98 protein-coding genes, 1 pseudogene and 1 riboswitch (2 of these 100 running past the window's edge) are annotated in these 115343 nt (G+C 69.8%); of the genes and pseudogenes, 35 read left to right on the top strand and 64 right to left on the bottom strand.

The annotated features are described in order from the left end of the window. Positions 1 to 1172 carry the 5' portion of an ATP-dependent helicase gene (locus AOP72_RS02420; RefSeq protein WP_062136715.1) on the bottom strand. Its footprint begins 811 nt before the window's first position, so only the first 1172 of its 1983 coding nucleotides appear in the window; the start codon lies at positions 1170 to 1172; its stop codon lies off the left edge, out of view. A 50-nt stretch (positions 1173 to 1222) separates the two neighbouring features. Beyond that, positions 1223 to 2104 carry an NAD(+) diphosphatase gene (gene nudC / locus AOP72_RS02415; RefSeq protein WP_062131893.1) on the bottom strand — a complete coding sequence of 294 codons (882 nt, stop codon included), beginning with the start codon at positions 2102 to 2104 and terminating at the stop codon, positions 1223 to 1225. Positions 2105 to 2279: 175 nt separating this feature from the next. Here nudC and AOP72_RS02410 point away from each other — a divergent pair, with 175 nt between their 5' ends. Next, positions 2280 to 3209: a macrolide 2'-phosphotransferase gene (locus tag AOP72_RS02410; protein ID WP_062131890.1), complete on the top strand. Its 930-nt coding sequence runs from the start codon at positions 2280 to 2282 to the stop codon at positions 3207 to 3209. Here the strand turns inward: AOP72_RS02410 and AOP72_RS02405 are convergent, their stop codons facing one another. Genes AOP72_RS02405 through AOP72_RS02390 form a run of 4 tightly spaced genes read right to left on the bottom strand, consistent with a single transcriptional unit; the run spans position 3210 to position 11706 of the window. After that, positions 3210 to 6500: an ATP-dependent helicase gene (locus tag AOP72_RS02405; RefSeq protein ID WP_084631159.1), complete on the bottom strand. Its 3291-nt coding sequence runs from the start codon at positions 6498 to 6500 to the stop codon at positions 3210 to 3212. Then, positions 6497 to 9679: an ATP-dependent helicase gene (locus AOP72_RS02400; RefSeq protein ID WP_062131887.1), complete on the bottom strand. Its 3183-nt coding sequence runs from the start codon at positions 9677 to 9679 to the stop codon at positions 6497 to 6499. Before AOP72_RS02400 ends, AOP72_RS02405 begins: the two co-directional genes overlap by 4 nt. 48 nt (positions 9680 to 9727) lie before the next feature. Further along, positions 9728 to 10702 (bottom strand): DUF368 domain-containing protein, encoded by a 975-nt coding sequence (locus AOP72_RS02395; protein WP_084631157.1) that lies wholly within the window; start codon positions 10700 to 10702, stop codon positions 9728 to 9730. A gap of 50 nt (positions 10703 to 10752) precedes the next feature. After that, positions 10753 to 11706, bottom strand: coding sequence for a DUF3152 domain-containing protein (locus AOP72_RS02390; RefSeq protein ID WP_193746334.1), 954 nt, complete (start codon positions 11704 to 11706; stop codon positions 10753 to 10755). Positions 11707 to 11756: 50 nt separating this feature from the next. On the opposite strand from AOP72_RS02390, the gene AOP72_RS02385 reads away from it, so the two are divergent. Next, a complete protein-coding gene (locus tag AOP72_RS02385) occupies positions 11757 to 11975 on the top strand; it encodes a DUF3107 domain-containing protein (RefSeq protein ID WP_062131881.1) in 219 nt (72 codons plus the stop codon). Between the two features lie 18 nt (positions 11976 to 11993). On the opposite strand, the gene AOP72_RS02380 is transcribed toward AOP72_RS02385, so the two are convergent. Then, positions 11994 to 12500 carry a gluconokinase gene (locus AOP72_RS02380; RefSeq protein ID WP_062131879.1) on the bottom strand — a complete coding sequence of 169 codons (507 nt, stop codon included), beginning with the start codon at positions 12498 to 12500 and terminating at the stop codon, positions 11994 to 11996. Between the two features lie 201 nt (positions 12501 to 12701). Here AOP72_RS02380 and AOP72_RS02375 point away from each other — a divergent pair, with 201 nt between their 5' ends. After that, positions 12702 to 14339, top strand: coding sequence for a DEAD/DEAH box helicase (locus tag AOP72_RS02375; RefSeq protein ID WP_062131876.1), 1638 nt, complete (start codon positions 12702 to 12704; stop codon positions 14337 to 14339). Between the two features lie 88 nt (positions 14340 to 14427). On the opposite strand, the gene AOP72_RS02370 is transcribed toward AOP72_RS02375, so the two are convergent. Then, a complete protein-coding gene (locus AOP72_RS02370) occupies positions 14428 to 15264 on the bottom strand; it encodes a PHP domain-containing protein (RefSeq protein ID WP_062131873.1) in 837 nt (278 codons plus the stop codon). Positions 15265 to 15325: 61 nt separating this feature from the next. Between AOP72_RS02370 and AOP72_RS02365 the strand changes: the two genes are divergently transcribed. The 3 genes from AOP72_RS02365 (at position 15326) to AOP72_RS02350 (ending at position 19535) form a co-directional block, all read left to right on the top strand. Next, a complete protein-coding gene (locus tag AOP72_RS02365; RefSeq protein ID WP_062131870.1) occupies positions 15326 to 16699 on the top strand; it encodes an aminopeptidase P family protein in 1374 nt (457 codons plus the stop codon). A gap of 269 nt (positions 16700 to 16968) precedes the next feature. After that, complete coding sequence (locus AOP72_RS02355) at positions 16969 to 18465, top strand: hypothetical protein (protein WP_062131864.1); 1497 nt, start codon at positions 16969 to 16971, stop codon at positions 18463 to 18465. A gap of 89 nt (positions 18466 to 18554) precedes the next feature. Then, a complete protein-coding gene (locus AOP72_RS02350; RefSeq protein WP_062131862.1) occupies positions 18555 to 19535 on the top strand; it encodes an LLM class flavin-dependent oxidoreductase in 981 nt (326 codons plus the stop codon). An 87-nt stretch (positions 19536 to 19622) separates the two neighbouring features. Here the strand turns inward: AOP72_RS02350 and AOP72_RS02345 are convergent, their stop codons facing one another. After that, a complete protein-coding gene (locus tag AOP72_RS02345; protein WP_062131859.1) occupies positions 19623 to 21023 on the bottom strand; it encodes an aminotransferase-like domain-containing protein in 1401 nt (466 codons plus the stop codon). Positions 21024 to 21120: 97 nt separating this feature from the next. Here AOP72_RS02345 and AOP72_RS02340 point away from each other — a divergent pair, with 97 nt between their 5' ends. Genes AOP72_RS02340 through AOP72_RS02330 form a run of 3 tightly spaced genes read left to right on the top strand, consistent with a single transcriptional unit; the run spans position 21121 to position 24389 of the window. Continuing rightward, complete coding sequence (locus AOP72_RS02340; protein WP_084631155.1) at positions 21121 to 22539, top strand: pyridoxal phosphate-dependent decarboxylase family protein; 1419 nt, start codon at positions 21121 to 21123, stop codon at positions 22537 to 22539. A gap of 59 nt (positions 22540 to 22598) precedes the next feature. Then, complete coding sequence (locus tag AOP72_RS02335) at positions 22599 to 23885, top strand: magnesium transporter MgtE N-terminal domain-containing protein (protein ID WP_062136701.1); 1287 nt, start codon at positions 22599 to 22601, stop codon at positions 23883 to 23885. Then, positions 23886 to 24389 carry a DUF1003 domain-containing protein gene (locus AOP72_RS02330; RefSeq protein ID WP_062131856.1) on the top strand — a complete coding sequence of 168 codons (504 nt, stop codon included), beginning with the start codon at positions 23886 to 23888 and terminating at the stop codon, positions 24387 to 24389. A gap of 36 nt (positions 24390 to 24425) precedes the next feature. Here the strand turns inward: AOP72_RS02330 and AOP72_RS02325 are convergent, their stop codons facing one another. Beyond that, the gene (locus AOP72_RS02325; RefSeq protein WP_062131853.1) at positions 24426 to 24770 is read right to left on the bottom strand and encodes a hypothetical protein; all 345 of its coding nucleotides are present in this window, start codon (positions 24768 to 24770) and stop codon (positions 24426 to 24428) included. 148 nt (positions 24771 to 24918) lie between these two features. Between AOP72_RS02325 and AOP72_RS02320 the strand changes: the two genes are divergently transcribed. Beyond that, positions 24919 to 26043, top strand: a complete 1125-nt coding sequence (locus AOP72_RS02320; RefSeq protein ID WP_062131850.1) for an Mrp/NBP35 family ATP-binding protein — start codon at positions 24919 to 24921, stop codon at positions 26041 to 26043. Positions 26044 to 26110: 67 nt separating this feature from the next. On the opposite strand, the gene AOP72_RS02315 is transcribed toward AOP72_RS02320, so the two are convergent. The 5 genes from AOP72_RS02315 to dhaK form a co-directional block, all read right to left on the bottom strand. Beyond that, positions 26111 to 26821 (bottom strand): hypothetical protein, encoded by a 711-nt coding sequence (locus AOP72_RS02315; protein ID WP_062131847.1) that lies wholly within the window; start codon positions 26819 to 26821, stop codon positions 26111 to 26113. Between the two features lie 107 nt (positions 26822 to 26928). Beyond that, positions 26929 to 27729: an exodeoxyribonuclease III gene (locus AOP72_RS02310; protein ID WP_062131844.1), complete on the bottom strand. Its 801-nt coding sequence runs from the start codon at positions 27727 to 27729 to the stop codon at positions 26929 to 26931. Between the two features lie 111 nt (positions 27730 to 27840). Then, positions 27841 to 30288 (bottom strand): dihydroxyacetone kinase phosphoryl donor subunit DhaM, encoded by a 2448-nt coding sequence (gene dhaM, locus AOP72_RS02305; RefSeq protein WP_084631153.1) that lies wholly within the window; start codon positions 30286 to 30288, stop codon positions 27841 to 27843. Next, positions 30285 to 30920, bottom strand: a complete 636-nt coding sequence (dhaL, locus tag AOP72_RS02300; RefSeq protein WP_062131840.1) for a dihydroxyacetone kinase subunit DhaL — start codon at positions 30918 to 30920, stop codon at positions 30285 to 30287. The genes dhaM and dhaL overlap by 4 nt, the downstream gene beginning before the upstream one ends. Before the next feature lie 25 nt (positions 30921 to 30945). Next, on the bottom strand, positions 30946 to 31941 hold the full coding sequence (gene dhaK, locus AOP72_RS02295) for a dihydroxyacetone kinase subunit DhaK (protein ID WP_062131837.1): 996 nt from the start codon (positions 31939 to 31941) through the stop codon (positions 30946 to 30948). Between the two features lie 292 nt (positions 31942 to 32233). On the opposite strand from dhaK, the gene AOP72_RS02290 reads away from it, so the two are divergent. Beyond that, a complete protein-coding gene (locus AOP72_RS02290) occupies positions 32234 to 33034 on the top strand; it encodes an IclR family transcriptional regulator (RefSeq protein WP_062131834.1) in 801 nt (266 codons plus the stop codon). Between the two features lie 10 nt (positions 33035 to 33044). Here the strand turns inward: AOP72_RS02290 and AOP72_RS02285 are convergent, their stop codons facing one another. The 4 genes from AOP72_RS02285 to AOP72_RS02270 all read right to left on the bottom strand — a co-directional run bounded on the left by AOP72_RS02285 (position 33045) and on the right by AOP72_RS02270 (position 37069). Next, positions 33045 to 33962 carry a bifunctional methylenetetrahydrofolate dehydrogenase/methenyltetrahydrofolate cyclohydrolase gene (locus tag AOP72_RS02285; protein ID WP_238581583.1) on the bottom strand — a complete coding sequence of 306 codons (918 nt, stop codon included), beginning with the start codon at positions 33960 to 33962 and terminating at the stop codon, positions 33045 to 33047. Continuing rightward, positions 33962 to 35254 (bottom strand): serine hydroxymethyltransferase, encoded by a 1293-nt coding sequence (gene glyA / locus AOP72_RS02280; protein WP_062131830.1) that lies wholly within the window; start codon positions 35252 to 35254, stop codon positions 33962 to 33964. The genes AOP72_RS02285 and glyA overlap by 1 nt, the downstream gene beginning before the upstream one ends. Positions 35255 to 35300: 46 nt before the next feature. Beyond that, positions 35301 to 35384: riboswitch (ZMP/ZTP riboswitch) on the bottom strand. Positions 35385 to 35420: 36 nt separating this feature from the next. Next, positions 35421 to 36473, bottom strand: a complete 1053-nt coding sequence (locus tag AOP72_RS02275; protein WP_062131827.1) for an acyltransferase family protein — start codon at positions 36471 to 36473, stop codon at positions 35421 to 35423. A 62-nt stretch (positions 36474 to 36535) separates the two neighbouring features. Next, the gene (locus AOP72_RS02270) at positions 36536 to 37069 is read right to left on the bottom strand and encodes a GNAT family N-acetyltransferase (RefSeq protein ID WP_062131824.1); all 534 of its coding nucleotides are present in this window, start codon (positions 37067 to 37069) and stop codon (positions 36536 to 36538) included. Positions 37070 to 37139: 70 nt separating this feature from the next. Between AOP72_RS02270 and purU the strand changes: the two genes are divergently transcribed. Continuing rightward, positions 37140 to 37997 (top strand): formyltetrahydrofolate deformylase, encoded by an 858-nt coding sequence (gene purU / locus AOP72_RS02265; RefSeq protein ID WP_062131820.1) that lies wholly within the window; start codon positions 37140 to 37142, stop codon positions 37995 to 37997. 15 nt (positions 37998 to 38012) lie between these two features. Here purU and nagA read toward each other — a convergent pair whose 3' ends face one another. The 8 genes from nagA to AOP72_RS02225 all read right to left on the bottom strand — a co-directional run bounded on the left by nagA (position 38013) and on the right by AOP72_RS02225 (position 46533). Beyond that, positions 38013 to 38894, bottom strand: a complete 882-nt coding sequence (gene nagA, locus AOP72_RS02260; RefSeq protein WP_062131816.1) for an N-acetylglucosamine-6-phosphate deacetylase — start codon at positions 38892 to 38894, stop codon at positions 38013 to 38015. Between the two features lie 2 nt (positions 38895 to 38896). Then, a complete protein-coding gene (locus AOP72_RS02255) occupies positions 38897 to 39679 on the bottom strand; it encodes a glucosamine-6-phosphate deaminase (protein WP_062131813.1) in 783 nt (260 codons plus the stop codon). Then, positions 39672 to 40577, bottom strand: a complete 906-nt coding sequence (locus tag AOP72_RS02250; protein ID WP_062131811.1) for an ROK family protein — start codon at positions 40575 to 40577, stop codon at positions 39672 to 39674. The genes AOP72_RS02255 and AOP72_RS02250 overlap by 8 nt, the downstream gene beginning before the upstream one ends. Further along, positions 40574 to 42004 (bottom strand): beta-N-acetylhexosaminidase, encoded by a 1431-nt coding sequence (gene nagZ, locus AOP72_RS02245; RefSeq protein WP_062131808.1) that lies wholly within the window; start codon positions 42002 to 42004, stop codon positions 40574 to 40576. Before nagZ ends, AOP72_RS02250 begins: the two co-directional genes overlap by 4 nt. After that, the gene (locus AOP72_RS02240; RefSeq protein WP_084631835.1) at positions 42001 to 42780 is read right to left on the bottom strand and encodes a carbohydrate ABC transporter permease; all 780 of its coding nucleotides are present in this window, start codon (positions 42778 to 42780) and stop codon (positions 42001 to 42003) included. Before AOP72_RS02240 ends, nagZ begins: the two co-directional genes overlap by 4 nt. Before the next feature lie 59 nt (positions 42781 to 42839). Further along, positions 42840 to 43796: a carbohydrate ABC transporter permease gene (locus tag AOP72_RS02235; protein ID WP_062131803.1), complete on the bottom strand. Its 957-nt coding sequence runs from the start codon at positions 43794 to 43796 to the stop codon at positions 42840 to 42842. Positions 43797 to 43954: 158 nt separating this feature from the next. Next, positions 43955 to 45286: an extracellular solute-binding protein gene (locus tag AOP72_RS02230; protein WP_062131800.1), complete on the bottom strand. Its 1332-nt coding sequence runs from the start codon at positions 45284 to 45286 to the stop codon at positions 43955 to 43957. A 71-nt stretch (positions 45287 to 45357) separates the two neighbouring features. Continuing rightward, entirely contained in the window at positions 45358 to 46533 is a 1176-nt protein-coding gene (locus AOP72_RS02225) for an ROK family protein (protein ID WP_062131797.1), read from the bottom strand. Positions 46534 to 46710: 177 nt separating this feature from the next. Between AOP72_RS02225 and AOP72_RS02220 the strand changes: the two genes are divergently transcribed. The 3 genes from AOP72_RS02220 to AOP72_RS02210 all read left to right on the top strand — a co-directional run bounded on the left by AOP72_RS02220 (position 46711) and on the right by AOP72_RS02210 (position 50399). Then, positions 46711 to 47235: a hypothetical protein gene (locus tag AOP72_RS02220; protein WP_062131794.1), complete on the top strand. Its 525-nt coding sequence runs from the start codon at positions 46711 to 46713 to the stop codon at positions 47233 to 47235. After that, a complete protein-coding gene (locus AOP72_RS02215; RefSeq protein ID WP_062131791.1) occupies positions 47232 to 48791 on the top strand; it encodes an FG-GAP-like repeat-containing protein in 1560 nt (519 codons plus the stop codon). The genes AOP72_RS02220 and AOP72_RS02215 overlap by 4 nt, the downstream gene beginning before the upstream one ends. 75 nt (positions 48792 to 48866) lie before the next feature. After that, positions 48867 to 50399, top strand: a complete 1533-nt coding sequence (locus tag AOP72_RS02210; RefSeq protein ID WP_062131789.1) for a CHAP domain-containing protein — start codon at positions 48867 to 48869, stop codon at positions 50397 to 50399. Between the two features lie 73 nt (positions 50400 to 50472). On the opposite strand, the gene AOP72_RS02205 is transcribed toward AOP72_RS02210, so the two are convergent. Both AOP72_RS02205 and AOP72_RS02200 read right to left on the bottom strand, forming a co-directional pair. Further along, a complete protein-coding gene (locus tag AOP72_RS02205) occupies positions 50473 to 51462 on the bottom strand; it encodes a malate dehydrogenase (RefSeq protein WP_062131786.1) in 990 nt (329 codons plus the stop codon). Positions 51463 to 51500: 38 nt separating this feature from the next. Further along, positions 51501 to 52718 (bottom strand): NADP-dependent isocitrate dehydrogenase, encoded by a 1218-nt coding sequence (locus tag AOP72_RS02200; protein ID WP_062131783.1) that lies wholly within the window; start codon positions 52716 to 52718, stop codon positions 51501 to 51503. A 194-nt stretch (positions 52719 to 52912) separates the two neighbouring features. Between AOP72_RS02200 and AOP72_RS02195 the strand changes: the two genes are divergently transcribed. Then, positions 52913 to 53794 (top strand): aquaporin, encoded by an 882-nt coding sequence (locus AOP72_RS02195; RefSeq protein ID WP_062131779.1) that lies wholly within the window; start codon positions 52913 to 52915, stop codon positions 53792 to 53794. A 104-nt stretch (positions 53795 to 53898) separates the two neighbouring features. On the opposite strand, the gene AOP72_RS02190 is transcribed toward AOP72_RS02195, so the two are convergent. From AOP72_RS02190 to purN, 3 genes are read right to left on the bottom strand one after another with little or no spacing between them, the layout of a single operon-like run. Beyond that, on the bottom strand, positions 53899 to 54162 hold the full coding sequence (locus tag AOP72_RS02190; RefSeq protein WP_062131776.1) for a DUF3017 domain-containing protein: 264 nt from the start codon (positions 54160 to 54162) through the stop codon (positions 53899 to 53901). Then, the gene (gene purH / locus AOP72_RS02185) at positions 54162 to 55718 is read right to left on the bottom strand and encodes a bifunctional phosphoribosylaminoimidazolecarboxamide formyltransferase/IMP cyclohydrolase (RefSeq protein ID WP_062131773.1); all 1557 of its coding nucleotides are present in this window, start codon (positions 55716 to 55718) and stop codon (positions 54162 to 54164) included. Before purH ends, AOP72_RS02190 begins: the two co-directional genes overlap by 1 nt. Continuing rightward, entirely contained in the window at positions 55715 to 56401 is a 687-nt protein-coding gene (gene purN / locus AOP72_RS02180) for a phosphoribosylglycinamide formyltransferase (RefSeq protein ID WP_084631147.1), read from the bottom strand. Before purN ends, purH begins: the two co-directional genes overlap by 4 nt. Before the next feature lie 49 nt (positions 56402 to 56450). Between purN and AOP72_RS02175 the strand changes: the two genes are divergently transcribed. Next, positions 56451 to 56876: a hypothetical protein gene (locus AOP72_RS02175; protein WP_062131770.1), complete on the top strand. Its 426-nt coding sequence runs from the start codon at positions 56451 to 56453 to the stop codon at positions 56874 to 56876. Here AOP72_RS02175 and AOP72_RS02170 read toward each other — a convergent pair. The 3 genes from AOP72_RS02170 to sucC form a co-directional block, all read right to left on the bottom strand. Next, positions 56863 to 58089, bottom strand: a complete 1227-nt coding sequence (locus AOP72_RS02170) for a cell division protein PerM (protein WP_062131767.1) — start codon at positions 58087 to 58089, stop codon at positions 56863 to 56865. The genes AOP72_RS02175 and AOP72_RS02170 overlap by 14 nt on opposite strands. A gap of 183 nt (positions 58090 to 58272) precedes the next feature. Then, positions 58273 to 59166: a succinate--CoA ligase subunit alpha gene (sucD, locus tag AOP72_RS02165; RefSeq protein WP_062131764.1), complete on the bottom strand. Its 894-nt coding sequence runs from the start codon at positions 59164 to 59166 to the stop codon at positions 58273 to 58275. A gap of 10 nt (positions 59167 to 59176) precedes the next feature. After that, positions 59177 to 60343: an ADP-forming succinate--CoA ligase subunit beta gene (gene sucC, locus AOP72_RS02160; RefSeq protein WP_062131761.1), complete on the bottom strand. Its 1167-nt coding sequence runs from the start codon at positions 60341 to 60343 to the stop codon at positions 59177 to 59179. 266 nt (positions 60344 to 60609) lie between these two features. Here sucC and AOP72_RS02155 point away from each other — a divergent pair, with 266 nt between their 5' ends. After that, the gene (locus AOP72_RS02155) at positions 60610 to 62751 is read left to right on the top strand and encodes a right-handed parallel beta-helix repeat-containing protein (RefSeq protein ID WP_062131758.1); all 2142 of its coding nucleotides are present in this window, start codon (positions 60610 to 60612) and stop codon (positions 62749 to 62751) included. An 80-nt stretch (positions 62752 to 62831) separates the two neighbouring features. Here AOP72_RS02155 and AOP72_RS02150 read toward each other — a convergent pair whose 3' ends face one another. Together AOP72_RS02150 and AOP72_RS13345 are read right to left on the bottom strand one after the other, a co-directional pair. Further along, complete coding sequence (locus AOP72_RS02150) at positions 62832 to 63476, bottom strand: response regulator transcription factor (RefSeq protein WP_062131755.1); 645 nt, start codon at positions 63474 to 63476, stop codon at positions 62832 to 62834. Further along, entirely contained in the window at positions 63473 to 64879 is a 1407-nt protein-coding gene (locus tag AOP72_RS13345; protein ID WP_062131752.1) for a sensor histidine kinase, read from the bottom strand. The genes AOP72_RS02150 and AOP72_RS13345 overlap by 4 nt, the downstream gene beginning before the upstream one ends. A gap of 207 nt (positions 64880 to 65086) precedes the next feature. Here AOP72_RS13345 and AOP72_RS02140 point away from each other — a divergent pair, with 207 nt between their 5' ends. Next, the gene (locus AOP72_RS02140; RefSeq protein WP_062131749.1) at positions 65087 to 67282 is read left to right on the top strand and encodes an MMPL family transporter; all 2196 of its coding nucleotides are present in this window, start codon (positions 65087 to 65089) and stop codon (positions 67280 to 67282) included. 58 nt (positions 67283 to 67340) lie between these two features. After that, the gene (locus AOP72_RS02135) at positions 67341 to 68225 is read left to right on the top strand and encodes a L,D-transpeptidase (RefSeq protein WP_152650214.1); all 885 of its coding nucleotides are present in this window, start codon (positions 67341 to 67343) and stop codon (positions 68223 to 68225) included. 6 nt (positions 68226 to 68231) lie between these two features. Here AOP72_RS02135 and AOP72_RS02130 read toward each other — a convergent pair whose 3' ends face one another. The 8 genes from AOP72_RS02130 to AOP72_RS02095 form a co-directional block, all read right to left on the bottom strand. Next, positions 68232 to 69185 (bottom strand): L-lactate dehydrogenase, encoded by a 954-nt coding sequence (locus AOP72_RS02130; RefSeq protein ID WP_238581582.1) that lies wholly within the window; start codon positions 69183 to 69185, stop codon positions 68232 to 68234. A 90-nt stretch (positions 69186 to 69275) separates the two neighbouring features. Continuing rightward, the gene (locus AOP72_RS02125) at positions 69276 to 69917 is read right to left on the bottom strand and encodes a hypothetical protein (RefSeq protein WP_062131743.1); all 642 of its coding nucleotides are present in this window, start codon (positions 69915 to 69917) and stop codon (positions 69276 to 69278) included. Positions 69918 to 69970: 53 nt separating this feature from the next. Next, entirely contained in the window at positions 69971 to 72325 is a 2355-nt protein-coding gene (gene pcrA, locus AOP72_RS02120; RefSeq protein WP_062131740.1) for a DNA helicase PcrA, read from the bottom strand. A 74-nt stretch (positions 72326 to 72399) separates the two neighbouring features. Then, the gene (locus AOP72_RS02115; RefSeq protein WP_193746332.1) at positions 72400 to 72810 is read right to left on the bottom strand and encodes a hypothetical protein; all 411 of its coding nucleotides are present in this window, start codon (positions 72808 to 72810) and stop codon (positions 72400 to 72402) included. 152 nt (positions 72811 to 72962) lie between these two features. Then, entirely contained in the window at positions 72963 to 73496 is a 534-nt protein-coding gene (locus AOP72_RS02110; protein WP_062131734.1) for a hypothetical protein, read from the bottom strand. Positions 73497 to 73571: 75 nt separating this feature from the next. Then, positions 73572 to 74933 (bottom strand): DEAD/DEAH box helicase, encoded by a 1362-nt coding sequence (locus tag AOP72_RS02105; RefSeq protein WP_084631141.1) that lies wholly within the window; start codon positions 74931 to 74933, stop codon positions 73572 to 73574. Positions 74934 to 75199: 266 nt separating this feature from the next. After that, complete coding sequence (locus AOP72_RS02100) at positions 75200 to 75850, bottom strand: response regulator (RefSeq protein WP_062131731.1); 651 nt, start codon at positions 75848 to 75850, stop codon at positions 75200 to 75202. Beyond that, positions 75847 to 76869, bottom strand: coding sequence for a sensor histidine kinase (locus AOP72_RS02095; protein ID WP_062131728.1), 1023 nt, complete (start codon positions 76867 to 76869; stop codon positions 75847 to 75849). Before AOP72_RS02095 ends, AOP72_RS02100 begins: the two co-directional genes overlap by 4 nt. A 178-nt stretch (positions 76870 to 77047) precedes the next feature. Here AOP72_RS02095 and AOP72_RS02090 point away from each other — a divergent pair, with 178 nt between their 5' ends. Both AOP72_RS02090 and AOP72_RS02085 read left to right on the top strand, forming a co-directional pair. Beyond that, positions 77048 to 78748: a PspC domain-containing protein gene (locus AOP72_RS02090; RefSeq protein WP_062131724.1), complete on the top strand. Its 1701-nt coding sequence runs from the start codon at positions 77048 to 77050 to the stop codon at positions 78746 to 78748. Continuing rightward, the gene (locus tag AOP72_RS02085) at positions 78745 to 79107 is read left to right on the top strand and encodes a hypothetical protein (protein ID WP_062131721.1); all 363 of its coding nucleotides are present in this window, start codon (positions 78745 to 78747) and stop codon (positions 79105 to 79107) included. The genes AOP72_RS02090 and AOP72_RS02085 overlap by 4 nt, the downstream gene beginning before the upstream one ends. Before the next feature lie 99 nt (positions 79108 to 79206). On the opposite strand, the gene guaA is transcribed toward AOP72_RS02085, so the two are convergent. The 5 genes from guaA to AOP72_RS02060 all read right to left on the bottom strand — a co-directional run bounded on the left by guaA (position 79207) and on the right by AOP72_RS02060 (position 84402). Next, positions 79207 to 80778 carry a glutamine-hydrolyzing GMP synthase gene (guaA, locus tag AOP72_RS02080; protein ID WP_062131718.1) on the bottom strand — a complete coding sequence of 524 codons (1572 nt, stop codon included), beginning with the start codon at positions 80776 to 80778 and terminating at the stop codon, positions 79207 to 79209. A 3-nt stretch (positions 80779 to 80781) separates the two neighbouring features. Further along, positions 80782 to 81165: a DUF3817 domain-containing protein gene (locus AOP72_RS02075; RefSeq protein WP_062131715.1), complete on the bottom strand. Its 384-nt coding sequence runs from the start codon at positions 81163 to 81165 to the stop codon at positions 80782 to 80784. Further along, positions 81162 to 81947, bottom strand: a complete 786-nt coding sequence (locus tag AOP72_RS02070; RefSeq protein ID WP_062131712.1) for an SURF1 family cytochrome oxidase biogenesis protein — start codon at positions 81945 to 81947, stop codon at positions 81162 to 81164. The genes AOP72_RS02075 and AOP72_RS02070 overlap by 4 nt, the downstream gene beginning before the upstream one ends. Continuing rightward, a complete protein-coding gene (locus tag AOP72_RS02065) occupies positions 81944 to 83146 on the bottom strand; it encodes a GGDEF domain-containing protein (RefSeq protein ID WP_062131709.1) in 1203 nt (400 codons plus the stop codon). Before AOP72_RS02065 ends, AOP72_RS02070 begins: the two co-directional genes overlap by 4 nt. A gap of 122 nt (positions 83147 to 83268) precedes the next feature. Next, positions 83269 to 84402, bottom strand: coding sequence for a GGDEF domain-containing protein (locus tag AOP72_RS02060; RefSeq protein ID WP_062131706.1), 1134 nt, complete (start codon positions 84400 to 84402; stop codon positions 83269 to 83271). 207 nt (positions 84403 to 84609) lie between these two features. Here AOP72_RS02060 and pta point away from each other — a divergent pair, with 207 nt between their 5' ends. From pta to AOP72_RS02040, 4 genes are all read left to right on the top strand, one after another. After that, positions 84610 to 86697, top strand: coding sequence for a phosphate acetyltransferase (pta, locus tag AOP72_RS02055; RefSeq protein ID WP_062131703.1), 2088 nt, complete (start codon positions 84610 to 84612; stop codon positions 86695 to 86697). An 11-nt stretch (positions 86698 to 86708) separates the two neighbouring features. After that, positions 86709 to 87830, top strand: coding sequence for an acetate kinase (locus tag AOP72_RS02050; protein ID WP_274519733.1), 1122 nt, complete (start codon positions 86709 to 86711; stop codon positions 87828 to 87830). A 166-nt stretch (positions 87831 to 87996) separates the two neighbouring features. Beyond that, positions 87997 to 88773 carry a phosphoketolase family protein gene (locus AOP72_RS02045; RefSeq protein WP_062131700.1) on the top strand — a complete coding sequence of 259 codons (777 nt, stop codon included), beginning with the start codon at positions 87997 to 87999 and terminating at the stop codon, positions 88771 to 88773. 284 nt (positions 88774 to 89057) lie between these two features. Next, a complete protein-coding gene (locus AOP72_RS02040) occupies positions 89058 to 90908 on the top strand; it encodes an ABC-F family ATP-binding cassette domain-containing protein (protein WP_062131697.1) in 1851 nt (616 codons plus the stop codon). 11 nt (positions 90909 to 90919) lie between these two features. Here AOP72_RS02040 and AOP72_RS02035 read toward each other — a convergent pair whose 3' ends face one another. Then, on the bottom strand, positions 90920 to 92092 hold the full coding sequence (locus AOP72_RS02035; RefSeq protein ID WP_062131694.1) for an ABC transporter permease: 1173 nt from the start codon (positions 92090 to 92092) through the stop codon (positions 90920 to 90922). Positions 92093 to 92094: 2 nt separating this feature from the next. Continuing rightward, positions 92095 to 93000, bottom strand: a complete 906-nt coding sequence (locus tag AOP72_RS02030; protein WP_062131692.1) for an ABC transporter ATP-binding protein — start codon at positions 92998 to 93000, stop codon at positions 92095 to 92097. A 208-nt stretch (positions 93001 to 93208) separates the two neighbouring features. On the opposite strand from AOP72_RS02030, the gene AOP72_RS02025 reads away from it, so the two are divergent. Together AOP72_RS02025 and AOP72_RS02020 are read left to right on the top strand one after the other, a co-directional pair. Then, positions 93209 to 95668 (top strand): phosphoketolase family protein, encoded by a 2460-nt coding sequence (locus AOP72_RS02025; RefSeq protein ID WP_062131690.1) that lies wholly within the window; start codon positions 93209 to 93211, stop codon positions 95666 to 95668. A 514-nt stretch (positions 95669 to 96182) separates the two neighbouring features. Further along, a complete protein-coding gene (locus AOP72_RS02020) occupies positions 96183 to 97589 on the top strand; it encodes a recombinase family protein (protein WP_062131688.1) in 1407 nt (468 codons plus the stop codon). A gap of 168 nt (positions 97590 to 97757) precedes the next feature. On the opposite strand, the gene AOP72_RS02015 is transcribed toward AOP72_RS02020, so the two are convergent. From AOP72_RS02015 to AOP72_RS01995, 6 genes and pseudogenes are all read right to left on the bottom strand, one after another. After that, positions 97758 to 98516: a rolling circle replication-associated protein gene (locus tag AOP72_RS02015; RefSeq protein WP_084631137.1), complete on the bottom strand. Its 759-nt coding sequence runs from the start codon at positions 98514 to 98516 to the stop codon at positions 97758 to 97760. Positions 98517 to 98949: 433 nt separating this feature from the next. Further along, complete coding sequence (locus AOP72_RS02010; RefSeq protein WP_062131683.1) at positions 98950 to 99747, bottom strand: TIR domain-containing protein; 798 nt, start codon at positions 99745 to 99747, stop codon at positions 98950 to 98952. Between the two features lie 113 nt (positions 99748 to 99860). Further along, positions 99861 to 100580 (bottom strand): hypothetical protein, encoded by a 720-nt coding sequence (locus tag AOP72_RS02005; RefSeq protein WP_152650211.1) that lies wholly within the window; start codon positions 100578 to 100580, stop codon positions 99861 to 99863. A 62-nt stretch (positions 100581 to 100642) separates the two neighbouring features. After that, positions 100643 to 100978, bottom strand: a complete 336-nt coding sequence (locus AOP72_RS13740) for an HNH endonuclease signature motif containing protein (protein ID WP_238581581.1) — start codon at positions 100976 to 100978, stop codon at positions 100643 to 100645. 34 nt (positions 100979 to 101012) lie between these two features. Beyond that, positions 101013 to 101933: pseudogene (locus AOP72_RS13930) on the bottom strand (DUF222 domain-containing protein); the annotation flags it as partial. A 108-nt stretch (positions 101934 to 102041) separates the two neighbouring features. Next, complete coding sequence (locus AOP72_RS01995; RefSeq protein ID WP_062131674.1) at positions 102042 to 102731, bottom strand: glutamine amidotransferase-related protein; 690 nt, start codon at positions 102729 to 102731, stop codon at positions 102042 to 102044. A 199-nt stretch (positions 102732 to 102930) separates the two neighbouring features. On the opposite strand from AOP72_RS01995, the gene AOP72_RS01990 reads away from it, so the two are divergent. Further along, positions 102931 to 103746 carry an alpha/beta fold hydrolase gene (locus AOP72_RS01990; protein WP_238581580.1) on the top strand — a complete coding sequence of 272 codons (816 nt, stop codon included), beginning with the start codon at positions 102931 to 102933 and terminating at the stop codon, positions 103744 to 103746. Further along, positions 103743 to 104411, top strand: a complete 669-nt coding sequence (locus AOP72_RS01985) for an esterase/lipase family protein (RefSeq protein WP_062131670.1) — start codon at positions 103743 to 103745, stop codon at positions 104409 to 104411. Before AOP72_RS01990 ends, AOP72_RS01985 begins: the two co-directional genes overlap by 4 nt. On the opposite strand, the gene AOP72_RS01980 is transcribed toward AOP72_RS01985, so the two are convergent. Further along, positions 104398 to 104985, bottom strand: coding sequence for a helix-turn-helix domain-containing protein (locus AOP72_RS01980; protein ID WP_062131666.1), 588 nt, complete (start codon positions 104983 to 104985; stop codon positions 104398 to 104400). The genes AOP72_RS01985 and AOP72_RS01980 overlap by 14 nt on opposite strands. A gap of 67 nt (positions 104986 to 105052) precedes the next feature. On the opposite strand from AOP72_RS01980, the gene AOP72_RS01975 reads away from it, so the two are divergent. Further along, positions 105053 to 106597: a bifunctional NAD(P)/FAD-dependent oxidoreductase/class I SAM-dependent methyltransferase gene (locus tag AOP72_RS01975; protein ID WP_062131663.1), complete on the top strand. Its 1545-nt coding sequence runs from the start codon at positions 105053 to 105055 to the stop codon at positions 106595 to 106597. Between the two features lie 12 nt (positions 106598 to 106609). On the opposite strand, the gene map is transcribed toward AOP72_RS01975, so the two are convergent. Further along, positions 106610 to 107380, bottom strand: coding sequence for a type I methionyl aminopeptidase (gene map, locus AOP72_RS01970; RefSeq protein ID WP_062131660.1), 771 nt, complete (start codon positions 107378 to 107380; stop codon positions 106610 to 106612). Between the two features lie 15 nt (positions 107381 to 107395). Further along, positions 107396 to 108520 (bottom strand): GuaB3 family IMP dehydrogenase-related protein, encoded by a 1125-nt coding sequence (locus tag AOP72_RS01965; protein ID WP_062131657.1) that lies wholly within the window; start codon positions 108518 to 108520, stop codon positions 107396 to 107398. A gap of 52 nt (positions 108521 to 108572) precedes the next feature. Between AOP72_RS01965 and AOP72_RS01960 the strand changes: the two genes are divergently transcribed. Beyond that, the gene (locus tag AOP72_RS01960) at positions 108573 to 109418 is read left to right on the top strand and encodes an exonuclease domain-containing protein (RefSeq protein ID WP_084631135.1); all 846 of its coding nucleotides are present in this window, start codon (positions 108573 to 108575) and stop codon (positions 109416 to 109418) included. 63 nt (positions 109419 to 109481) lie between these two features. After that, entirely contained in the window at positions 109482 to 110741 is a 1260-nt protein-coding gene (locus tag AOP72_RS01955) for a Glu/Leu/Phe/Val family dehydrogenase (protein WP_062131654.1), read from the top strand. Positions 110742 to 110792: 51 nt separating this feature from the next. On the opposite strand, the gene AOP72_RS01950 is transcribed toward AOP72_RS01955, so the two are convergent. Continuing rightward, entirely contained in the window at positions 110793 to 111542 is a 750-nt protein-coding gene (locus AOP72_RS01950) for a TSUP family transporter (RefSeq protein ID WP_062131640.1), read from the bottom strand. A gap of 17 nt (positions 111543 to 111559) precedes the next feature. Further along, positions 111560 to 113071, bottom strand: coding sequence for an IMP dehydrogenase (gene guaB / locus AOP72_RS01945; protein ID WP_062131637.1), 1512 nt, complete (start codon positions 113069 to 113071; stop codon positions 111560 to 111562). 289 nt (positions 113072 to 113360) lie between these two features. Between guaB and AOP72_RS01940 the strand changes: the two genes are divergently transcribed. Next, a complete protein-coding gene (locus tag AOP72_RS01940; protein WP_062131634.1) occupies positions 113361 to 113651 on the top strand; it encodes a WhiB family transcriptional regulator in 291 nt (96 codons plus the stop codon). Positions 113652 to 113737: 86 nt separating this feature from the next. Here the strand turns inward: AOP72_RS01940 and groES are convergent, their stop codons facing one another. After that, the gene (gene groES / locus AOP72_RS01935; protein WP_062136682.1) at positions 113738 to 114031 is read right to left on the bottom strand and encodes a co-chaperone GroES; all 294 of its coding nucleotides are present in this window, start codon (positions 114029 to 114031) and stop codon (positions 113738 to 113740) included. Positions 114032 to 114228: 197 nt separating this feature from the next. On the opposite strand from groES, the gene AOP72_RS01930 reads away from it, so the two are divergent. After that, positions 114229 to 115343: the 5' portion of a THUMP-like domain-containing protein gene (locus AOP72_RS01930; protein ID WP_062131631.1), read on the top strand. It continues 64 nt past the right edge of the window; 1115 of the gene's 1179 nt are visible here — the first part of the coding sequence; the start codon lies at positions 114229 to 114231; the stop codon falls past the right edge of the window.

Genomic DNA, 115343 nt, shown 5'->3' with positions numbered 1-115343 from the left:
TCACGGTCGAAGAACCGTCGGCCGCCGCGGATCAGGTAGCCGATGCCACGGTGGGCGAGGGCGTCCTCCACCTCCTCGGACTGGCTGTTCGTGCGGTACAGCACGGCGATTTCGGATGCGGAGAGGCCGGACGCGATCAGTCGCTCGATGCGCTCCGCCACGGCGGCCGCTTCGGCGGAATCGTCGTCGTACGCCGTGAACGACGGATCAGGGCCCGAGGGCCGCTGCGCGACCAGCTCGACCCCCGTGCGCGCCGATCCGCGAGCCGCCATCAACCCGTTCGCCAGGTTCACGACCTGGGGAGTCGACCGGTAGTCGCGCACCAACCGCACCACCGTCGCCTCTGGGTGGGTGCGTGGGAAGTCGAGCAGGTGCCGTGGGGATGCCCCGGCGAACGAGTAGATGGTCTGCGCCGGGTCACCCACGACGCACAGCTCCTCGCGGCCACCCAGCCATTGATCCAGAAGGAACTGCTGGAGCGGCGAGACGTCCTGATACTCGTCGACGACGAAGTGCCGATACTGCCGGCGGATCTGCTCCCCCACCTCGCCGTGACGCCCGATCATGTCCGCGAGCAGCAGCAGGATGTCCTCGAAATCGAGGACCACCGCATCGGTCTTCGCCTCCTCGTAGGCCCGCATGACGTCGGCCACCTGGCGCCTCTCGACCCCGGCAGGCGCGGGACGTCCGGCATCGGCGGTCACCTGGGGGTAGTCCTCCGCGCCGACGAGCGAGACCTTCGCCCACTCGATCTCGCTGGCGAGGTCGCGCACGGTGAGGCGATCCGGGCTGAGGCCCACCTGGCGGGCGGCGCGACCCACGAGCGAGGCCTTCTGCTCGACCAGCTGCGGGATCTGGCCCCCGACCACCTGCGGCCAGAAGTAGCTGAGCTGGCGCAGCGCGGCGGCGTGGAAGGTGCGCGCCTGGACGCCCTGCGCTCCGAGCGCCCGCAAGCGCTCGCGCATCTCGCCGGCCGCACGCGCGGTGAAGGTCACCGCAAGCACCGACTGAGGGTTGTACGCGTTGACGCGCACGCCGTACGCGATCCGGTGCGTGATCGCGCGGGTCTTGCCCGTGCCTGCACCCGCGAGCACGCACACGGGCCCGTGGAGGGCGGTGGCGACATCGCGCTGCTCGGGGTCGAGCGCATCGAGGATCTGGTCGGCTGACATCACCGGCATTGTGTCAGGCCGCGGTGACACCGGGCGACGGGCAGCCCCGGTCAGGGCAGGGTCGAGCCGTACCACTCCTCGAGCAGGCGGCGCGCGATCGATCCTGGCGGCGCGAGCACCAGCGTGCCGTCGGCGACTCGCGCGTCGAGTTCGCTGCGCGAGACCCACATCGCTTCGGAGATCTCGTCATCGTCGAGGACGAAGCCCGGGTCCTCGACGCGCGCTCGGAACCCGACCATCACGGAGGCGGGAAAGGGCCACGGCTGCGACCCCGCGTACGTGAGATCGTGCATCACCAGTCCGGATTCCTCGGCAACCTCGCGGTGGGCGGCCTGTTCAAGGCTCTCCCCCGGCTCGACGTAGCCCGCCAGGTGAGAGAAGCGGTGGGCGGACCAGTGACTGGCGTGCGCCATGAGCATGCGGTCGTCGCCGTCCGTGATGGCGACGATCACGGCGGGGTCGGTCCGCGGGTAGTGGTCCTTCTGGTCGGCCGGACACCGGCGCACCCAGCCACCCATGCGCGGCTCAGTCGCAGTGCCGCACAGGGCACAGCGCGGGTGTGACGCGTGCCAGGCGGAGATCGCCACCGCGGTGGTCGCCAACTCGCGGTCGAGCGCACCGTCCGCGCCGCGCGCCGCGAACAGGCCCAGCAGCTCGCGCAGGGGGGTCATGCGGGCACCGGGCCCGCCGGCGTCGATGGGGCCATCGGGAACGACCGCGACGAGGTCGCGGTCGCCGTCGCGTCCCAGGTAGATCTCGAGACCGTGCGCGGGACGTGCGGAGGGTGGCAGCTCGACGACGTCGCCGTCGATGGCGAGCACCGCGCCGTCGCGCACGACCACCGCGTGGGCGGACGCGGTATCCACGTGGTCGCGTCGCTCGCTTCCTCGGTCGATGAGGAGGGGTTGGTCGAGGAGCAGGTGGTGATTCACGCGATCACGCTACGCCACCGGCCACGGCCGTCACCATGTCCGACACTCACGGGTCGGCCGGTCGGGCGCATGCTCGGTGACCGTGCCGTCCGGCACAGGCGGCCGGTGGGTCCGGTCGCACGGGCGGGCGGCGTGGACTGTGGCATACGGTCGGACGAGGTCCTATCGTGAGGGCGTGCCACGTTCGCCGCTCGCCCTCGCCGCTCTCGCGTCTGTCGCCGTCCCTGGACTCGATGTGTACGACGTGCTGCGGAGCCCCCACACCGACGCGGACTTCGATGTGGTGGTCGTGAAGGACGCGACCGGCACGCGCTGGATCGTCCGGGCTCCCAAACGCCCTGCTGCCGGTGCCGCTCTCGAGGCGGAGCGGGGCCTCCTCGACGCCCTGGCTCGCGCCCATGACACCGGCCTGCTCTCGTTCGATGTGCCACGTCCGCGCGGCACCGCATCGCTGCCCGAGGCGGAGGGCGGCCGTGCCGTCGTGTACTCGGAGGTGAGTGGCAGCGCGTTGGTGCTGTCCCGGCTCGAGCCGGGACCGGGCCTCGCCGCGGCGGTCGGGCGTGCTCTCGCGCAGGTCCACGAGCTGTCGCCGTCGCTGGTCGAGGACGCGGGGCTGCCCGCCTACTCTGCGGAGGACTACCGTGCGCGGCGCATGGCTGAACTCGACGCCGGCATCCAGACCGGGCAGGTTCCGCCTCGCCTCGCAGATCGCTGGGAGCACCAGCTGGAGAACGTCGCCTGGTGGCGCTTCGAGCCCACGGTGGTGCACGGCGACCTCGGCGAGCACCAGATCATGGTGACGGGCGACCGCGTCTCGGGGATCGTCGACTGGATGGACGCACGGGTGGCCGACCCCGCCGACGATCTCGCGTGGCTGGTGGCCGCCGCACCGGAGGACTCCCTCGAATCGGTGGTCGAGGCCTATCGCATGGCTCGGCGCGAGACCCGTGACCCGCACCTGCTCGATCGCGCTCGCCTGTCGTCGGAGCTCGCGCTCCTGCAGTGGATGATGTACGGCGTGCGGACCGAGAACGACGATGTCATCGCGGACGGCGCCGGCATGCTCGCCGACCTCGAGGCTCTGCTGTTCGACGACGAGGACTGATCACTCCTCGCCAGCGACGAGCGCGACGATCTGGTCGCGCGACAGGAGCTCGCGAGGAGTCACCGTGACGTCCTCGGCCACGTAGTAGAACGCTGCGTCGACCTCGTCGAGCGGGATGCCCTTCCACTCCGACCATGCCAGTCGATACACCGCCAGCTGCACCTCACGCGCGGCGCGCTCGTCCAGATCGCGCGGCGGCCGCCCGGACTTCCAGTCGACCACCGTCACCCGGTCCAATCCCCCGCCGGCAGGGAAGACCGCGTCGATGCGCGATCGAATCGTCACCCCTGCGATGGGGACCTCGACGTCCACCTCGACGTCGCTCGGCTGGCGGCCCGCCCACGGAGAGGCCGCGAAGGTCTCCTTGAGCCCTGCAAAGTCAGCGGACACCTCGCCGTCCGGGTCGACGTCCTCCGGTGCCAGCAGCGGCACGTGGCCGTACTGAGTCTCGATCCACGCATGGAGCGCGGAGCCGCGCTGCGCGGCGAGCGACGGCTCCTGCGGCACCGGCCTGCGCAGGTGGACCGCGAAGGCGTCGCGGTCGCGACGCATCGCGACGAGCGCCGATGCGGACAGGTGTGCCGGCAGCGGGATCACGGGCGGCCCGCTCGCGCGACGTTCGCGCTCATCGAGCATCGCCTCGATCTCCTCCGCCAGCGGGAGCAGCTCCGGGGCCACCGTGACGGTCGCGCCGCGTCGCACCGCGGCCGCCAGCGAACGCCGTCGCGCACGGGCGGGCGAGTCTGGTCTAGGCCAGGCTCCCCCGTGCGACGGCGGCTCAGGCGGCTCAGCGTCGTCCTCGGGCTCCGGCGCCCAGTCGGTGTCGCTGAGGAGGCCTGCGTCGACGAGCTCCGTCACGAACGGCGACGGCCTGCGCACCGTGCGTCCCCCGGCGTACCAGGAGCCGGACACCAGCACGTGGCTCCGGGCGCGCGTGAGAGCGACGTAGAACAGGCGCCGCTCCTCGTCGAGGCGATGCAGGCCCGCGGCCGTGCGGAAGTCAGCGATGGTGTCGTTCAGGCTCGCGTGGTCGACCGCTCGGCGCACGTGCCAGTCCGGCAGGCTGCGGGCGTCCATCCGGAGGGACCAGGGCACTTCAGGATCCCCGCTCAGCCACGCGCCGTCCTCATGCTTGCCGTGGAAGTGCATGAACATCGGGAAGCGGCCGTCGGTGACACCCGGAACGGCCACGACATCCCACTCGAGGCCCTTGGCGGAGTGGACGGTGAGCACCTGCACCGCCCCCGGCTCGGGATCCTTGACGGGGGCGTCGAGGCCACGCTCCTCGCTGCGTGCGGCGTCGAGCCAGTGCAGGAAGGCGCCGAGGGTCGCGTGCTCGGCGCCCTGAGCGAACGTGCGTGCGGCGCCCAGGAAGGCGTCGACGTTGCGGCGCACGCGCCCGTCTGGCCGGGCGACCTCCGCCTCGATGTCGAGGCACCACACCCGCTCGGCGAATGCGATGAGCTCGGTCAGCGGCAGGTAGGTGTGCTCGCGCAGGTGACGGATCGCCCGCCGCAGCCTCTCGAGGCGAGACCTGGCCTCGGGGGTGAGCGTGCGGTCCTCGGGCGAGATCCATCCCGCGGCGGGCAGGTCCTCGAGCGCATCGACGATGCTGGGCGCACCCTCGCGCTCGGCCCTGCTCCCCGCGATCATCTCGGCACGATCGCGCAACGCCATGAGGTCGCGCGGTCCCAAGTTGACGCGCTCGGAGGTGAGCAGCCGCATCAGCGCATCCCCTCGTGAAGGGTCGTGCGCCACCTCGAGCAGTGCCACGAGGTCCGCGACGTCCGGGGTGTCCAGCAGGCCTCCGAGGCCCACGACCTCGTAGTCGACGCCCCGGTGCTCGAGCTCGTCGACGACGAGCGGAATGGTCGCACGACGGCGGCACAGGATGGCCGCCTCGACGATGCGCGGCGTGGCTCGTCCGGCGCCGTCAGTGACGAACGCGCCGTCGGCACCGCGCCACGGACGTCCGTGCCCCAGTTCCTCGCGTCGTGCGAGCAGGTAGTCGACGACGGCCGTCGCCTCGTCCTCTTCTGTGGCCGCCATGTGGGCCGCGACCCCGGGAGAGGCCCGCGTCGGCTCCGGCATGCCCTGCAGCGCCGCACGCGACACGAGCCGCTCGACAGGGACGTCGGTCGCCTCGCGCAGCGGCTCCGCCGAGGCATTGGCCACGTCGAGGATCGCGCCCTCATTGCGCCATGAGACGGACAGACTCGTCTGGCGAACGCGCTCGGGCCCTCCGAAGAGCGTCACGAAGTCTTCCAACGCCGCAGCTGACGCGCCTCGGAAGCCATAGATGGCCTGGTTGGGGTCGCCGACTGCCATCACGGGGTGGTCGGCGCCGAACATCTCGCCGAACAGTCGCAGCTGCGCGGGGGACGTGTCCTGGAACTCGTCGAGCAGCACCGCACGGTACCGAGACCGCTCGATCTGCTGCACGGCCGGAAGCGCTGCAAGGTCGACCGCGACGGCTACCTGGTCGGAGAAGTCGAGCAGCGCGCCCTCGTGCTTGCGTCGCTGGAAGTCCTCGACGAGATCGGTCATCGCGAGCAGCGTGCGCAGCTTGCCGATGCGCCCCGCGAGGGTCGCGGTCATCGTCCCCGGGATGCCGTCGCCCGCCTTCTTGGGAAGCCCCTCGATGAAGGACAGCGTCTCTGCCAACCATTCCCGCATCGCGCCGGGGGCGACGCCGTGCTCGCGCATCTGCGCGGCGAGGCGGGGCAGGGACCCGCGCACGGTGCCGGGTGCAGCGTCGGTCTCGAGCGCGGCCGTCCACTCCTCGAGTGCACGCGCCGCGAGCTGCCACAGCGCGGCGTCCGTCACCACGGTCGAGTCTGGGTCCACGCCGACGCGCAGCCCATGCTCGGAGGCCAGCGCCGCGGCATAGGCGTTGTAGGTGGCCACCGTCGGCGCGGGCCTCTCGGGGTCACGGCGTCGGCGCTCGCGTCCGTCGGGCCCCGTCTCGACGCCATCCCACACACGGGAGATGCGCTCGTCGGCGCGCTCGGCGATCTCGGCGGCGGCCTTCCTCGTGAAGGTCAGACACAGGATCTCGTCGGGCGCGATGTCCGTGCCGAAGAGTTCCCGTGCGTGGTCCAGCAGGTAGACGATGCGCATCGACAGCGTCTCCGTCTTGCCGGAGCCCGCTCCCGCCACCACCAGCATCGGCTGGGTGCCGGCGCCGATGATGCCGGCCTGCTCGGCCGTGGGAGGCCGGCCGGGGGCGATCAGGTCCGCGAGCGCGTCGACGCTCCGTCCTTGGCCCACGACGATGCCGTTGTCGCTCATGAGTCGCTCACCTGGGCCCCCACCGCGTGGGCCGGGCACGATCGCCGGATGGGGCAGTGCGTGCACATGGGGTTGGGCGTGGCGAGGAAGGTCTGGGCGCGCATGGCGTCCACCGCGGAGTCGAGCTCCGCGCGCGCCTCGTTCTCGTCGATCGCGGCCTGCGGCACCACGGAGCCCTTGCGCGCTGCACCGACTCCGACGAACACCAGTGCCGCGTCGGTGGCGCGAGTGACGCCCTCGAATGCTCCGTGGTTCGCCACGAGCTGGTAGAGCATCAGCTGGCCATGGTCGGCCGCCTCGGCCGCGGTGATCTTGCGTCCGGTCTTGAGATCCACGACGCGGGCCACCTCGCCCGTGATCTCCACACGATCGGCGATGCCGGACACACGTGCCTGGCCGAACACGACTCCGAAGCCCTGCTCGACGACTACGCGATCCGCGGTCACGCCCTCGAGATAGCGAGCAAGCCGGCGCACCATGTCCCGTGCGCTGTCCAGCTGGAGTCGCTCGAGCCACGTGTCCGTGCCGCCGATCTCCCGCCAGCGGCGCTCGAGCTCCGCCACCATCGTGTCCTCGCCGCCGTCGGGAAACTCGGCAGCGATCTCGTGGACGAGCAGGCCCACGTGCTGCGCGTCGGTGCTCTCGATCGTCCCGCCGGCGGTCTCGAGCGCCCACTTCAGCGCGCACGCGCGGACGGCATCGAGCCGCGAGGGGGAGACGCGCACCTCCGCGTCGTCCTCCCAGAAGCCCTCGGTGGTCGTGAGCTCCGCGACCCCATGCCAGTCGGCCGGGTCGGCTCCCGGCACGCCGGCATCGACCAACCGCGCGAGTTGTGCCGCAGCGCCCTCGAGCTGGGCGGCAGCGTTGCGATCCGACGGATCCTCGTCGAGCCGTCGTGTGGCACCCAGGCCGTCGATTCGGAGCCGGGCCACCGCGCCGCGCAGATCAGCGACCCCGCGAGGAGCCGAGGCGTCGGCCCTCGCCACTCCGCCGGCATCCTCGATCAGCGGCAGATAGCGCGAGGGCCGCGCCTCGCCGTCGTCAACGGCGGTGATGATCAGTCGGTGTCGTGCACGGGAGACGGCCACGAGCAGAGCGCGCGTCTCGTCATCGAGAACCGCACGGCGCGCGCCATGCAGGTCCCGCGGGCCGCGAGCGCTCGCCACCTGCTCGTCCGTGACCGCGCCCTCGGCCACGAGCTCCGCGAAGGCCTGCGCGCCCAGCACCGAGTCGCGCAGGCGGAGGTCGGGCCATGCCCCTTCCTCGACGCCGGCCACGGCCACCACGTCCCACTCCCGGCCCGCAGCGGAGGCCGGGGTGCAGAACGACACGACATCGGTGGACTGACCCCGCGCACCGAGGGAGTCGGCGGCGAACTCCTGTCCCTCGAGATGGGCCAGGAACGCGGTCGCGTCCGCCTGAGGCAGTCGCTCCGAGTAGGTCTGCGCCGCTCTCATGAGCGCGATGACCGCGTCGAGGTCCGCGTCGTCGCGCGCGGATCCCGCGATCGCGGACTCGCGCCACGAGTCGGCGACGCCCACGGCATCCCACGCTGCCCACAGGATCGCGCCTGGCGTCGCGCCTGGCTCCGCCGACCGCGCCTGCACCGCGGCCACGGCACGTGAGGCGCGCGCGGCGGGCCGGGCCTCGGCCACCTCGAGCGAAGCCCACCGGGCGGGATCCGCCATCGCCTCGACGAGCAGCTCCGCACTCGAGCGCAGGCCGCCCCCGGACCGTTCCTCGCGCACCAGCGCGCGCCGAAGCCGCCGCAGCGCGACGGCGTCCAGGCCGATCAATCGGGACCCGAGCACGTCGAGAGCGCGCTCCTCGTCCCACTCCTCTCCCATCCCGATGCGCGCGATCTCCAGGAGGGGGGCCACTGCTGGCTCACGGTGGAGCGCGGTGCCGTCTCCGAGCGCCTCACAGGGGATGTCGGCTCCGAGCAGGTCCGACCTCAGCGCCCGCAGCTGCGCGCTCGACCTCGCGATCACCGCCATGCGTCCCCAGGGGATGGACGGGCCGTCGAGGCCGTGGCGGGCGCGCCTGAGCTCTGCAGCGATGGCGCGTGACTGTCCGAACGCATGGGCCGCCGTCAGCACGGTCACGGCCGGGTCCGCGAGCGGCAGCAGGCGATGAGCGGCACGGGCCGACCCCACGCCCTTCACGCCGATGCGCTCGGCGACGGCAGCGGCGATCCGCGTCAGCGCAGGCGGCTGGCGGTGATCCTCTGACAGCTCCACGAGCGTCGCCGGTCCCAGCGCACCGCCCGCCGCCTCGGCAAGGCCGTGCGGCCGAGCGCCGCGGTAGCCCTGCACCGCCTCGTCCGCGTTGCCGAGCACCACCAGGCGGGCGCCGCGCATCGCCATCGCGCGCAGCAGTGCCGTGGTGGCGGCCGTGGAGTCCTGGTGATCGTCGACGATCACCACGTCCCAGGTCGGAACGGGACCATCGGCCACGTCCTCCCAATGCTCGAGCACCCACGCGGCCTGCGCCGCGACGGTCGCCGGGTCATACCTCTCTCCCTGATCCGCGGGCATGGTGCGCAGTGTCGTGACCAGCTCGTACTCATCCATGACGGCGGCGGCAGCGACCCATTCGGGCCGCTCAGCGCGCTCGCCGAGCTCGCGGAGCTCGTCCGCGGTGCGGCCCGACTCTGCGGCCCGCATCAGAAGATCTCGCAGCTCTCCGCGGAACCCTGGCAGCGCGGTGGCCTCGGGAGGAACCACTCCCGACCAGTCGACGCGCGCCCCCTCGCCGCGAGCATGGCCCGCCAGCAGTTCACGCAGGATCGAGTCCTGTTCCGCCCCGGTGATGAGCGCCGGTGGGGGACGATCCAGCGCGTGGGCCTGCGCGGTGAGCACCATGTGCGCCGCAGAGGCGGAGGTGCGCACCATCGGCACTCCCGTGGGCCGTCCCATCGCGATGCTCACGCGATCCCGGAGGTCCGCGGCGGCCCGCCGCGTGGGCGCGATCGCGAGGACCCGTTCGGGCCGCAGCCCGCCGTCGACTGCGGCCACGGCGGCCGCGAGTGCCGTCGAGGTCTTGCCAGTGCCGGGGGCGCCGGTGACCACCACGTGCTGGTGGCCGGCGAGGACTGCGCTCACGGCCGACCGCTGCCCCTCGTCCAGCGCGGGGCGGGCGGGGGTGGGACCGGGCGCGACGAGTCGAATCCGGGTCATGGCCTCACCTCACCACACGGTTCCGACATGCAGGCGACGGCCACGGTGTCAGCGGTCCGCCGTGGCACCGGTGGTCTGCAGGGCTGCATCGGTGCGGCGGGACGCGACGTGCTCGAGCACGAGCAGCGCGCCGACGGCCGCGATCCCCACCACGAACAGCACGATCACGGGCAGCAGGTCGCCCGCCGGCGCCTGCAGAGACGCGTCGTCACCCTGCCAGGGCCACAGCGCACGGAGCGAACCCAGCATCAGGCCCGTCATCGTCGCGAGCGTCAGCGCATGGTGGTGAGCGAGCATCCACTGCAGTCCCGTGACGAACACCGCGAGGCCCATGACGGCACCCGCGGCGAAGACGCCCAGGTAGGCCAGGTCGCGATCGTTGACGGCGGCGAGCGTCGACGCGTACATCCCGAGCACCAGCAGCAGGAAGGAGCCGGAGACGCCCGGCAGCACGAGTGCGCACACGGCGAGGGACGCCGCCCCCAGGACGAGCCACAGCGACGGGTCGGCGCGCTCGACGCCGGTCAGCCCCGTCAGCCAGAACGCCGCGACAGCACCCACGACGGCGACGAGCACCTCGCGCGCCCTCCACCGACCCACCATGCGCGCGGGAACGATCAGCGAGGCGACGATCAGCCCGGCGAACAGCGCCCGTGTCTGCACCGGGTGGTCCTCGATCAGCGGCGCGAGCGTCGCGGAGACGAGAACGATCGCGGTGAGCATGCCGAGCCCCAGCGGGACCAGCACGCCCCAGCGCACGCGTGCGAAGTGCGCACGTGAGCGGTCCATCCCGGTGCGACGCAGCGGTGCGGTGGCACCGGCGACGGCTCCCCGCACCAACTCGCCTGCGGAGGCGATGAGGGTCTCGTAGACCCCGACGACGAGAGCGAGCGTGCCGCCGGAGACTCCGGGGACGACCTCGACGGCGCCAATCACGCCGCCGCGCAGGACGTTGAGTCCGGCGGTGCCGAGGCGACGCCGACGGCTGGGCGCGGAGTGGTCGGCGGGCGCGAGGTCAGGCATGCCCGGGAGTCTACCGACGCGTCCCGCCGCGCCACCCCTGACGGCGCGTCCTACGCGTCGTCGCGGGTGGCAGCCGTGGCATCGGCCGAGGGGCTGGGATCCGGCACCGGCTCGTCCGGCCACGGCCACGGATTCGGCTCGCAGTCGTCGGACAGCTCGCCCTGGTCGGCCATGACCTGCGCGCGGCCGGACGTGCACTCGACGTCCTCATCGCCCAGCGCGTGCCCGACGAAGTGGTTGACCAGGTAGGCCCGGGCGCCGGAACGGTCGTCGCCGTAGGCGTCGATTCCCGCCATCCAGTCGTAGTGGTTGAGCATCACCAGGCCCTGGTCCGCGCAGCTGGTCACCTCGGCGGAGGCATCCGGGTCGGCCGATGCGGCCGCGGACGGGTCGACCGCCGACTCCGGCGTCGCGGATGCGTCGACGAGCGCTCCGGCCGGGGCGGTCGCATGGGCGTCGCGACATGTCGCGGCGGCCGTGTACGGGCTCGCGAGGACGATGCGGAGGTCGGGGGCTCCACCGGTGGGCACGAACTCGAAGCGCCCCCTGGCTCCCCACCCCCGCGGATCGTTGAGGGTGTCGAGCACGAACTCGCCCAAGGCGGTCCCGTCCGCGTTCAGCCCCTCTTCGTACTCGACTCGCACCCAGCGCACCGAGGCGCCGCCGCCGGAGGGTTCGCCGTCGGTGGTGACCGTCGCGAAGCTGCCGTCGCCTTCGCGCACGACGTCGAGCGTGGTCAGGCCCGCCTGCAGGTCCGCCTCGTCCAGTTCCCGATCGATCGGGTCGAGTGGGGGGATGCTCACCTCGATGGTGGGCGTGGCCGATGCGCTCGGCGTCGGGGAGACACTGGGCTCCGGCGCGGCGAGGCGGTCGGCGACGAGACCCGTCCCCCAGCCCACGCCGATGCCCGCGCCAAAGGCGACGAGTACGACGAGGGCGATGGATCCGAGGGTGGGCAGGGAGATTCCCCTGCCCGCGAACACGCGTCTGCCGCCGTCACTCACCCCCCTACGATAATCAGTAGTCAGCAGTGAACAGACCCCAGGAGGTCAGCGTGGAAGTCAGGATCGGCGTTCAGAACGTCTCCCGTGAGATCGTGATCGAGTCCGACATGACGGCCGATGCGGTGGCCGAGGCGGTGTCAGCAGCGGTGGCGGGAGCCACTCTCGACCTCACCGACGACAAGGGCCGCCGGGTCGTGGTCCCGTCGGGATCGTTGGGCTATGTGGAGATCGGCGAGGAGACCAAGCGGCGCGTGGGCTTCAACGCCTGAGCCCGCCCCCTCATCGCACTAGCGGCGCACGGAGTCGACGATGGACCGAGCGACCAGCGTCGCGCCTTCGGGAGAGTGCCGGTGCACCGGCACCTTGCCGCCCAGCTCATCGGCCTCGAGGGGCTCGAGCACCGCGTACTGCGAGTCCAACAGCCCGGGCGGAGCGAAGTGCCCTTCGTACTCGGCACGCCTGCGCACCCGGGGCTCGAGCACGCTCTGCGGCGCGGCGAGGTGGACGAACACCACAGAGTCCCCCGCGACGTCGCGGATGCAGTCGCGGTAGACCCGCTTCAGTGCCGAGCACGCGACGACGCCGCGGTCATGCCGCTCGAGCCACGTGGCCACCGCGTCGAGCCACGGCCACCGGTCCTCGTCCGTCAGCGGAATGCCGGCAGCCATCTTCGCGACGGCCGTCGACGAATGAAGGTCGTCGCCGTCGCAGAACTCGGCCTTCAGTTCGTGCGCAAGTCGCATCCCTACGGTCGACTTTCCGCACCCCGTCACACCCATCACCACCACGCGCATGTGCGCTAGCGTAGACGGGGTTCCTGGCCACTGGACGCCACGGGGGCTAGAATGAACGCGACCCGGGGCTGACCGGTCGTCATGGAAGCGCGGTGCCGCTGGAGATAGCGAAGGCCGCAAGGACAATGATTCGCGATCGGCTGCCCGCCGACAGGACGCGACATCCCGCGCCCGCAAATCACCCAAGGATCGTTCTCCACCATGACTGAGACCACTCAGACGCACGCCAGCGTGCATACCGCGGACCAGAGCTTCGCGGACTTCAAGATCAACCCACTGATCGTCGAGGCCCTCGCCGAGGGCGGCATCGTGAACCCGTTCCCGATCCAGGCGATGACCCTGCCGGTCGCGCTCGGCGGCCACGACATCATCGGCCAGGCCAAGACCGGAACCGGCAAGACCCTCGGCTTCGGCGTGCCGCTGCTGCACAGGACCGTCTCCCCGGGCGAGCCCGGCTACGACGAGCTCGATGCTCCCGGCAAGCCGCAGGCGCTCGTCGTCGCGCCCACCCGCGAGCTTGCAGTGCAGGTGGCAGGCGACCTGCAGACTGCGTCCAAGAAGCGCTCCACCCGGATCGCCCAGATCTACGGCGGCCGCGCCTACGAACCCCAGATCGACATGCTGAACAAGGGCGTCGAGGTCGTGGTCGGCACACCCGGTCGCATGATCGACCTCCTCAACCAGGGCCACCTGGACCTGCGCTACGTCCGCACGGTGGTGCTCGACGAGGCCGACGAGATGCTCGACCTCGGGTTCCTGCCCGACGTGGAGCGTCTGCTCGCCGCGACGCCCGCCTCGCGCCACACCATGCTGTTCTCCGCGACCATGCCCGGACCCGTGGTCCAGCTGGCCCGCCGGTACATGCTCCAGCCCACCCACATTCGCGCCGCCGACCCCGATGACGACGGCGCCACGGTCAAGGCGACCACCCAGTTCCTCTACCGCGCCCACGCCATGGACAAGGTCGAGGTGCTCGCGCGCATCCTGCAGGCCGAGGGCCGTGGCAGGACCATCGTGTTCGCGCGCACCAAGCGCACCGCCGCGAAGGTCTCTGACGAACTGCGCGACCGCGGTTTCGCCGCCGGAGCACTGCACGGAGACCTGGGGCAGGGCGCCCGCGAGCAGGCGCTGCGCGCCTTCCGCCACACCAAGATCGACGTCCTCGTGGCGACCGACGTGGCTGCTCGCGGCATCGACGTCGACGACGTCACGCACGTGGTGAACTACCAGTGCCCCGAGGACGAGAAGACGTACCTGCACCGCATCGGCCGCACGGGCCGAGCCGGCAAGACGGGCGTCGCCGTGACGTTCGTCGACTGGGACGACCTCCCTCGCTGGTCGATGATCGACAAGTCTCTCGACTTGGGCTACCCGGACCCGGAAGAGACGTATTCGAGCTCCCCTCACCTGTACGAGCAGCTGAACATCCCCGTGGGGACCAAGGGCCGCCTGCCCCGCAGCGAGCGCAAGCTCGAAGGGCTCGAGGGCGAGACGCTCGAGGACCTGGGCGAGACCGGCAAGAAGCCCGGCGGCGACCGCGGCGGCCGCGACGGCGCGCGTGGCGACCGTGGACGCGGCGGCCAGGGCGGCGGACGCGGCGAGGGCCGTGGACGTGACCGCGGCGGGCGTGGGCGTGACGGCGGCGGACGCGGCGAGGGCCGTGGACGTCAGGAGCGCTCGGGCGCCGAGCGGGGCGGCTCGGACCGCCCGCAGGCCGCAGCGGACGGCTCGTCCCCTCAGCCCAGCCGCGACGGCGAAGGCGGTCAGCCGCGCAAGCGCAACCGTCGCCGTCGCCGCAGCGGCGGTCAGGGCGGACAGCCCACCCAGTCGCAGGACTGACAGATGCAGGACTGACGCGGTCGGGCTGGGCCTCATGGTCCAGCCCGCCGCCTCAGCGATGCCGACGCGGCCACGCCCGTGAGACCGCTCAGCGGTCCCGGCTCACCCGCGCCCTCTCGAGCTCGAGGAATGCCTTCGGGTCCGTGAGGTTCTCTCCCAGGGCGTTGCGCTTGCCCGTGCCGTGATAGTCGCTCGCGCCGGTGCGCACCAGGCCCAGCCGCGACGCGATACGCGCCAAGCGCTCCCGCTGACGGTCGTCGTGGTCGCGGTGATCGATCTCGAGTCCCACCAGCCCGGCCCTCGCCATCGCCTCGATGACGGACGTGGTGACGATCCGACCGCGCGCATCGGCGCCCGGGTGCGCGAACACCGTGACCCCGCCGGCCGCACGCATCGTCCGGACCGCATCGGTCACCTCAGGCGCGTAATGCGGCACGTAGTAGCGCGAGTTGCCCGCAAGAATGTGCTCGAAGGCCTCATCCCGCGTGGGCACGACCCCCTGGACCACGAGCGCATCGGCGATGTGCGGCCTGCCCACGGTGGCGGCGTCGCCCGCCAGCTCCGCGACCGCCTCCCATGTGACGGGATAGTCGACGCCGACCTTCTGGACGATCTCCCGGGCGCGCAGCACTCGCGCCTCCCTGGTGCGGGCGAGCATGGCAACCGCGTCGGCGTCGTCCGCGCGATGCCAGTAGCTGAGCAGGTGGATCGAAATGCCGTGATGCCGGCAGGAGACCTCGATGCCGGGGACGAAGCCGAGCCCCGCATCGGCCGCCGTGGCCGCGGCCTCGTTCCAGCCGTCGATGGCGTCGTGATCGGTGAGCGCCACGATGTGGAGCCCCGCCTCCGCCGCCTCGCGCATCACGTGAGCAGGCGCGCCCGTGCCGTCGGAGACGGTCGAGTGGGTGTGGAGGTCGATCCGCATTCCGCCAGCGTACGCGGCACGATGCGGCGAACGCGGCGGTGCGCCGTGCGACCATAGTCGCGTGAACGACGAGCAGCCGAACAAGACCAACAAGGCGCGCGCACTGCGGCCAGACAACGACGAGTTCAAGGCATGGATCGGCTCCGAGTGGGCTGAACCTGAGGACCTCGAGACCACCGCGATGGCCGCCGCCCCCTTCGCCGCCGAGCGTCGCCGTCGTCTCTCCGAGCGCTTCCCCGGCCGCCGCATCGTCGCTCCCGCGGGCGACCTCAAGGTGAGGTCGAACGACACCGACTACCGCTTCTCCCCCGACCGCGACTTCGCGTACCTCACCGGCCTCGGCACGGATCGCGAGCCCGGCGCGGTGCTGGTGATGGAGCCCACGGTCGCTGGCCACGACTCCACCCTCTACCTGATCCCCCCAGCGGGACGCGACGACGACGGCTTCTACTCGGACCCGCGGTCCGGTGAGTTCTGGATCGGTCGCCGTCCTGGGCTCGAGGAGTTCGCGGCGATGACGGGCATCGCGACAGCACCATTGTCCGATCTGCCCAGCGGCATCCGGCTCTCCTCACACCCGCACCAGAGAGTCAAGCGGGCGCTGGCCGAGATGCGCCTGGTCAAGGACGAGTACGAGATCCAGCAGCTGCGCGATGCAGTGGACGCCACCATCGCGGGCTTCGAGCGCGTCGTGGGCGAGCTCCCGCGTGCCGTGGCCCACAAGCGCGGCGAGCGCGTGGTCGAGGCGACCTTCGACGGACACGCACGCGAGGAGGGCAATACGGTGGGCTACGAGACCATCGCCGCCTCCGGCCCCCACGCGACCACGCTGCACTGGATCACCAATCACGGTCAGGTGCGCGCGGGCGACCTGTTGCTGCTCGACGCGGGCGTCGAGGTGGAGTCGCTGTACACCGCGGACATCACCCGCACCATGCCCGTGAACGGCGAGTTCACTGACATTCAGCGACGCGTCTACCAGGTGGTTCTCGAGGCAGCCGATGCGGCCTTCGCGACGGCCCGGCCAGGCGTCAGCTTCCGAGACGTCCACGAGGCGGCCATGGACGTCATCGAGCGCCACCTCACCGAGTGGGGCATCGTGCCCGAGGCGCAGAATCCCGAGTCCAAGCTGTTCCGCCGCTGGATGGTGCACTCCACGTCGCACCACCTGGGGCTCGACGTGCACGACTGCGCGGCCGCCAAGCGCGAGCTGTACATGGACGGCCCGCTCGAGCCGGGCATGGTCTTCACCATCGAGCCCGGGCTGTATTTCAAGGCCGATGACCTCGCCGTGCCTGCGGAGCTGCGTGGCATCGGCGTGCGCATCGAGGACGACGTGCTCGTGACGGAGGGCGGGGTCGAGAACCTCTCGGCGGCGCTGCCCCGAGAGCCCGGCGCGGTCGAGGCCTGGATGCGGACGCACCGGCGGGTGTGATGCGCGGGTGGAGCGAGCGCCGTCGCGCCTGGTGGCGCTGGGGGTGGGTTGCGCTCGTCGCCGGCATCCTGTTCTGCCCGGTCGGCACCACCGTGACGTGCACGCATAGCGACACTGACGGTCAGTGTTCCTCGCAACCGACCACCCTCGTGGGCCTGAAGATCGGGATCGCGTACTGACCGGCGCCTGCGGGACCTAGGGCCCGTCGCGCCCGCTCTTCTCGCTCGTAGCCTGACGGCACCCGTCATCGACTCAGGCAAGGAGCCGCGATGCCCGCCGTCCCCGCCACGCGCGCCCCACGCGCTCTCGCGATTCTGTGCGGTGCGCTGCTCGCCTTCATTCTGCTCGCACTCTCCGGCGGCAACGCCATCGCCGCGCTCATCAGCGCCGGTGAAGACTCCGCTCCCACCGTGTCCGCATCGGGCCCCGGCGAGCCCCTCACCCTCGTCGCGGCGAGCGTCGAGACCGAGCCCGCGCCCGCATCGGCCCCTGTCGTCGAGGTGGACCCTGACGCGGACCTGGTGCTGTTCTGGGGCGACGGCTGCCCCAACTGCGAGGCCGAGCGCCACTGGCTCGAGGAGGTCGAGGTGCAGCACCCCGACCTCGAGATCGTCCAGTACGAGGTGTGGAACGACGAGGCCAACCAGGAGCTGTTCGCCCAGGAGGCCTCGCGCCTGGGATTCGAGGCCGGATCGGTGCCGACGACGATCATCGGCGAGCGCGTGTGGATCGGCTGGACGGATCAGATCGAGCAGGACATGGCCGGCGCGATCGCCGCCGTGGAGAACGGGAGCGCCCCTCAGTCGGGAGTGTTCGGCACGGCGGGCGCCGGCACGTGCTCGGAGGACGAAGGGCTGTGCAGTTCCGAACCGCCCGAGACCACGATCGAGGTCCCGCTCGTCGGCGACGTCTCGATCGGCGCCGACTCGCTGCTGTTCTCCACCATCGTGATCGGCTTCGTGGACGGCATCAACCCCTGCTCGCTGTGGGTGCTGTCGATCCTGCTGGCCATCGTGCTGCGCACCCGGTCGCGCCCCCGCGTGCTCGCGATCGGCGCCACGTTCCTGACGGTCACCGCGATCATGTACGCGATGTACATGGCGGCGTTCTACTCGGCTCTCGCGGTCGTGGGGTTCATGGGGTGGATTCAGATCGCGGTCGCGATCGTCGCGGGCTTGTTCGGCATCGTGTCGGTCAAGGACTACTTCGCGTTCGGCAAGGGCCTGTCCTTCACGATCCGCAAGGAGGACAAGCCCGGCATCTACAGGCGCATGCGCGAGGTCGCCGGCACGAAGGCGCTCCTGCCCGCCCTGGGCGCGACCACCGTGCTCGCGGTGGGGGTGTCGCTGCTGGAGACTCCCTGCACCGCCGGGTTCCCCGTGCTGTGGACCGGGATGCTGCAGGCCAACGGCGTGGGGATGGCGGAGACGGCCGGGTTGTTCGTCGCCTACATGGTCCCGTTCCTCCTCGACGAGCTGATCATCTTCGGCATCGCCGTGTTCACGATGCGCGCCACCAAGCTCCAGGACAAGCACGGCGAGCTGCTGAAGCTGTTCGCCGGCGTCACCATGCTGGTGCTCGCGGCCGTCATGGTGGTCGACCCCACCCTCATGGAGAACCCGGTGATGGCGCTGGCGCTGTTCGCGGGGGCCTTCGCGCTGGCCATGGCGATCCACCTCCTCACGTCGCGGATCATGCGCGCGAGGGAGTCCGCAGCGACGCCCGACCCCGAGTCCGAGCCCGTGGGCGGCTCCGCGCCGCGCTGACCGGCGGCCGATGCGCCGACTCACCGGGCATACCCGCCGGGGGTTCGGCGTTGGCACCAAAGCAACCCCACCGCTCACGCTGGAGATCCATGTCCGTACGCCTGTCCATCCTCGACCTCGCGCCCATCGCGCCGGGCGAAGCCGCCGCCGATTCCTTCCGCCACTCAGTGGCCTTGGCCCAGGCCGCGGAGGCCGCCGGATACGAGCGCGTCTGGTACGCCGAGCACCACAACATGGAGCGCATCGCCTCGTCGGCCACGAGCGTGCTGATCGCCCACATCGCGGCGCACACCGAGTCGATCCGCCTGGGCGCCGGTGGCGTGATGCTGCCCAACCACTCGCCGCTCGCGATCGCCGAGCAGTTCGGCACACTCGCCGAGCTCCACCCCGGTCGCATCGATCTCGGGCTCGGGCGCGCGCCCGGTGGCGACCGCGCCGTGTTCGGGGCCCTGCGCAGAGACCCCGCCGCATCGGACCGGTTCCCCCAGGACGTGCTCGAGCTGCAGGGCTACCTGAGCGACGAGTCGCGCGTCCACGGCGTCGTCGCCACGCCAGGGAAGGGCACCCACGTGCCGTTGTACATTCTCGGATCATCACTCTTCGGCGCGCAGCTCGCGGCTCAGTTGGGCCTGCCCTACGCGTTCGCCTCCCACTTCGCACCCGCCGCGCTGCACGATGCGGTTGCCGCCTACCGCGCGGGCTTCCAGCCGTCGGAGCAGCGGGCCGAGCCATACGTGATCGCCGGAGCGAACGTCTTCGCTGCTGCGGATGAGGCCGATGCGCGCGAGCAGTTCACGCATGCGCGCCGCTGGCGCGTGCGCGGCATGATCCAGCGTGGCGCTCAGGCACGCGAGTACTCGGACGACGAGATCGACGCGTTCCTGGCGACGCCTCAGGGCCAGCAGTTGGCGGACATGATGCGCTATACCGCCATCGGCACCGGCGACGAGGTGGACGCGTGGCTCGACACGTTCGCGAGGGAGGTGGGCGCCGACGAGGTCATCGTGGCGCACAGTGCCATGAGCGCCGATGCGCGGGTCGAGTCGGTGAGGCTGACCGCCTCCGCCTAGGTCGTCCTGGCGGGACATGGGTGCCACATTCGAGCCGATGGTGGCACCCATGTCCCACCAGGGCGCAGCACCAGCCCGCGCAGTGCTCTACGCCGCTCGCTCGGCGAGCACCTTCACGCCCAGGCGCATGTCCTCCGGCGGCAGGTAGAAAGGAAGCCGGAAGTGCGCGCCGGCCGCGCCGGCCACCACCTCGAAGGCCGACGCAGGGGCCACGGGCACTCCGGCATCGGCCGCTCGAGACGCGAAGCGCTCGACCCCACCGTCCGGCAGCTCGACCCACAGGCACGGACCACCTTGCGGCTGCGTGAACCGCCAGTCCAGACCGTGCTCGTCGATCGCCTCGACGGTCGCCGCGAGCGACTCACGCATGGACCCGATGCGCCACCGTACGGTCTCGTCGTAGTGCTCGGTGAGGAACCGGGTGGCGAGGCGTTGGAACAGCGCCGGGCTGCCGAGGTCCATGGCGGCCTTGCGGTGGCGCAGCTGCGCGGCCAGCGTCGCGTTCGTGTGCAGCCAGCCGATGCGCATGCCGCCCCAGAACACTTTGCTCAAGCCCCCGATGGTGATGACGTTCTCGCCGCCGGAGTGCGTGGCGAGCGGGGGCCGCGCCTGACCGTCGAGGACGAGGTCTCCCGTGATGCGGTCGTCGATCACGGTGGTGCCCACGGCCGATGCGGCGGCGACGAGCCGCGCGGCATCCTCCTCCGGCATCGCGGTGCCGGTGGGGTTGTGGAAGGTGGTGACGTAGGCGACGTCGGGGCGAGCGGCCCGCAGCAGCTTCGCGGATGCCGTGACGTCGAGGCCTGCCGACGTCATGGGCAGGGCGAGCGGTCGGGATCCGGCAGCGGAGATGGCGTCGAACACCCCCGGGTACGTCACGGACTCAAGCGCCACCGGGCACTGAGGCCCGGCGACCGCGGTGATCGCAAGCCAGAGCGCCTGCTGCCCGCCCGCGGTGACGACCACCTCGTCCGGCTCGGCGGCGATGCCGCGCGACCGGAGGTGGTCGACGATTGCGGCCACCAGCTCGGGGTCGCCGATGGCCGCGTACCCGGTGCCGAGGGCCGGCACCCCATCGAGCATCGCGCCCGGGTCGCGAAGCGCCTCGGTGACGATGGGCGCTGGCGGCGGGCACGCGGAGCTGAGGCTCACGAGCGGCGCGCGCCCCGTCGGAAGAATCCTGGCGAAGCGGTCCTCGTCGCTCATCGCGTCCAGTCCCCGGGCGCGCGATCCGAGGGTGGGCGCGGCGCCGGCGCGCACCTCGAGCCACTCCTCGTCGCGCAGACGCTGGTACGCCGCGGTCACCGTATTGCGAGACAGATGAAGGCTGGTCGCGAGGGCGCGCTCCGACGGGAGCTTGGTCCCGTAGTCGAGCGACCCTGCCTCCGCGAGGGAGACGATCGCGTCGGCGAGCTGGGCGTAGAGGGGCCCGGTGCCGGACTGCCAGTGGTCGAGGACGTCGCGGAGCTGATCTGCTGTGGTGCGCATGGAGCCATTCCACCCGAAACTGGCACCTCACGACAAGAGCCACCTGGTCACACACTGGCTCTTTCATCGGGGGTCCAGTACGGCCAGGCTTGATGGCATGACCACCACCGATCCCCTCTTGCACGTCCACACGAACCCGCAGTCCCTCGGGCGATCCCGCGAGCGCATCAGCCTCATCACCGAGGCGGCTCGGCGTGCCGGCTCGTATGTCGCCGGCGCCTCCCACCGTCCGGTGCACCCGACCGCCGAGGCGGTCGCAGCACTCGACGCCTTCCGTCGGCCCCTGCAGGACGAGCCGATCCCGGCCCGCGACGTGCTCGCGGAGCTCGACGCCTTCGGCTCACCTGCGACCGTCGTGTCCACTCACGGCCGGTACTTCGGCTTCGTCAATGGCGGCACCGATCCCGCCGCCCACGCCGCGTCGATCCTTGCGGGCGCGTGGGACCAGAATGTGGGAGGCACCATCATGTCGCCCGCCGCAGCCGTCCTCGACGAGGTCGCTCGCGGTTGGGTGATCGACGCGCTCGGCCTGCCCTCCACGGCCGCCGGCGCGTTCAATGCGGGAGCGACGGTCGCGAACCTCACCGGCATCATCGCCGCTCGCGACGCGCTCTACGCACGCCAGGGCCGGGACGTCGGAAGAGACGGTCTCGCCGGCGCCCCGGCCCTGCGCATCATCGTCGGAGAGGAGGCGCACCTGTCCGTGCTCAAGGCGCTCCGGCTCGCAGGGTTCGGCGAGGCGCAGATCGAGCGCGTGCCCACCGACGGCACCGGCGCGATCATCGCCGAGGCCTTCCCCCAGGACACCGATCACCTCACCCTGGTGCTGCTGCAGGCTGGCAACGTCAATACTGGCGCGTCCGATCCCTTCGAGGCGATCATCCCCGGCGTGCGCGAGCGCGGCGGGTGGGTCCACGTGGACGGCGCGTTCGGACTGTGGGCGGCGGCTTCGCCCCAGCTGCGCGCCCAGGTGCGAGGCGTCGAACGAGCCGACTCGTGGGCGACCGATGCCCACAAGTGGCTCAATGTCCCCTACGACTCCGGGTTCGTGGCGGTGCGCGATCCACGCGACCTCGAGCGTGCGATGGCGGGCACGGCGGCGTACCTGAGCGCCGCTCACGACTCCCCCATGCACCGCGGCATCCAGATGTCTCAGCGCGCCCGCGCCGTGGAGACGTGGGCGATGCTCGCGTCTCACGGACGAGACGGACTCGCAGAGCTCATCGAGCGCTCGTGCGCGCACGCGCAGCGCTTCGCCGAGCTGCTGACGGCCGGCGGGGCTGAGCTGCTCGCGCCGGTCGCTCTCAACCAGGTGCTGGTGGCCTTCGGCGATGAGCACGAGACGGCGGCGGTGACCGCCGCGCTTCAGGAGGACGGCACGGCGTGGGCCGGCTCGTCGGTCTGGAAGGGACGCGCCGCGATGCGCATCTCGGTCTCCGACGCCGCGACCACACGAGACGATGTGGACGCCTCTGCGACCGCGATGCTGAGGTGCTGGCGAGCGGTGCGCGGCTGACGTCGCGGCGCCCGCCCGGGCTCGCCTCGGGCGGGCATGCGCGCCGTTAGGCTGTGGCCATGAGCACCTCAGCCGAGCGGGTCTACGTCGCGCGCCTCGCGGGCACGACCGTCTTCGACCCCATCGGGGACGCCGTGGGCCGGGTGCGCGACGTCGTGATCCTGCTGCGCCGGAGCGCCGCGCCGGTGGCCGTGGGCCTCGTGGTCGAGGTGCCAGGACGGCGCCGCGTGTTCCTGCCCCTGACGCGCGTGACATCGATCGTGCCGGGACAGGTGATCTGCACTGGCGTCCTGAACCTGCGCCGATTCAAGGCGCGCGCGTCGGAGACCCTCGCCATCGCTGAACTGTTCGAGCGGTCCGTCACCCTCAAGGACGGCGGCGACAAGGCCCTCATCGAGGACGTCGCCATCGAGCCGATGCGCGGCGGCACGTGGGCGGTGTCGAAGCTCTATGTGCGCAAGGCCGCGAGGCGCAAGGGCGTGCTCGGGTTCTCCCGGCGCGGCGAGGCGGTCGTGGTCGAGATCGACGAGGTCACGGGACTGATGAGGCGCGACGAGGTCCAGGGAGCGCACCTCGTGATCCAGACCTTCGCCGACCACAAGCCCGCCGATCTCGCGGCGGCGCTCATGGAGATGTCCCCCGAACGCTCAGCGGAGATCGCCGCAGCGCTCGACGACGAGCGACTTGCCGACGTCCTCGAAGAGCTCCCCGAGGACGAGCAGATCGCCCTGCTCGGCACCCTGCAGTCGGACCGAGCCGCGGACGTCCTCGAGGCGATGGACCGCGACGACGCCGCCGACCTGCTGGGCGACCTGCCCGCCGCGCAGGCGCAGGCGCTGCTTCAGCTCATGGAGCCCGAGGACGCGGAGCAGGTGCGTCAGCTGCTCGGCTACGAGGACGACACGGCCGGCGGACTGATGACCACCGAGCCGGTGATCGTGGGCCCCGAGACCTCCGTCGCGAGCTGCCTGTCCCTGGTGCGCAAGCAGGAGATGCCGCCCGCGCTCGCCTCCATGGTGTTCGTGGTGAGGCCGCCCCTCGAGACGCCGACCGGCCGCTACATCGGCCTGGTGCATCTTCAGCGCCTGCTGCGCGAGGCGCCACACGAGCTCATCGGATCCTACGTGGACCCCGCCATCGAGCCGCTGGGGGCGCAGGATTCCCTGGCGGAGGTCTCGCGACGCATGGCCGCGTACGACATCCTCGCGCTGCCGGTCGTCGACGAGGACCACCGTCTCCTGGGCGCCATCTCGATCGACGACGTGCTCGACCACCTGCTGCCCCGCGACTGGCGCGAACACGTGGATGAGCACCTCGACGACTCAGAGAAGCCGGGGGTGGCGTAAGTGGCCGACCGTCTCGACCGCCCCAAGGCCGAGAACCATCGGTTCGGGCTGCGCCGTCCCCGCAAATCCGACAGGTTCGGCGCGATCTCCGAGGGCATCGCCCGGTTCCTGGGCACGCCCAGATTCCTGGTGTACCTCACGGTGTTCGTCATCGTGTGGCTCATCTGGAACACCTGGGCCCCCGAGGGACTGCGGTTCGACAACGCCGCCAATGGCTACACCGCGCTCACGCTGATGCTGTCGCTCCAGGCCTCGTATGCGGCGCCGCTCATCCTGCTGGCGCAGAATCGGCAGGACGACCGGGACCGCGTCTCCGCCGAGCAGGACCGCCAGCGCGCCGAGCGATCCCTCGCAGACACCGAGTACCTGGCGCGCGAGGTCGCCTCGCTGCGGCAGGCGATCAACGAGACCGCCACGCGCGACTTCGTGCGTTCCGAGCTGCGGTCGCTGCTCGAGGACCTCCAGGATCTCGACAAGAACGCCGGGGACGACCGCAGGCGCTGACGTCACGCACGACGTCGTCGGTGCGACCGGCCCGCGTCAGCGGCGGCGAACCCGGACCGTGACGCCCGCCCACCACGCCGTGGCGACCGCCGCAGCGAGTGAGACGCCCCTCACGAAGACCCCCGTCTCTGCGATCACGCCCACCAGGGCGCACCCGACGAGCACGAGGATGGCTGCGGCCATGCGTGTCGCTCGATGCCGGCCTCCGGCCGATGCCGGGGCCGAGTCACGGTCGTCGGCGAGCGCGGTCGACGCGAAGCCGTCAGCGCCTGGGGCGAGCGGGTCGAGCGCGCTCGCGAGCCTCAGCCACTCCGGCACTGCGGAATCCCGTCGCGGCGCGGCATGCGCACCATCGGGGTAGTACGTCGGATTGTCGGCCACGAGGCCCTCCCGTCAGCGGTGCCACCGATGACGCGCCCAGAGTGGCACGCGCTGCCCGCCGACCACAAGGCCTGGGAGCGGTCCGAGTGTGCCGATCCCCCCGCATCGGCCGTGCCGTGCCCTCGCGCACAGCGCCTACGATGGAACAATGCCTACCGAGACCCAGCTCCGCGACGCCCTCTCGAAGGTGATCGACCCCGAGATCCGCCGCCCCATCACTGAGATCGGGATGGTGCGCTCGGTCGATCTGGACGGCAGCATCGCCCTGATCGGCATCGACCTCACCACGGCTGGGTGCCCCATGAAGGAGCGCATCACGGACGACGTCAAGGGCGCCGCCGCCAAGGTCTCCGGGGTCACCGAGGTGCGCATCGAGCTGGGCGTGATGAGCGAGGAGCAGCGCCTCGAGCTGCGCTCCAAGCTCCGCGGCGGCAAGCCCGAACCCGTGATCCAGTTCACCAAGCCCGGCAACATGACGCGCATCTACGCGATCGCCTCGGGCAAGGGCGGGGTGGGCAAGTCGACCGTGACCGCCAACCTCGCCGCCGCCATGGCCGCCGACGGCCTCAAGGTGGGCGTGTTGGACGCGGACATCTTCGGCTTCTCCATCCCCGGCATGCTCGGCGTCGAGGGCCAGCCCACGCGCCTCGACGACATGCTGCTGCCGCCCATCGCGCACGAGGTCAAGGCCGTGTCGATCGGCATGTTCGTGCCCGAAGGCCAGCCCGTCGTGTGGCGCGGACCCATGCTGCATCGGGCGATCGAACAGTTCCTCGCGGACGTCTACTGGGGCGACCTCGACGTGCTGCTGCTCGACCTTCCCCCCGGCACCGGCGACATCGCCATCTCGGTGGCCCAGCTGCTCCCCCACGCCGAACTCGTCGTCGTCACCACCCCGCAGGCGGCCGCGTCAGGAGTCGCCGAGCGCGCGGGGTCGATCGCGACCCAGACCTCGCAGAGCGTGGTGGGCGTCATCGAGAACATGTCGTGGCTCGAGCAGCCCGACGGATCACGGCTGCCCCTGTTCGGCGAGGGCGGCGGCCAGATCGTCGCGGATCGCCTCTCGAAGACCCTGGGCACATCGGTGCCGCTGCTGGGTCAGGTCCCGCTCGACATCACCGCCCGCGAGGCTGGCGACAGCGGCACCCCCGTGGTCATCTCGGACCCCGAGTCGGTGGCGTCGCAGGCACTCATCGGCATGGCACGCACGCTCGGGGCTCGCAAGCGCGGACTGGCCGGGAAGTCGCTGGGAGTCACGCCCGTCTCACGTTGACCGCCACGGCGCTCTCGCTCGCAGCAGGTCGTGAGACGCACTGACGTCAGCGCGACCCCCGCATGCCTCAGCGGTCGTGCGAGCGGGCCCAGCCCACGATGATCGCCGCGGTGAGACCTGCGAGCAGCGCGCCCGTCGAGACCGCAGGGGTGGCGAAGGCGACCAGCAGCGCCTCGTTGAAGCCGGGGCCAGCGGCGCCCAGGTCCGAGAGCAACGGGATCTCACCGCCGACGGTGCCCGTCACGGACATCAGGTGGACGCCGACAGCTGTGGCGATGAGCGCCTCCACCTGGCGTCGCAGCCCGCGCTCGGCGGGGGCGGACAGGTAGCGCACCGCGAACCCGACGGCCGCCGCGAGCAGCGTGCCGAGAATCACCATCGCCAGCGCCGAGGGGTCGTTCGGCACGAGCACCGACAACAGCAGCCCCACGGCGATCGCGACGATCAGGCCGGCGGTCAGCGGACCCATCGGGTTCGCGCGCACGGAGTCGAGGATCGAGTGGTCGCGGCGAGCGCCGTCGTGTGGAGCGGGCTCCGGGTGCACGTCATCCGCGGCGGCCGATGCGGGCGCGGGCTCCGTGTCACGGGTCGCCGTCACCTCTGGCGCTCTGGCGGCCTCGGACTGAGCAGGCGATGACGATGCCCGTGCGCTCGTGCGCGACGCTGGCGCTCGCTTCGCTGCCGGCTTTCGGGCGGGGGCCTTCTTGCGGGCAGCCGGCTTCGGCGCCGTGCCATCCCCGGGCTCGGGAGCCGTCGGCTCGGGCGTGGTGTCGGCCATGACAAGTCCTCCTGGAGCGTCGTGTACGCCCATGCTACGCCGGGCAGGCGAGCGACCTCGCCGAGTCGCCTCAGGAGCTCCTCGCGCAGCAGGGGCGGGCGTCGCGCCTAGAGCGCGTAGTCGACGACGAGCGGCGCGTGATCCGTCCAGCGCGCATCCCAGGACTCCTGCCGGTCCACCCGTGCATCGGTCGCCGTGTCGGCGAGCGCCGGGGACGCGTAGTGGTAGTCGATGCGCCAGCCTGCGTCGTTGTCGAACGCCTTGCCGCGCATCGACCACCACGTGTATGGGCCTTCGCGGTCGCCTGCCAGAGTGCGGTGGACGTCCACCCATCCGGCCTCGGCCCAGCGATCCAGGTAGGCCCGCTCCTCCGGCAGGAAGCCAGCCGACTTGAGGTTGCCCTTCCAGTTCTTGATGTCGCGCTCCGTGTGGGCGATGTTGATGTCACCCATCACGACCACGCGGTCGTACTGCTCGCGGAGCGCCGCCATGCGCTCAGTGGAGGCGTCGAGCAGCGCGTACTTGTCGTCCATCGACGGCGTGCCTGCGGTGCCGGAGTGCTGGTAGGTCGAGACCACGCGCACGGGGCCTGAGGGCGACTCCACGGTCGCCTCGATCCACCGGCCGGTGTGGACCGGCTCATCCATGATGCCGCCGAGCGCGTCGACCCCGGCGAGAACATCGGTGAGTGCGGACCGCGAAGCGATGGCCACGCCCGCCCGGCCCTTGATCTCGCATGCCTGCTCGACCACGTGCCATTCCGCACCCACGAGCGGAGCGGTGATGTCGAGCGGGGCCCGCACCTCCTGGAGGCACACCACATCGGGAGCGGACTGCGCGAGCCAGTCGCCCATGCCCTTGCGTGCGGCGGCGCGCACGCCGTTGACATTCACCGATGCGATTCTCATCTGCACTCCTCGTTCGGATTGTTCGTTCTCGCTGTGCGGCCGCATGCTGCCGCGTCCACCTGCGAGGCTATCGCGCGCGGCGGACACCACCCGCGCGAGACGGGCGGCGGCTCACGCGCCGAGGCGCTGTGCTGCGTCGGCACGCGCCTGCGATGACGAGCGCGCGCCGACGACTGCCCTCGCCGCCTCTCGGCACGTCTCGAGAGAGGCAGCGGCAAGAGACGCCGCCACGGGTCCGAGCGCGCGCGGCGCCATCGACAGGCTGCTGATGCCGAGGCCCACGAGCACGGGAGCGAGGTCCGGCATCGACGCCGCCTCGCCACACACGCCCACGGGGATCCCCGCGGCTTCTCCCGCTCGACCCACCTCGGCGATCATGGCCAGCACCGCTGGCTGCCACGGGTCGGTCAGGTGAGCGAGGTCCGTCGACTGGCGGTCGGCCGCCATCACGTATTGAGCGAGGTCGTTGGTGCCGATCGACATGAAGTCCACCTCGGCGGCTACCTGGCCCGCCATCACGGCTGCCGCGGGAGTCTCGATCATCACACCGACCTGCCCGATCCCCGCGGCGCGGGCGAGCGACGCGAATTCTGCGGCCTCGTCCGGCGTGGTGATCATGGGTGCCATCACCCAGGTCTGCGCGTCGCCTCCGGTGATCGCGGCGACGATCGCGTCCAGCTGACGGGCCAGCAGGTCGGGGTGGACGGTGGCGGTGCGGAACCCTCGCACGCCCAGCGCCGGGTTCGGCTCGGCCGCGAGAGGCAGGTAGGGCACCGGCTTGTCTGAACCGGCATCGAGGGTGCGGATCACGACACGCTTCTGCGGGAACGCCGCGAGCACCTCGCCGTACTCGCGCGTCTGCTGCTCGACTGAGGGCTCATCGGCTCGACCGAGGAACGCGAGCTCGGTGCGCAGCAGACCGACGCCCTCCGCTCCCCACGAGGCCGCCTCCCGCGCCTCGTGTGCTCCAGCGATGTTCGCCAGGAGCGCCACGGCGGCGCCGTCAGCGGTCGCTCCGGCTGCCTCCAGCGGCTCGGGAACGATCCGCTCGCGCACCGTCGCCCGCTGCGCTCGATCCGGTTCGATCACGAACTCGCCCGTGCCGCCGTCCACCATCACCTCGGTGCCGTCGGGAATGGTGGTGGCGCCACTCGCACCCACCACCGCAGGAATCCCCAGCTCCCTGGCGATGATCGCGGTGTGAGACGTGGGGGCACCACGTTCGGTGACGAGCGCCAGGCACGTCGACGGGTCGAGCTCGACGGTGTCAGCGGGAGCGAGATCGACGGCGACCAGCACGTGTGGGTCGACCGTGCGAGCAGCCTCCAGCTCGCGCCCCTCGAGCACCGCGATCACGCGATCGCGCACATCGAGCACGTCGGTGGCGCGCTCCGCGATCACGCCGCCGGCCTCCCGCAGCGCGACCGCGATCTCGCCTGCGGCCTGCCAGATCGCACGCTCTGCGGTGCTCCCCTCCCGGCAGCGACTCTCCGCGCCCTCCCGCACCGCACGATCCAGCGCGATGGCGGCCGTGGCCTCGAGGACAGCCGCGCGCTCTCCGTCGACTCGCGCCGCCGTCTCCCTGAGAAGCTGCGCGACGTGCGCGCACGCCGGCGCGATGCGCTCGGCTTGGGCCGTGCGCTCGGCCTCAGGCACCATGCGCGCAGGAGGCTCTTGCGCCGGAGCGGCAGCCTGCCTCACCGGCCCCACCACGCGACCCGCGCTCACACCGAGCGGTGCGGAGAGCGGAGCCGCCGCTGCCGAACGCGCCTCGCCGCCGGTGTCCGGCGTGAAGCCCTTCTGCTCACCCGACTCCTCGGCTGCGATCTCCTCGCCGAAACCGCTCTCGACGAGCGCCACGACGGCATCGACGCCGTCCTGTGCCGAGGGTCCGCGACCGACGATCTCGACCGTGGTCCCGGGCGCAGCCGCCAGGATCGCCAGCGACGTGGGAGAGGCGGCATCGGCCCATCGACCGCCCGCGCCGATCCTCACGTCTGCACCGAGCCTGCCCACCGTGGCCGCGATCGCGGCGGCCGGCCGCGCGTGCAGACCGGCGACGTTCACGATCACGGCGGTGGCACGCGCGTCCGCGTCGCTCTCGACCGGAGCCTCCTGCGTCGCTCCATCGCGGTGGTCGCCACGCTCACCGAGCTGAGAGAGCTTGGGCGCCAGCGCATCGGCGGCCTCCCGAGCCACCTCGTCGATCCCGGCGCCTGCGGCCGCACGCACCGCAGCGGCCACCAGGCCCTCGACGAAGGGCGCGGGAACCAACCGCACCTCGATGTCGCCGGTCAGGAACTCGAGCGCCATCTCCGCGCTCATGATCGCCGACCCCAGGTCGAGAAGCGCGACCACTCCGGACCCTTCATCCGCCTCCTCGATCGCCGCGGCCACCGCGGTCGCATCGGTCCCAGTGCCGCCGTCCGCAGTGCCGGCGGCGACCACGATTGCAGGCGGGTCCTCCGCCACCATCTCGGTCGCGAGAGCGACGGCCGCGTGGGCCAGCGGAGCCGAGTGCGAGACCACGACGATCCCCACGCGGGACGGCGGACTCATGTGACGGAGGCCGCCAGCGCCTCGAACAGCATGGCGGTCGACGCTGCGCCGGGATCGACGTGGCCGACCGACCGCTCGCCCAGGTAGCTGGCGCGGCCCTTGCGTGCCACGAGCGGCGCGGTCGCGTCGCGGCCCTCGGCTGCCGCGGTCGCGGCCGCGCGCGCCGCGTCAGCCAGCCCTCCGCCGTCGGCGAGAGACGCGGCGAACGCGTCGAGCGCTGGCGCCATCGCGTCGACCATCGTCTTGTCACCGGCCTCGGCCTTGCCGCGGTCCGTGATCCCGCCCAGCCCCGCCTGCAGCGTGGCCAGGAGTCCGGCCGCGTCGATCGAGTCCGTCTCGCCCGCGGCCACGCCGAATCGGAGGAAGAACGTGCCATACAGGGGTCCCGACGCTCCGCCCACGGAACTGACCAGGGTCATCCCCACGGACTTGAACATCTCATCGAGGGCGGCCGGCGCGCTGCCGGCGACCGCGTCGTTCACGGCCGTCATGCCGCGCGCCATGTTGGACCCGTGGTCGGCGTCGCCGATCGCGGAGTCCAACTCGGTCAGGTGCGCCTTGTGCTCCTGCACCGCTGTGCCGAACCGGGCGAGCCAGTCCTTCGCGATGTCCAGAGTGAGCTGATCCGCCACGTCCTTCGCTCCTGTCGTCGTTCTTCTATCGGCCCCAGCGCAGCCCGGCAGTCTGCACCGGCGCATCCCACAGGGCCAGCATGTCGTCATCCGCCTTCAGCACCGTGAGCGAGCACCCCGCCATGTCCAGCGACGTGATGTAGTTGCCCACGAGGGTGCGGGCGATCCTCACTCCCGCCTTCTCCAGGAGGGGTGCCACCTCGCCGTACATCAGGTAGAGCTCCAGCAGCGGTGAGCCGCCCATGCCGTTGAGCATGACGATCGCGGGGCCAGACATGTCGGTGTCCGCGAGGATCGGCTCCACCAGCTGCGCCGCGATGTCCTTCGCGGGAGCGAGCGGCTCGCGATGACGGCCGGGCTCGCCATGGATGCCGATGCCGATCTCCATCTGGTCGTCCGGCAGGTCGAAGGTGGGCTTGCCCGCCGCTGGAACCGTGCAGCTGGTGAGCGCCATCCCCATCGAGCGACCGCCCTCGTTGACGCGGTGAGCCAGATCGGTCACTGCAGCGAGGTCGCGGCCCTCCTCGGCCGCGGCGCCCACGATCTTCTCGACGAGCACCGTGACGCCGACGCCGCGCCGCCCCGCGGTGTACAGGGAGTCCTGCACGGCGACGTCGTCGTTCGTGACCACGGTGGCGACCTCGACGCCCGCCTCGGCCGCAGCGAGCTCGGCGGCCATCTCGAAGTTCATGACGTCGCCGGTGTAGTTCTTGACGATGTGGAGCACACCGGCGCCGCGGTCCACCTCCTTGGTGGCCGCCTGCATCTGATCAGGCGTGGGCGAGGTGAAGACCTCCCCTGCACACGCGGCATCGAGCATTCCGTGGCCCACGAAGCCACCGTGCAGCGGCTCGTGCCCCGTGCCACCACCGGAGATGACGGCGACCTTGCCATCGGGCTTAGGGTCCGCTCGATAGATGATGCGGTGCTGGTGGTCGATGCGCACCGAGGAATCCGCAGCCTCGATTCCCCTCAAGGCATCGGCGATGACGGTCTCTGGTGCGTTGATGAGCTTCTTCATCGTGACTCCCTAGGACAGGTGCGGGCGCACACGCCCGCGGGGTGTGGTCGGGCGGCGCAGCGGCCGCGGACGGCGGCGTCGCGACATCGTCGCTGCGACAGCCGTGAAGCGAGAGGACGTGGCGAGCGGGACCGGTGTCGACCGCGGTGCTGTCACGTGCATCTGCGCTCCTCTGGGTGCGGAGCCCTCGCCGTCGAGGACGACCGCCTGGCCCACCATTGGGCCACTATTCGACAATATCGAATACTATTCCGCGAGTGGAACCTGTCAACCGGAGTGGAAGAGCCCGAGCGTGATCCAAGCCATCGACCGTGCCGCACGGGTGCTCCACGCGCTCCAGGGCGCGCGTCACCTGGGCATCAGCGAACTGGCGCGCGAGCTCGATCTGGCGCCCTCGACCGTTCATGGGATCGTGCAGTCGTTGCGAGAGCACGGGCTGGTCGTGAAGGAACGGGGCTCGCAGCGCTACCGCCTCGGACCCATGCTGCTCAAGATGTCGAACGTGTTCCTCGACACCCACGAAGTGCGGGCGCGTGCCATGCAGTGGACGCGAGAGCTCGCCCGTCGCACCGGCCTCTCGACACGGCTGGGAGTCGATCTGTTCGACGAGGTGCTGATCGTCCACCACAACCGGCGCCCCGACGGAAGCCAGCAGATGTACGAGACCGGCCTCACCATCCCGGCCCACGCGTCAGCGATGGGTAAGGTGCTGCTCGCGTACCACCCGCAGCTGGCGCGTCAGGTCACGGATGCCCCGCTGCGCCCGCTCACGGGAGACACCATCGTGGATCCCGAGGCGCTCCTCGCCACGCTTCCCGGCATCGTGGCGAACACCCTGGCGCATGAGCGCGACGAGGCGGTCCTCGGCGAATCCGCCATCGCGGCGCCGATCGCGGACCGCACGGGAGAGGTGGTCGCCGCCATCGAGGTGGTGCTGCCTACGAGTGACATCCCGCCCGACCCTCAGATCGGCAACCACGTGCGCGAGACTGCGCGCACCATCTCGCGGGAGCTGGGGTGGCGCGAATGGCCACCACCAGCCCCCGTCGAGAGCACTGACGGAGAGGAGGTCCCGGACCAGCCCGAGGGCTGACTCAGAAGAGCTACGACGCGCTGAGGCCGCGCTCCGCCTGCTCGACCACGTTGGACAGCAGCATCGCGCGCGTCATCGGCCCCACCCCACCAGGGTTGGGCGAGAACCACGACGACTTCTCGATCGCCTCGGGCGAGATGTCTCCTGCCACCTTCGACTTGCCGGTCTCGGGGTCCGTCACGCGGGACACTCCAACGTCGATGAGCACGGCACCGTCCTTCACCATGTCCGCGGTGATGATCCCGGGCACGCCCGCCGCCGCCACGATCACGTCGGCTCCGCGCGTGTGCGAGGCGAGGTCCGCCGTGCCGGTGTGGCACAGCGTCACGGTCGCGTTGACGGCCTTGCGGGTGAGCAGCAGGCCGATGCTCCGGCCCACGGTCGTGCCACGACCCACCACCACGATGTCCTTGCCCTGCAAAGACACCCCATGGCGCTCGATGAGCTCGATGATGCCCTTGGGCGTGCACGGCAGCGGCGACTCGATGGGCCCCGCCACGCGCAGCACGAGCCGCCCCAGGTTCGTGGGGTGCAGCCCATCGGCGTCCTTGGCGGGGTCGATGGTCTCGAGCACGCGGTTCGCATCGACGCCCTCGGGCAGCGGCAGCTGAACGATGAAGCCCGTGCAGGCCGGGTCCTCGTTGAGGCGGGTCACTGCGGCCTCGATCTCGGCCTGAGTGGCGGTGGCGGGGAGATCCTCGCGAATCGAGGAGATCCCCACCTCGGCGCAGTCGGCGTGCTTGCCGTTGACGTACCAGGTCGAACCCGGGTCGTCTCCGACCAGCAGCGTGCCGAGCCCGGGAGTGACGCCGCGCTCAGCGAGCGCCGCGACCCTCTCGGTCAGCTCCGCCTTGATGGTCGCGGCGGTCGCCTTGCCGTCGAGTCGTCGTGCCCCTGCGTCGACTCCCACGGTGTCGGGAGCCCCCACTACTGCTGGAGCCCGTCGTACAGCGGGAAGTCGTCGGCCAGCGCCTTGACGCGTGCGCGCAGGGCGTCCACGTCAGCGCCGCCCTTGAGCGCCGTCGCGATGACGTCGGCGACCTCCGTGAACTCCTCGGCACCGAAGCCGCGCGATGCCAGCGCCGGGGTGCCGATGCGCAGCCCGGAGGTGACCATCGGCGGACGCGGGTCGAACGGGACCGCGTTGCGGTTCACGGTGATGCCCACCGAGTGCAGGAGGTCCTCGGCCTGCTGGCCGTCGAGCTGCGAGTTCCTGAGGTCGGCGAGCACCAGGTGGACATCGGTGCCGCCGGTGACGACGGAGATGCCGGCCTCGGTCGCATCGGCCGCCACCAGGCGCTCCGCGATGATGCGCGCGCCCTCGATGACCCGCTGCTGGCGCTCCTTGAACTCGGGCGCCGCAGCCGCCTTGAGGGCGACCGCCTTCGCAGCGATCACGTGCATGAGAGGGCCGCCCTGCTGTCCCGGGAAGACTGCGGAGTTGAGCTTCTTGGCGAGCTCGGTGTCGCGCGACAGGATCATGCCCGAGCGGGGGCCACCGATGGTCTTGTGGATCGTGGTCGACACCACGTCCGAGTGCGGCACGGGCGACGGGTGGAGACCCGCGGCGACCAGGCCGGCGAAGTGCGCCATGTCGGTCCACAGCTTGGCGCCCACCTCGTCGGCAATGGACCGGAACGCCTCGAAGTCGATGTGGCGCGGGTAGGCGGACCAGCCGGCGATGATCACGTCGGGGCGCTCGGCGAGGGCCTGCTTGCGCACCTCGTCCATGTCCAGGCGGTGGGTCTGCTCGTCGACGCCGTAGGCCGCGACTTCGTAGAGCTTGCCGGAGAAGTTGAGCTTCATGCCGTGCGTGAGGTGGCCGCCGTGCGCGAGGGACAGCCCCATGATCTTGTCGCCCGGATTGATGAGCGCGTGCAGCACTGCCGCGTTGGCCGTGGCTCCCGAGTGCGGCTGCACGTTCGCGTACTCGGCGCCGAACAGCGACTTCGCGCGATCACGGGCGATGTTCTCCGCGACGTCCACCTCTTCGCAGCCGCCGTAATACCGGCGGCCGGGGTAGCCCTCGGCGTACTTGTTGGTCAGGACCGAGCCCTGTGCCTGCAGCACGGAGCGCGGCACGAAGTTCTCGGACGCGATCATCTCGAGGTAGGTCTGCTGACGCACGAGCTCGCGGTCGAGGACCTGGGCGATCTCGGGGTCGAAGTCCTGCAGGGTCGCGTTCATGACCGCTGCGGTGGCGCTGGAATCAGTGCTCATCAGTGTCCTTGTCTGTGGCGGCACACGGGGCCGCCGGTTGTCCGGTGACCTTGGCCCAGGCGTACGACCAACAGTCTGATGATGTGCCGCTCCCTCGTGGTGACCCACTGCGCCAGTCGCGACGGGCGTCAGTCTAGCAACGCGCATCGGCCCGAGGCGAGCCCCGTCACGCCGTCCGTTCGCCCGCCCACCATCGATGGTCCATGAGCGGCGCCGTCGCGCGCGCGACGACGCGGTGCGACACGGCCCACGCGAACGCGACGGTCGCGATGGCGATCAGCGCGAGCCACGCCGCCTCGGGCAGCGCGGCGCCGTAGCCGTCGTCACGGATCGGGTACAGAGCGAACGGATGCAGCAGATACACGACGAGCGAGCCGGCGCCGATGCGCGCGGCCACCCGCGAGCTCCATCCCGTGAGAGACACGAGCGCGAGTGTCAGCAGGCCTCCGGTCGCGAGCACCGCCGCGCGCAGGGCGGCGCCTTCGATGAACGTGAAGTCGAGGTCCCCGTAGTCCTCGTGGAGGAAGAACACGCCACGGTTCAGGATCGGCTCCGTGAGGTACGCGAGCACCCATGCCCCGGCGAACAGCGCGGCGGAGGCGATCCGGATGCTTGGGGAGCGCAGGCGTGCGAACCACGCGTCGCGCCATACCAGGCCGAGGACGAAGAACGGCAGGAAGCCGAGGGTCCGGCCGAGCGACAGTTGAGGGCCGATGACGGCCAGTCCGCCCGCGGTGATGGACACGCCGACGCTCACGGGAAGGACGTGCGGAATCCTCGCCAGCCACGGGGCGGCCACACGCCATGCGAAGAGGGACAACAGGTACCAGGTGGTCCAGGCGGGAACGAGCGGCGTGGGCGTGGAGATCTCTCCCGCCACGAGGGACGCGGCGCCGAGGTGCAGCACCTGGAAGACGGCGAAGGGAAACAGCAGACGCCCCGCGAGCGCACGCGGCGACCACCCGGACGACTTGCGCGTGAGGTAGCCCGAGAGGAACACGAACGCAGGCATGTGGAACATGAACAGCCACTGCGTGATCGCCTCGGCGGGACGGCCGGACAGCGGCCCGATCGCGTGGCTGAACACGACGAGCATCACCAGCAGACCCACGGCGGCGTCGATCGAGCGGTCGCGACCGGGAGGCGAAGCGATCTCGCGACGGGCGTCGCTGCGCGGCGTCAGCGACCGATGCAGGGCAAGGGCGGAGGGGGACGTCACCCCTCCACTGTGCGGGACAGGCCTCTCAGGCCGCTCTCAGAGAGGGGACCGGACGAGAGCAGTCAGTTGTCGCCGCGCACCGCGTTGTCGTCGAGATCATCCGAGACCACGGCGCCCGCCTCGAGGACCTTCTTGAGGTACGCGTAGGTGAGGTCGCCCGCCACCTGGTCGAACTGGTGGTCGTAGCCCGCCTTGTTGTACAGCGCGATGTTGTGCTTGGAGTTCTGGCCGGTGAAGACCCAGACCTCCTTGGTCGACTCGGGCAGGTGGCCGAGCACGGCGAAGAGCAGCTGGGTGCCGATGCCCTGGCCCTGGAGGTCGGGAACCACGGCGAGGCGGCCGATGGTCGCCTTGTCTCCATCGATCCCCACGCGGATCGAGCCGATGAGGCGGTGGCCCTGCCACGCCCCCAAGGTCACGACGTCGTCGGACTCGAGGTCGACCTGCAGCTCATCGAGGGTCTGCGTGAGCGCGGGGATGTTGGGGTCGTCGTACAACTGGGCCTCGGTGACGAACGCGGCGCGCCGCACCGTCAAGAGTTCACCCACGTGGTCGACGCCGATGACGTCGATGCGCACTCCGTCTGACTCAGCCATGGGTCCATCTTGCCAGCATCGCCGCCACACGCCGTGACGTGCGCCGCGCGGCGCTGGCTAAGATCGGCGCATGCCTTCCGAACGACCGGGATCGTGGATCCTCAGCCTCTCGTGCCCTGACCGCCCCGGCATCGTGCATGCCGTCTCCGGCCTGCTCGCGAGCCACGAGGGCAACATCACCGAGAGCCAGCAGTTCGGCGACCCCGACACCGGGCTGTTCTTCATGCGCGTCGAGTTCGCGTCGCACGCGTCGCGTGAGGAGCTCGATGCCGCCGTGACCGACCTCGCTGAGCGATTCACGATGACGTGGACGCTCGACGTCGCGGGCCGGCCCATGCGGACCATCGTGTTGGTCTCGCGCGCGGCCCACTGCGTGAACGACCTGCTGTTCCGGGAGCGAGCGGGCACCCTGCCGGTCGACATCGCGGCCGTGGTGGGCAATCACGAGACCCTCAAGGATCTCGCCGAGTTCTACGGCAAGCCCTTCCACCACATTCCCGTCACCGCTGACACCAAGCCAGAGTCCGAGTCGCGGCTGCTCGCGCTGGTCGAGGAGCTGGGCGTCGAGCTCGTCGTCCTCGCGCGCTACATGCAGATCCTGTCGCCGGAGCTGTCCACGGCGCTCCACGGGCGCGCCATCAACATCCACCACTCGTTCCTGCCCAGCTTCAAGGGCGCGCGCCCCTACTTCCAGGCCCATGACCGCGGCGTCAAGCTCATCGGAGCGACCGCCCACTACGTCACGGCGGACCTCGACGAGGGGCCCATCATCGAGCAGGACGTGGACCGGGTGGATCACACGGCGACGCCGGAGACCCTCACCGCGCTCGGCGCCGACGTGGAGCGGCGGGCACTGGCTCGCGCAGTCGGGTGGCACGCGGAGCACCGCGTGCTCCTGGACGGTCACCGCACCATCGTCTTCAGCTGACGCGGCGAGGCGCGCTCAGTCGAGACCGAGCGCTGCTCTCGGCACGGCCGATGCGGCGGCGACGGCGTCGTCGCGCGGCACCCCTGCCTCGACGCAGACCTCGACCGCTCTTCGGAGCGTGAGCGTCGACCCGGCGAGGGTGCCGGTACCGGTCAGTACCGCGCGGCCACCACTGACCTCGACCTCGCGCGACCCGAGCAGGTAGCGGCCGTCGGATGACGCTGCCGCGGCCATGGCGTCGGTGACGAGCACGATGCGGCCCGGAGCGGCGCGGAACAGCGTCGCGATCAATGCGGGATCCACGTGGATCCCGTCGGCGATGACCTCGATGAACACCCGGGAGTCGTCGAGGGCCGCCCCGACGGGACCGATCTCGCGGCCCGCAATGCCATGCATGGCGTTGAAGGCGTGCGTGACCAGCGTCGCGCCGCGATCGAAGGCCTCCCGAGCCACGGGGGCGTCAGCGTCCGTGTGACCCACCGCGACTGCGACCCCTGCGTCGACGAAGGTCTCGATGGCTTCGAGAGCGCCGGGCAGTTCGGGCGCCATGGTGATCTGTCGGAGCGCATCGCCACACGCACCCAGCAGCCGCCCCACCAACTCCGGTGTCGGCAGCGCCAGACTCCCGGGATCGTGAGCACCCTTGCGCGACGGCGCGAGGAATGGTCCCTCGAGATGGATGCCCAGCAGCGATGGGTCACTGTTCATCGCCTCTCGCACCACGCCGATCTGGCGCTCCAGCTCCGCCAGCGGCAGGGAGACGAGGGACGCCACCATCGCGCGAGTCCCTGCCTCCCGATGCGCCGCAGCCGCGGCGAGCGTGCCGTCGACACTGTCACCGAAGGAGTGTCCCCCGCCACCATGACCGTGGATGTCAGTGAATGCGCCCTGACCCATCGCTAGATTCCCTGCCACGCGGGCTTGTGACGCTGCGCCCACTCGTAGTAGTCGCGATGGGCGAGGCGGGATGCCGCCGCCTCATCCAGCACCACCGTCACCCGCGGGTGCAGCTGGATGGCCGAGCCGGGCATCGAGGCGGTGACCGGGCCTTCGGCGGCGGCAGCCACCGCATCGGCCTTGCCGTCGCCGAACGCGAGCAGCACCAGGTGACGAGCTCGGAGGATGGTGCCCAGGCCCTGCGTGACGCAGTGCATCGGCACCTCGTCCAGCGAGTCGAAGAACCGGGCGTTGTCCTGGCGGGTGCGCTCCGTGAGGGTCTTCACCCGGGTGAGGGACGCGAAGGACGATCCGGGCTCATTGAAGCCCAGGTGACCGGTGGCGCCGATGCCGAGGAGTTGGAGGTCCACGCCGCCGTGGGCGTCGAGGGCGGCCTCGTAGCGCTCGCCAGCGCTCTCGATCCGCTCGGCCCCGCCATCCGGAACCCGCACTCGCGCCGGGTCGAGGCCGAGCGGATCGGTGACATCACGCGCCACCACCTCGGCGTAGGACTGGGGGTGACCGGAAGGCAGGCCCACGTACTCGTCGAGCGCGAAGGCGCTGACGCGCGAGAAGTCCGCTCCCTGGGAGGCGTGCCGTGCGAGAGCGGCGTAGACCGGCAGAGGGCTCGAGCCGGTGGCGACTCCGAGCGTGAACTCCCGAGTCGCATGGACGGCCCGCGCGATGTGGTCGGCGACCACCTGCGCGCCCTTCTCTGCGGTATCGAAGACCAGCATCTCAGCCACGTTCCACCTCCAGCTTCGCGGCGCCGATCGCGGCGATGGGCTCCCCGTGGGGAGCCAGGACCATGCGCCCGCCCATGTCGAGCGACGCGAGGAACGGTGAGGCCGCCTCCCATCCACGAATCACCCTGCGAGCACCGTCAAGCAGTTCGTAGCGCAGGCCAGTGAGCCCGCCGCCGAGCATCACGCGATCGACGTCGAGCGTCAGCACGAGCACGCGCACGGCAGTGGCGACGCCCTGCATGAGACCCGTGCGGATCTGCTGCGCGCGCTCGTCGCCGGCACGCGCGGCGCGCAGCACGTCCACGGCGGCTGCGCCGTCGCGGCCCCACTGCTGCACCATCCCGCTGCCGGACGCGTAGGTCTCGAGCCCCCCGGGCAGACCGTCCGCCCCGACTGGGCCCGCCGGGTCGATCGAGATGTGGCCGATCTCGCCCGCCGCTCCCCTGCCACCGCGCCACAGGCTACCGTCCAGGATCAGGCCCGCGGCAAGCCCCGTCCCCACGTTGAGGTACGCGACTGACGAGGGCCCGTCACCAAGCAGGTGCCATGCACCGAGCGCAGCGACGTTGACGTCGTTCTCGACGGTCACGGGCACTCCCCAGCGGTCGCGCAGCACGTCCGCGAGTGCGAGTCGCTCGACGTCGAGGTTCAGCGCATGCTCGACGACGCCGCCCCTCACGGCGCCCGGGATGCCGATGCCCACGCCGGCGGCGTCGGCGACCTCGATCCCGGCATGGGAGGTCGCCTGCGCCACCGCCTCGCACGCGGACGCGATGACGCCCTCCGCGCCCCTCGTCACCGGCATGCGGTGGCGAGCGAGCAGCGCATCGTCGGCGCCGAGCACGACCGCATCGACCTTGGTGCCGCCGATGTCGACGCCGATGCGCGGGGCGGTCACGAGAGCACCTCGGCAAGAGCGGCTCCGACGAGGCGAGAGGCGCCGAACGTCGCGAGGTCCGCATACGGTGCGGTCAGGTCCGGCCACCCCATGTCCACGACGATGGGGTCCAGTGCCCGCACGCTCTCGATGACCTCGCGGATCCAGGCGTGACGATGGTTGTCCTTGCCGACCACGACCAGGACCGCCTCCTGCGGAATGGCGTCGAGATCGAGGGCATCGCCGGGTCGCACCACCACGTCTGCCCCGACGCCCGCCGCGAACGGCCCCCACGGCGAGTGACCCACGGCGATGTTCGCGTCCGGCTCGAGCTGGATCCAGTGACGCGGCCGGGTGTCGGACACCAGGCCCTGCAGCCTGATTGCGACGCGCTCGGAGACGTGAAACGCCGCTCGCACCGAGGCCTGGCCGAGGCCAGCGGCCGTGCTTCCAGCCGCGACCGCATCGGCCGCCTGCTGACTGAAGGACTCCACCATGGCGCCGATGCGCACACCCGCGTCCTCCACGCGCTGTGCGGAGAGGTCTCCCTGCGCTACCGCGGCATCGATGGCGGCGACGATGGCGTCGATCTGCTCGTCGGTGTTCGCCGTGCCGATGCACAGCAGGTCGCAGCCTGCCGCGAGGGCTCGCGCGGCGGCGGCGGGGATGCCGATCTCGCCCGAGGCGCCCACCATGTCGAGCGCATCGGAGACCACGACGCCCTCGAAGCCCATCTCGCCGCGCAGCAGGTCCGTCAGGATCGGCCGCGAGAACGTGGCCGGCTGCTCGGGATCGAGCGCGGGCACGGCGATGTGCGAGCTCATGATGGTCGCCACGTCCGCCTCGATCACCGCGGCGAACGGCGCGAGCTCGCGCGCACGCAGCGTGTCGAGGTCCGCGTCGACCGTCGGCAGGGAGACATGAGAGTCCTGCGCGGTGTCGCCGTGTCCAGGGAAGTGCTTGGCGCTGCCAGCGACGCCGGCCGACTGCACTCCTCGTGTCCAGGCGGCGCCGTGACGGCTCACCAGATCCGCATCAGCCCCGAACGACCGCACGCTGATGACGGGGTTGGACACGTTCGAGTTGATGTCGACATCCGGGGCGAGGGTGAGGTTGATGCCGGCGTCGATCAGTTCCCGGCCCACCTGCTCCCCGACGGCACGGGTCATCGCCGGGTCGTCGAGGCGGCCCAGCACGGCGTTGCCCGGGAACGGCGAGCCTTCGCGCTGATGCAGCCGCGACACGTCGCCGCCCTCCTCATCCATGGAGATCACCGCCCGCGGGTTCGCGGCGCGAATGCTGGCGGTGAGGGATCGCAGCTGCTCGCGGGACTCGACATTGGTGGCGAACAGGCACACCCCGCCCATGCCGTCCCGGAGCCGTCGCTCGACCCACGCGGGCAGCACGGTGCCCTCGAACCCTGGCATGAGAGTCGCGAGTGCGCTCATCCCTTCACCGCCCCGCCCACGAGGCCCGACGTCATGCGGCCCTGGACGATCATGAAGAACACGATGACCGGGATCGCGACGAGCGTCGAGCCAGCCATCACCTGACCCCATTCGATCATGCCCAGGCTCGAGGGCTGTGCGAAGTTGCGCAGCCACAACGGAAGCGTCTCGCTCTGGTCGGAGGTGAGGATGACGGAGGCGAGCGCGAACTCGTTCCACACCTGCAGATAGGCATAGACGCCCGATGCGACAAGGCCGGGGGCGAGCAGCGGGAACGTCACGCGCATGAATGCCCCGAATCGCGTGCACCCGTCCATCATCGCCGCCTCCTCGAGGTCGGCGGGCACGCCGGCGACGAAGCCGCGCAGCATCCAGAGCGTGAACGGCACCACCATGGCGATATAGATGATGGACACGCCCGCGATGCTGTTGAGCAGACCGAGCCCGGAGATCATCTTGTATTGGGCGATGAACATCGCCTCTGCGGGAAGCATCTGCACGAGGATCACGGCGAGCACGAACGACTTGCGGCCGCGGAACCGGAACCGGGACACCGCGAGTGCGCCCAAGAAGGCGAACACCAGGCACACCACGAGCGCGATGCCCGTCACGGCCAGCGACATGCCGAGCGCACCCGAGAAGGTCGAGTCGGAGAACACCGCGCGGTAGTTCGTCCACGACCCCGAGGTCGGCAGCCAGGTGGGTGTGAGACCCGAGATGGTCGCGGAGGTCTGGAACGACGAGTTGACCATCCAGTACACCGGGAAGACCCACATCACGGCGAGCACGAGGGCCAGCACCGTGAACAGGGGACGGAGCGGAGAGCGCTTGGTGGTCACGACTGGTCCTCCTTGATCAGCTCGCGCACGTAGAACCAGCTGAGCGCGATGGTGAAGACCAGGACGATCATCGCCGCCGCTGCCGCGACTCCGAAGTGGCCCTGGCCGATGCCGAGCCCGTAGATGTACGTGCCCAGCAGGTCGTACTTGTCTCCGGCGGCGCCGAACCCTTGCAGCAGTTCGATCTGCGCGTACACGCGGAGATCCCAGATGAGCTGCAGCAGCAGCAGGATCACGAGGATGGGGCGCAGGATGGGCAGCGTCACGCGCCGCAGCATCTGGAATCCGCCAGCGCCGTCGAGCTGCGCCGCTTCCACGACCTCCTCCGAGACCTGCGTGAGGCCCGCGTACACGGAGAGCGCGACGAACGGCACGGAGGCCCACGTGATGATGATGGACGCGACGGCGAAGAAGCTCCATGGGTCGACCAGCCAGTTGTGTCCCACGAGGTCCACGCCCGGCAGGTAGCTGAGCAGGTAGTTGAGCACGCCGTTGCGGTCGTCGATGAGCCAGTTCCACACCGTCATCTGCGCGACGATGGGCATCGCCCACGCCACCAGCATCGCGATCTGCAGTGCGATGCGCGACCACGACGGGATCGACTTCATCAGCACCGCGAGCCCGATGCCGATCACCATCGTGGCGAGCGCCGTGACGGCCATGAATGCCACGGACTTGATCAGTACTGACCAGAAGCCGCCGTCGGTGAGCAGGGCGATGTAGTTGTCGAGACCCACCCATGCGGGAGCCTCGCCGAACTGCTGTGCGAGGCCGTACTCGCGGAACGAGTTGAGCACCTGCCACCCCAACGGGTAGCCCATGCCGACCAGCAGCGCGAGCAGCGCGGGAGCGATGAGCAGGTACGGCAGGCGCGGGCGCTTGCGCCGTGTTCGCGGGCGCGCGGGCGGCGGCGGCGCGTCGAGCAGCTCGCGCGCGGGCGCAGAAGTGGTCATGGCGGTTCCTCGGTGCAAGTCAGACGGGGGGGGAAGTCAGGCGGGGCGGTCAGCGAGGCCCCGGGCGCCGGCCCAGGCGCGGGTGGCGCACCCGGGCCGGCGAGGAGGAGGTGCCGGTCCGGCCGTCGATCGACGGCCGGACCGGGCCCGGCAACGGCCTAGCCGTTGATGAGGGCGTTGATCTGATCGTCGTACTCGACGGCCAGATCGGCGACGTCGCCGCCCTCGGCGACTGCGGCGAAGTACTGCTCCATGATCTTCGCCTCTTCGATCGCGGCCCAGCCCGGCGCGGCCGGGGTGAGCTTGGCGTTCTCTGCTGCCGTGAGCGCGATGTCGCCCATCGCGGCGACCTCGGCGTACGTGTCGGCGTAGTCGAGGTTGGCCGGGCCGAGCCCGTTCTCCGCGAGCATCGTCTGGTACTCCTCGGAGAAGATGATGCGCATCAGGGTCTTCGCCCCTTCCGGGTGCTGGGTCGAGGCCGAGATGCCGATGTTCGAGCCGCCCGCGAACACGGGAGCGACTCCCCCGTCCACGCCGGGAAGCGCGTAGGCGCCGAACTTCTCCTCGTTCCACGTGGCGACCGGCTCGCCCTCGTCGTTCTCGGCGATGTCGCCGAGCGACCAGTACGCCCAGTTGGGCGCCATGGTGGTCGCGGCAGGCGTGCCGGGGAGGAAACCGTCGTTGATCGCCTCGTACGCCGTGGAGTCGTCGTCTGTCACCTGGGCGACAGAGGTCTCCATGAACAGCTCCTGCCACTGCTCCATGCCCGTGATCGACTCGGGCGAGGACAGCGTGGCGGTCCACTCCGAACCGTCGTACGTGGCGATGTCACCGCCGTTCGCGAAGATCCATGAGATGCCATCTCGCCAGCTCTGGCCGGGCACGTAGAAGCCGCCCACGCCGTCGTCCATGAGCGAGGCATTGACCTCGGTCACCTCGGCGAGATCGGTCGGCACCTCGACGCCGCCCTGCTCGTACAGGTCCTTGCGGTACCAGACCATGCGGGAGCCGAAGTAGTACGGCAGCGCGAGGCGCTGCTCTCCCACCGAGCCTGCCTCCACGAAGCCCTGAATCAGCGAGTCCCCTCCCAGCTCGTCGTACATGTCGGTGATGTCCATGAAGGCGCCCACCGTGGTGAACGTCGCGGACTGGGTGTTGCCCACCTCGGTCACGTCGGGGGTGTTCTCCGAGTCCGGCAGCGCGGTGGTGAGACTCGAGATCGCGTCGCCCCAGCCGATCTGCTCGACGGTGAGTTCGCCGCCGTTGACGTCGGCATACTCCGTCTTGAGATAGTCGATGAGGGTGTCAGGGGTGTCCGTCCCCATCAGCCACAGCGTGATGTCCTCTGCCTGGGCCTCGGCAGTGGGCTCGCCGCCGCCCGCAGTGGAGTCGGTGGTCGGCTCGTCATCGGATCCGGACGACGAGCATCCGGCGAGGACGATGGCTGATGCGGCGGCAAGGGCCACCGCACCGCGTGTCATCTTCAGCATTGCGCTACTTCCTTCTGTTGTGTGTGTGCCGTCCGCGACCCGAGGGCCACGTCGTGGGTGGTGCGTGGGGGTCACGAGACCCCCAGTTGGCCGGTGAGGACCATGACCACTGCCCCAAGCACGACGATGTCGCGCCCCAGGGTGGTCATCCGCAGCGTCAGGTGGCCATGGAGCTCGGCCATCGTGCGGCTGCGAAGCGTCTCGGCGGTGCCGTCAAGAAGGGCACCCCCGAGCACGGTGTGAGGGCCGGCGAGCACGACCTCGCTGAGGTTCAGCGCTCCCACGACGGGTCCGAGCGAGATGCCCAGCCGCTCGCCCGCGGCGCGCAGGATGTCCTCGCGCTCGGCCTCATTCGAGGCGTTGGCGAGGCGCGCCTCGAGCCGGGGCGTGGCGAGCCAGGTCTCGAGGCATCCGCGCTTGCCGCACGCGCACTCGTCGCCGCCGTCGGTACCCACCACCACGTGACCGATCTCGCCCGAGGCGAACCCCGAGCCGTAGATGAGCTGGCCTCCCACCACGATGCCCGCGCCGAGGCCGCGGCCCACGCGAATGAGCATCATGTCCGCATCGGCGCCGCCGAAGGTGCGCTCCCCGATCGCGGCCATGTTCGCGTCGTTGGCCACTTGGGCCGGGAGCTGGTAACGATCGGCGATGAGCTGCTGAAGAGGGACGTGATGCCACTCGAGGTTCGGGGCGCTCACGACGGTGCCCTCGAGGTCGACGATGCCGGGGCTCCCCACACCGATGCCGATGACCGGCGACGCGGCGCGTGCGAGCAGGCCGTCCAGGAGCGCGTAGACAGCGTTCGTGGCGCCCTCGCCCACGACGCCGTCCACGTCGACCTCTCCGCGCTCGATCACCGTGCCGTCCAGGTCAGTGACCGCGCCGCGGAACACCGCGTTGTTGGACAGGTCGAGCCCCACGATGACGAAGCCCTTGCGGTTGATGTCGAGCAGCGTCGCCGGCTTTCCCGGCCGCGAGTCGGGACGCAGCCCCAGCTCGATGACCAAGTGCTCGCCGATCAGATCCGCGACGAGGTCAGAGATCGTGACGCGGGTGAGGCCCACCTCCCTCGCGAGGTCGGCCCGGCTCAGCCCTTCGGCGCGGTAGAGGGCCTGCAGGACCAGGGCGCGGTTGTGGCGGCGCGCGTGCTCGGGGCGTACGCGGGCGCCGGGTCGCACGGCGGCGGCACGAGTGGCCTGGGCCGCTCGTCCGGAAGAGCCTCGCTGCGCTTCGTCAGTCGTCATGGTTAGTTAGTAAAGGTTACTAACGAACTCCTGACAACCCCCTCGAATCCTTTCGGTGCCAACTGTTACCGATCTGTGACGATTGTCACGCTGGCTCACGCACCCGGCCTGTCATGTCGATGCCCCTTACTGTCGATGCCTAAGATGCAGGCGAACACGCAGTTCTGAGGAGGACTCATGGGCAGAGCAGCACGCATCGCGCGTACCGCAACAGCACTCGGTGCGCTCACGCTCACCCTGACGGCGTGCGCGGCCCCGATCGCGGGGACCAGTTCGTCCCCCTCCGCCTCGCCCTCGCCGACCGTCTCGCCGTCGCCGTCAGCGAGCCCCACACCGGCCGCATCACCGAGCGACACCCCCAGCGCCACTCCCTCACCCACCGCAGCCGCCGACTCGGACCCGCGAACGCAGGTCGACGTCATCGTCACCATCGCCGACGTCTATGCCGGCAACGTCGAGGTTGTCTCGTACGTACCCGACGTGATCGAGGATGACGGCGAGTGCACCCTCACCCTCACCAAGGGCTCCGAGACGTACACTGCGACGCGCAGCGCCGCACCCGATGCGACGAGCACCTCGTGCGGGCGCATGGCCGTCGACGATGCACGCCTGAGCGAGGGCACGTGGACCGCAGTCATCGAGTACGAGTCTGCAGCGAGCGTCGGGCAGTCAGACGCGACCCCTGTTCCGGTGGGCCCGTGACGCGGCTCCGCCGCGGCGCGGGCGTCGCCCTGGCGACCCTGTTGTGCCTCATGGTCGTGGACTCGCAGGCGATGGCGGCCAACGGGGACGACTTCGACCCCGGCTACATCATCTCCGACGAGGTGTTCTACAACCCCACCACGATGACCGTCGGCGATGTCCAGGCCTTCCTCGATGCCAAGGGCGCGGCATGCGTGTCTGGAGCAGTGCCCTGTCTCAAGGACTTCGTCGAGAACACCGAGAGCCGTGACGACGCCCTGTGGCGCCTGTGCGCGGACTACCAGGGCAAGCCCAACCAGACCGCCGCCCAGATCATCGTCGAGATCGGCCGCCTGTGCGGAGTCAACCCCCAGGTGCTGCTCGTGCTTCTCGAGAAGGAGCAGAGCCTCGTCTCAACCCGCACCCCCACCGCCAGGCGCTACGAGATCGCAGCCGGGTTCGGGTGCCCGGACACCGCCGCGTGCGACGAGCTGTACTACGGCTTCGTGAACCAACTCTTCCGCGCCGCGCGGCAGTACCAGCGGTATCGTGCCGTCCCGTACAACTACGGCCACATCGCAGGTCGCGTCAACTCCATCCTGTACCACCCCAACTCGGCGTGCGGCCGTTCCGACGTGTACATCCGCAATCAGGCCACCGCGGGGCTGTACAACTACACGCCGTACCGACCCAACCAGGCGGCCCTGGACAACCTCTACGGCACGGGCAACAGCTGCTCGTCCTACGGGAACCGCAACTTCTGGCGCATCTTCACCGATTGGTTCGGGTCCACTACGAACCAGGGCCACCGCATCACCCCCAAGCGGGACTGGGACGGTGACTCCTACGCCGACATCGTCGCGCGCCGCTCAGACGGATACCTGTACTGGTATGCGGGTCGTCCCGGCCGCATGAGCTTCACGCGCAACATCTACGGCCGCGGGTGGTCGTCGATGACCTCCCTCGCACAGACCCACAACTTCCTCGGAAACGGCAGGCCCGAGCTCTTCGCCATCAACCGCGGCGGCGATCTCTATGCCTACGAGGGCACGGGTAGCGGAAAGATCCGGACGGTGGGCAAGGTCGGGCACGGCTGGACCTCGATGGACGCCCTCGTCGGCATCGATTCCTGGGGTGTCAACGGCACGCCCGCACTCCTCGCTCGTCACCAGGCGACCGGATCGGTGTACATCTATCCGTCGACGGGAACCGGCGGGTTCGCCCCATCGACTCACCTGAACGTCGACTGGAGCGGCTATGACGAGATCTGGTACGCCGGAGATTGGAACGCGGACGGCAGCGAAGACATCGTCGCGCGCGGCACAGCCGACGGCCACCTGTACCTCATCCCTGGCCGGCGCAACGGCACGTTCGGAGACCCGGTGCGCATCGGTTCCAACTGGCGCGGGATCTCGGAGATCATGGGCGGCGGGGACTGGAACCAGGACGGACGGCTCGACCTGCTGGGGCGTGGAACAGACGGACGGCTCTGGCTCTACGGGAGCAACGGTGCCGGTGGCTTCGCCGCGACTCAGCAGATCGGTGTCGGATGGACCACCTTCGACTTCGCTGACTGAGAGAGTCTGAGGATGAATCGGACATCGATCACGTAGGGTGTGCCCTCGAGGGGTGGCATACACAGGAGGACATCGGTGGATCGCGCGAATACTGTTCAGGACACTGCTCTCGGCACGCGCGTCCGCGCGTGGGCCGCGATTGTGATGACCGCGGCCATGGCCGCCACCTTCGTCACGATGAGCCCCGCGCCGGCGCAGGCGGCGATGTCTGTCACCGTCACCGCCCCCTCGCAGATCGACAAGGGCACCTCGGTGCGCATCAACGTCGAGACCTCGGGTGACTGGGACGGCTACGCACGCATCGAGCTCTCGTACGATGGCGGCTCCTCGTGGTCGTTGACCGAGCACGGCGTGCCGATCGTCAACGGCTACGGCACCGAGGACTGGCTGCCGACCGGAACCGCCACGTACCGCGTGCGCACGGATGAGTTCACCTCCGCGCCCTTCAGGGTGGCGGTGCGCAGCTACAACGGCTTCTCGATCAGCGGCGGCATCAGTGCACCCCGCTACCGCTACGGCGAGTCGCTGTGGATCAACGGCTACGCGGCGGCGGCGACTCGACCGGTCAAGAATGGCCTGGTGATCATCGAGTCATCGACCTCGCGCAACGGCTCGTACTCGCTGCTCACCTCGATCCGCACCGACGCGAAGGGGTACTACTACTACCGTCTGCGGCCCACCGACACGCGCTACTACCGGACCAGGCTGCTCGACGCGAACGGTCGCGTGAAGGCGACGTCCGCCCCGTTCTACGCCGGCAAGGTCGGCGGCTCGATGCGGCTCGAGGAACGAGCGATCCAACTCCGGTGGGTGATCGGCACCCCGACAGGACCCTCGACGGACATCTCCTCCAACTCGGTGAACGCCGCGCAGTTCCCCGGCGGGGCCACCGCCGCGCGCTACCGGGAGTACCAGGCAGGCACGCTCGTCGAGATCACCCGTTCGTCGGGGATCATCGACACCTTCCTCGTCTCCTGGAAGCACCTGACGGAGTACATGGATCGGGGCGCCTGGCATGGCGCGCTCGGCCTCCCCATGCGAGACGTCCGATGCGGGCTCAGTGAGCAGGGCTGTGTCCAGTGGTTCTCCGGCGGCTCCGTGTATGTCAACAACTCCGCGCTGAGCCGTGGCCGCTACGTCGCGCTCGGCCGCACCGATCAGACCGAGTACACCGCGATGGCCCTGTCCCAGGTGGGCTATGAGGAGCGCAGCTGGCGCCGTAACAAGTACAACGATTGGATGGGAGCCGTCACCGCATGGTGCGGCACCTTCGTCCAGTACTCGCTGCTCTCCGGCGGCCACGGTTACCAGCAGCCTTCGCTGTCCAACAACTACGACACCTACGTGTCGCGCCTGCGCAGTTCCGGCGAGCTCGTGAACCCGGACCGCGACTCGTCCCGGGTGAAGCCCGGCACCGTGGTCCTGTTCGACTGGGGCACCGGCAATCCCACCCACTCCGGCATCGTGGTGCGCAAGAGCGGCAGCACGATCTGGACGGTGGAGGGGAACACCACGGACGGGAGTGGCGACCCGCAGCGCGGCGTGTACTACCGCCAGCGCAGCATGGCGTCGGTGTGGCACTACTACAACCCTGAAGACTGGGGCTGAGCCTCAGCACGCGACAAGCGGGCCCGGTCTCTTCGCATCAGGAAGAGACCGGGCCCGCTTGCGTGGTGCGCGCCTAGATGAGGCCGAGTCCCCTGACGGCGTCCCGCTCCTCCGCGAGCTCCGCGACGGAGGCGTCGATCTTCTCCCGCGCATCGGCCGCGATGTCCAGGCCCTGCACGATCTCCCACGCACCGTCCTTGGAGACGGCCGGGAACGAGGACACGAGTCCCTCGGGCACTCCGTACGATCCGTCAGAGGGCAGTGCGACCGACGTCCAGTCCCCCTCGGGCGTGCCGTTCACCCAGTCGTGGACGTGCTCGATCGCGGCGTTCGCGGCGGAAGCGGCTGACGACGCGCCGCGCGCCTCGATGATCGCCGCACCGCGCTTGGCGACGGTCGGCACGAACTCGTCCGCGACCCACGCATCATCGCTCACCACGTCGGTGGCCGGGCGTCCGCCGATGGTGGCGTGAACGATGTCCGGGTACTGCTTGGCGGAGTGGTTGCCCCAGATTGCGACCTTGCGAATCTCGCTCACCGGCACTCCGGTCTTGGCGGCGAGCTGCGCAAGGGCGCGGTTGTGGTCGAGTCGCATCATCGCGTTGAAGCGGTCCGCAGGGACGTCGGGCGCGTGAGCCGAGGCGATGAGGGCGTTGGTGTTCGCGGGGTTGCCCACCACGAGCACGCGCACGTCGTCAGCTGCGCCGGCGTTGATGGCCGCACCCTGAGGACCGAAGATGCCCCCGTTCGCCGCGAGCAGGTCGCCGCGCTCCATGCCCGGACCACGCGGACGCGCGCCCACCAGCAGGCCGATGTTCACGCCCTCGAACGCCGCGGTGGGGTCGTCGAAGATGTCCACGCCCGCGAGCAAAGGGAACGCGCAGTCGTCGAGCTCCATCGCCGTGCCCTGAGCGGCCTTCATCCCCTGCGGGATCTCGAGCAGGTTCAGCTTGACGGGGACGTCGGCCCCCAGCAGCTGGCCCGAGGCGATGCGGAACAACAGGGCGTAGCCGATCTGGCCGGCGGCCCCGGTGATGGTGACGGTGACGGGTGCGGTGCTCACTTCGGTGTGACTCCTTGGGGGTGGGAGGGTCGGCGCGCCTACTTGAGGCGGGCAGCCAGGTTCTGGTCGAGGGTCGCGAGGAACTCCTCGGTGGTCTGCCACTCCTGGTCGGAACCGACCAGCGCAGCGAGATCCTTGGTCATCGCGCCGGACTCGACCGACTTCACGATGACGTCTTCGAGGGTCTCGGCGAAGCCGGTGACCTCGGGGGTGCCGTCGAGCTTGCCGCGGTGCTTGAGACCGCCCGTCCACGCGAAGATCGACGCGATCGGGTTGGTGGAGGTGGGCTTGCCCTCCTGGTGCTGACGGAAGTGGCGGGTCACCGTGCCGTGAGCGGCCTCCGCCTCCACGGTCTTGCCGTCCGGCGTCATCAGCACGGACGTCATGAGGCCCAGCGAGCCGAAGCCCTGCGCCACCGTGTCGGACTGGACGTCGCCGTCGTAGTTCTTGCAGGCCCAGACGTAGCCGCCCTCCCACTTCATCGCGGCGGCGACCATGTCGTCGATCAGGCGGTGCTCGTACGTGAGGCCGGCCTTGTCGAAGTCGGCCTTGAACTCCCGCTCGAACACGTCCTGGAAGATGTCCTTGAACGCGCCGTCGTACTGCTTGAGGATCGTGTTCTTGGTCGACATGTAGACCGGGTAGTTGCGCTGCAGGCCGTAGGCGAACGAGGCACGCGCGAAGTCCTCGATGGACTTGTTGAAGTTGTACATGCCCATGAGCACGCCGCCGCCCTCGGGCATCTTCACGATCTGGTGCTCGATGGGCTCCGAGCCGTCGTCCGGCGTGAAGGTGATCATCGCGGTGCCGGCGCCGGGAACCTTGAAGTTGGTCGCCTTGTACTGGTCGCCGTGCGCGTGACGGCCGATGATGATCGGCTTGGTCCAGCCGGGGACCAGGCGCGGGATGTTAGAGATGATGATGGGCTCGCGGAACACCACGCCGCCCAGGATGTTGCGGATGGTGCCGTTGGGGCTCACCCACATCTTCTTGAGGCCGAACTCCTCGACGCGCGCCTCGTCGGGCGTGATGGTCGCGCACTTGACGCCCACGCCGCGCTTCTTGATGGCGTTCGCCGCGTCGATGGTGATCTGGTCGTCGGTCGCGTCGCGCGACTCGATGCCCAGGTCGTAGTACTCGAGATCGACGTCGAGGTAGGGGTGGATCAGGCGCTCCTTGATGAACTGCCAGATGATCCGCGTCATCTCGTCGCCGTCGAGCTCGACGACCTTGCCTTCGACCTTGATCTTCGTCATGCGTGTACCTCACGGGTTCTGGGGAGTGGGGTTTCTGGTTTCCAGGCTAGTGCATCGCACCGCTGGCCCCTCCGTCCGCAGGCGCGGGAACGGCTGAGGCCCGCCACGGCACGGCCCGTCGCCGCACCCGGCCGCGGCACCCGTGCCAAGATGCCGGTGGACGCATAGCCACGCACCACCGATGGAGGATGTAGATGACCACGCCAGACCCCACCCCCGAACGCGCCGAGAGCGTCGACGCCACGGCCGAGCCCGTCGACGACGTCTTCGAGCAGGAGCTCGAGTCCGATGCCTGGGGGGACGATGAGCTCGCGGGCCCTGGCCTCGTGGCCCGCATGCTTGCCGAAGCGGCCGGAACCTTCATCCTCGTCTTCATGGGCGTGGGAGCGGTGCTCTTCGCCACGATTCTGGGGTGGGGAACGCTCGCCGTCCCGTTCGGCTTCGCCGTCGGCGTGATGATCGCGGTGCTCGTCTTCGGTCACGTGTCCGGCGCTCACGTCAACCCGGCCGTCACGGTCGGCGTGTGGCTCAGCGGCCGGTTCCCCGGCCGGGACGTCGTGCCGTACATCATCGGGCAGCTGGTGGGCGGTGCGATCGCAGGAGGCCTGTTCTTCGTTCTGCGCAGCGGCAACCCGATCCTCGACCAGGTGGGGACCCCGGTCGAGTTCATGGCTACGGCCTCGAACGGCTTCGGCGAGCGCTCACCCGTGCAGTTCGGGCTCCTGGCCGCGCTCATCGTCGAGGTCATCATCGCGGCGCTGCTGGTTGCGGTCGTCCTGTCGGTCACCTCGCTGCGCTCCAGGGTGGGCGCGGCGGCGGCGCCGGTCACCATCGGCCTCACCTTCGGCTTCCTGGTGCTGATCGCGATCCCGTTCACCAACGGCGCGCTCAACCCGGCACGCGCCACGAGCACTGCGCTCTACGCGGGCATGGATGTCGTCTCCCAGCTGTGGCTGTTCTGGCTTGCGCCGCTCGTGGGCGCGGCGATCGCCGGCCTGCTGTTCCGGGCCTTCGGGCCGGAAGAGGACCTCATCATCGTCGAGACCATCCAGGAGATCGCGGTCATCGAAGACTGACGCCTGCCGATTCACAGACAGGGCCCGGTCGCCCCTGCGACCGGGCCCTGTCTGTCGGCCGATGCGCGGGCGCAGCGAACAGCGGTGCTGGCGGAGCGGGGCCGTCAGCCCAACGGCGTGGAGAGCGCGAGGAACGTCAGCACCAGCGTGAAGGCCACGAGCAGCACCACGTCGATGTACCGACGCCGCACCGAGAACGCCCGTCCGGCCGGGAGGGTGAGCCGCGTCACAGCGCCCACGAGCGCGAGCGCGGCAAGGGCCAACGCCCCGGCCTGCACGTCCACGAGCGCGCCGACCGCGACGGCAGCCGTCACTGCGCCGAGCGCCACGAGGGCGGTACGGGACGAGGTGAGCCGAGTGCGGGGCATCAGTGGAAGAAGTGCCGCGTGCCCGTGTGATAGAGCGTGATGCCGGCCTCGTGTGCGGCGTCGATGACCTCGCCATCGCGCACCGAGCCACCGGGTGAGACGACCGCCGTGACCCCCGCATCGGCCAAGACTTGCAGGCCGTCGGCGAACGGGAAGAACGCGTCCGAGGCCGCGACGGAACCACGCGCGCGCGCGGCACCCGCCCGCTCGACCGCGAGGCGGCACGAGTCGACGCGGTTGACCTGGCCCATGCCGATGCCCACAGCTGCGCCGTCGGCGGCGAGGAGGATGGCGTTGGACTTCACGGCGCGGCACGCGCGCCACGCGAACTCGAGATCAGCGAGGGTCGCCTCGTCCGCGGCGGCGCCGGCGACGAGCTTCCACGCTCGAGCGGAGTCTCCGGGGGCGTCGATGCGGTCAGCACGCTGCACCAGCAGCCCACCGGTGATCCTGCGCCACTCGACCTGGAGTGCGCTCGGGTCCACCTCGAGCACGCGCACGTTCTTGCGCGACTGCAGGATCTCGAGCGCGCCATCCTCGAAGGAGGGGGCGACCACGACCTCGGTGAAGATCTTCGCGATCTGTTCCGCGGCTGCCACCGTGATGGCGCGGTTGGCGGCGATCACTCCGCCGAAGGCGGACACGGGGTCGGTCTCGTGGGCCTTCGCGTGGGCTTCCGCGATGTCCGACCCGACCGCAATGCCGCACGGATTGGCGTGCTTGATCACCGCGACGGCTGGCGGCGCCTGGTCATAGGCGGCGCGCAGCGCAGCATCCGCGTCGACATAGTTGTTGAACGACATCTCCTTGCCGTGCAGCTGGCGCGCGTGCGCGAGCCCGCCGGTGGCCGTCGGATCGGCGTAGACCGCTGCCGCCTGGTGAGGGTTCTCGCCGTAGCGCAGCGGCTGCAGACGCTCGAACGACGCCCCCACCCAGCGCGGCATCGGCGCCTCATCCGCGGGCGCGACTACGCTGGTCATCCACGAGGCGACGTGGATGTCGTAGTCCGCGGTGTGGCGGAACGCCGCCGCCGCGAGGGCCTGGCGCTCCGCGAGCGTGAAGCCGCCGGCGCGCACCGACTCCAGGGCGTCCTCGTACCCGGCGGGGTCGACGATCACGGCCACGGAGGCGTGGTTCTTCGCGGCCGCGCGCACCATCGACGGTCCGCCGATGTCGATCTGCTCGATCGTGGCATCCTGGCCAGCGCCGGAGGCGACGGTCTCCGCGAACGGATAGAGGTTCACCGCAACGAGGTCGAAGGGCTCGATTCCCAGGTCCTCGAGCTGGGCTCGATGCGTCTCGAGGCGACGGTCCGCCAAGATGCCGGCGTGCACCCGAGGGTGAAGCGTCTTCACGCGCCCGTCGAGGCATTCTGGGAAGCCCGTGAGGTCCTCGACACGCGTGACGGCGACGCCCGCATCGGCGATGCGCGATGCGGTGGAGCCGGTGGAGACGATCTCGACCCCCGCATCGGCCAGTCCACGGGCGAAGTCCTCGATCCCCGTCTTGTCATAGACGGAGATCAGTGCCCGTCGTACCGCCTGCCGGTCGCTCATGTGTCGCCCTTCACGTTGTTCGATGTCGCAGCGTTGTTCGATGTCGCAGTCTTCACAGACCCGCCGCCCAGTGTCACCCGTCGTCCGTCCACGGTCCACCCTTCGCGCGCCATCCGCCCCACTGTGGAGGTGACGAGGCCGCGCTCGACGCTCTTGATGCGCTCGTGGAGGCTCAGTTCGGTGTCATCATCCCAGACCTCGACCGCGGCCTGCGCGATGATCGGGCCGGTGTCGACGCCCGCGTCCACGAGCATCACCGTGCAGCCCGTGATCTTCGCACCCCCGGCCAGAGCGTCGCGCACGCCGTGTGCGCCGGGGTATGACGGCAGCAGAGCAGGGTGGGTGTTGACGATGCGACCGTCGAACATCGCGAGGCTCGGCGCACCGATCAGGCGCATGAACCCCGCGAGCAGCACCAGGTCGGGGCGGTGTCGCGCCACCTCCTCCGCGAGCGCTCGGTCCCACTCCGCGCGATCCGGGTAATCGCTGAGGGCGACCACGGAGGTCGGCACCCCCGCCTCCGCCGCGATCGACAGGCCGGCCGCGTCGGCCCGGTCCGCGATCACGGCCACGATGCGGGCGCCGTAGCCAGGGTCGCGCTGCGCGTCGAGAACCGCGCGCATGGTCGAGCCGGCTCCGGAGATGAGCACCACCAGGCGTGCGGGGGCGGTCGGGTTTGTCACGGGCCGAGCCTATCGGCATGCTTGGGGCACACCTGCAAGGAGGACCACCGTGGCAGAGGACCAGACCGCTGAGAGCCCACTGCCCCCCGGGGCACGGCGCGACAGCCGCATCTTCATGGTGCTGCTGTTGGTCACCGTGGTGCTGAACATGCTGTCGATCCCCCTCGCCTTCGGCGCGGTCCTGACCGGACCGGCCGCGGCGCTCGTAGGCATCCGCGCGTTGTGGCGGTCGATGTCGACACCCAAGGTCGCGCCCTTTCGGTACGCGATGGTCGCGGGCGTGCTGGTCTCGGCGTTCGCCACCTTCATGGGGCTCGTGCTCATCGTGTTCCGGGAGCCCGTGGAGAACCGCCAGGAGTGCATGGCGCGCGCCATCACGACGTCTGCTGAAGACGCCTGTGAGCGCGAATACATGGCGGAGGCCGAGCAGTTGGTCGACGACCTGCTTGCCCGGGTGGGCCTCACGAGGCCGTAGGAGCCTCACGGCTGCGGCTCGCCCCGGCCCGGGCCCGAAGAGCGCCCAGGGCCGCCGGGGCGCGCAGAGCCGCGGCGCCGACGGCGAGGCCAGCGGCCGTCAGCCCCAGCAGCGCCGCTGTGGTTGCGAGCGCATCGGGCCCGACCGCCTCGAGCCGCCCCGGGCCCGCCGCGCCGCTCGACGCCACGAATGCCGTCGCCATGACCAGGCACAGGGTGCATGCCGCGACGACGTCGGCCGCAAGGTCCTCGCGCCAGGTCAGTAGGGGCCTGCGCACCGCGATCCGCACCGCGAGGGCGGCGATCGCGACGAGCATCGGCGCCCACACGAGCAGTCCGCCCGACGCGGAGGGCAGCGCCCCCAGCAACGGCACGGTGGGCAGCGCGTCGACGCTGAGGTCGCCCGGCGCATAGTGGGTCCCGAGCCCCACCGCGAACCCCTGCCCTGTCAGCCATGCGACCATCCACACGATCAGCGTCGGCACGTAGGCGAGCTCCGCAATCGCGAGCACGCCCGCACTCACCGCGTCCAAGCCCAAGGCCGTCGCCGCCTCGCCGATGGCGTGCCGTCCAGCGACCGCCGCGGCGGCCCCGGCCGCGGCGGCGAGCATGACCAGGAGGCTCGCCATCGCGGCTCCTCGCCGGACGCCCGTGGTGGCCCACGCCGGCACCCTGGCAAGCGCCGAGAGGTCGGCTCCATGCGCCCGCCAGATCCCGATCGCGACCCCCACCGCAGCGAGCGCCACCGCAACGATCACCGCGGTCACCACGTGTGCCCCTTGCGAAGGTGACCCCACGACGGACGCCATGGCACCGACTCCGACGGCATACGTGGCAACCGCGAGCACCCAACTGCCCCAGGTCCGCGCGGCGAAACGTCGCGCGAGCGCCGCAAGGATCGCCCCATTGAGCACGGTGAGTCCCACGGGGATGAGCGCCACGACCGTACCGCCGACCTCTGCGGGAACGCCGTGGCCCAGCAGCCACAGGCTCGTGGCCACTGAGGATGCACCCGCCCAATCCGCTCCGCCGACCCCGTTCTGAGGCGCCGATGCGGCGACCGCCAAGCTGGGTGCGAGCACCGCCAAGTAGGACAGCGCAAGGCCCTGCAGGCCGGTGAGGATCCCGCCCAGCCAGGCGGGTGCCGCGCGCACGGCCGCGACCGCGCGCCTGCCGAGGGCGCGCAGGTCTGTAGTGAGGGACCGGGACGACATGCGTCCATGGTCGCTTGGCGCCACGCGTAAACGACCCAGCGACACTCAGGCTCCTCCAGGACACACGCTCGACCCATCCGCGACACTGAGGGCACGACGGGACGCTCGGGCCGGGTCCGGGTGCGTGCGGACATGCGAACGGCCCGGTGGCGACTCCCGCCACGGGGCCGAACGCATGCCTCGCTATCGCGCGGTCAGGATCTGCCTCATGAGCTCTGCCGTCTCGGTGGGCGTCTTGCCCACCTTCACGCCGGCGGCCTCAAGGGCCTCCTTCTTCGCCTGAGCGGTGCCCGCGGAGCCGGAGACGATGGCGCCCGCGTGGCCCATGGTCTTGCCCTCGGGGGCCTCGAAGCCCGCCACGTAGCCCACGACGGGCTTGGTGACGTGTGCCTGAATGTAGGCCGCCGCGCGCTCCTCGGCGTCGCCGCCGATCTCGCCGATCATGACGATCGCGTCGGTGTCGGGATCGTTCTCGAACGCCTCGAGGCAGTCGATGTGCGTGGTGCCGATGACGGGGTCACCGCCGATGCCCACGCACGTCGAGAAGCCGAGATCACGAAGCTCGAACATCATCTGGTACGTCAGCGTGCCCGACTTCGAGACGAGACCGACCCGGCCGGGACCGGTGATGTTGGCGGGGGTGATGCCCACGTTGGACTGACCCGGCGTGATGAGGCCCGGGCAGTTGGGGCCGATGAGCCGGGTGCCCTTGGACTGCGCATACGCGAAGAACTCGGCGGTGTCCGCGACCGGCACGCCCTCGGTGATGATCACCGCGAGGCCGATGCCGGCATCGACCGCCTCGATGACGGCGCCCTTGGTGAACGCCGGCGGGACGAACAGCACGGTGACGTCCGCGCCGGTCTCCGCGATCGCATCGGCCACCGAGCCGAACACGGGGATCGACCGGGTGTCGCCCTCGACCTCGAAGTCGACCGAGGTGCCGGCCTTGCGGGGATTGACGCCGCCCACGATCTGTGTGCCGGACGCGAGCATGCGCGCCGTGTGCTTGGAGCCCTCGGAGCCGGTCATGCCCTGGACGATGACCTTGGAGTCAGAGTTGATGAAGATCGACATGTTTCGTCCTTTACGCGTTGGCGAGCTCGGCGGCCTTGGCCGCGGCTCCGTCCATGGTGGGGGCGATGGTCACAAGCGGGTGGTTGGCGGCGGCGAGGATCTCTCGACCCTCATCCACCGAGTTCCCGTCCAGTCGCACCACGAGCGGCTTGGTGGCGGTGTCGCCCAGCTGCTCGAGCGCGCCCACGATGCCGTTGGCCACCTCGATGCAGCTGGTGATGCCGCCGAACACGTTGACGAACACGCTCTTGACCTGCGGGTCGTTCAGGATCACGTCCAGCCCGTTGGCCATCACGGCGGCAGAGGCGCCGCCACCGATGTCCAGGAAGTTGGCGGGCTTCACGCCGCCGTGCTGCTGGCCTGCATACGCGACGACGTCGAGCGTCGACATGACCAGACCGGCGCCGTTGCCGATGATTCCCACGGAACCGTCGAGCTTCACGTAGTTCAGGTTCAGCGCCTTGGCCTTGGCCTCGAGCGGGTCCGCGGCGTCCTTGTCCTCCAGGGCGGCGTGATCCTCGTGACGGAAGCCCGCGTTCTCGTCCAGCGTCACCTTGCCGTCGAGCGCCACGATCGCGCCGTCCTCGGTGCGCACGAGGGGGTTGACCTCGACCAGCGTGGCGTCCTCCTCGGCGTACACGGTCCACAGCTGCTGGATCACTGCAGCGACGGGCTCCCTCAGGTCCTCCGGGAAGTTGGCCTCCGCCACGATCTCGCGCGCCTTCGCGGCGTCGATGCCGACCAGCGGGTCCACCGCCACGCGGGCGAGCGCCTCGGGGCGCTCGACGGCGAGCTGCTCGATCTCGACGCCACCCTCGACCGAGCACATCGCGAGGTAGCGACGCTCGGCACGGTCCAGCAGCACCGAGAAGTAGAACTCCTCCGCGATCTTGGCGCCCGCGGCGATCATCACGCGGTGGACGGTGTGGCCCTTGATGTCCATCCCGAGGATGGCCGCAGCGGCGGTCTCCACCTCGTCCGGCGAGTGAGCGAGCTTGACTCCGCCCGCCTTGCCGCGCCCGCCGGTCTTGACCTGGGCCTTGACGACGACGGTGCCGCCTCCCAGCTTCTCTGCGGCGGCCCTGGCCTCCGCGGGGGTCTCGGCGACGATGCCGGGCAGCACGGGCACGCCGTGCTTCTCGAACATGTCGCGCGCCTGGTACTCGAACAGATCCATGTGCGTCCTCGCTGTCGCGCAGGCGCGCTCGGGTCGCGCGCCGCGTTGGTTCGGTGGCTCTCAGCCTAGTCGCCGTGTGTTTCGCCGCGGTGACGCCTCTCGGAGCCGTACGATGACGTGCAGGGCACACGGGATGGCCGTGGCCCCGGCGCTGGGGCCGGCCGGTGTCGCGTGACGCGTGGCTGAACATCCCTATTCCAGCGGTCCCGATTGTGGTACCGTTCGCGTTGTACCAGGTACAATGCCGAATCTGAGCTGAGGGGCCCATGTCGCACACCCACCCTGACCTGTCCCTGCGTACACGCAGGGCGCTATCCACTGCCGCACTGGGACTGCTCACCGCAACGATCGCCGTCGCGCCCGCATCGGCAGTACCCGCATGCGATGGCCGCGCGGCCACTGCGGAGGACTACGCGGCGGAACTCGTGTGCGCGTCCCATGAACTCGACGGCCCGCAGGTCATCACGCTCACCGGGAGCTTCGCGGTCGGCGGCGAGTCCGCGAACGTCTACGACGGCGTCCAGCCCCTCACCGTGCAGGGTGCGGTCGCCGGCATCACCATCACGGGGCCCACGGTCGCCGAGCAGCCGTCAGGTGCCGAGGGTGCGCTCGGCACCTTCCTCACCGTGTACGGAGAAGGCTCGTCGCCGCTCCGCGACGTGGGAGCACCCCCAGTCACGCCGGACGAGGGCGGCCCCGACGTGACCGTCACGGACGTCACGATCGAGGGCTTCCAGGCCGTCGGCGCGATCAACAACTTCTCGACCCGACTCATCGAGCTCTCCGACGTATCACTGGTCGACAGCGGGGCAGGAGACTTTGACGGCTCCGCCGCCGTGTCGTCAGCCGGAGAGCTGACCATCAGCCGTTCTCACCTCGAAGGCAACGCCGGCTTCTTCGGCGGCGCTGTCAACATGCGCACTGGCGTCTACTCGCAGGGCGCGATGCAGGACCCCGTCGTCAGCGACGCGGCATCGGTCACGATCGTCGATTCGGTCTTCACGGCCAACGCCGCCATGGTGGGCGGAGCAATCCTCGTGTTCGGCGATACCCGGATCTCTGGCAGCACCTTCACGGACAACACCGCCGAGACCGGTGGGGCGATCGCTTCGTACGGCACCTCCACCACACTCGCGAACTCGCTGATGACCGGCAACACGGCCGCCCTCTCTCCGGTGTTCGGCGGGGCCTTTGAAGAACTCGCGGGAGGCGCGATCGCGGTGGACGGTTCACTGACCGTCACCGGCTCCAGGCTGACTGGCAACTCCAGCGAGGACGTCGGCGGCGCAATCGCGTTCAGCGAGAGCTTCCTGGAACGGGACGCGTCATTCGCGCTGGAGGCCTCGGAGCTGGACGACAACGCCGCATCCGGCGCGGGCGGTGCCGTGTGGTTCCAAGGCGGCGTCTCGGTCAGCGGTTCCACTGTCGCCGACAACTCGTCTGGCGACGGCGCGGGCGCCATCGTCGTGACGGGGTCAGGGAACGACGTGACTGTCGCGAACTCGACCGTCGTCGGCAACTCCTCCGACGTCGCGTCTCCTGCCCTGGCGGTCATGGATGCCGGCGCCCTCGCGGTGACTCACGCGACGTTCGTCGACAACACGTCGACCGGAGGGGCCACCGACCTCAGCGTGATCCACACCGGCACGACCACCCTCACCGCCACCGTGTGGGGATCGGGAGCGTCGGTGCCGTCGTGCGACCTGGAGGAGACCATCGCCACGACGGCCGCCAACTTCGATGTCGACGGTTCGTGCACGGACGACTGGACCGGCGAGGGCGACCTGGGGCCGGGTCTCGATCCCCAGCTGGGCGCGCTGGCCGACAACGGCGGCGCCACGCTCACCGTGGCACCCGCAGCGAGCAGCCCGCTCGTCGACGCCGTCGCAGACGGCGCCTCTGACCTCGCCGTGGACCAGCGCGGAGTCACGCGCCCCCAGGGCGAGGCGAAGGATATCGGCGCCGTCGAGGTGACGGTCGAGGATCCGGAGCCGGGCGTCGAGCCCGGACCGGTCGAGTTCCAGATCCCGACCGGCGCGGGAGCCGTCACGGCCACGGCGTCGCCCGCGATCGCGGTCACCGACGTCTCCTGGATCGCCACCGCCGACCTTGACCCCGCACCCCCGGCGGACACCATGCTGCCCTACGGCGCCCTGGCATTCACCGTCGAGGTGCCCCAGGCCGGCGACACCGTCACCATCACCCTGACGGCGCCCCGACCCTTCACCACGGTGCTCAAGTCCGGCGACGACGCATGGTCCAAGGTCGAAGGCGCCACGTTCAGCAACAACGGCACCACCGTCACCTACACGCTCACCGACGGCGGCGACCTCGACGAGGACGGCCGGGCCAACGGCTTCATCGTCGACCCCGTCGCCCTCGCCATCCAAGGCACCTTCACGGGTTAGACGCCCTACGACGCAGTGAGGGCTGGCCTCCCCCGGGGAGCCAGCCCTCACTGCTTCCTGCGCGCCGATGCGAGGGCTGGCTACTCGATGCCGTCCCCCGGACGCACGAAGCCGGACTCGTACGCCACGATGACAGCCTGGGTGCGGTCCCGCACGCTCAACTTGGTCAGGATCGCGGCAACATGTGACTTCACGGTCTCGACCGAGACGAACAGTCGCGCCGCGATCTCCGGGTTCGACAGCCCGCGGGCCAGCTCGCGCAGCACGTCCTGTTCCCGTTCGGTGAGATCCGGGAGCTCGGCGTCCTCCGGTCCGGCGAACCTCTCGATCACGGCTCGGGTGGACGCGGGGAACAGCAGCGACTCCCCCGCCGCCACCACGCGCACGGCCTCGATCAGCTCGGTGGGCGGCAGGCGCTTGAGGACGAACCCGGCCGCCCCGGCTCGCATGGCGTCGAAGACGTACTCATCGACCTCGAAGGTCGTGAGCACCAGCACCTTGGCGGCGGAACCCGATTCGACGATCAGGCGGGTGGCCTCCAAACCGTCCATTCCGGGCATGCGCACGTCCATCAGCACCACGTCGGGATGAGCGCGGCGCACCTCGGCCACGGCGGACGCACCGTCGCCGGCCTCCGCCACCACCTCCCACCCGGGCTCCGACCGCAGAATCGCGCCCAGCCCCATGCGCACCAACGGGTCGTCGTCGACGATCACGATCCTCATGCGACCACCCTGGCACGCACGCGGCTCCACCGGCAGCAGGCAGCGTCGGCATCGTCTGCCTCGGAGGAGAGCGAGAGCTCGAGCGGCAGCAGCACCATGACCTCGTAGCCGCCGTCTCGCCTGTCCCCGATCAGGCTGGTGCCTCCCAGCAGCGCCGCGCGGTCGCGGATGCCGGCGATCCCGTGGCCCCGCGCCGTCCGCGTCTGGCGGAGGGCCGCGATGGGGGCTGCGCCTGGCGCAGCCGGGCCGTTGCGCACCGACACCGCGAGCGCATCGGTCAGCTGCGCCACGTGGACGTGAATGGTCGAGCCGGGAGCATGCTTGGCCGCGTTCGTGACGCCCTCCCGCACGATGGCGTAGGCCGCGCGCGACAGCGCCGCGGGCGCAGGGCCCGCCTCGAACCGGGTCTCGACCTCGAGCCCGGCACTGCGCGCCTGGTCGACGAGTCCGGGCACGTCGTCGAGCGTCGGCAGCGGGGTGCGCGACTCGGCGTCGTCTCCCCTCATCGCGGCGATGATGCGGTCGAGCTCGCCCATCGCGACGCGCCCCCGCTCCTCGATGTTGCGCAGCGCCTGGCGCGCGAACTCCGGGTCGGCGTCGAACACGTGGGCGCCCGCGCCCGCCTGCACGATGTTCATGGTGATCATGTGGCCGATGCTGTCGTGCAGCTCCTGGTCCACGCGCACCTGAGTCTCGGCGAGCTCGGCACGCTCGGTCGCCTGAGCGACGCGCGCGTCTCCGCACGGCCCCAGCGCCCATCGCGCCAGCCCCGCGACGAGACTCGAGTAGTGGTGCGACACCCACGCGAACATCGGCACACCGATCGCCACCACCGGGGTGCCCACCAGAACCCAGCACGACACCGTATCCACGACGGACTGCGCGGTCGGCTCGTCTGCACCGGGGCCGGGGATCACGCCGAGCGCGTGGCCTGCGGCGATCAGCCACGCCCCGACGAGCGCGACCGGCACCACGATCGCGCACAGCGCGAGAGCAAAGCCGACGGGGCCCAGCACGATCCGCATCATCAGCCATGCGAGCGTCCGCCACGCCTCCACATCGTGCAGGAGCGCGTGCCCCCAGCGGCCCGCACCCGCCAGGGTGAGTGGCTGCCCTGGCGAGTGCAGACGATAGCGGCGCGGTGGGGGCTGCTCGATGCCCGCAGCGACCAGCACGTTCGCGGTGGCCCGCTCGATGTCCCCGATGGGACGCAGCGTCCACTGGGCCACGGCAGCGATCACCACTCCGACCCACACGATCACCAGCGCGATGCTCACTGCATACATGGTCAGGATGTAGGTGAACCAGACGATCGACACCGGCAGTCCCACCAGCAGGTACGCGATCTCCCGCCACGTCCGCGCGGACCACGTGACGGCGAAGTAGCGACGGATGAATGCCATGGCCCCATCGTGCCCGGCGCACGCGCTCCTGCCCACACCCAGATGTCGGAGCCGCCTCCCCCGAGCGGGGGAACGCTTATCGGCCGCCGTCACCCGGCGGCGTCGCATCGTCCCCCCGCCAGCGCGGCCGTATCGCTCGTGGGCGGGCTGTCTCCCTGGTCCAACCCTCCTAGCGTCGAACCGTCCCTGGATCTCCAAGGAGGAGACATGAGCACTGGATTCACCGGGCGCATCGCCCGCGTCACGGCCGCCCGGCCGTGGTTGACCATCATCGTATGGGTGGTCGCGCTGGCGTCCGCCGGCTACGCCGCTGGAGGGCTGGGAGATGCCCTCACTCAAGAAGAGCGCATGCTCATCACCACCGAGTCCGGGACCGTCCAGGAGCTCGACGAGGCGCTGCGCGGCGGCACCGAGGCCGATGCGTCCGGCACCGAGACCATCATCGTCACCGCGAGCGGGGGCGCCGCGTTCGGTGACGCCGCCTTCGCCGGCGCGCTCGACGAGGTGACGGAGGCAGTACGGGGCCTTGCCGGGGTGGGTGACGTGGTCGTCCCCACCGCCGAGGCGCCCTACCCCGTCTCCGAGGACGGGTCCACCGCACTGGTGAGCATCACGCTCGATCCAGGCGCCGACGGCGAGCATGCGGAGGCGTTCGCCCACGCGGTCGAGTCCGTCCAGGCCGACGGCTTCGACGTGCGCGCGATCGGACCGGCCACCGGCCAGATCGCGTTCGACACCCTCGCCGAGGAGAGCCTCATCCGGGGAGAGGCGATCGGCATCGGCGTCGCGCTCATCATCCTCGTCATCGTGTTCGGCGCACTCGTGGCCGCAGGTCTCCCGCTGCTGGTCGCACTGGTGTCGATCGTGATGGCGGTCGGTGCGACCGCCATCGTGGGTCAGGCCTTCGAACTGTCGTTCTTCGTGGTGAACATGGTGACGATGATGGGCCTCGCGCTCGGGATCGACTACAGCCTCGTGATGGTGCAGCGGTTCCGCGAGGAACTGGCCGCGGGCCGAAGCGTGATCGATGCGGTCACGGTCGCCGGGTCGACCGCCAACCGCGCGGTGCTGTTCTCCGGCATCACCGTCGTGATCGCCCTGATCGGGTTGCTGATCGTGCCGTCCACGATCATGCGATCGCTGGGTGCCGGGGCGATCATCGTCGCGACGATGTCCGTGCTGGCCTCGCTGACCCTGCTGCCCGCGGTCCTCAGGCTGCTCGGCCATCGCGTCAACAAGGGACGCGTGCCCACGTCGCATCCCGGGCGGGAGTCCCGGGCGTGGCGCACCATGGCGAACGGCGTGATCCGCAGACCGGTCGTGTGGGGCGTCGCGGGCATCGCGGTGCTGGGCCTGTTCACCGCACCGGCGACGTCCATGCGGCTCACGTTCCCGGGCATCGACTCGATGCCGGAGGACAACGACCTCCGCATCGCCTCCGAGACCCTGGTCGACGACTTCGGCCTGGGCCAGGCCGAGTCGACCGTCGTCGTGGAGAACGCCGGGGGCATCCCGGCCGAGGTGGCCTCCCTGGCGCGGGCCATCGAGGCGGACCAGGCATTCGCCGAGACCACGGTCGAGTGGATCGGCGACACGGCGTTGATCGACACCCGCGACGTGCACGACGCCGCAGATCCACTGGCCGAGCAGGCCATCGAGCGCCTGCGCGACGTCACGGTGCCCGCTGCGCTCGACGGCACCGGTGCGATCGCTCACGTGGGCGGAGACCAGGCGAGCGCCGTGGACTTCTCCGGAATGATCGCCGACATGGCCCCATGGGTCCTGCTCATCGTGCTGGGCTCGAGCTTCGTGCTGCTGCTCTTCGCATTCCGCTCGGTGGTGGTGCCGGCACTCGCCATCGCGCTGAACCTGCTGTCGACGGCGGCGGCCTTCGGGATGCTGGTCGCGGTCTTCCAGTGGGGATGGGGAGCCAGCCTGCTGGGCTTCCCCCAGGTCGACGGCATCGCGCCATGGATCCCGCTGTTCCTGTTCGCGGTGCTCTTCGGGCTGTCGATGGACTATCACGTGTTCCTGTTGAGCCGCGTCAAGGAGCGGTTCGATGCCACGGGCGACAACCGCGAGGCGGTGGCCTTCGGACTCAGTCGGACCGGGTCGCTCATCACCGGCGCAGCGCTGATCATGGTCGCGGTGTTCGGCGGGTTCGCGCTGGGCGACCTCGCGGAGTTCGCGCAGATGGGGTTCGGGCTCGCGGCCGCCGTCATCCTCGACGCCACGGTGGTGCGGTCCATCCTGGTGCCCGCGCTCATGACCATGCTCGGACGTGCCAACTGGTACCTGCCGCGATGGCTCGGGTGGCTGCCGGTCATGCGCATCGAGGGCGGGGAACCGGTGCCGGTGCCCAGGCCCGACGACGAGCGCGAGCCGGCGCTCGTGCGCGTCTGACGGCCAGACCCCGCGCGACGAGCGGGGCACGGGCACCGGGGCAACTACCCTGGTGCCCGTGCCCTCCGACGCCTCCGCAACCTCGCGCGCCAGGTCCGGCCCTCGCCGCTCTGGCACGGGGCCCTCGCGCCGCGGCCGGCGCTGGCGGCGGGTGGCCGCGGCTGCCTCGCTCATCATCGTGACGGTCGTCCTCGTGGTGCTGCTCACCCAAGGCAACGACCCGGAACCGGTCGCGCCCGCCGCGTCGTCTCCCAGCCCCGCCACGGCCAGACCGTCCCCCTCGCCCGGCCCCGCGGTACCCGAGGTGGCCCCCGGCGAGATCCTGCTCGAGGCAGGAGCCCAGGGCCTCCCAGTCTTCGACAGCCCCGGCGCCGCGGAGCCGTCAGAGGAGCTGGGCCAATGGAGCGCACTCGGCTCCCGCACCACGCTGATGGGCTTCGCGCGCGAGAGCGTCGACGGCGAGGAGTGGGTCCAGGTCGAACTGCTGGGCGCGCCGAACCACCGCACGGGGTGGGTGCGTGCCGCCGATGCGACGGTCACCTCCACCGACGCGCGCATCGATGTCTACCTCGCCGAACGCGAGGTGGAGCTCACCGTCGGCGGGGAGGTCTCGGTGCTCTCGGAGGCCGTGATCGGCGAGGACGTGTCGCCCACGCCGCTCGGCGTGTTCTGGGTCACCGACGTGCTCGACTTCACGGCCAACCCCAGCGGCGTCTACGGCGCGTACGCGCTGGGCCTCAATGGGTGGTCAGAGACTCTTGAGGAGTTCAACGGCGGCGTCCCGCAGATCGCCGTCCACGGGACCGACCAGCCCGACGTGATGGGCCAGGCCGTCTCGAACGGCTGCGTCCGGCTGCCCAACGAGGTCGTCACGGAGATCGCGGAGACGGAAGGCGTGGGCGTCGGGACTCCCGTCGTGGTCCACGCCTCCCGCGGGGCCTAGGCCGACTCAGACGGCGCCGAACCGCTCCGCAGTCTCGCGGATCGACCGCGCCGATGCCTCGAGCGCGGCGCGCTCCGACTCGTCCATCGGGATGTCTGCGTGGTGCTCGATGCCGTTGCGGCCGATCACCGCCGGCAAGGACATGCACACCTCGCCCACGCCCGGATAGTCGATGAGCGTCGAGACGGGCATGATGCGGCGCTGGTCGCCCAGGACCGCCTCGACGATCCGGGCTCCGGCGACGCCGATCGCGTAGTTCGTGGCGCCCTTGCCCTCGATGATCGTGTAGGCGGAGCGCATCACGTCGTGGTGGATCTGCTCGCGCCGCTCGGGGGTCATCACGATCTTGCCACTACGGTCGCGCCACTGTGCGAGCGCCTGGCCGCCCACGGTCGCGGAGGACCACAACGCCACCTCGGAGTCGCCGTGCTCGCCCGCGATGTACGCGTGCACGTTGCCGACCGCGACATCGCAGGCCTGTGCGACCTGGTGACGTAGGCGCGACGTGTCGAGCGCGGTGCCGGAGCCGAACATGCGCGCCGGGTCCATGCCCGACTTCTTGATCGCCGCGAGCGTGACCACGTCCACCGGGTTGGTGACCAGGATGTAGATGGCATTGGGGGCGGCCTTCATCAGCGGCGGCAGCACCTTGTCCATGAGTGAAATGGTCGCGCCGGCGAGGTCCATGCGCGACTGCCCTGGCTGCTGCTTCGCGCCGGCGGTGACGACCACCACGTCGGAGCCCTCGACCACGCCCACGTCGTCGGATCCCAGCACGGTCGCCTCTGGCATGAACTGGATGCCCTGCGCGAGGTCCAGCGCCTCGGCCTCGACCTTGGCCTTGTTGATGTCGTACAGCGCGACGGTGCGCGCGAAACCACGCATCAGACCCGCGTAAGCGAGGGTCGCCCCCACCGCTCCTGCACCGACGATGGACACCTTGGACGTCTTCGCTTCCACGATGGCTTCCTCCTCAGGATTGGTCGAGCCAGCCGCGTCCGGTGGCGGCGAGCCCACTGGGCCTCAGCCTAGCGAGGAATCGGAGGCCGATCAGGGGGCCACGAGGTCGATGCACCAGGTGGATACGACCGGCTCGAGGAAACGGGACTCCGTGGAGACGGCGGCGCCTTCGGACGAGGTCACCTCGAGCCAGTACTCCGTCGCGGCGCACCACTGGGGTTCGTTGACGACGAGGTCGCTGCCAAGGTAGAACCGGTGGTCATCCCACGACGAGGTCATCTCGAAAGGCTCGTCCTTCCACGTCTCATTCATCAGCACGACGGCCTCGCCTTCGCACAGCACGACGGCGGCGATCCCGCCGTCACTGCGCGCGTTCTCGAACTCGCTGAGCTCCGTCGCCGACATCTGGTTCAGCGCCTCGCACGTGGCCGGCGACAACGTGACCCCATACGACACTCGGTCCACATCGCTGCAGTCATCGGTGCCAGCAAGGGCCAGCACAGGGTCGACGAGCGTGGCCTTCACCCTCGTCAGCACGCCGAGGTCGATCAGCGGCGTCGTGCGCTGAATCTCGAGGTCTCCTGAGGAGGTGACCTGACCGCATACGCCTTCCTCTGCGGCGACCTCGACGGCGGACACCGTCGTCGTGCCCTCGTATCGCACCGGCACCACCAGCGCGACGACCAGCACCACCAGCGCGACAGCGCCTCCCAGCGCCCACCACCGCTTCATGCGCCCCCTCGAGCCTGTGAGCGAACACTATAGGGCGTGGTGCCTGGCTGCAGCTAGAGCTTGTCGAGGCTGTTGAACCGCAGCACCAGGCGCTTCACTCCTTCGGAGCCGAAGTCGACCTTCACGACGGCGTTGCGGCCAGCGCCTTCGGTGCCCACCACCTTGCCCATGCCGAACTTGTCGCTCACCACCCGGTCGCCGGTGTCGAAGCCGATGTCGCCGGCGCCGCCGGGCGGGCTCGGCGGGATGCTGCGAGTGCGCACCGCTCCGGCGCGCGAGTACGCGTTGCCGTCCTCGCGGTCCTGAGATCCGCCATAGCCCATCGAGGACCAGCCGGAAGAGCCGCGTCGCTCGGTGCGGGCGCGCAGCGAGGCCATCGACGTCTCGGAGCGCGACCATTCGATCAGCTCGGCGGGAATCTCCTCGGCGAATCGCGACACCCCGAAGTACTGCGGCGCACCCCAGCTCGAGCGGACCTCGGCGCGAGTCAGGTACAGCCGCTCGCGGGCGCGAGTGAGGCCCACATAGGCGAGCCTGCGCTCCTCCTCCATGTCCTTGATGGCACCCGACTCGATGGAGCGCATGTGCGGGAAGGTGCCGTCCTCCATGCCGGGGATGAAGACCACCGGGAACTCGAGGCCCTTCGCAGTGTGGAGCGTCATGAGCGTCACGACTCCCCCACCGCCCTCGCCATCGGGCAGCTGGTCCGCGTCCGCCACGAGCGCGACCTTCTCCAGGAAGTCGGGCAGCGTGCCCTCGGGGTTCTCCTCCGAGAACTCGCGCCCCACCGAGACCAGCTCCATGATGTTCTCGATGCGGGAGGCGTCCTGGGGGTCCTCCGATGAGCGGTAGGCCGCGATCATCCCCGACCGGTCCGCGATCGCGTCGAGAACTCCGGCCGGGCCGTTGTCCGCCGCGAGGGCGCGCAGGTCGTCCATGAGCGACACGAAGCTGCCGATCGCGCGCACCGCACGCGCCTGCAGGCCCGCCTCGTCCGCCCACCGGAGCGCCGCACCGAAGCTCACGGGCGCATCGGCCGTGGTGCGCTCGCGCCGCAGGCGGTCGATCGCCTCGACCGCGGTGTCGCCGATGCCCCGCTTGGGGGTGTTGATGACGCGCCGCATCGCGACGTCGTCGTCCTCGTTCACGACTGCGGAGAGGTACGCGAGTGCATCCCTGATCTCCTTGCGCTCATAGAAGCGCGTGCCGCCCACGACCTTGTACGGAATGTCGGAGCGCATGAACCGCTCCTCGATCGCTCGGGACTGGGCGTTCGCGCGGTACATGATCGCGACATCCGCCGGGACGACCCCGTCCTCACGGATGAGCCGCGCGATCTCGTCGGCGATGTACTTCGCCTCTTCCTGCTCGGTGTCGCCCGCGAAGGCGCGGATGCGCTCGCCCGCACCCGAATCGGTCCACAGGTTCTTGGGCGGCCTGCCCTCGTTGTTCGCGATCACGGCGTTGGCCGCGGTGAGGATGTTCTGCGTCGAGCGGTAGTTCTGCTCGAGGCGCACGATGTGTGCGTTCGGATAGTCCTTCTCGAACTCCAGGATGTTGCGAATCGTCGCGCCGCGGAACGCGTAGATGGATTGGTCGGCGTCACCGACCACGGTGAGCTCTCCGGGAGGGAGACTGCCGTCCTCCTCACGCCCCACCAGCTCACGCACCAGCACGTACTGCGCGTGGTTGGTGTCCTGGTACTCGTCGACCAGCACGTGGCGGAACCGCTCGCGGTAGCGCTGGGCGATGTCGGGATGCCGCTGCAGCAGGTGCACGGTCTTGACGATGATGTCGTCGAAGTCGACGGCGTTGGCGGCCTCGAGGCGGCGCTGGTACTCGCCATACGCGCGACCGGCCGCGTGATCGATGCTGAACTTGCTCGTCATCTCGGTCGCGGCGAGCGCGGTGGCCGGGTCGATGAGCTCGTCCTTGAAGGTCCCGATGCGGTTCAGCAGCGCCTTCGCCGTGAACTTCTTGGGATCGATGTCCAACTCCTTCATCACCAGCTTCATGAGGTTCTGGGAGTCGGCGGAGTCGTAGATCGAGAACGTCGACTTGAGGCCGGCGGCCTCGTAGTCGGCGCGCAGGATCCGCACGCAGGCGCTGTGGAAGGTCGCCACCCACATGCGGCGCGCCTCGGGGCCCACCAGCGCGGCGACCCGCTCGCGCATCTCGCCGGCGGCCTTGTTGGTGAAGGTGATCGCCAGAATCTCGTGCGGTCGCGCGCGGCCCGCCTCGAGCAGGTACGCGATGCGATGGGTCAGCACGCGGGTCTTGCCAGAGCCCGCTCCCGCGAAGATCAGCAGTGCGCCGCCCTCGTGCAGCACCGCCTCCGCCTGGGCAGGGTTGAGCCCCTCGACGAGGGGCGAGTGGGAACGGTCGGCGAGATCGAAGAGCGCATCCATGACCCGTCGAGTCTAGGGCGTGGCACCGACGCGCGACGCCGGTCCGACGGTGACGAACGCGACGCCCGGCACGATCAGCCCGCGCGCTCCATCGCGACCGCCCCATGTCGCTCGAGCGCGACCAGGGCCGTATCCGCCGCAGCTCTCACATCGGGGTCGTCGTCGTACTTGGACAGGCCCAGCAGCAGCCGCCACACCTCTCGGTCAGAAGGCGCGCGACCGGCGGTCGCGAGGATCGCGAAGCATCGCGCGGCCGTGGCGCGCACCGGCGCGCGGCCATCCGCCGCCAGTCGCTTGAGTTCGGGGACCATCAGCACCAGTTCGCCGATGCGCCGAGCACGCATCGCGTCGCGGGCCGCCAGGTCGTTGTCGAGAGAAGGGCCGATGCGGGGGGCGGGCTCGGCGGCCTGGTGGTGGCCCACCCAGAATGCGAGCGCACGCAGTCGCGGCTGCGTCTCGTCCTGGCGCACGCGAGCGCCGGCCATGCTCTGGTTCACCATCGTCCCCTGTGGCGCTCGTAGGTGCGCCTGTGGTGGCGAGACTACTCCGATTCGCACCATTTTCAAGAGGTGAGAACGCTCGGGATCCGGCACCGCGCACCGGGCTGATGCGGCGGTGCGGTGCGCGCTGTGGAGCGCTACGCGGGGAGGGGCCGGGCTTCCGCACGGCCCGCGAACTGCGGCAGCACGTGCCGCCTGAGCGCGGCGAGGACCTCGGCGGCCACGGGCGTCGGGTCCGCGCCTCCGTGCACAGTCCAGCGACGGTCGGGGCCTTCGCGCTGCAGCTCACCCAACCGGGCCACGATGCCTCCGCCAGGGACGAAGTCGTGGGCGTAGTACACCGCCGCATCGGGGCTCTCGGGCAGGGAGGGCTCATGCACGCGCCACTGGTGCCACGCGACGCGGCTCACCGCGACCACGTTCACGTCGAACTGGAAGCGCGACACCGTGTTCCACGACACCGGGACGAAGGCGAGGCTCAGGTGCCACACCCGGCTCGGGTAGTCGAAGCGTTCGCCGTCGCCGACCAGGCCCCACCCCCGCAGGGTGGGGGCGATCTGATGCTCAAGCATCGCGCCGTAGACCTGGCGCGCGCTGGCAGCAGGCTCGACGGGCGCCAGAGACTCGCGCACCCGGCGCACCTCGCTCCGCTCTGCGAAGGGCAGGCTCATAGTTCCGTTTCTACACATTCCACCGAAAGACCGCATGTCGGGCGACGCCCGACATGCGGTTCTCTGATGAGTTCGTCAGGCGCTGCGTCCGGCGCGCTGAGCTCCGGAGCGGCGTGAACCGCCGCCACCGGAACGGCGACGACCGTGCTCACCCTCGGGACGGCGTGCGCCGCCACCGGACGTGCGCGAGCGCCCGCCCTGGCTGCGGCCACGCTGGCTGCCGGCGCCCTGGGGCTGGCGAATGGGCGTGGCGGACGGCTTCACGAAGGGCGCGACCTCACCGACGAGCTTGACGACGGCATCGGTGGTGGCGGAGACGGACTGCGGCTCCGCAGTGATCTTGGCGCGACGCATGAGCTGCTGCGAGTCGCGACGCTGCTCGGGGAGCACCAGGGTCACGACGTCTCCGTCGCTGCCGGCGCGGGCCGTGCGGCCCGAACGGTGCAGGTATGCCTTGTGCTCGGTAGGCGGGTCGACGTGCACCACCAGCTCGACGCCGTCGACGTGGACGCCGCGGGCGGCGACGTCCGTGGCGACCAGCACGCGGTGCGTGCCCTCGGAGAAGTGGGCAAGGTTCTTGTCACGCTTGGCCTGCGACAGGTTGCCGTGCAGGTCGACGGCGGGGATGCCGGCGTCGGAGAGCTGCTTGGCGAGGCGCTTGGCGTGGTGCTTGGTGCGCATGAAGAGGATGCGGCGGCCCGTGCCGGAGGCGAGGGCGTGCACGACGTCCCTCTTCGCATCGGCCGATGCCACGTGGAAGACGTGGTGCGTCATGGCGGCCACGGGCGACTCGGCGGAGTCGACGGAGTGGGTGACCGGGTTCGCGAGGAAGCGGCGCACCAGCTTGTCGACGCCGTTGTCCAGCGTCGCGGAGAACAGCATGCGCTGGCCGGTGGAGGGCGTGGCCGTCATGATGCGCGTGACGCCGGGCAGGAAGCCCAGATCCGCCATGTGGTCGGCCTCGTCGAGCACCGTGATGTCGACGCTGTCGAGCTTCACGTGGCCCTGCTTCATGAGGTCCTCGAGGCGGCCGGGGCAGGCCACGACGATGTCGGCGCCGCGGCGAAGCGCGACTTCCTGACGGTGCTGCTTCACACCGCCGAAGATGGTGGTCGTGGTGAGGCCGTACGCGGCGGCGAGCGGAGCGATGACCGCCTCGATCTGCGTCGCGAGCTCACGAGTAGGTGCGAGGACGAGTCCACGGGGTCGGTTCGGCTGAGCACGGCCGCCCTTCTCCCCCAGGCGCGCAGCCATGGGGATCGCGAAGGCGAGCGTCTTGCCGGATCCGGTGCGGCCGCGGCCCAGGACGTCGCGCCCCGAGAGGGTGTCGGGCAGGGTGTCGACCTGGATGGGGAAGGCGTTCTTCTTGCCCTCCGCTTCGAGGACGTTCGTGATCTTGGTGGGCACGCCGAGAGTGGCGAAGGTGATGTCAGACAAAGCGAGTGCCTTTCGGGCAGTGCGCCGATGCTCGTCGCGCGACAGCACGACGTATCCGTGAGAGTCACGGCACCAGCGGTGGTGGCGAATCGCGCGGAACCCACGCGTTCGTTCGCCGAAGAGATTTTCTACGAGCCGCGCTGCCGTGTCAGAGAAGTGACCGGCTGCGGCGAGAAGGAGAAGCCATCTGCGACGCAGGAGGACCGGGGATGGTCCTGCAAGTGACACCAGCGTACCAGGCCGGTCGTCGGGCTCCCGGCATCCCCCTAGACGATGCGGCGCTGGGCCGCCCAGTGAGCGAGTTCGTGACGGTTGGTGAGCTGCAGCTTGTGGAGCACCTTGCCCACGTGCGTCTCGACCGTCTTGATCGAGATGAACAGCTTCTCCCCGACCTCGCGATAGGTGTAGCCGCGGGCGATGAGCCGCATCACCTCCTGCTCGCGGGCGGTGAGCTTGTCGAGGTCCTCGTCGGCGTGCGCGACCTCGCCGCCCGCCGCGCCGAAGGCGTCGAGCACGAACCCGGCGAGCCGCGGCGAGAACACCGCATCTCCGGACGCCACCCGCCTCACCGCATCGGACAGATCCGGACCCGAGATGGACTTGGTGACATAGCCACGCGCGCCCGCACGGATCACTGACACGACGTCCTCGGCGGAATCGGAGACGGACAGCGCCAGGACCCGCGTCCCATCGATGCGGCCCTTGAGGTCAGCGAGCACGTCGAGCGCGCCGCCACCCTGGCCACCGGGCAGGTGCACGTCGAGGATCACCACCTGCGGGCGATGCTCGAGGACCTCCGCGACAGCGGACTCCACGTCGTGCGCCTCGCCCACCACCTGGATCTCGTCGTCCAAGGACTCTCGGACCCCCACTCGGATCACGTCGTGGTCGTCCACGATCACCACTGTCACGCTCATCGGGAGCCTCCTCTTGGCATCACGATCATCACCTCTGTCCTGTCGCCGGGCGCACTGCGCACCTCGGCCCCGCCGCCGTGGCGCGCCACCCTGCCCACGATCGACTGGCGAATGCCGAGCCGGTCCTCGGGAACCGCGTCGGGATCGAAGCCCGGCCCGGCATCGCGCACGAAGATCTCATAGGCGTCCGCAGTGAGCTCCGCGTAGACGCTGATGGGCTCCGACCCGTGCCTGGCAGCGTTCGCCATCGCCTCTCGCGCTGCCTGCACCGCCGCCCCCAGCCACTCATCGGTCGGAGCATCGCCCACACACACGGTATCGATCGCGACGCCGTGGGCGTCCTCGACCTCCGCGACCGCCATCTTCACGGCACTCGCCACCGACTCCTCGACGCTCGGCCGGTCCTGGTACAAGTACGAGCGCAGGTCCCGTTCCTGCGAGCGCGCCAGTCGCGCCACCGAGTCGGGATCATCAGCGCGGGCGCGGATCAGGGTGAGCGTCTGGAGCACGGAATCGTGCAGATGCGCGGCGATCTCGGCGCGCTCGTGCTCGCGGATCCGCTCGTCCCGCTCGATCCCCACCTGGCGGATCAGTCGCAGCCACCACGGCGCGAGCAGCAGGGCACCGCCTGCGGCGACCACCAGCGGCGTCACGATGGCGCGTGCCACGGCGTTGTCGGTGAAGTCCCACATCGCGAACCACCACAGGGCCCCGATGCCGAGCACCAGACCTACGAGCAGTCGCAGCCACGCGTCGCGCCGGAAGATGCCTGCGACGTCAAGCCGGCGGGCGTCCTGGCCGAACGCTCCGTCAAGGGGACTCCACACCACACCGAGTCCCGCGAGGTAGACCACCAGCGGGACCACCCACGACGCGAGGTCCTCCGTGCCCCACCTGTCCACGGCCAGCACTCCGGCCACGGTGAGCAGCGCGAGGCCGCCCAGCACCTTCCACGCGGTCGGCAGGCCGTGGCGGCGCGCGAGAGGCGCGGCCACCGGGCGATGGGCCTGGGTCGTCATGGAGTCATCGTCACACAAGGGACGCCTCCGCGGACCCCGATGCGCCGCATGTCAGGGTCCCTCCCGCACGAGGATCAGGGGTCGAATCAGGGAGGTACCTCATAGCGCCCGCCGCCGCGCGGAGCGGACACTGGAGTCAGCACCGGCGTCCCCGACGCCACGACGACCGAGGAGAGCCATGACTGAGCAGCCGCAGCCCCAGAAGGAGGCAGCGTTCTTCACCACGATCCGCCAGTGGGGCCTCACCAGAGGGGCGCACGGCGTGGTGGGAGGCGTCGTCGAGGGACTTGGTGCCCGCGTCGGGATGGCGGCCGTGCCCGCGCGACTCATCGTGGTGCTCGGAGCGATCATGCTGCCCGGATTCGTGATGCTCGCCTATGCCGCCGCGTGGGCGCTGCTCCCCGACCGCCACGGCACCATCATCATCCAGAACTTCGGCAGAGGCGTCACGAACGTGGGCGCCTTGCTCGGCATCGCCGTCCTGACGTTGTTCGGCTTCGGCTCACTGGACAGCGGCGGGTTCGCCAGCATCTTCGGAGTCGGAATGGACCCGTGGATCTGGGACAGCGGCATGTTCAGCGACGGTGGCGGTCTGGGCGACGCCATCCGTGGGATCGCCGTGCTGCTCGCGATCACGATCCCGCTCCTGCTGATCTCCGGCGTCATCGTGCTCATCGTCTGGCTGGTCAAGCGCTCGAAGGACACCGCGACGCCTCCGGGTGGCGTCGGCGAGTCTGGCGGCCCCGGCACGCCCGGTGCGCCGGGGAGCCCCGGGACGGCCGATGCGGTCGTCGACCCATCGACGGCCGGCTCCCCGACTGCGCCCGCTCCGGGCGAGGGCGCCTCCGGCGCCGCAGCAGCCGGGGCGCAGCAGCCGGCCGAAGGCCCCGCCACGAGCGGAGCCGCCGCGCCTGCGAGCCAGCCGGCCCGCGCATCGGCCGCCGACTCGGCTGCCGTGCACGCGCCGCAGCCGTGGGAGCCCGCGCTCATGCCCGGCGACCCACGGGCGGCCCGCGTCGAGGGAGCGCCCGCGACTCCGCCTCCCGTGCCGCCTGCACCGTACGCATCGGCCGCGCCCGTACCGCCGGCGCCTCCCGCTCCGCACAGTCCGCCCCGGGCCCACGTTCCGGGCCCCGGACGCGGCGGCTACCTCGGCTTCCTGGGCGTGCTGTTCATCGCGGCGGCGATCGTCTTCAACGTCGAGCGCATGGACAGGCTCGCCGTCCACCCGGTTCTCGCCTGGGGTGCGATCGTGACCGTCGGCCTGGGGGCCGTGCTGATCGCGGTTGCGCTGTCGGGGCGCAGGCTGGGGTTCCTGGGGTTCCTGTCCGTCCTCGCCGTGGTCGCGGGAGTACCGCTCGCGGCGAACGCCGACGATCTCCGCGCGCAGTACGACGAGTCATGGGACTGGTGGGATGTCGAGGTGACGGTGGACGAGGGGTCCGGCCCGGAGTCGGAGCCGATTGTCAGCGCCACTCCCGCGGGGCCACCCTTCGACGCCACCACAGCGTTCGAGGATGACTACTCGGTGATCAGAGTCGTGCCCGGGTGCTCCTCGATATCCGCGACGGGGGGCCCCTCGGAGCCCTACGACCTGGGTGAGGTGCAGACCAGCATCCGGTACGACGAGCTGATGCAGGACGAGACGCTCGAGCTCGGCGAGGGAGTGACCAGGCTCACGATTCCCGAAGGCACCAGCATCGAGCTCCACGGCACGCTCGGCCTGACCACCCTGTGGCCCCAGCGAGACCTGTACTGCGACTTCTGGACCGATGGAGCCGAGACGTGGCTCGGCGTCCTCTCCAACCCGGGCGACCCCCTTCTGACCGTCACGAGCGAAGAAGGCGCCGCCCTCTACATCGAGGAGGTGGCCCGATGAGCGCCACAGCTGCCATCCGACGCCGTGCGGGCCAGCGCATCTCGAGCGCCCTCTGGGGACTGCTCGTCACGGGGGTGGGAGGCCTCCTGATCGCGTCGTACTCCGGCTACGAGATCGACCTGGAGCTCGCCGCCATCATCGTGCTCGCTGCGATCGGCGGGTGGCTGCTGGTGTCCGCGGCCGTGTCCGGCATCGGCCGCCAGCGGGAGATCTCCCGCGCCACCGCTCCCACCGTCGAAGAGCGGGTGGAGCCCGTCCGGCCCGCCGAGTCCGCGTCGGGCCCTGACGTCGACGAGACGAGCAGCCTCGACGTCGCCCCCACGACCGAGCTCCCCCACGACGACTCGCGCCGCACCTGAGCGCGACACTCAGGGTCCGCTAGGAGACGCGAACGCGCGAGATCCGGCACTGAGCGCCCGCGAGGGCGCTCAGGCGGGAGTGCGGGGCGTGGAGCGGGGTCACTCCCACTCGATGGTGCCCGGCGGCTTCGACGTCACGTCCAGGACCACGCGGTTGATCTCCTCGACCTCGTTCGTGATGCGGTTCGAGATGTGGGCGAGCGTCTCGTAGGGCACGCGGGTCCAGTCGGCCGTCATCGCGTCCTCGGACGACACGGGGCGCAGGACCACCGGGTGCCCGTACGTGCGGCCGTCGCCCTGCACGCCCACGGAGCGGACGTCTGCGAGCAGCACCACCGGGCACTGCCAGATGTCCTGGTCGAGTCCCGCCTTGGTCAACTCCTCGCGCGCGATCGCGTCCGCGCGGCGCAAGATCTCGAGCCGCTCCCATGTGACCTCGCCGATGATGCGGATCCCCAGGCCCGGCCCGGGGAACGGCTGGCGGCCCACAATCTCCTCAGGCAGGCCAAGTTCGCGGCCCACGGCACGCACCTCGTCCTTGAAAAGGGTGCGCAACGGCTCGATCAGCGAGAACTGCAGATCGTCGGGGAGTCCGCCCACGTTGTGATGACTCTTGATGTTCGCCGCACCCTCGCCGCCTCCGGACTCGACCACATCGGGATAGAGCGTCCCCTGGACGAGGAACTCGACCTCCTCGCCGTGCGCTCCGGCCTCCTCGACCACTTGGCGCGCGGAGTCCTCGAACACCCGAATGAACTCGCGGCCAATGATCTTGCGCTTGGTCTCAGGATCGGAGACTCCCGTGAGGGCGGTGAGGAACCGCTCCTTCTCGTCGCGAATGATCAGGCGCACACCCGTGGAGTTCACGAAGTCCTTCTCGATCTGCTCGACCTCCCCCGCGCGCATGAGGCCGTGATCCACGTGGATGCAGGTGAGCTGGTCGCCCACCGCCCGCTGCACGATCGCGGCGGCCACTGCCGAGTCCACGCCGCCGGACAGCGCGCAGATGACCCGCTTGTCGCCCACCTGCGCGCGAATCAGCTCCACCTGCTCGTCGATCACGTTCTCGCTCGTCCAGTCAGGGCGCAGGCCCGCGACGTTGTACAGGAAGTTCTCGATCGCGGCCTGGCCGAGCGGAGAGTGCTTGACCTCGGGGTGCCACTGCACGCCGCACATCCGCCGCTCGAGGTCTTCGAAGGCCGCGACGGGCGCGCCCTCGGAACTCGCCAGCACGGTGAACCCCTCGGGCGCCTCCTGAACGGAGTCGCCGTGGCTCATCCACACGGTCTGCTCCGCGGGGCTGCCCGCGAGCGCTGTTCCGGGGTCGGTCACCCGCGCGGTCGTGCGGCCATACTCACGGAGCCCGGTCTTGGCGACCGTGCCGCCCAGCGCGAGCGCCATCTCCTGGAACCCGTAGCAGATGCCCATCACGGGCAGCCCGGCCTCGAACAGCGCCGGGTCGATGCGGGGCGCGCCCTCGGTGTAGACCGAGGCAGGCCCGCCGGAGAGAATCACGGCCAGGGGGTCCTTCGCGAGCATGTCCGCGGCGCTCATGGAGTGGGGCACGACCTCGGAATAGACATCCGCCTCGCGCACGCGGCGCGCGATCAACTGAGCGTACTGAGCGCCGAAGTCGACGACGAGGACGGGCCGATGCTGGGTTTCGGGCATTGCTCAGGACTCCTGACCGGCGCGCACCTCGCGGGTGACCCGACTCTCGACGAAGAAGGACAGCAGCGGCACGACGCCGCCGAAGAACAGCGTGGCGAGCCGGCCGTAGCCCCAGCGCGCCTTGAGCCACAGTTGAAGCACCGTGACGAGATAGACCACGTACACGAAGCCGTGGACCTGGGAGAGGATGCTGAGCGACTCCCTCAGCGACGTGGTCGTCTCGAAGGACGTCCACCACTCGAGCGGGTAACGCAGCAGTCCCAGGAACACCAGAATGAGCAGCGTGCCCGTGACGAACGCCATGATGCGATAGCGCAGCAGCACGCCGGGCGTCACGGCCTCGGGAGTAGCGGTCGGCGTGGCGGCCTGGGGCGCGGGTTCGGTCACGTCTGTCCTCCGTGGGGATCGTCCGCAGCGCCGGCCGGGTCCACTGGCTCGCGCGCGATGAACCCATTGTCCCGTATCCAGCGGCCCGCAATGAACGCGAAGAAGGCGCCGAACAGCCACCACTCGAACGCATAGGCGAGTGATCGGAAGTCCAGCGAGCGCTCGACCTCGGGGGCGGGCAGCGGCCGCAGTCCCGGCTCTGCCGCGTCGGCGCTCAGCAGCGTCGTGTACAGCGGTGCGTCCCACTCCTGCGCCAGGATCGCGGGCGACAGCCGGTCGGCCCAGAACGCCCCCTCAGGAGGCGCCTCCTCGGGGTCGGGCGCCGGAGCGGCCCCCTCGCCTGAGCGCAGGTGCCCGGTCACGCGCCGGTCTGCGGGCGCGCCCGCGTCAAAGCCGTCTACCTCCTCGGGGGCGAGCCAGCCCACGATCACCGGCAGGGTCGCGCGCTCCCCGGTTCCGGTCGCATCGGCCGCCACGGTGAACGGACGCACCACCAGGACGGCCGGGGCGCCGTCGATCTCGCGGTCGGGGATGAGCGCGACGCCGCTGCTCGCGTACTCGCCGTCGGCCCAGATCTCCCGCCCCTGTTCGGAGCCGGGAGTCGTCGCGGGAGCGGCGACGTCAGCGATCGCGGCAGGGGGGTCGCTCTGGCGGATCTCGCCCTGCTCTGACGCGCGCCCCCATTGCCACCAGCCGAGCGAGCCGCACACGAGGATCGCAGCCGTCGCCAGGGCCGTCGCCGGGATGACATGCCCCCAGCGAATGCGTCGCGCTGCCGTCATGAGGCTCGACGGGGCTTGGTGGACGTCAGCGCAGAGGCGGCCTCGGTGGCGACGGCGGCCGACGGTGCCTTCATCACCGTCACACGGTCGCGGCCCCCGGCCTTCGACGCGTACAGGGCATCATCGGCCCTTCGGATGGCGTGGTGGGGGCTGCCGTCATACTCGCCGTCGGTGAGGCCGATGGAGACGGTGATGGGATGGTCGTGGCCTGTGCAGGCGATCGAGGCATCCCCGATCGAGGCGCGAATGCGCTCCATCGTCACGGCGGCATCCGACAGCTGAGCATCGGTGATCACGAACACGAACTCCTCACCCCCCCATCTTCCCACCGCGTCGGTGACCCGCAGGCTCGCCTTCAGCCTGGCGCCGATGTCCGCCAGCACCCGGTCGCCGCACGCGTGGCCGAAGCGATCATTGATGTCCTTGAAGTGATCGAGGTCCGCGATCGCGAGGCAATAGGGGGCCGCCCCGGGCACGGACAACTTCTCGAGGCGCTCCATCACCGGCCGGCGGTTGGCCAGGCCCGTGAGCGCATCGGTGTTGGCGAGGTACTCGGCGCGCGCCGCGAGCTCGGCCGCGCGTTGCCGTGCGCGCTCGGCCCGGAAATGGCTCACTGCCGCCACGATGAACAGCATGCTCGACATCAGGAGGACGTTGATCGAGAACAGGGTAGTCAGCAGCACCTGCGGCATCTGCACGATCGCGCCGGACGCGGGCAGCAGGAACTGGCAGGCGAGGAACCCGAACAGCGCCCCGAATGCCGAGACCCACCTCAGCGCTCGCTGGCGCTCGGTGAACACCATGAACACGAGCTGACAGGCGAGCAGGATGAAGAGGTGGAAGCCCGCCTCCCAGCCGACGAAGGCGGACGCCATCACCAGCTGCACGATTGCGGTGCCGAACGTCACAAGTGCGGCGCCCAGCTGGCGCCCCAGCCGTGCGAGCAGCACGCAGGCCACGTACGCGATCGTGGCGACCATGTTGAAGGCGATCAGGGTGCCGAACATCGCCATGTCGTAGGTCATGAAGAAGGCGATGTAGGACAGGGTCAGGATGATCGCGATCACGGCGATGCCGTGGGTGGTCGAGACGGCGCGGCCGGCCTCGCCGGTGAGGCGGCCCACCCGCCGATCGAGCAGACGCTCGACAGCATCGTTCAGGTGACGGTCCCGCGCACTTCGCTCAGGGTCCCCACTCATCGATGCCCTCCCGACCGGCTGCGGCGCAGTCCGCCTGCGAAGGCCGTCGACGAGCGCCGCCGTCCCAGACTACTCGTCGACGCCGATGCGCTCTAGGGGTGGTTCATCGCCCCGGCTCCCGGTCAGTCCAGCACCGACAGCGCGACCGATGCGCCGAGGACAAGGTTGCGACCGGAGGCCTTCGCCTCGTAGAGCTTGGCATCCGCCAACCGCAGCGTCTCCTCCTTGCTGGTGTGGCGCCGCGCATGCGCGACACCGGCGGAGATGGTCACGGGCTCGAGGAACGCGGTGGCGCCGTACTCCTCCTCCATCGCACGCCGCGCGCGCTCCATCACGGCGACGGCGTCGGTCAGCGACATGCCGGGCAGGAGCACGAGGAACTCCTCCCCTCCCCACCGAGCGACGGTGCCTCGCTCGCCGACGGCATCCACGAGGGTGCGGGCGACGTTGGACAGCACCACGTCGCCCGCGCCGTGACCCAAGCGGTCGTTGATGCGCTTGAAGCGATCCAGATCCGCGAGCGCCAGTGCGTACTCCCCCGACCGCGCCGCGTCGGACAGCAGCGGGGCGATGCCGCGGCGGTTGTAGACCTCCGTGAGCGCGTCCGTGCGCGCGGCGACCTGGGCTTCCCCGAGGAGGTCGTCATTGCGTCGCCGCTCTCGCACGAAGTACTGGTTGTTGAACAGCGCCAGCACGGACAGGATGAACGCCACCAACAGCACATTGCCCACGGAGGTCAGGTCCATCCAGCGGTCGCCCACCGCTGCCTCTGGCTCGTCGAAGCTCTCGAGGAGGTACATCACCACCAGCATGCCGGCGGCGAGCGCGGTGACGCCTGCACCGGCCCTCCACTCGTGCGGAGGGAACACCAGGAACGCCAAGGCACCCACAGTGAGCATGGGCAGCGGGAAGCCGGACTCGTTCGAGAACATCCACGAGAGGAAGGCGAACTGAGCGATCGGCCACGTCAGGCCGATCACGGAGGCGGTCACGTAATGGCGACGTCGGTTCAAGTCCACGCACACGACCCACCCGCAGACCATCGCCACGTGCATCAGCGCGGGCACGAGCGTCAGCGGGGGGTCCGCCGCAGCGATCACGATCACCCACGGCAGGCACACGGCGGCACTCATGAGGAAGAATCGGTTGGCGCCCATGACGGACCGCGCGCGCACCGGGTCCAGTCCGCTCACGCCCGAGTTGACGATGATCTCGAGGGCGCGCCGGAAGGGTCGTCGACCGAGACTCCCGATCATGTCCACGCTTCAACTCCCCCCGCGCGGTGGCCCCGTTCTCCGGCGCACGCCACTGCACGCACCGTCCCACCGGTTGCCATCGGTGGGACGAGTGTAGGGGAGGCCCCCGATGCCGGGAACGGCGTGTGGCGCGAAACACACTGCCCCGACGGACATGGCCGGAACCGGGACTTGCGTCGCAAGCACGCCTGTCGCGCGCGTGGAAGGATGGAAGGCGTGTCCAGAAGCATCTACATCGCCTCCGCCGAGGGCCACACGGGCAAGTCCACCGTCGCGCTCGGCATCACCGCACTGCTCACCCGCACCGTTGGTCGCGTGGGCGTGTTCCGGCCAGTGGCGCGCGTCGCCGACGGCTCGGACTACGTGCTCGACCTGCTGCTCGGCCACGACGGGGTCGACCTCAGTTACGAGGACAGCGTGGGAGTGACCTACGACGACGTCCACGAGGACCCGGAGAAGGCGCTCGCCACCATCGTGTCGCGCTACCACGAGGTCGCGAAGAAGTGCGATGCCGTCGTGATCGTCGGCACCGACTACACCGACGTCTCGGGAGCTGCCGAGTTCGAGTTCAACGCGCGCATCGCGGCGAACCTCGGCTCCCCCGTCGCCCTCGTGGTCCACGGCCGGGACCGCACGCCCCACGAGATCTCGCAGGTCGTGGAGCAGTCTCGGTCAGAGCTCGAGTACCACCATGCTCGCGTCGCCGCCGTCTTCGCCAACCGCTGCGATCCCGACCAGTTGGACGAGGTGCGTGCGGTGCTTCCCGCCGACATCGGCGTGAGTGCACTCCCGGAGGAGCCCGTTCTCGTAGCGCCGCTGCTGTCCGCTCTCGTGGAAGCGGTGGACGGCACCCTGGTCTCGGGCGACGCGTCCCTGCTGTCGCGCGAAGTGCGCGACGTCACCGTGGGCGCGATGATGCCCGAACACCTGATCGAGCGGCTCCGTGAGGGAGCGGTGGTCATCACCCCTGGTGACAGGTCCGACGCGCTGCTCGCCCTGCTGGCGGCACACGCCGCGGAGGGCTTCCCGGCGCTGGCCGGGATCATTCTGAATGGCGGCTTCAAGTCCTCCGAGGCGATCGGCCGCCTGGTCAGTGGTCTCGGTTCCGCTCTGCCCATCATCGAGACAGAACTGGGCACGTACGAGACGGCCCGGCGCGCGTGGTCCACCCGGGGCCGCCTCGCGAGGGACTCCGCCCTGAAGGTCGACACCGCGCTGTCGATGTTCGAACGCTACGTCGACGCCGACGCCCTGATCGACGTTCTCGACGTCGCCCGTACGGACGTCATCACACCACTGATGTTCGAATTCGACCTGCTGGACCGCGCCCGCGCCGCACGCCGGCACATCGTCCTTCCCGAGGGCTCCGACGACCGGATCCTGCGCGCCGCCTCGACCCTGCTGACGCGCGGAGTCGTGGACCTCACCATCCTCGGTGCAGAGCCGACCATTCGCGCTCGCGCGGCGGAGCTGGGCCTCGAGATCGACGAGGCACGCATCGTCTCGACGGGCGACGAGGAGCTGGTCGGCCGCTTCGCGGCGACGTACGCCGACCTGCGGTCGCACAAGGGCGTCTCCATTGAGCAGGCCCGCGAGGTGATCCAGGACGTGAGCTTCTTCGGCACGATGATGGTGCTCGAGGGTCTCGCGGACGGCATGGTCTCCGGCGCCGCCCACACCACCGCGCACACGATCACCCCGTCGTTCCAGGTCATCAAGACCGCACCCGGCGTCTCGATCGTGTCCTCGGTGTTCCTGATGTGCCTGGCGGACCGGGTCCTCGTCTACGGCGACTGCGCCGTGAACCCCGACCCCACCGCGGAGCAGCTCGCGGACATCGCCATCTCCTCGGCCGAGACCGCCCGACAGTTCCACATCGAGCCGCGAGTGGCGATGCTCTCGTACTCCACCGGCTCCTCTGGCACGGGGTCCGACGTCGACAAGGTGAGGGAGGCGACTCGCATCGTCCGCGAGCGCCGCCCGGACCTGGTGGTGGACGGACCCATGCAGTACGACGCAGCCGTCGAGCCGTCGGTGGCCGCGAGCAAGGCCCCCGACTCCCCTGTGGCGGGACGTGCCACGGTCCTGGTGTTCCCCGACCTCAACACGGGGAACAATACGTATAAGGCCGTCCAGCGCTCCGCGGGCGCCGTCGCGATCGGGCCAGTGCTCCAGGGACTGCGCAAGCCGGTCAACGACCTGTCTCGCGGCGCCACGGTCCAGGACATCGTCAACACGGTCGCGATCACCGCGATCCAAGCCCAGGAGATGGGCAGCGAGGAGAACGACGCGTGAGCGTGAACTATGTGGGGATGGCACTCGTCCTCAACTGCGGCTCGAGTTCCGTCAAGTACCAGGTGGTCGACACCACGCTCGACGAGCCGCTGGCCGTGGGCCTCGTCGAGCGAGTGACCGACCACTCCGAGGCCATCCGTCAGATCATCGAGTCGCTCTCGGGGCCCGGCTCCGCAGTGGACCTCGAGCGTCTCACCGTCGTGGGCCACCGGGTGGTGCAGGGTGGCGCCGAGTTCTCCGCGCCCACGATCATCGACGACGAGGTGGAGAGAGAGATCGCGAAGCTCTCCACGCTCGCGCCGCTCCACAACCCCCCGAACCTCGCCGGCATCACGGCGGCGCGTCAGGCGTTCCCGCAGCTGCCGCACGTGGCGATCTTCGACACCGCGTTCCACTCCACCCTTCCCGAGGCCGCGTACACGTATGCCATTGATCGCCGGGTGGCGAAGGAGCATGGCGTCCGCCGCTACGGCTTCCACGGCACGTCGCACAGCTACGTCTCCCGAGAGACCGCCCGCCTCATGGGCCGCCCGGTTGAGGACCTGTCGCTGATCGTGCTGCACCTCGGCAACGGCGCATCCGCCGCAGCGATCCAGGGCGGCCGCTCTGTGGACACATCGATGGGCCTGACTCCGCTCGAGGGCCTGGTCATGGGCACGCGCTCGGGGGACATCGACCCCGCGGTGACGCTCCACCTCGCCCGCACCGCCGGCATGACCATCGATGAGGTGGACGCGCTCCTGAACCGACGTTCGGGCATGATCGGCCTCACTGGCTACTCCGACATGCGCGACGTGTGGCGCACTGCCGAGGAGGGCTCCCACGACGCACGCCTGGGCCTCGACGTGTACTGCCGGCGCATCCGCGGGTATGTCGGTCAGTACTACGCGCAGCTCGGTCACCTCGACGCCGTGGTGTTCACGGCAGGAGTGGGCGAGAACGACGAGGGCGTGCGCCGAGAGTCCCTCGCCGGCCTCGCCGAGCTCGGCATCGAGATCGATCCGGAACGCAACGCGGGCCGCAAGAAGCAGCCGACCCTGGTCAGCGCCGACTCCTCGCGTATCCAAGTATGGGTGGTCCCGACGAACGAGGAACGCGAGATCGCGCTGCAGTCGATCGCGGCGGTATCGTAACTCTCCTCTGATAACGCCCCTGGCAGATGCTCGGTGTGGGGCATTTCACACTCGAGAGAGCCTCGGAAGATCGCTCGCCGTCCTACCCTAGGAGCACAGGCGTTCCTTCCCCCGCGGAGCGCCGCGAAATCGATTCCACCCCGGTGGGACAACGGAGCTGAGACTGTTGATCGACGTCACGACATGGACCGCGCACGCGACACGCGAGCCATCTGACGGCTTCCTGGCCGGCATGGACAGTCGCTGGCGCGAGTCGCTCGCCGGGCCGGACGCCTCATGCGTCTGGTACACCTCCCCGCTCCACGCGCTCGCTCTCGCCCACGCCGACCGCGCGACCCACCGTCGTCGACTGCGCACGGTCTTCGTCGCGCACGGTCACTGCGAGCTGGAGCCGCAAGGCCACGGCTTCACTCCGATGTCCGAGCTCATCCCCCACGACCAGTACGGCCCCGAGACCATCACGACTGAGCACACGGGCGGGGAGTCCCCTCTCGCCCACGCACTGGTCACCGCGATGGCGGACCCGAACGTCGCCGTCGTCACGGTCTTCACGGAGGAGCAGTTCATCGACGTCGACTCGTACGATGCCCACTCCTCATCCAACCTCCAGCCGGAGCGCCACGGCGTGGTGATCCCGTTCCTCTACGCCTCGGCGGATGAGTCGGACGACGACGCCTTCGAACGCGAGGATCTGCTCCGCGCCAACGGCTTCGCGAGCTACACCGTCGACATGGCGACCATCGAGAAGGACCCGATCTCCGCCCACCGCGACATGGCGGTGGTGCTGGAGGACGTCTTCGACGAGGTCTCCCAGCTCAAGGCGGATGCCGCCGCGCGCATCCTCACTCAGGATCCGCTGTGGCCCCTCATCGTGGTCCGCGCCCCGAGCGAGTGGAACCCTGCGGTGACTGCATCGGCCCGCCGCGGAGCCGCCGCGGCCTGATGCCGCGTGGCCGCTGCCGGCCCATGACACCTGGTCGAAGTCCGTGCCCGCGGTCTTCTGCCCTTCCACGTCGATCCGCACCCAGTCGCCGCTCTAGTCCCCCAACGCGCCGTCGGCGGCCGCGACGGAAGGCTCGGGCGCCGCAGTTCGGGGCGCGTCTGGCACGGAAGCCAGGGACGTGGTGGCGTCGCTCGGCGTTCCGCAAGGTCGGAGTGCCCGGTCGCACAGAACTGCGGGACGTGCGGGCGGATGCTGGTGGACGCTGGTCCGACTACCCTTGACGGGTGGCTCATCTCCTCGGCGCACAGGCGCTTCACGTCGACTTCGGGACCGGCACGGTGCTCGATTCCGTGACCGTGGGCCTTGACGACGGCGACCGCATTGGCATTGTCGGCGCGAATGGCGCGGGCAAGTCCTCCCTCATGAAGATCCTTGCGGGGCGACTCGAACCGCACGACGGGCTCGTCACCACCTCGCGCGGCACCCGCATCGGCGTCCTCGACCAGTCGGATCATGTGGACCCGCAGATCACGGTCGCGCAGGCGATCGTCGGCGACGCCGAGAGCCACGAGTGGGCGTCCGATCCTCGAATCCGCGACGTCATGGCGGGCCTCGTGCCCGACCTCGCGGCCGATGCGGTGGTGGGCACCTTGTCCGGCGGACAGCAGCGACGGGTCGCCTTGGCTCACGTGCTCGTCGACGACCACGACGTGGTGTTCCTGGACGAGCCCACCAACCACCTGGACGTCGACGGAGTCGCGTGGCTCGCGGAGCACTTGGGCCGACGCTGGGCGCGCGGACGTGGCGCGCTCGCCGTGGTCACTCACGACCGCTGGTTCCTCGATGCCGTGACCACCCGGACGTGGGAGGTCCATGACGGCGAGGTCGAGGTCTACGAAGGCGGATACGCGGCATACATCCTGCAGCGCGTCGAGCGTGACCGCATCGCCTCCGCGACTGAGTCCAAGCGCCAGAACCTGCTGCGCAAGGAGCTCGCGTGGCTTCGACGTGGGGCCCCGGCACGCACCAGCAAGCCCAAGTTCCGCATCGACGCCGCCAATGAGCTCATCGCGGACGTGCCTCCCATCCGCGACTCGATCAAGCTGAACCGCATGGCCGCCTCGCGACTGGGCAAGGACGTGGTCGAGCTCATCCGGTGCACGGTTCGCTACCCCGCCAACGACGGGACCGACGGTACGGACGTCGAGGTCCTCACGGAGATCGACTGGAACATCGGCCCGGGCGAGCGCACGGGCATCCTGGGGGAGAACGGCGCGGGCAAGTCGACGCTCCTCAAACTCATCACCGGCGACCTCGAGCCCACGTCCGGCCGGGTCAAGACCGGCTCGACCGTCAAGGTCGCGACGCTGTCGCAGCAGCTCGCGGAGCTCGAGGAGCACTCTGAGGAGCGCGTCTCAGCCGTGGTGAAGAGGTTCTCCTCGGTCTCGCTGGCCGATGGCAACGAGATGACGCCCACCCAGCTGCTCGAGCGCCTGGGGTTCACCCCGGTGCAGCTCAAGACCCAGGTGGGACGGCTCTCCGGAGGCCAGCGGCGCCGCCTCCAGTTGCTGCTCGTGCTGCTGACGGAACCCAACGTGCTGGTGCTCGACGAGCCCACGAACGACCTGGACACGGACATCCTTGCGGCGATGGAGGATCTGCTCGATTCATGGCCGGGAACGCTGATCGTGGTGAGCCACGATCGCTACCTCATGGAGCGGGTCACCGACCAGCAGTACGCCGTGATCGACGGGAGTCTCCGGCACCTGCCGGGAGGCGTCGACGAGTACGTCGCGCTCTCACGGGAGCGGCGCGCCAAGACGGGCGGGGTGGGGTCGTTCGGCGGCCAGACCTCGGCAACGGGCTCCGGTGGCGGCTCGACTCCCTCCGTCGCCGACGTGCCCGCGCTGGACGGGGCGGAGAAGCGTGCCCTCGAGAAGGAGCTCGCCGCCGCCGAGCGCCGGCTGGGCAAGCTGATGCGCGAGACCGCCGAGGTCCACGAGGCGATGGCCGAGCACGATCAGGCCGACTTCGAGGGCCTCGCCTCTCTCACGGAGAGACTGCGCAAGAACGCTGCCGAGACCTCCACGCTCGAGACGCGCTGGCTGGAGTTGGGCGACCGGCTCGGCAAGTAGCGCCCCCTCCTCTAGCCCCGGCGCAGGGCGTCCTTGAGCTTCATGCGACCACCAGTGTTGAGCACCGCCCCGGCGTAGACGCGACCCGCGAGCCACGTCAGCAGCGGGATCGAGATCAGGCACAGCGCCACCGCCAGCAGCGTCTCCCCTGGAGAGATGGCACCGAAGGCCGAGCGCATCGGCACCATGAACGGCGCGAAGAACGGCACCTGGGTGAGCACCGTGGTGACGGGGCCGTCCGGGCTGCTCGGCACCAGATAGATCGCGAGATACAGCGGCGCCATCATCAGCAGCATCATGGGCGTCGACACTGAGCCGATGTCCTCCTGCCGCGACACGAGCGCTGCGAGCCCGCCGAACAGCACCGTGAAGAGCGCGAAGCCCAGCACGAACCACACGCTGAAGTTCACCAGCAGCTGGCCCACGCCGATCTCGAGCGCACCGAGCAGTTCGAGGTGCCACGCGGCGAACAGCAGCGGGAGCACCATCCCCGCGGCCTGCAGCAGGGTGTACAGACCCACGCCGAGGATCTTGCCTCCCAGCAGCGTCGACGGTCGCACGGTCGCGAGCAGGATCTCCACCACACGCGAGGACTTCTCCTCGACCACGCCCATCATGATCACGGATGAACTCTGGATGAGCACGAAGAACAGCACGAGGATGACCGCGAATCCCGCGAAGAAAGACCCAGACTCGAAGCCGCCGTCGTCCTCGCCCAGGAGCGTCACGCTCGGCACGGCCTGCGCCAGTGCCTCGGTGACGGCCGCCGGGTCTCCTCCCAGGTCGGTCACCTGGGACTCGAGCGCGGCCGCCTGGGTAGCGGAGGTGACGACGGACATCAGGGAATCCTGCGCGCCTTCGACGAAGAGCTCCGGAGCCTCGGCAGGGCCGACGATGACTCCGGCGACGCCGTCGGCGAGCTCCGGCTCCGCAGGCACATCGACGGGCGCGAACACCGCATCGAACTCCTGGGCCGTTGCCGCGGCCTCGAGGTGCGGGATGAGTGCGCTCGCGGTCGCGGAGTCCACCTCGACGACGTCGGGCTCGTGATCTCCACCTACGATGAACGGCTTCAGAATCAGCGCCGCCCCCACGATGATCACGAGCATGATCCCGGAGGAGATCAGGTTCGCCTTGGACAGGGCGCGGGTGCGGAACTCGCGCTTGGCGATCAGCCACAGCATGCTCACGCCACCTCCTCGGGGGCACTCACGACATCGCGGAAGAGGTCGGTCAGGGTGGGGCGCACCGGCGAGAACTCGGTCACCGCTCCCCGCTGGACGGCCGATGCGAGCACGGCTTGGGCGGACTCCGCCGAGTCCGCCTCGACGAGCCAAAGGCCCGGTGCGGACTCGTGGATGCTGACCCCGGGCGGCGCCACGGGCGGCGCGCTCGCTGCCGCGAGCGCGAGGATCCACTGCTTGGTGTCGGTGGCGCGAAGCTCGTCGATCGGCCCCGAGGCCACCATGCTGCCGCGGGCCACGATGCCCACACGGTCGCTGAGGCGCTCCACCAGCTCGAGCTGGTGCGACGAGAAGATGACGGGAACGCCGCGGTCGGCCTGACTGCGCAGCACGTCGCTCATCACGTCGACCGCGACCGGGTCCAGCCCCGAGAACGGTTCGTCGAGCACCAGGATGTCTGGCTCGTGCACGAGCGCGGAGGCCAACTGAACGCGCTGCTGGTTGCCGAGCGAGAGCTTGTCCACCTCATCGCCGCGGCGCTCGTGCACCCCGAGCACGTGCGTCCAGTGCTCCATGGCGGCGACGGCACGGTCCTTGCTCAGGCCGTGCAAACGCGCGAGGTAGACCAGTTGGTCACCCACCTTCATCCGGGGATACAGGCCGCGCTCCTCGGGCATGTAGCCGATGCGCCGGCGCACGTCGGCGTCCACGCGCGCACCCCGCCACCGCACGTCGCCCGCATCAGAACGGAGCACGCCCAGGATGATGCGCATCGTGGTGGTCTTGCCGGCGCCGTTAGAGCCCACGAACCCCAAGATCTGGCCGGCCGGCACCTCGAACGAGACCTCGTTCAACGCTCGCAGGTCGCCGTAGGACTTGGAGAGATTGTCGATCTCCAGTGCGGTCACGCGTGCTCCTTGAGTGGTCTGGGGGCCGACTCCACCATAAACGAGAATGGCCCAGTGGCAGGTGCCGGGAGGCCTGTCGCACGTCCTCCGACAGCCGCACCTCGATCACACGGAAGTGAACGTTCACCGACATAGGACCTTAGCCCGCGCGAACGGCCCCACCCGGTGCAATGCTGGAGGCATCACCCACCCACACGGAGGTCCCACGATGACTCATCACGCCTGGCAGGCCCGCACCGACGAGAACGCGTCGCCGGAAGAGATCGGCGCGATCGACCGCTGGTGGAGGGCCACGAACTACCTGAGCGTGGGTCAGATCTACCTGCTGGACAACCCGCTGCTGCGCGAGCCGCTTCATCGCGACCACGTGAAGCCGCGACTGGTGGGCCACTGGGGCACCACCCCGGGACTGAACTTCCTCTACGCGCACCTGAACCGGATGATCAAGGCGCGACAGCAGCCGACCATGTACATCATCGGCCCGGGCCACGGAGGCCCAGGTCTGGTCGCGTCGAGCTTCCTCGACGGGACCTACACCGAGACGTACCCCGACATCTCCTACGACGAGGCCGGGGTCAAGCGCCTCTTCAAGCAGTTCTCGTTCCCCGGCGGCATCCCCTCGCACGTCGCACCGGAGACTCCGGGCTCGATCCACGAGGGCGGTGAACTGGGATACGCACTCAGCCACGCCTACGGGGCCGCATTCGACAACCCCGACCTGCTGGTCGCAGCGATCGTGGGCGACGGCGAGGCCGAGACCGGACCGCTGGCGACATCGTGGCACTCGAACAAGTTCATCAACCCCGCCACCGATGGGGTGGTGCTGCCGATCCTGCACCTCAACGGATACAAGATTGCGAATCCCACGGTCCTCGCACGGATCGGCGAGGACGAGCTCGATGCCCTCATGCGCGGCTACGGCCACAAGCCGCACGTGTTCACCGCAGGCTTCGACGACGAGTCGCACGAGTCGATCCACGCGCGCTTCGCTGCAACCCTCGACGACGTCATGGACGAGATCGCGGCGATCAAGGCCCAGGCGGCGGAGGACCCGGACATGGAGCGCCCCATGTGGCCCATGATCGTGTTCCGCACGCCCAAGGGGTGGACCTGCCCGGACTCGATCGACGGCCAGACCACCGAGGGCTCGTGGCGCGCGCACCAGGTGCCGCTGTCGAACGCTCGCGACACCGATGCTCACCTCAGCACCCTGGAGGGCTGGCTCCAGTCGTACGGCCCCGCCGAGCTGTTCGATGAGGCCGGTGCCCCCCTCCCCGCGACCAGCGAGATCGCGCCGGAGGGCGAGCTGCGCATGTCCGCGCGGCCCGAGTCCAACGGCGGCCTGGTGCTGCGCGACCTGCGGATGCCCGACTTCCGCGACTTCGCGGTCGATGTCCCGAATCCCGGAGCCGGTCCCGCCGAGGCCACCAAGCAATTGGGTCTCTTCCTCAGGGCGATCATCGAGAAGAACCCGGACAACTTCCGGATCTTCGCACCCGACGAGCTGGCATCGAACCGCCTGCAGTCGGTGCTCGAGGTGACGGACAAGGTCTGGAACGCTCGTCGCGAGGACGACGACGGCGCCCACACCGCCTCGTCGGGCCGCGTGATCGAGATGCTGTCCGAGCACCAGTGCCAGGGGTGGCTCGAGGGCTACACCCTCACCGGTCGCCACGGCCTGTTCACCTCGTACGAGGCGTTCATCCACATCGTCGACTCGATGTTCAACCAGCACGCCAAGTGGCTCAAGACCTCGCGAGAGCTGCCCTGGCGCCGGCCCATCGGCTCACTGAACTACCTGCTGTCGAGCCACGTGTGGCGCCAGGATCACAACGGCTTCTCCCACCAGGACCCGGGGTTCATCGACCACGTCGTCAACAAGAAGGCCGAGGTCGTGAGGGTCTACCTCCCGGCCGACGCCAACACGCTGCTCAGCACCTATGACCACTGCCTGCGCTCGCGGGACTACGTCAATGTCGTGATCGCGGGCAAGCAGCCGCAGGCACAGTGGCTGACCATGGATCAGGCGATCGACCACTGCACCCGCGGACTCGGGATCTGGGAGTTCGCCTCCAATGTGCCGCTCGGCGAGGAGCCCGACGTGGTCATGGCGGCCGCCGGCGACGTGCCCACCATCGAGATCCTCGCGGCGATCGACATCATTCGCCAAGAGCTCCCTGAGCTCAAGGTGCGGATGATCAACGTCGTCGACCTGATGCGCCTGCAGCCCGAGGAGGAGCACCCGCATGGCATGACGGACCGCGCCTTCGACCAGCTGTTCACCACCACGAAGCCGGTCATCTTCAACTATCACGGCTACCCGTGGCTCATTCACCGCCTCACCTACCGTCGCAACGGCCACTCGAACCTGCACGTGCGCGGCTACAAGGAGGAGGGCACCACCACGACGCCCTTCGACATGGCGATGCTCAACGACATCGACCGCTACCACCTGGTCATGGACGTCATCGATCGCGTGCCGGGGCTCGGCACTCGCGCCGCGTCGCTGCGACAGGATCTGTTCGACCGCCGCTTGGCGGCCCGACGCTATGCCCGTGAGCACGGAGCCGACCTGCCCGAGGTCGCCAACTGGACGTGGCCTGACGCCGACGAGGAGAGCAAGAAGGCCCTGGCCGCGGCTGACTCGACGGGCGGCGACAACGACTAGGTCCCCCGGCGGGGCGTAGCGGCCCCGCGCATCGGCCGATGCGGATTCATCATCCGGCCGATGCGCGGGCACGTCACCGCCAGCTTCGGCTCGTCCTCACCCGGCTTCTGTCGACAGCAGCAGTCCCTCTGGCTCGGCATCTGAGGACAGAGGCCTTCGCGGCGCGCATGGCCCTGGCTGCTTGCGCTGCCCACCCTGTTCGCCCGGCCCGTCCCCGGGAGCAGCCTGCTGCTCCGCCGACGTGCTCCCTCGCGGTTCCGCACCCGACTCACCGGGACTCTGCGTTGGCGACCAGATCGCTGCCGCATCGTCCAGTTCACGACGCTCTCTCTCGGTGATCCCCAACCTTGCTCTGCCGCCGAGCCGTGGCTGTCGTTCCCGATCCACCGACTCGGGCGGCCTGAACCACACCTGCTCGTTGCTCGCCTCAATGCCCCATGCGTCTCGATGGATGGTGTGATGGCAGGCGACACAGAGCATCACGCCGTTTGGAGTGACTCGCTAATGTATCCGTATGGCTGAGCGGACTGCTGTGGCGCTGTACGCGCGCATCTCGAGGGACCCCAGTGGCGACATGCTAGGTGTGACGCGGCAACTTGCCGACTGTCGTGCGGAGGCTGAACGGCGCGGTTGGGCGGTGGCCGAGGAGTACGTGGACGATGACACGTCTGCCTACTCGGGCAAGAAGCGGCCATCGTATGAGCGCCTACTGGGCGACATCGCGGACCGCTCGCGCGACGCAGTGATCGTCTACCACTTGGACCGATTGCACCGTCGCCCGGTGGAACTCGAGAACTTCGTGGCGACCTGCACCATCGCAGGGCTGACCGATGTGGTGACGCTTACCGGTCAGTTCGATATGGCCAGCGGCGATGGACTATTGCAGGCCCGCGTGCTCGCAGCAGTCGCGGCAAACGAGTCCGATTCGAAGTCGCGGCGCATCAAGCGCAAGTTCCTCGAGTTGGCCGAGACTGGCACGCCCTACATGGGTGGCGGGCACCGACCGTTCGGATACCAAGAGGACAGGGCCACCCCGTATGAACCGGAGGCAGTGATCTTCCGTGAGGCCGCCGCCCGCGTGCTCGAAGGTGAGTCGCTCTACTCAGTGGCCGCGTCTATCGAGGCCCGAGGTATCTCAGGCACCAAGGGCTCGAAGATGACACCCACCGCGCTGAGAACGCTGCTTCTCAGGCCCCGCAACTACGGGATGCGCGTGCACCAAGGGCAGATTCTCGGCACGGGAACCTGGGAGCCCCTAATCAGTCCCGAAGACGGGGAACGCCTGCGGCTGCTGCTGACGGACCCGGCGAGGCGTAAGAACCGTGCCGCGAGGCGATATCTGCTGTCGGGGATGCTGCGCTGTGACAGGTGCGGTGCGACGCTCGCGTCCAGCCCGAGGGGAACCGAACGCCGGTACGCATGCGGATTGCAGACGACCAAGCACTCGCCGTGCAAGGGCTGCTACATCAACGCGGTGAACCTCGAGGCGTTCATTGCCGATGCGGTGCTGCTGCGCCTCGATTCACCGGCACTGACGGATGCGATGACGAGCACCGAGGACCCTGGACAGGTGCAGGTGCTTGGGGATCAGATCAGCGCGGACACCGCGAGGATGGATGACCTGGCGGCGATGTTTGCCGACGGGGACATATCGCGCGACGAGTGGAAGGTGGCACGCGACCGGCTCGAGGCCCGGGTGGAGACCAACCGGAAGGCCCTGGCCCGACTGACGCGCCACGATGCTCTCGAGGATTACATCGGTCGCGGGGAGACGCTACGGGAGCAGTGGGAGACGCTGAGCCTGTCGCAGCAGGTCGCGATCATCAAGGCCGTCCTCGAGTACGTCACGATCAAGCCTGCGATGCGTCGCGGGTTCCAGGGTTTGGACCCCGAGCGCGTTGTGCCGCAGTGGCGGCTGTAGGGGCGGTGCGCCCGCCTGACGGCTTGCGGCGCTCCGCCCCCAACAGCGCGCCCACTCGTGACACCACCGCAGGATCGGACACCACCACCGGGACACCCTGAGCAGCGCAAGTGTCCTCCACCCACGCCCGCACCTGCTCGAGCGTCATCCCGTACCGGCGCGGGGTGCTCATTTGCCGCTCCATTGAGCCCAGATCGCCGGAGGACCACCCCAGATCTCCTCATCGTCAGAGTTCCACACCGTGACGGGCCGGGCCTGTAGATGCTGAGAGGCTTGCTCGAGCACACCCGACGAGGACTTCGCCCACAGTCGCACACGCTCCGGTTGGAACCCCTGCGCCACGTCATAGCGGTGCAACCCCAGCACTCGAGCATCAGCGTCCGCGAATGTCTTCGCCACGTACTTGGACACATACCCGGCAGCGCGCCGTGCTTCCTCGACCACCCCGGACCCGTGGGGCAGGTTGTTGATCAGCGTGATGTGCACGAACCCGTGCCCCCAGGCCTGTTCGATCAGGCGACGCGGGACGTACTTGCCGAGCGCGAAGTGCGCATGGAGTCCGTGACCTGACTTGTGCCACTCCGGCACCCACACGTACGGAAGCGGCTTCCCACCCAGCCCGGCGCGCAGGTTGCGGAAGAACTCGCCCAGGTCCTCACGCAACACCGTCGGTTCATGGCAGCCCGCCCCCGCGTAGGTCAGGGTGCCGAGACGATTGAGGCGGTTTGCGGTGCAGTACCGGCGCAGACGAGCACGGGCACGCCGCCCGGCTTCCGCAGCTGCACGCTCAGGATCGGCGGCTTCGCCGCGCGCGACATAGGTGCGATCTGGCTGGATGGTGGCACGGAAGTAACCGCTGCCCTCGAGGGCTTCCGGGTACAGCGACAGATGCCACCCAGGTGACGACGGTGAAGAAGGATCAAACACGGGAACTCACTCACTGACACAGCCCACGGGCCTACGGATGCGGAGTGGCACGCCTTGCGGCGATCCCGGCTTGCGCTTCGTAGTATCAGTGAATGTGAGTGGGGCGTGATAAGTGCCCGGTGCGACTTTGAGTGAGTTCAATATGCCAGCGGTGCCACCCGCCAGGGCCGGTGCTCAAGATCATGGCACAGGCGCTCACCAAATCACAAGGGTGTAGTTCAGGCTTCGGTCCGAGACCTCCAGCGTCGCGCCTACGCGCAGCCCGTCAACCCGCAACTCTCGTACTGGCAGCGGAAGGTGCTCCCGCACCTGCGCTGGAGGGCAGTCATGTGCGGCGGGTGGACCGACAGCACTCCGACGCTTAGGCCTCCGGTATCGAAACGAAGCCCTAGAGCGGTCTCAGGTTGGCTCCGAGTTATGTTGCTAGATCAAGTCAAGAGCCGAACTCGCGACGAATGACACCCAGCGCGTCACCGAAGGTCTCTTTGATCTTGCCCTTGCCGAACCGAATCTGCTGGACACCATCCAGATTGGAGAACGGTGCGACGCCGTCCTCCACAAGCGCTATCGCCCGAGTGAATCCGAGGCGTCCTTGGAAGAGCCCCACCTCGTGCACAACGTTCTCTCTCGCACGAAACTCGCCATCGGCCAATTCATCCTCGGCAGTGAGAACAAGGAACGCGAGTGAACTCCGGTCGAGCATGCCGTCGAGCACATCGCGGACGGTGTGGCCCGCCCGCTGCCCGCTCTCGAATGTCTCCACATCGTGGCCATGGTGGTCGCGGAGGTGGTCCCTGAGGTCTTTCCATAGAGGGTTTCGCCCATGCCCGACGAAGATCGTGGGTCGCTTTGGCTCAGGGGCGGGCGGGACAGGCAGACGCGCACTCGGAGCCGCCTCTTCGAATACGTTCAAGACGACCTGCAATTTCGCTCGACGCTGACCCGATAACGTCACATCGACCCGGCCAGTCTCATAGACCAGCACAGTCAAACTCACCCTCTCGGGGTCGTTGTACTCACCAGCAACGGCTTCGAAGTATCCGCTAACAGTTGCGGCCTTGGAGTATTCGCCATACCACTCTTCGACTTCATCAAACGTGAATGTAGTGAGGCCTTGTGTAACGCGCAATGTGCCGTACCGGATACCCAAGAGCTCCGGCAGACGACCTACGGCTTGTCGAATAGTGTCCGTCGTGAACCGTGTCCGCACGAAGGTCTGCTCAATATCCATCGACGACTGCCCTCCAAGTTGTGCGTGACCTGATCGGTGCCTAGGGTCCCGCTGTTTCGATTCAGATAGCGAAGTGCGCCACCGATCACCCGCGAACAGCCTCTCGATTCAAGTCAGGACGTATGCGACTCCTCATCATCTGGATGAAGCCAGTCGAAAAGTGCCTCCCAAGCGATGTCGTGCGCCTTATCAGCCGTGTCCGCGTATTCGCCCGACACCAACTTGTCCCAGGCGGGTGATCCAGACAGTTTGTCTCGCTCCGATGTCATCCAGCGTGCGGATACTTCGTCAAGGTCGCATACGCCGTCAACTTCGTCCTTGCCTATGGTCGCGAGGACTGTTCCTAGGGCAAGTGCGCAAGCAGTCCGGAGCAGCAAGAGATCGCGCGCCAACTTGATGACAGGTGACTCCAGGTCGGGTGGCAGGCCTGCCGCTACTGAGGCGAGTACGCTGTGCCTGGCCTTGAGTGAGTCTGCCGCAGCACCAAGTTGCGACACGGCCCTCTTTCGGGCGGTCGGCTTATCTATGCCGTTGAGCTCGCCCAGACCCTTCAGAGCCAGTTGGGCGTCTGCGATATCCTCGTGCGCCGCCCACACGTCTGACCAAGCAGTGGCCACCATCTGGCGCTCGGCCAACCGCTGGGAGAGCTCGGTCTGCTTACGAAGCTCACGCACCTGGTCCGCTGAAGATTTCGCCATTCGGTCCGTTGTCCGAGCGTAAACGGTTGTCACATAGACGAGGGCTCCCGCCAGTACGACCGATGCAGAATCGAAAGAGAGCTCAAGCAAGTTCTCCGCTGCGAAGAGAACGCCGATTGCGATCAGCAACCACACGACCACCCTGCGATTCAACCGACGCCCCCAATGTGTCCGAACAACTAGACCTGGCGAAGGTATCAGAGGGTGGATTCACGAGTTGCTCCCTTCGCAAGATCGGTACGGCCACCGTCCCGGTCCCACCACTCGATGTGATGAGCTTCGCAATGGCTCGGTGGTGCCCCACACATCGCGCATCCACCGTCGCGCTCGAGCAGCGCGACGCATTGGGCGGGGCTGAACAGTCGCTTCTCGCGACCCACATTCAGCTTCTCGTCGTCGCCCCCGAGGACCATCGGCAGATACCCGGCATCGACCGCGGTCCGCCGGAGCTCGCCGACGGCGATCGCGCTGCCCGCGCCATCCACTGTTGCCGCACCCTCCGGGTCCAGACCGACCAGCTGCTCCAGGGTCATGCGCACGATCACCTTCGTGGTCGCGTGCGCAACGGGGGGCCCGGTCGCAGCCGAGCATATGGCGCGCGAACGTCGCCAGCGCGTCGGCGCGGATCTGGCCAGGCATGCGAGTGTCGTCCGCCAGCGGGTCTCCGTCACGGCGCCGTCGCAGCGCGTCCTTCACCATCGATTCCAGGGCAGCACGAATGGGAGCAGCCGTGACCGGAGCGAGGATGCCGGAGATCCGCACCGCGCCATCAGCCTCATCCTTGATCACCAGGGAGCGCTCCTTGGCCAGCCGCCTCTGCCGCTCCTCAGCATCGCGTGCGACCAGACCGTCGCGCCAGCGCATCACAATGGGCGCGAACTGCTCGACGCTCAACCCGGGAGCCCTCTCGACCAGCGTTCGCTCTGCGAGCGCCACCTGATCCCTGGTGGCGTCATCCGACACCGAGTCGAGCATGCGGGTGATCTGCGCGGCGATCTCCACACTGATGCGCCCCGCCGAGAGGGCCCTGGCGACCACGGGATACGTCGGGGCCGTCGGCTCCGGCGCCGTCACACCAGTGGCCGCCGCGTCGTGCTCGCGCCGCGCCTGCTCGTCCGCATCCGCGATGGCACGACCAGCACGGATCACCCGGTCCGCCTCACGCCGGGACCCCCCGGTCAGTGCCGCGATCATCCTGGTGGGCTCAGAGAACCCTTGCTTCCGAGCGAGACCTGTCGAACCCATCTCGGGAGCCGACCGCCGCGCGATCTCGGCGCATGCCGCGGCCAGCAAGAGGTCCGCGTCCCGCTTCACGTCAGACACCCCCGCCTGGACATCCAGGAGCGCACGCTCCGACAGCTCCGTGGCTGCCTCTCCCGCGACCAGCGCACGAGCCTCGTCCAAGGCCGCGCGCGCCCGCACGAGGGCGTCACCGAGCCCCGCCGGCGCATCGGCCGACTGGACTGAGGACTGCCCACTCAAGGTCATGACACCAGTCAAACAGGCTCCTCTGACACGGCAACGTCCCTGGCACATACCTGTGGAGGGGACAAAGCACCGCGCCCCCTGGGGACGGCACTCACCGCCGTCCGGGCACTATGCAGGCGAGCCGAGCCCGCGAAGGTACTCGCGGATGAGCAGGATGCCCGCAATGGCCGCCTCGTCTCCGTGCTCAAGCGCGGCCGAGCGTAGGTCGCGCGGGTCGAGACCCCAGCTCTCGAGGTCCCCGGAGTGACCGATGAGCCACCGCTCGATCGCCTCCGGGTCCGCCTCGGGGTGGAACTGAATCGCCAGAGAGCGGCCGTACGAGAAGGCCTGATGAGGCGTGGTCGCGGTGAAGGCGAGACTCGTCGCACCCCCCGGCAGCGTGACCACGTCGCGGTGCCAGTGGAGAGTGGGGGCGCCTGCGAGGTGTCGAAGCGGCGAGCCGGCCGCCGCATCCGTGAGCACGACGGGCGCGAACCCGACCTCGCGCTCGCCTCTCTGGACCGTCGCGCCGAGCGCGAGCGCCATGATCTGCGCACCCAGACACACGCCGATGGTGGGGCGCCCGTCCCGCAGTCGCGTCGATATTAAGTCAGTCACCTCGCTGAGTACGGGGTAGCGAGTCGTATCGCCAGCGTCGATGGGAGCGCCGAGCACGAGCGTGAGATCGGCGTCGGCCGCGGACGCGAGGTCATCGACCCCCACATCCACGTAGCCCACGTCGTATCCGTGCGCGACGATCTCGGGCTCCCACACGCCCAGGTCCTCGAACGCCACGAACCGGATGACCGCACATCGCATGGCGCCACTGTAGCGAGGCGCCAGGCGGCGACCACCTTGTGCGCGGGATACCGGGAGTGACGGACAATGGCGGGATGGGACCCCTCAGCGCGCCGGTACGCGGCGCCCAGGCCAGTCGTGCTCCGGGACCGGGGTCCGCTGCGATGGCGCGCCCGCGAGAGCGCGTGCGCGCAGCACGAGCTCGGAAGGCGAACGTCAGGTGAGCGACCGGCCGCCCTTCCTCTACCGCAGCGGCACCGCCCGCGTGGACCAGCCCTACCGCCACGGGCCGCTGTCCTTCCGCGTCCTCGCCGACGCCGACCCCCGAACGGACGCCTCCGCACCGGTCTTCGTCCTCGTCCACGGCATCGGGATGTCCCATCGGTACCTGTCGCGACTGCACGCCGCTCTCGCCGCCACCGGCCCCACGTTCTCGATCGACATGCCGGGATACGCGGGGCTTCCTAAGCCCAAGGCAGACGTCGATGTGCCGACGATGGCGCGCGGACTCGCGGGTGCGATCGCGTCGCTGGACGTCGGCCCCGTGGTGCTCGTGGGCCATTCGATGGGCGCTCAATGGGCCACTGCGGTCGCGGTCCAGCGCCCGGAGCTCGTCGACCGGCTGGTGCTCATCGCCCCGGTCGCGGACGCCGCTCGCCGATCGCTCCCAGCCCAGGCAGTGGGGCTCGCGCGGGACTCGCTGGGCGAGTCCCCTCGCGCGAACGCGATCATCGTCACGGACTATCTTCGCTGCGGCATGCCCTGGTACCTGGCCCAGACTCGCCACCTTCTCGACTACGCGATCGAGGAGGACGTGGCACGCCTGACCATGCCCACTCTCATCATTCGCGGAGTTCGCGATCCGATCTCGGGAGCCGAGTGGTGCGCACGGCTCCACGACGATGCACCGATGGGAACCCTCGCCCAGATTCCGGGACACCGCCACGTGGTCCAGTACTCCGCACCCCACGCCGTCGAGTCCGCCATCCTGTCCTTCGCGATCGTTCCGGAGCCCACGAGCGGATCCGCAGCATGAAGGATCTCTTCCGCTTCTGGGCATGGTGGACGCGCGACTACGCCTACGCGCTCGTGTGGCAGGTGCGGGCGCTGGTCAACCGCGCCGACCCGGGCTCCTTCCTCACCGGCACCCGCACGCCGGTCGTCGTGCTGCCCGGCATCTACGAGACCTGGAAGTTCATGCACCCCGTCATCGCGCAGCTGCATGCGCGGGGCCACCCGGTGCACGTCGTCGCGGACCTGCGACGCAACCACCGGCCCGTGACCGAGATGGCGACCCAGGTCGAGTCGTACCTGCGGACCCACGACCTCGCGGATGTCCTGCTGGTGGCGCACAGCAAGGGCGGACTCGCAGGGAAGCTGGTCATGGCCGGCCCCGTCGGCGATCGGGTGCAGGGCATGCTCGCCATCGCGACGCCCTTCGGGGGGTCCCGGTACGCGCGCGTCATGCCCCTCCGGTCCTTGCGGGCGTTCTCGTCACGCGATGCGACGATCACGAGCCTCGCGAAGCACACCGCGGTGAACAGCAGGATCGTGTCCGTCTACGCGCGCTTCGATCCCCACATCCCCGGGGGAAGCGAGCTGCCCGGCGCGACGAATGTCTCGCTCGACACGGGCGGGCACTTCCGCATCCTCGGTCACGCCGGCATGCGCGCGGAGCTCGCCGCCTTCACGGAGGAGTGACGCGCGTGGCGCGCTGGCCCTCCCGCCGCGCGCCCCACGTGTGGATCCGCTCGCCCTCCTCGTTGAAGATGCTCAGCACCCGCGCGGGCGCCGGCCCGGCTGCCATGAGGGCGTGCGGCACCCGTGTGTCGAACTCGGCCGCCTCGCCTGGCTCGAGCACCAGGTCCTGATCCCCCAGCAGCAACCGCAGCCGGCCGCTCAGCACGTAGAGCCACTCGTGCCCGTCGTGGACTCGCAGCTCGGGCACGTCGGAGAGCACCGGATACGTGATCCCGTACGCGCGCATCGACGACGACTCGGGGGCGAGCGGCACCATCACCAGCCCGTCTCGTCGGATCTCCGGCCGCCGCACGCGCGGGTCGCGGTCCGCCGGCGGCAGCAGATCGTCCACGCGGATCCCCAACTGACGCGTCAGCGGCACCAGCAGCTCGAGGGTCGCCTGCCGCTTGCCCGACTCGAGCCGCGACAGCGTGCTCGCCGATACCGATGCACGCACGGCCAAGTCGTCCAGCGTCCAGCCGCGCGCCTGGCGCGCCGCCCGCAGCCGCGGGCCTACCTGTGAGAGCTCATCCATCGTCCAAGTCTTGCACATTTCGCAAGTCCGCTTGCCATTTCGTGATCGAGAAGCCCACTCTCAACCCATGACACACACCACGTGGGATTGCCTCATCATCGGCGGCGGAGCCGCAGGCCTCAGCGCCGCACAGATGCTCGGACGCGCCCGCCGCCGCACGCTCGTGATTGACGGCGGCGCGCCCCGCAACCGGTTCGCCGATCACATGCACGGGGTGCTCGGCCACGACGGCACCCCGCCGCTCGATCTGCTCGCCAAGGGCCGCCACGAACTCGAGCCGTACGGCGTCGAGGTGCGCAACGGCTGGGTCACCGACGTCACGGATGAGGGCGCGATTCTGCGTGTCGCCACGGCCGAGGGCGACCTCACGACTCGCACGATCCTCCTCGCGACCGGCATCACCGACGAGCTCCCCGACATCCCCGGCCTCGCCGAGCGCTGGGGCTCCACGGTCCTGCACTGTCCCTACTGCCACGGCTGGGAGGTGCGCGACCAGCGCCTCGGCGTCCTGGTCTCCACACCCCTGCATGCGCACCTGGGCCACATGATCCGCCAATGGAGCGACCGCGTCACCGTCTTCGCTCAGTCACCCGACCTCCTTGACGCCGATGCGCGGGCGGAGCTTGCGGCGCGGGGCACCACGGTCGTCGACTCGCCAGTGGTCGAGCTTCGCGGCGCCGGCACCGCACTCGCCGACGTCGTGACTCACGACGGCGCCGCTCACCCTATGGACGCCCTCTTCGCGGGCGGCACTCCAGCGCCCCACGATCAGGCCCTCGCCGGCCTGGGCCTCGATCGCGACGACACCCCCTGGGGCACCACGATCCTCACGCGCGAGCCCGACGGCGCCACCAGTCACCCGCGCATCTGGGCGGCGGGGAACGTCGTGGACCCCATGGCGACCGTGCCCATGGCGATGAGTGCCGGCGCCACGGCAGGGGCGCGCATCAACGGCTTCTTGGTGATGGAGGATGTCGGGGCCGCGGTGGCCGCGCCATCCCCGCGGCCCGCCGCGTTCTGGGAGCAGCGCTATGCCGACGCCGAGCGCGCCTGGTCCGGACGCGTGAACGCCACAGTCGCATCGGCCGTCAAAGGACTGAACCCCGGTACGGCCCTCGACCTCGGCTGCGGCGAAGGTGCGGACGTCATCTGGCTGGCTCGGCAGGGCTGGCTGGCGCACGGGCTGGACATCTCCCCCACCGCCATCGCGCGCGCCCGCGCGACTGCGGCAGATGCGGGGGCCGAGGCCGCCTTCTCCGTCGCCGACCTCGCGACGTGGCAGCCAGAGGGCTCCTACGACCTCGTCACCGCATCCTTCCTCCACTCGCCCGTGGACCTTCCTCGCACCGAGGTGCTGGCCCGCGCATCGGCCGCCGTGAGGCCCGGAGGCCACCTGCTGCTGGTCACGCACGCCGCGCCGCCGCCGTGGGCGCCGCCGGCCGACACCCACGGCCACACCTTCCTCACCGCACGGCAGGAGGCCGATGCGCTCGCTCTCGACACGCGTGCGTGGGAGGAGGTGCGGGTCGAGGAGGTCGAGCGAGCGGCGACGGGCCCGGACGGCGAGGCCGGCGTGCTCAGCGACGGGGTGGTGCTTCTCCGACGGCGCTAGCGACAGCCTGCGCTAGCGCGCGCGAGTGAGAATATCGGCCCCGTCGTCGGTGATCACGATCGTGTGCTCGGTGTGGGCCGTCATGCACCCGGTCGCGGACCGCAGTGTCCAGCCGTCGTCGTCGACCACGAGTTCGTCAGTGTCGGCCATCACCCACGGCTCGAGGGCCAGCATCAGCCCCGGGCGCAGTTTGTACCCGCGCTTGGCACGGCCCATGTTGGGCACGTGCGGGTCCTGGTGCATCGTGGACCCGATGCCGTGACCGCCGAAGTCGGTGTTGATGGGATAGCCCGCCTTGCTGAGCACCGTGCCGATGGCGTGCGACAGATCGCCGATGCGCGCTCCAGGGCGGGCGGCCGCGATGCCCGCGGCCAGGGCGCGGCGTGTGGTCTCGATCATCGCGAGCGTCTCAGGCGGTGGGGTGTCGCCCACGACGAAGCTGATCGCCGCATCGGCCGCCACTCCGCGCAGCGTCACGGCGAGATCCAAGGTCACCTTGTCCCCGTCAGCGAGCGCGTAGTCGCGCGGACGGGCGTGCAGCACTGCGTCGTTGACCCCCGTGCAGATGTAGTGGCCGAACGGCCCGTTGCCGAAGGACGGAGCGTAGTCGACGTAGCAGGACTGCGCACCGGCATCGGCGATCATCTGCTGGGTCCAGCGGTCGATGTCCAGCAGGTTGGTGCCCACGGTGGCGCGGCTCTTCATCTCCTGCAGGATGCGGCCCACGAGGGCGCCCGTGTCGCGTGCGCGGGCGACCTCGGCCGGGTTCAGAATCTCGATCATGAGCGGCGACCGGCCTCAGGCCGGGTGGTACGGAGACACCACGATGTCCACGCGCTGGAACTCCTTGAGGTCCGAGTAGCCCGTGGTCGCCATCGAGCGGCGCAGCGCGCCCATGATGTTGGTGGTGCCGTCGGCGCGGTGGCCGGGTCCGTTGAGGATCTCCTCCAGGGTGCCGGCCGTGCCGACCTCCACGCGCTCTCCGCGAGGGAGTTCATCGTGGTAGGCCTCCTGGCCCCAGTGGAAGCCGCCGCCGGGCGCGTCGGAGGATCGCGCGAGCGCCGCACCGATCATCACCGCGTCGGCTCCGCACGCGAAGGCCTTGACCAGGTCGCCGGAGCGGCCCAGCCCGCCGTCCGCGATCACGTGGACGTACCGCCCGCCGGACTCGTCGAGGTAGTCGCGCCGTGCGGCGGCGACGTCCGAGACCGCGGTCGCGAGCGGAGCGTGGATGCCCAGCGTGGTGCGCGTGCGCTGCGCAGACCCGCCGCCGAAGCCCACGAGGACCCCCGCCGCTCCGGTGCGCATGAGGTGCAGTGCGGCCTGATACGTCGCCGCGCCGCCCACGATGACGGGCACGTCGAGGTCGTAGATGAACTTCTTGAGGTTGAGGGGCTCGGTGTCGCTCGAGACGTGCTCGGCGCTGACCGTGGTGCCGCGGATCACGAACAGGTCCACGCCCGCCTTGAGCACGGTCTCGTAGTGCTCCTGGGTGCGCTGCGGGCTCAGCGCACCGGCCACGGGAACCCCGGCCGCGCGGATCTCCTGCAGTCGTGCGGTGATGAGCTCATCCTTGATGGGCTCGCTGTAGATCTCCTGGAGGCGAGCAGTGGCATCGGCCGGCTCGTAGCCCGCGATCTGCTTGAGCAGCGGCTCCGGATCCTCGTAGCGCGTCCACAGCCCCTCGAGGTCGAGCACACCCAGTCCACCGAGCTTGCCCAGCTGGATCGCGGTCGCCGGGCTCGTCACGGAGTCCATGGGTGCCGCGATCACAGGGATGTCGAACTGGAACGCGTCGATCTGCCAGCTCAGGCTCACCTGCCTGGGGTCGCGCGTGCGCCGGGACGGCACCACCGCGATGTCGTCGAAGGAGTACGCGCGGCGTCCACGCTTGCCGCGTCCGATTTCGATCTCGTTGCTCACCGGGCCAGCCTATCGGCCCCTGGTGTCAGTCAAGCGTGGGAGAGTAAAGGCCATGAGCTGGATCGACGCGACCATGGTGGGATTCGATACCGAGACCACCGGAATCTCCACGGAGCGAGACCGGATCGTCTCCGCCGCGATCATCACGCGGACGGGCGACGAGGTCAGCGCGCGCGACTGGCTCATCGATCCCGGCGTCGAGATCCCCGCGCGCGCCACGGAGGTGCACGGCATCACCACGGAGCGCGCACGTGCGGACGGCGTCCAGCCGGCCGATGCGCTCGAAGAGATCGCCTCCGCCCTCGCCCAGGCGCTGGTGGCCGGAGTTCCCGTCGTGGGCTTCAACGTCCAGTACGACCTCTCGATCCTCGAGGCCGAGCTCGCGCGCCACGGGCTGCCCTCGCTGGCATCGCGAGCGCCCGCAGGAGTGCGGCCCATCGTCGATCCGTACGTGCTGGACCGCCACCTGGACCGCTACCGCAAGGGCAAGCGCAAGCTGATCGACCTGTGCACGCTGTACGCCGTGCCGGTGGTGGCGGACGACCTTCACGCAGCGGACGCGGACGTGCTCGCCACCCTCGAGCTCGTGCACGCTCTCGCCGCGGCGTACCCCACCATTCGCGAGGTCGACCTCGAGGCGCTGCACGATCAGCAGATGGCGGCACACCGCGAGTGGGCGGTGGGCTTCGCCGCATGGCTCAAGTCCCGCGGACGCACCGATGACCTGCCGCGGCCCGAGTGGCCCGTGGCGCTGGCTCCTCATGGAGACGACACCGCTGTGCCGCTCGACCTGACTCCGTCAGCCGAGCCCGCATCAGCCACCTCCGCCGGCACGCCCGCGTCTCCCGCGACCCCCGCATCGGCGCCGCCCAGGTCAGGCGACGAATCGCTCTTCTAGGCACGGTGCCCGCCGGCGGCGTATCCACGGGATAGCGTGGGAGACGAGCCTCAGGAGGTGGCAATGACGCCCACGGACACCAACCACGGACCGCTCGTCGACGCGAAGGCGCAATTGGCGGAGGCCGCCGCACATCTCGGATGCGAAGCCGGGGTGCACCGCATGCTCGCCACCAGTCGCCGCGAGATGGCAGTCTCCGTGCCGTTGCGGCGCGACGACGGAAGCACTGCGGTCTACGAGGGCTTTCGGGTGCAGCACAACTTCTCCCGCGGTCCTGCGAAGGGTGGCCTGCGGTTCTCGACCGCCGTCGACCTCGACGAGGTGCGCGCGCTGGCGATGTGGATGACGTGGAAGTGCGCGCTGGTGAACCTCCCCTATGGCGGAGCCAAGGGCGGAGTGGCGATCGAGCCGCGCGACCATTCTCAAGCCGAGCTCGAGCGGGTGACCCGGCGCTACACCTCCGAGATCCTCCCCATCATCGGTCCGGAGATCGACATCCCTGCACCCGACGTCGGCACGGATGAGCAGACCATGGCGTGGATCATGGACACCTATTCGGCCTCCGTGGGCCACACGGTTCCCGGCGTCGTGACCGGCAAGCCCATCAGCCTTGGCGGGTCGCTTGGCCGGGCTACCGCCACGTCACGCGGGGTCGCGCACATCGCACTCATGGCGATGTCCCTGCGCGGCATCGATCCCGAGGGCGCGACGGCCGCCATCCAGGGATTCGGCAAGGTGGGTCGCGGTGCGGCGCGATTCCTTGCCGACGCGGACGTGAGGGTCCAGGCCGTCAGCGACGTGGACGGCGCGGTGTGGTCCGAGGAGGGCCTTGACATCCAGCGGCTCGGGGCGCACGTCGACGAGACGGGGAGTGTGGCGGGCTTCGAGGGGGCGGAGCAGATCGACCCCGCCAGCCTCGTGACGCTCGACGTCGACCTGCTGGTGCCCGCCGCCGTGGAAGGGGTGATCACCTCAGAGAACGCGGAGCGTGTGCGTGCCTCCATCATCGTCGAAGGCGCGAACGGCCCCACGACTGCGGGCGCGGACGCGATCCTCGCGGAGAAGGACGTGCTGATCGTGCCCGACATCCTCGCGAACGCGGGCGGCGTCATCGTCTCGTACTTCGAGTGGGCGCAGGCGAACCAGGCCTACCAGTGGACCGAGCGTCAGGTGAAGGACCGCCTCGAGGAGCGACTCACCCGCGCGTGGCACGACGTGGTCGAATACTCCGGGGTGCACCACATGTCCTACCGACAGGCGGCGACGGCGCTTGCCGTGCGGCGAGTGATCGAAGCGCACGAGCTGCGGGGCCTCTACCCCTGAGACCGGCGCCCCGGCACTCTCGCAGCGACTGTCAGCATGCGCCGGATCGGGTCAGGAGACCAGCACGCGCCACAGCATCGTGAGCGACACCACCACGATCAGCACCCGCAGCACCATCGGATGCACCCGCAGGAGGATGTGCGAACCGATGTACGCGCCGACGAGCTGGCCCACGATCATCACCCCGCCCACCAGCCACAGCACCTGGCCCGCGAAGATGAACACGATCAGCGACGCGACGTTGGTGGCGAAGTTGAGGGTCTTGGCGATCGCGGTCGAGCGGCGCAGCGGCAAAGCGCGCAGCGCGACTCCCGACAGCGCGTACAACGACCCGGTGCCGGGCCCGAAGGCTCCGTCGTACGCGCCGATCGCTGGCACCACCGTCGCGTCGTACATGGCGGCGCTCATGCGGGGTTCGGGGGGCGGCTGGTGGGAACGCGGCACGAAGAGGAAGTACGCCGCGATGAGTGCGAGCACCACGGGGATGACCACCTCGAGGGACGCGACGGGCACGAACAGGATGGCGATGGTGCCGAGCACGGAGCCCAGGAAGGCCCACAGCATGGGCCATCTGACGTCCGCCCACCGCACGCCGTGCCGGCGAATCACCTGGTACGTGGCCATTCCGGTGCCCGCGGGCGCCTGCAGCTTGTTGGTGCCGAGCGCCTGCAGCGGCGGCACGCCGGCCAGCAGCAGCGCAGGCACGGTGATCAGTCCCCCGCCGCCCGCCAGAGTGTCCAGGCAGCCGGCGACGAGCGCGACCACCGCCAGGACGGCGAGCGCCTGCCAGGTGATCTCCACCGGCTAGCGCGCTGACACTAGGAGCGGCCCTGATAGTTGGGAGCCGCGACCGTCATCTGAATGTCGTGCGGGTGAGACTCCTTGAGCCCCGCCGGGGTGATGCGCACGAACTTGCCGCGCTCGCGCAGCTCATCGATGCTGCGCGCGCCCACGTAGAACATCGACTGTCCCAGACCGCCCACGAGCTGCCGTGCGACGTCGCCGAGGTTGCCCTTGAACGGCACCCGGCCCTCGATGCCCTCGGGGATGAGGTCGTCGTCACTGGGGGCGTCGGACTGGAAGTAGCGGTCCTTGGAGTAGGAGACGCGGCCACGCGAGGCCATGGCTCCCATGGACCCCATGCCGCGATAGCTCTTGTACTGCTTGCCGCTCACGAGCACCAGGTCTCCGGGGGCCTCGGCGCAGCCGGCGAACAGCGATCCCAGCATCACGGACTCCGCGCCCGCGACGAGGGCCTTGGCGATGTCGCCCGAATACTGCAGTCCGCCGTCGGCGATGACCGGCACGCCAGCGGGCCCGGCGGCCTTGTAGGCCTCGTAGACGGCGGTGACCTGCGGCACGCCCACGCCGGCGACCACCCGCGTGGTGCAGATCGACCCCGGCCCCACGCCCACTTTGACGGCATCGACGCCGGCGTCCACCAGGGCCTGTGCGCCTTCACGGGTCGCGACGTTGCCGCCGATCACCTGCACGTGGGACGTGGCGGGGTCAGACTTGAGCCGGGCGATCATGTCGATCATGGCCTGCGCGTGACCGTGCGCGGTGTCGACGACGAGCGCGTCGACGCCGGCGTCCACGAGAGCGACCGCGCGCTCCCAGGCGTCGCCGAAGAACCCGACCGCGGCGGCGACGCGCAGCCGGCCGTGCTCATCCTTGGTCGCCCTGGGGTAGCGCTCCGTCTTGACGAAGTCCTTCACCGTGATGAGCCCGGTCAGGCGCCCCGAGTCGTCGACCAGCGGGAGCTTCTCGATCTTGTGCACGCCCAGCAGCTCGGCGGCCTCGTCGTTGCTCATGCCCTCGCGACCGGTGATGAGCGGCATCGGCGTCATGATGTCGCGGACCTTGCGCGACTCGAACTCGCGCGGGTTCACAAAACGCAGGTCGCGGTTGGTGATGATGCCCAGCAGCGTCCGGTCCTCGTCCACGACGGGCAGTCCGGACACGCGGTACTTGCTGCACAGCGCGTCGAGTTCGGCGAGCGTCGCCTCCGGACCCACGGTGACGGGGTCCGAGATCATGCCCGACTCCGAGCGCTTGACGATTTCGACCTGGTGCGCCTGGTCCGCGATCGACAGGTTGCGGTGCAGCACGCCGATGCCCCCGTGGCGCGCCATCGCGATCGCCATGCGCGCCTCCGTGACGGTATCCATCGCCGCGCTCAGGAGGGGGATCTCGATGCGGATGTCGCGCGTCAGGCGTGTCGACGTGTTCACCTCGGAGGGGATGACGTCGCTCTGGCCCGGCAGCAGCAGCACGTCGTCGTAGGTGAGTCCAGTGAAACCGAAGGGGTCATGATCAGCGCTCGCCATGGGGAAAGTCTACGGCCCGGCCCCGGGCCCCGTGCGCACGTGAGCGAAGGCGCGGCACCTCGCCGCAGACGCACGCTCACTCCTCGCTGAGCATTCACCGAGCCGTCGGTCACTCGGGACTAGCCAAGCAGTCCCCGCGGGAGTATGAATGGAGGTAACGGGCGCATCGTTATCTTTTCGTTATCGACCCTTGACGTTTCCGATTCGTCCGGATTACGGTGATTGCACTAGTCGCGTCCGGCTCAACGACGAGCCGGTGATGGAGACACGACCCAACGTAGGGAGCGAGATGGACACCATCGCGAAGTTGCCACCCCCCACGCAGGACCAGTGGGAGTGGCAGTACGAAGGCGCGTGCCGCGAGGCAGACACTGATCTCTTCTTCCACCCCGAGGGTGAACGCGGCGCCGCGCGGCGCCGGCGAGCCGAGGCCGCCAAGGAATACTGCCAGCGGTGTCCTGTGCTCGACACCTGCCGCGAGCGCTCCCTGAACGCGCGCGAGCCGTTCGGTGTGTGGGGCGGTCTCAGCGAGGACGAGCGCCACGCGATCCTGGCGGGGCGCCTCAAGCAGGCGAGCTAGCAGGCCGGCTGGCCTGCGCATCGGGCAAGAGACGAGAAAAGGCCCCGGGGTGCAACCCCGGGGCCTTTCTCTATGTGCGTCGTCGCTTAGGAGACGACACCCAGCAGGTCGCGCGCCGACAGGATGAGAACATCCTGGCCGCCGTACTTGACCTCGGTGCCGCCGTACTTGCTGTAGATGACCTTGTCACCCACCGCGACGTCGATCGGAATGCGATTGCCGTTGTCATCGACACGACCCGGGCCCACCGCGAGAACTTCACCCTCCTGGGGCTTCTCCTTGGCGGCGTCCGGGATCACGAGGCCGGAGGCGGTGGTCTGCTCGGCTTCTGCCGGCTTCACCACGACCTTGTCCTCAAGAGGCTTGATAGAGACCGACACGCGGACCTCACCTTCCATTCATCCAAGTTCGATACGTGGATCGCGGCCCTCATCGCTCCCTGCCGTCGCGGGGGTCAAGGTGCGGTTCGGGTGCCACGTACTCCGTTCGGAGCAATGTCAGATTAGCACTCGCACTTGCCGAGTGCTAACCCTGCGGCGTTCGCCGGACGCGAAGCCTGGCGTGACAGGATCGTGCCATGGACGCCGCCTCCGCACGCCTGCTCGTGTCACCCGAGGGGCGTGCACTCATCGACTCCCTGCCACCCTACGACGGCGCTCGCGCGATCACGCTGGGCGCAGAACTGCGCGCCCACGGGGCCGACGCCGGGCTCGTGGCGGCCGCGCTCACCCAGTCGCGTCTGAGGGCAGATGCGCGCGTCAAGTTCGGCGACTTCGCCACCGGGATGCTGTTCACTCAGGACGGACTGGAGCAGGCCACCCGCCTGCAGGTGGCGGCGGAGCATGCGCGCCGGTACCGGAGTGCGGGCGTGCGCCGCGTGCTGGACCTGACGGCGGGCATCGGCGCCGATGCGATGGCCCTCGCCGCAGTCGGGCTGGAGGTCACGGCGTTCGAGATCGACCAGGCGACGGCGCTCGTCGCGGACCACAACCTGCGCCACTGGGATCGAGCGCGCGTGGTGCTCGGGGACGCGATGATGCTCGCGCCGCAGCTCGACGCGGACGGTGTCTTCGCGGACCCCGCCCGTCGGACCTCCCGCGGGCGCCGCCATGACCCGCGCGACTACGCTCCCCCACTCGACGACGTGCTCGCGCTGCGAGGGCGCTTCCCGGCGCTCGGGGTCAAGGTGGGACCCGCGATCGACCACTCGCACGTGCCGACCGGGGTGGAGGCCCAGTGGGTCAGCGTCGACGGCTCCGTGGTGGAGGCGGCGCTGTGGTGCGGGCCTCTTGCTCTGGAACCCGGACACACGGCGCTGGTGATGGGAGCGGGAGGGGCGCACCGGCTCACCGGCACCACCGACCGAGCCGACGCGGGGCCGCTCGGCGACTACGTCTACGAGCCCGACGGCGCGGTCATCCGCGCCGGGCTCGTCGGCGAGCTCGCGGACCTCACCGGAACCCACCTGCTGGACCCCACCATCGCGTACCTCACGTCCGACTCCCCCGTCGACAGCCCGTTCCTGCGCGGCTACCGCGTGCTCGAGTCGATGCCGTTCAAGGTCAAGCCACTGGCCGCCGCGCTGCGCGCGCGCGGCATCGGAACTGTCGACATCAAGAAGAGGGGCGTGGACATCACGCCGGAGCAGTTGCGGCCCCAGCTGAAGCTCACGGGCACCGGGCGGCTGACGGT

It is taken from the genome of Demequina aestuarii (assembly GCF_000975095.1).
GTDB lineage: Bacteria > Actinomycetota > Actinomycetes > Actinomycetales > Demequinaceae > Demequina > Demequina aestuarii.
The sequence above is the reverse complement of the archived record's forward strand: the minus strand, read 5'-3'. Positions and strand labels throughout refer to the sequence as shown.

Excerpts from the sequence above, each read along its gene's own strand:
- AOP72_RS02315 (WP_062131847.1), bottom strand. The coding sequence starts at position 26,821 with ATGGCCGACACCACGCCCGAGCCGACGGCTCCCGAGCCCGGGGATGGC.
- AOP72_RS02010 (WP_062131683.1), bottom strand. The coding sequence starts at position 99,747 with ATGGATATTGAGCAGACCTTCGTGCGGACACGGTTCACGACGGACACT.
- AOP72_RS02235 (WP_062131803.1), bottom strand. The coding sequence starts at position 43,796 with ATGACCACTTCTGCGCCCGCGCGCGAGCTGCTCGACGCGCCGCCGCCG.
- AOP72_RS02065 (WP_062131709.1), bottom strand. The coding sequence starts at position 83,146 with ATGAGTGGGGACCCTGAGCGAAGTGCGCGGGACCGTCACCTGAACGAT.
- dhaM (WP_084631153.1), bottom strand. The coding sequence starts at position 30,288 with ATGAGTCCGCCGTCCCGCGTGGGGATCGTCGTGGTCTCGCACTCGGCT.
- AOP72_RS01985 (WP_062131670.1), top strand. The coding sequence starts at position 103,743 with ATGAAGGATCTCTTCCGCTTCTGGGCATGGTGGACGCGCGACTACGCC.
- dhaK (WP_062131837.1), bottom strand. The coding sequence starts at position 31,941 with ATGAAGAAGCTCATCAACGCACCAGAGACCGTCATCGCCGATGCCTTG.
- AOP72_RS02170 (WP_062131767.1), bottom strand. The coding sequence starts at position 58,089 with ATGTCGTCCCGGTCCCTCACTACAGACCTGCGCGCCCTCGGCAGGCGC.
- AOP72_RS02380 (WP_062131879.1), bottom strand. The coding sequence starts at position 12,500 with ATGCGCGTGGTGGTGATGGGTGTGACGGGGTGCGGAAAGTCGACCGTA.
- glyA (WP_062131830.1), bottom strand. The coding sequence starts at position 35,254 with ATGAGCACTGATTCCAGCGCCACCGCAGCGGTCATGAACGCGACCCTG.
- nagA (WP_062131816.1), bottom strand. The coding sequence starts at position 38,894 with ATGGGTCAGGGCGCATTCACTGACATCCACGGTCATGGTGGCGGGGGA.
- AOP72_RS02100 (WP_062131731.1), bottom strand. The coding sequence starts at position 75,850 with ATGAGCGTGACAGTGGTGATCGTGGACGACCACGACGTGATCCGAGTG.
- sucD (WP_062131764.1), bottom strand. The coding sequence starts at position 59,166 with ATGTCGATCTTCATCAACTCTGACTCCAAGGTCATCGTCCAGGGCATG.
- sucC (WP_062131761.1), bottom strand. The coding sequence starts at position 60,343 with ATGGATCTGTTCGAGTACCAGGCGCGCGACATGTTCGAGAAGCACGGC.
- AOP72_RS02405 (WP_084631159.1), bottom strand. The coding sequence starts at position 6,500 with ATGAGCGACAACGGCATCGTCGTGGGCCAAGGACGGAGCGTCGACGCG.
- AOP72_RS02060 (WP_062131706.1), bottom strand. The coding sequence starts at position 84,402 with ATGATCGGGAGTCTCGGTCGACGACCCTTCCGGCGCGCCCTCGAGATC.
- AOP72_RS02150 (WP_062131755.1), bottom strand. The coding sequence starts at position 63,476 with ATGAGGATCGTGATCGTCGACGACGACCCGTTGGTGCGCATGGGGCTG.
- AOP72_RS02110 (WP_062131734.1), bottom strand. The coding sequence starts at position 73,496 with ATGAGCCTGCCCTTCGCAGAGCGGAGCGAGGTGCGCCGGGTGCGCGAG.
- AOP72_RS02310 (WP_062131844.1), bottom strand. The coding sequence starts at position 27,729 with ATGAGAATCGCATCGGTGAATGTCAACGGCGTGCGCGCCGCCGCACGC.
- AOP72_RS02220 (WP_062131794.1), top strand. The coding sequence starts at position 46,711 with ATGGGCAGAGCAGCACGCATCGCGCGTACCGCAACAGCACTCGGTGCG.
- AOP72_RS02020 (WP_062131688.1), top strand. The coding sequence starts at position 96,183 with ATGGCTGAGCGGACTGCTGTGGCGCTGTACGCGCGCATCTCGAGGGAC.
- pta (WP_062131703.1), top strand. The coding sequence starts at position 84,610 with ATGGAAGGCGTGTCCAGAAGCATCTACATCGCCTCCGCCGAGGGCCAC.
- AOP72_RS02190 (WP_062131776.1), bottom strand. The coding sequence starts at position 54,162 with ATGCCCCGCACTCGGCTCACCTCGTCCCGTACCGCCCTCGTGGCGCTC.
- map (WP_062131660.1), bottom strand. The coding sequence starts at position 107,380 with ATGATCGAGATTCTGAACCCGGCCGAGGTCGCCCGCGCACGCGACACG.
- purH (WP_062131773.1), bottom strand. The coding sequence starts at position 55,718 with ATGAGCGACCGGCAGGCGGTACGACGGGCACTGATCTCCGTCTATGAC.
- AOP72_RS02395 (WP_084631157.1), bottom strand. The coding sequence starts at position 10,702 with ATGCCTGACCTCGCGCCCGCCGACCACTCCGCGCCCAGCCGTCGGCGT.
- AOP72_RS02125 (WP_062131743.1), bottom strand. The coding sequence starts at position 69,917 with ATGAAGCGGTGGTGGGCGCTGGGAGGCGCTGTCGCGCTGGTGGTGCTG.
- AOP72_RS02375 (WP_062131876.1), top strand. The coding sequence starts at position 12,702 with ATGACTGAGACCACTCAGACGCACGCCAGCGTGCATACCGCGGACCAG.
- nagZ (WP_062131808.1), bottom strand. The coding sequence starts at position 42,004 with ATGAGCGCACTCGCGACTCTCATGCCAGGGTTCGAGGGCACCGTGCTG.
- AOP72_RS02225 (WP_062131797.1), bottom strand. The coding sequence starts at position 46,533 with ATGACGACTGACGAAGCGCAGCGAGGCTCTTCCGGACGAGCGGCCCAG.
- AOP72_RS13740 (WP_238581581.1), bottom strand. The coding sequence starts at position 100,978 with ATGACCCTGGAGCAGCTGGTCGGTCTGGACCCGGAGGGTGCGGCAACA.
- AOP72_RS02240 (WP_084631835.1), bottom strand. The coding sequence starts at position 42,780 with ATGTGGGTCTTCCCGGTGTACTGGATGGTCAACTCGTCGTTCCAGACC.
- AOP72_RS01975 (WP_062131663.1), top strand. The coding sequence starts at position 105,053 with ATGACACACACCACGTGGGATTGCCTCATCATCGGCGGCGGAGCCGCA.
- AOP72_RS01940 (WP_062131634.1), top strand. The coding sequence starts at position 113,361 with ATGGACACCATCGCGAAGTTGCCACCCCCCACGCAGGACCAGTGGGAG.
- AOP72_RS02345 (WP_062131859.1), bottom strand. The coding sequence starts at position 21,023 with ATGCGCACCACAGCAGATCAGCTCCGCGACGTCCTCGACCACTGGCAG.
- pcrA (WP_062131740.1), bottom strand. The coding sequence starts at position 72,325 with ATGGATGCGCTCTTCGATCTCGCCGACCGTTCCCACTCGCCCCTCGTC.
- AOP72_RS02340 (WP_084631155.1), top strand. The coding sequence starts at position 21,121 with ATGACCACCACCGATCCCCTCTTGCACGTCCACACGAACCCGCAGTCC.
- AOP72_RS02155 (WP_062131758.1), top strand. The coding sequence starts at position 60,610 with ATGTCGCACACCCACCCTGACCTGTCCCTGCGTACACGCAGGGCGCTA.
- AOP72_RS01960 (WP_084631135.1), top strand. The coding sequence starts at position 108,573 with ATGAGCTGGATCGACGCGACCATGGTGGGATTCGATACCGAGACCACC.
- AOP72_RS02200 (WP_062131783.1), bottom strand. The coding sequence starts at position 52,718 with ATGACGAAGATCAAGGTCGAAGGCAAGGTCGTCGAGCTCGACGGCGAC.
- AOP72_RS02270 (WP_062131824.1), bottom strand. The coding sequence starts at position 37,069 with ATGGCTGAGTCAGACGGAGTGCGCATCGACGTCATCGGCGTCGACCAC.
- AOP72_RS02115 (WP_193746332.1), bottom strand. The coding sequence starts at position 72,810 with ATGGCCGGCGCTCGCGTGCGCCAGGACGAGACGCAGCCGCGACTGCGT.
- AOP72_RS02070 (WP_062131712.1), bottom strand. The coding sequence starts at position 81,947 with ATGACGGCAGCGCGACGCATTCGCTGGGGGCATGTCATCCCGGCGACG.
- AOP72_RS02035 (WP_062131694.1), bottom strand. The coding sequence starts at position 92,092 with ATGCTGTGGCTGATCGCCAAGCGCGAGTTCCGCACCCGCGCCCTGTCC.
- AOP72_RS01980 (WP_062131666.1), bottom strand. The coding sequence starts at position 104,985 with ATGGATGAGCTCTCACAGGTAGGCCCGCGGCTGCGGGCGGCGCGCCAG.
- guaA (WP_062131718.1), bottom strand. The coding sequence starts at position 80,778 with ATGCCCGAAACCCAGCATCGGCCCGTCCTCGTCGTCGACTTCGGCGCT.
- AOP72_RS02095 (WP_062131728.1), bottom strand. The coding sequence starts at position 76,869 with ATGACGACCCAGGCCCATCGCCCGGTGGCCGCGCCTCTCGCGCGCCGC.
- AOP72_RS02320 (WP_062131850.1), top strand. The coding sequence starts at position 24,919 with ATGCCTACCGAGACCCAGCTCCGCGACGCCCTCTCGAAGGTGATCGAC.
- AOP72_RS02400 (WP_062131887.1), bottom strand. The coding sequence starts at position 9,679 with ATGACCCGGATTCGACTCGTCGCGCCCGGTCCCACCCCCGCCCGCCCC.
- AOP72_RS02355 (WP_062131864.1), top strand. The coding sequence starts at position 16,969 with ATGCCCGCCGTCCCCGCCACGCGCGCCCCACGCGCTCTCGCGATTCTG.
- AOP72_RS02370 (WP_062131873.1), bottom strand. The coding sequence starts at position 15,264 with ATGCGGATCGACCTCCACACCCACTCGACCGTCTCCGACGGCACGGGC.
- AOP72_RS02350 (WP_062131862.1), top strand. The coding sequence starts at position 18,555 with ATGTCCGTACGCCTGTCCATCCTCGACCTCGCGCCCATCGCGCCGGGC.
- AOP72_RS01995 (WP_062131674.1), bottom strand. The coding sequence starts at position 102,731 with ATGCGATGTGCGGTCATCCGGTTCGTGGCGTTCGAGGACCTGGGCGTG.
- guaB (WP_062131637.1), bottom strand. The coding sequence starts at position 113,071 with ATGGCGAGCGCTGATCATGACCCCTTCGGTTTCACTGGACTCACCTAC.
- AOP72_RS02025 (WP_062131690.1), top strand. The coding sequence starts at position 93,209 with ATGACTCATCACGCCTGGCAGGCCCGCACCGACGAGAACGCGTCGCCG.
- AOP72_RS02195 (WP_062131779.1), top strand. The coding sequence starts at position 52,913 with ATGACCACGCCAGACCCCACCCCCGAACGCGCCGAGAGCGTCGACGCC.
- AOP72_RS13345 (WP_062131752.1), bottom strand. The coding sequence starts at position 64,879 with ATGGCATTCATCCGTCGCTACTTCGCCGTCACGTGGTCCGCGCGGACG.
- purU (WP_062131820.1), top strand. The coding sequence starts at position 37,140 with ATGCCTTCCGAACGACCGGGATCGTGGATCCTCAGCCTCTCGTGCCCT.
- AOP72_RS02090 (WP_062131724.1), top strand. The coding sequence starts at position 77,048 with ATGACTGAGCAGCCGCAGCCCCAGAAGGAGGCAGCGTTCTTCACCACG.
- AOP72_RS02230 (WP_062131800.1), bottom strand. The coding sequence starts at position 45,286 with ATGCTGAAGATGACACGCGGTGCGGTGGCCCTTGCCGCCGCATCAGCC.
- AOP72_RS02085 (WP_062131721.1), top strand. The coding sequence starts at position 78,745 with ATGAGCGCCACAGCTGCCATCCGACGCCGTGCGGGCCAGCGCATCTCG.
- AOP72_RS02335 (WP_062136701.1), top strand. The coding sequence starts at position 22,599 with ATGAGCACCTCAGCCGAGCGGGTCTACGTCGCGCGCCTCGCGGGCACG.
- AOP72_RS02140 (WP_062131749.1), top strand. The coding sequence starts at position 65,087 with ATGAGCACTGGATTCACCGGGCGCATCGCCCGCGTCACGGCCGCCCGG.
- AOP72_RS01955 (WP_062131654.1), top strand. The coding sequence starts at position 109,482 with ATGACGCCCACGGACACCAACCACGGACCGCTCGTCGACGCGAAGGCG.